Raw genomic sequence first — 115,343 nt, 5'->3', positions numbered from 1 at the left:
CTCTGCGGACTGTCTGCCGAAATATTGCCAATATCGTTGGAATTAAAATTGATATAATTGTGCAAATTTTGAATGCCGAGGGCTGTGTCAGATTTGCTCAAGGCTGCTTCAACGCGTTCAACAGCCGCAATAATTCCTGATTTTTCCTCGCTAATATAAGTGTTGATAGTAATCTGATAAATGAAAACAGAAAAAACGGTAAAGACAATAAAGCAAAAAACAGTATTGACAAAAGCCCAACGTAAAAGAATGCTTCGCCGGACAGGATTTTCTTTGACTTTTTTGATTTCTTTTTTGAATAAACTTCTCATTTTAATCATTTTATTACACACCTATACTGCACTAACTAAAAAGTAGTTCGCTTTTTAGTTAAGCTGCTAGCGCAGCTTTCCTTGTTCGCTCACCGCTCCAAGGGCAGTCATTTGCAGACTAACTAATAAAATCTGAACGATTTTAAAGTTAGTCTAGTATAGAATTGAGAAAATTCTGTCAGTACTGACAGAATTTAAATGAACTTTTCCTATTATTTTGTCCGATCCCGCATGACATAACCTAGGCCACGAACCGTTTGAATATAACTTTCTCTGCCTTCTACATCAATCTTGTTGCGTAGATAACGGATATAGACATCAACAACGTTGGTTTCAGTGCCTTCTTCATAGCCCCAAACCTCAGAAACCAAATGTTCCCTGGTTACCACATCTCCCGTATTTTTCATCAAGGTTAAGAGCAAATCGTATTCACGACGCGTCAAATCAATGACTTTTTTCCCACGATGAACGGTGCGATTGGTTTTATCAATGACCAAGTCACGAAAAGAAGTATTTGCTGCTTCTTCAGCTTGATGAGCATGTTCTTCACGACGGAAGAAAGCACGCACACGTGCAAGTAATTCTTCGATGGCAAATGGTTTTGTTATATAATCATCAGCTCCAATGTCAAGGCCAGCAACACGATCCATAGTAGAATCACGCGCAGTCATCATGATAATTGGAGTGTCCTTGTCTTTGCGAAGACGACGAGCCACTTCGAAACCGTCTAATTCGGGCAGCATCAAATCAAGTAAAACTAAGTCATAGTCTCTTGATAATGCACTGTCAAGCCCCAAACGTCCGTTTTCTTTGATTTCTGTCAGATAACCTTCGTGTTCAAGCTCAAGTGAAACAAAGCGAGCAAGATTTTTTTCATCTTCGATGATTAAAATTTTCTTTTGGGCCATGTTTTTCTCCTTATGTTCTATCAATCATAAAGCTTATACCTTATTATAGTATAATTTTTAGATTAAAGCGAATTTTTTACTCATTTTTCTCTAATTTTTCACTCATAAAGTAATAATTAGATTACTTTTTATGCCTTTTTAATCAAACAGACCGTCCAAACTGGCAAATGGTGATTTCTTCTCTTCCTTTTGTTCAGCTTTTTTGGCTTCGTATGAATCCTCACTAATGACAGACCAGAATTTTCCAGTTGGCAAATCAGTATCTGACTGCTCATCTTCAGCCAAAATTTGCAAAGGAATTTCCAATAAAATGTTATCTTCAACAGACTCATCACATGAAATCAAATCTTTTTCTAAGGGAATAATGAGATCTGCATCAACAAATTCTACATCCCCTTTAAGATTCTCAACAGACGAGAAAACTTCATTTACAAAAACCGTCATTGGAAATGAAACTGGTTTGAGGCTTCGTGATGAAGGCAAGGTCAAAACGGTTTGCAATTCATAATCGAGCAGATAAAGCCCGTCATCATAAGCAACTTGACCAGTCACTTGAACGGGTTCGGCGTCCAAAATTTCAGACGAACGTGCTTTCAGGTTGGCAGTTAAATCTAAGGCTTCCTTAAATTCAATAATTTTTTTCTTTTGTATCTCGTTGATTGACCACTTCATTGTAACATCTCCTTATGCTTATTTTAACCTATTTTTAATAACTTTCAAAATATTTTCGCTAGAAATAAGTGAATTATTATAATTTATCAAAATTTCATTATTTATTTCTTAAACTTTTATCTTATTTTAATCCATCGCAAAAATAAAAACAGCTTTCGCTGTTTTTTATTTTCCATATTTCTTGTTGAATTTTGCGATACGTCCATCTGCAGCTTGGAATTTTGCTTTACCAGTGTAGAATGGGTGTGAATCAGATGAAGTTTCAACACGGATCAATGGATAAGTGTTCCCTTCGAATTCAACTGTTTCTTTAGAAGATTTAGTTGAACCTGACAAGAATTTGAAACCAGTAGTAGTGTCCATGAAGACAACTTCTTGGTATTTTGGATGGATTCCGTTTTTCATTTTAGAAATTTCCTTTCTGCCTTGGTCTGTTTGCCAAACCAAAGTTGTACGAATACTTATCTATTCTAGCAAATTCAACTGCATTTTTCAAGTATTAAATTCCATCTGTCAAGTTTTTTTCTTGACATAATATTCATTTCATTTTTTCACTTTATTTTTTTCAATTAAACTATTATTTTATTTTTTCAGTTACTTTTGTTTTACTTTAACTATTGTTTATAGTATAATTAAGAATTGTGTTTAATTTATTAGGAAAAGAGGATTATTTTTTTAAAACATGAATAAAAAAGAAAAACTTTGGACTGCCCCTTTCGTAACAAATATGGGCCTCAACTTTGCAATATATTTTGGTTTCTATCTATTAACGATCGTTATCGGAAGTATGTCAATGACAAAAATGAATGCTTCTGCTTCACTTGCTGGATTATTATCTGGGATTTTTATTTTTGGTGGTTTCTTTGGACGTCTCTGGATGGGAAGAAACATCAACCGTTTAGGTATTAAAAAAGCCATGGTGATTGGTTTAGCTGTTTATTTCATTTTTAGTTTGGCTTACTATGTTGTCAATGACGCTTCTATTCTTGTTATTATCCGTATTCTTCACGGGATTGGATTTGGGATGGCAGCGACTGCGACGGGTACCTTTGCAGGTGAAATCGTTCCTGTCAGCCGCCGTGGTGAAGGGATTGGTTATTTTGCCTTATCCATCACCCTCTCTTCAGCACTTGGCCCATTCTTATCAATGATCCTTTATGCTAAATACGGTTTCTCACTTATTTTACATTTGACTGTTGTTTTGAGTGTTCTTTGCGTGATTGCTGCGGCATTGATTAAAATCCCAGCAAGTATTGTTCTTCCTGTTGAAAAGGAAAAACAACCGTTGACTTTCTCAAGTTTATTTGAAATTAAAGCCATGCCAATTTCAATCATTGGTTTATTGGTTGGTGCAGCTTACTCAAGTATCTTGTCCTTTATGAACAGCTACACTGTTGCCATTGATTTGGTCAGTGCAGGGTCTATTTTCTTCGTGGTTTACGCTGTAGCAATCCTAGTTTCACGTCCATTGACTGGTCGTCTCTTCGATACTAAAGGCGATAACTTCGTTATGTACCCAACCTTTATTTTCTTTGCCCTCGGTTTAGTACTTGTTGGTTTATCTCAATCAAGTTGGATGCTTCTTCTAGCTGCTGTCTTCATCGGGCTTGGTTACGGTTCATTCCCACCATTTGCGCAAGCAATCGCCATTCGTGAAGGTGGACAAGACCGCGTCGGTGTTTCAACATCAACATTCTTTGGTTTCTTGGACATGGGTGTTGGCTTAGGTCCAATCTTGATGGGTGTGATTATGCCACTTGTTGGATATCGCATGATGTTCTACCTCTGTGCCATTCTGGTCGTTTTAATCACTATTGGTTATTATTTCTCACACGGCAAAAAACATTAAAAAAAACAGTCACAAATGACAACAATCAAAAAGGACAATCACTGTCCTTTTTTTGTATTTCCTGTTAAGATGAACCAAAGTAAGATAGCTATCAAATAGATAATAAGGATTGTCCAAAAACCAACTTGACCGACGGTGCGTACAACCAGCTTGGAAATGCCGTGAAGAAAAAAAGGAAGAAATTGATTGCCATAAAAATCAATCCTACGAGAGGCTTCCAAAAGGGTTCTTGTTCGGTTTTGCCATTACGACTTACCCAATTTTGACTAAAATAAATAAATGGCGAACCTACATACACCTTATCTGGATCAGCATTTTTCCAATCTTTTGGCTTTTTACTTTCTGCTAAAGTGATGCTTTCATCTGGTTGACCATAGGCAGCAACCAAGTCCTGAACTACTCTTTCAACCTGTGGACTCAAGCCTTGGCTCTCGCTGAGTTTTCTAAGGGAGAGGTTCATTTGGTTGATGACTGGCTTGAACTCCCAGTCAGTCTCTATCAAGCTAAGCGCGCTCAACACAATCTGTTGTTCGTCAGCACTGACAGGCACATTTGACCCAGTCAATGCCTTCATACGTTTTACAAAGTTTTCCTGTCTATCCGTTAACATATCAAGCCTCCGTATTCTATAATCAGCACCATTATGCTTTATTTTCACTGAAATAGCTAGATTGAGTGATTTAGCAAACAAAAAAACCTGTCTTTACTGACAGGTTTTCATTCGTTTAGGCTTTGTTGAAGCTGTCCATCAAGTCGATGAAATCATCAAAGAGATAACTGGCATCATGTGGGCCAGGTGCTGCGTCTGGGTGAAATTGGACTGAAAAGGCAGGGTGTGAACGGTGTCTGATGCCTTCAACCGAGTGGTCGTTGATTTCTTCGTGGGTAATCATCAAGCTGGCGGGCAGATTTTCTCTGGAAACCGCATAGCCGTGATTTTGCGACGTGAAATCAATCCGTCCAGTCGCAATCTCACGAACCGCATGGTTAAAGCCACGATGGCCAAATTTCATCTTGTAAGTTGTTGCCCCACAAGCAAGGCTCAAAAGTTGATGGCCAAGACAAATTCCAAAGATTGGCACTTTACCTAAAATCCCTCGGATCATAAGCAAGGCTTCTGGCACATCGGTTGGGTCGCCAGGCCCATTGGTCAACATGACACCATCTGGGTGCATGCTGAGGATTTCTTCTGCTGTTGTGTCAAAAGGAACCACTGTCACATCACATTGACGTTTTGAGAGTTCTCGCAAAATTGAGTGTTTCAATCCAAAATCAACCACCACAATCTTACGTCCCATATTTGGCGATGGGTAAGGGGTCATGGTCGAGCTGGTCTTGACTTGATTGATAGGCAAGACCGTTGCGGTCAACTGACTCAACTGATGATCGCGTTCATCGTCAGCACTGACAAGACTTGCTTTCATGGTGCCATGTTCACGGACAATTTTTGTCAAAGCACGCGTATCAAGTCCGCTAATGCCTGGAATATTTTTTGATTTCAAAAATTCGTCCAAACTCATCTGACTGCGCCAGTTTGAGGGGCGGCGCGCTGCTTCATGGACAACGACAGCTTTACAGGTCGGTCGGATAGACTCAAAGTCATCCCGATTGACCCCATAATTTCCGATCAAAGGATAGGTAAACATCAGGATTTGTCCATTGTAGGACTGGTCTGTGATTGACTCTTGATAGCCTGACATGCCAGTATTAAAGACCAGTTCGCCAGTCACTTCGTTATTTGCACCAATGGCTTCGCCTTCAAATACAGTGCCGTCTTCTAAGATTAGGAGTCTCTTGCTCATAATTATCTTACCTCTTTTTCATTTGTTTCAATTTTTGCTGTCATTACTGACAGCTTTTTTTCATTTAAAACTTATTTTTGTCCTTTGAGAATGGCTTCTAAAATTGCCATGCGAATGTAAACGCCATTTGTCATCTGCTGTACAATCCGGCTTTGAGCACTTTCAACCAAGTCATCCGCAATTTCCACATCACGATTGACAGGGGCTGGGTGCATGATAATGGCACTCGCTTTCAGTTGCTTGGCGCGTGCATTGGTCAATCCGTACTGTTCATGATAGTCTGCTTTAGAGAAGATTTCGCCTGACTCATGTCGTTCAAACTGAACACGTAAGAGCATTTGAACGTCCAGTTCTGGCAAAATGTCATCAATCAAACAGTAAGTTCCGAACGCGTCAAATTCTTGGGTATGCCATTTTTCAGGCCCCGTGAAATAAAGTCTAGCACCCAGTTTTTTGAGCATGACCATGTTTGATTTTGCCACTCGCGAATGACTCAAATCACCCGAAATCGCAATCTTAAGTCCCTCAAAATGTCCAAATTCTTCGTAAATGGTCATCAAGTCCAGTAAGCACTGGCTTGGGTGTTGGCCTGAACCGTCGCCCGCATTGACAATGGCACAGTTCAAATGGTCAGCTTTGACCAATGCTTCGTAGTATTTTTCCTCTTTCGACCGAATGACTGCCACTTTAACGCCCAAAGCTGACAGGGTCAAAATGGTATCATATAAGGTCTCGCCTTTGGTAATTGAACTTTCTTTGGCTTCAAACTCAAGCACTTCAAGTCCCAATTTCCGCTCCGCCACATGAAAGGATTGGTGCGTTCGGGTACTGTTTTCAAAAAACAAATTACTGACAAAGGTTGCTGGAAACTGCGGCAGTTCGACTTCACCACGCTTAAACTGGCTGGCACGTTCAATCAATGCCATGACTTCTGCCACGCTCAATTCATCCATACTTGTCAGGTTTGACAATGTCAAGCCATCATTTTCAATCATCTTAAATGTCCTTTACTTCTTATGAAGTAACCAACAAAAAACGCTCGTGGTTATTTTTCAAATCGGAGCCTGCTCATCGCCATAAATGGAGAAGAAACAGCTCCTGCTTTTGATTTCTGTCAGTACTGACAGGTTTAATCTTCTTGTGGCAAGACCAGATTTAGCACAATTCCCAAAATGGTTGCGATTGCGACTGGAGAGATTTGCAAGCTATGGCTACCGTATTTGAGGTCAAGTACCATGCCACCAATCCCGATAACAAGTACAACTGATGAAATCAACAGGTTTCGTTTGATGTCAAAGTTGATTTTATTTTCAACCAAAATTTTCAAGCCAGAAGCCGCGATGACACCAAACAAGGCAATCGATGCACCCCCAATAACGGGTGCTGGAATGGATTGTAAGAGGGCTGTGATTTTCCCAACGAATGAAACGACAACGGCAAGCACTGCTGCTCCTGCGATGACGTAGATGGAATGGATTTTCGAAATAGCCATTACACCAATGTTTTCACCGTAAGAAGTGACAGGAGGTGCGCCCACAAAACCAGCGATGATTTGGGCAACCCCGTCACCTGCCAAAGTTTTTTCAAGCCCTGGGTCTTTGAAGTAATCTTTTTTAGTCAATGAATTCAAAACCATGATATGTCCAAAATGCTCGGTCATTGTAACAAAGGCAATGGGTGCCATTGTCAAGATAGCAGATGGATAGAATGCCCAGTGATAGTTGACAAAGGGGATTGTAACTGGTGGCATACTGAGCCATTTGGCTGATGAAAGCCCGCTAAATGATACAATCGTTGTGCCTGTGATTTTTCCAATGATAAGCGCAGCCACATATCCTGTCACAATTCCCAGTAAGATTGGCACGACTGACAAGAAACCACGGCCGTAGATACTGAAGACAACGATAGACAAAACCGTAATCAAGGCGATGATGATGTAAGCAATACTATAACCCGTCATTTTGCCTGGATCAGTGTACATGGCATCATTGATTGCTGTCGGTGCCAATGACAAACCGATAACCATTACGATTGGGCCAACCACGATTGGTGGCAAGACCTTATCAATCCAGCCTTTACCTACAAATTTGACGATGATGGCAACAACCAAGTAAACCAGCCCACCTGTCATCGCACCTTGTGCAATGGCTGGCATTCCACCATTTTTCATCAACATTTGCATGGCCAAGATATAAGCAAAACTTGAGCCCATGTAAGCAGGTACTTTAAAGCGCGTGACTGACATGTGCGCTAACGTTCCTAAACCACTTGACAGAAGGGCAATGGCAGGATTTATCCCAACCAAAATCGGAACCAAAACGGTTGAGCCAAACATGGCAAATAAGTGCTGGAAGGATAAACCGAACCATTGAGAAGCCTTAGGTTTCTCGTCAACGTGAAGAATGATATCGTCTTTCATTTTCTAATCTTTCTAAATTTTCAATCTTTTTATATTTCATTTAAAACAACACATTAAAATATCTTTTTAAACGCAACTTCTTATTCGCAGATTCAGAAGTATCTTAATTGCCACTGGCAACCAAAATACTGTCACGAAGGTGATTTCGCGCGCAAAATCTTATCTGCAGATTCAGAAGTATTTTAATTGCCACTGGCAATTAAAATACTGTCTGAACCATCGTGTTCCGTCATTTGAACAATGATTTCTTCATCGTGTGCAGTTGGAATATTTTTTCCGACATAATCAGCACGGATAGGCAATTCGCGGTGGCCTCGGTCAACTAAAACTGCAAGTTGAACACGTGCCGGTCTTCCAAGTTTGACAAGTCCATCAATGGCTGCACGAATGGTACGTCCGGTGTACAAGACATCGTCTACCAAAATAATATCTTTGTCCGTAACGTCCACATTGATTTCAGTTGTATCGATTTCGGCTTGCATATCGTCACGAAAAGGTTTTGTATCGAGGGCGCCAAGGGGAATTTCCAAACCTTCAAGCTGTTTCAAACGTTCTTGGATACGTTCAGCAAGATAGACACCACGTGTTCTAATCCCGACTAAGACCAATTTGTCCATTTCCTTATTGCGTTCAATGATTTCATAAGTGATACGTGTGATGGCACGTTTCATAGTGATTTCATCAATAATTTCTTTTTGCTTCATGAAAGCTCTCCTTCGTTTTTTGAGAAAAAAATCCCTACAACCAGAAAAAGCTGCAGGGAACAAGGTTTCAGAAAATGGCAGACTGCCATAATTTAATTCAAATTTAATTTTCCGACCTTGTTTGCCTCTCTGGACAACCTTAAAGGTTTTTTATATTATATCAAATTTTTTTTCATTATTCAAGAAAATATTCGGTTTTATCAAAAAAAATCTCCGCAGAGATTTTAATGTCCTTGAGCATAAGCCAGATAACAGCTTTTTTTGTTTACAGGAGTTCCTTAAACAAGCCACGCACGAAGAATTCTTCGTCAAAGTCTTGCAAGTCATTGAGCTGCTCACCCAAACCAATCAATTTGACTGGAATGCGCAAACTTTGGACGATAGACAGAACGATTCCCCCTTTAGCAGAACCGTCCAACTTGGTCAATGCAATCCCTGTGATTGGCGTAACCATACTAAATTCTTTAGCTTGTTGAATGGCATTTTGACCTGTCGTTGCATCAAGTGCCAAAATTGTTTCATGAGGTGCATCTGGAATTTCACGGCGAATAACTTTTCCGATTTTTTCCAGTTCTTTCATCAGATTATCTTTATTTTGCAGGCGTCCTGCGGTATCGATCAATAAAATATCAGCCGCTTCAGCTTTTGCTTTTTGCAGGGCATCATAGACAACACTCGCTGGATCAGAGCCAGCAGGCTTTGTCACCACTTCAACATCGGAACGTTTGCCCCATTCGACCAACTGATCAATGGCTCCCGCACGGAATGTATCAGCGGCGGCAAGTAAAACTTTTTTTCCTTCGTTCTTATAGCGGGCGGCCAATTTACCAATGGTGGTCGTTTTTCCGACACCATTGACACCGACAAAGAGATAAACCGTAAGCCCGTCTTCCATTGTCAATGCTGACGGCAACTTATCTTCGTCAAACTTATCAACGATTTTTTCAACAATCAATGCCCGCAAATCTTCAGGAGATTTGGCCTTGGTCAATTTGGCTTCTTGGCGCAATTCTTGCGTGATTTCCATGGCCAATTCGACACCAACGTCTGACATAATCAATGTTTCTTCTAAATCTTCGAAGAATTCTTCATCGACTGCCCGAAAATTAGCAAACAATTCATTAAAGCCAGTCGCAAATGTTTGACGGGTCAGATTGAGCGAACTTTCGTATTTTTTCTCAGTTTCTTCACGCGATTGGGCAAAGATTTGTGCCAAAGCATCAACGTCAATCGTGATTTCTTCGTCTTCTTCTGCTGGCTCAGAAACCACAGCTGGCGCAACTTCTTTAACTACTTCAACAGACTCAATAGGTTCAACCGTTTCAACAGTAACATTTTCAACTGCTGCATCGGTATCGCTTTCTTCAGCAGCATCAGCCTCAACACCCGTTTGAACGACTTGTTCTTGCTCAGTTTCAACCGCAACCATTTCGTCAGTGCTGACAGCCTCTTCTATTTGCTTTTCCTGTGCAATGACAGGCTCGGCAATCACAACATTTTCTACTGTTTCAACAACTTCATTTTCTGTTTCTTTTTTCTTTCCAAATAAACGATTAAAAAGGCCCATATTTCTTCTCCAATTTTTAATAAAATCTAATTTTTTACTTCATTTTCAGTAATTTCGTCGTCTTCATCATCAGACAAACGCCGATTGATGAGAAAAATCCCTGCAACTAAGATGACAATGGCTAGAATATCAATGCCTTTAGAAACGAAAACGAATTGTGTCGTATCTACCGCGAAAGCCAGCATAATGGTCAAAATTGCGTGCAATGCAAAGACAAAGCCCATAAATAGCGTGTATATCATAAAGAAACGATGAAGCTCCGCCAAATCCTCGGCGTCAAGCTCTTCGTCGTCATCCTCGATTGCATCTATTTGCCCCTGCGCTACGGTTTCAGCTGTTCTACTTTCAGCTTTGTCAGCACTGACACTTTTAGCCATCTGCTTTTTAGCAAGCAAGCCCATCAAGGGATGGTTGATCGCCGCAGAAAAAAGCAAGATAATGCCAATCGCCCCCGTCAAAATCGGGTGCCACAGTTTGAATGCCAAATCATTGCCATGTGACAAATAAACCGCCACGATCGAAATCAAGAAACCGCAGACTGCCACCAGTCCAATCGGGTTGATTTTTTTCTTCTTAAATGCGGTATAAAGCGTCAAAAGAACGGGAAATGCCGTCGCAACGCCAAGAGCCAACGTATCGCTCACAGCGAGCAATTTCAAAATGCCATAAGCAATGACAGGCAGTATAAAAGCAAAAATAAAGCTTGTCACGAGACTTTTTTTATTATTCATCATTATCGTATTCTACCTTTGTTGTCTTGTTTATAAGACATATTGCTCGATAACATGAGCAACGGCACTTTCTTCGTTTGTTCTGTCAGCAATGATTTGAGCTGCTGCCTTCAATTTGTCCACCGCGTTGCCCATAGCAACACCGTAGCCAGCCCATTCAATCATGGCCATATCGTTTTCTTCATCGCCCATTGCCATGACATTTTCTGGCTTCAAATCCAAAATTTCAATCAATTTTGACAAGCCATAAGCCTTATTAATGCCTTTTGGCATAAATTCTACCAATTTGGCTTGCGATTTGAAAATTTCGTACTTATCATAAAAAGCTTTTGGAAAATCAGGAATTTTCGCATCCAAAATCGCTGCCTCAGTACATGAGACGACCTTGTTGATGATGACATCATCTCCCAATTCTGACAAGTCCTTTGGTACAAAATGCAAGAGTTTGTTCAAGCTCGGATACAAAGATGTCAGCGCTGACGGTGTCATATACACCGTTCCTTCGCTCAGCAGGTCGCAGGGTAAGCCAAGACTTGCAGTCATCTCCTTGATGTCGCGCGCCTCATCAAGTGAAAAAGTCTTTTTAGACACGATTTCACCCGTATTTCGCTGAATCAATCCCCCATTGAAGGTGATTGAAAAATCATCAAAACCAGTCATGTCCAGCTCTTCTAACAAATGATGAATGGCCAACAAAGGACGCCCTGTCGTGATAACCACATGAACACCCTTTTCTCTAGCCTTTTTAATGGCTGCAATATTTTCTTTTGAAACCTCTTTTTTGGCATTTAGCAAAGTACCATCCAAATCAAGAGCAATTAGTTTAATTTCTGAATTCATGCTTATATTATAACATAGCTTTTGCTTTCCTGTTGAGCTTAACCATACTTAAGGACAAGAATTTCACATCAAAAAAATTTCCCGAAGGAAATCTTTTGGTAAAAATAAAGTTTATTGTGTTTTCACGTTGTAACGCTTATTAAAATTAAAGATTTTAATAACAAATATTATGATCATAACCACAAATACACAAAACGAAATCCCAATATTCAACTCTAAGATCACTAGTGCAGTAATTAACAAGTAGCCTATCAATAGGAGTATTAAAAACAACCTTGAAAGTTTTAATTGGACATATTTTTTAGTTTGTTTAAACCGAAGCATGCTCACAACCAAAAAGCCAATACTACCTGAAACACCAGCGCCGTTAATACCAATAATAGGTACCAAAATTAAACAAAATACGATATTGGTGATCATGCCCCAAATCGTTGTCATAATAAGTCCTTTTGTTTCTTTTGCTACAAGATAGGTTGTTCCAAAAAATGCCGAAACACTTGAAAATATACTAGAAAGAAGCAGAAATGGAACAATCTTCCATGCCTCAAAATAAGATACATCTACATAAAACTTCATAAATAATCTGATAAATAATACAATTATCGAACATAAAATAATCAAACCACCAAATATCATATTGAATGTTACATTGTACAACTCAGAGGTATTCTTTTTCCCATTTTCATCAACCGCAGTCATTTGCCAAGCATTTGTAAACATAGAAAAAAGTGTTGTAATCATTGATGGTATCTTATTCGCTACTGCTAATAAACCATTCGCACTTGTTCCTAGAAAAGTAAGAATAATAATTTTATTGGCATCATTAGTCAACCACCAAGCGAAACTATTAGGAATCATTGGAATTGAATACCGAAGTAACTCTTTCGTTTTAATCCAAGAAACTCTATTATAATCGATATATTTATACAGCTTATTATAAAAAAATAAAAAAATGCTCGTTGAAACTACTGAGATAATTAACGAATAGAGATATCCATTCAAACCGAGTTTAAAAATCCACATTAATAATAGATTGGAGAAAACATTTGTAAAGCTATTGATTATACCTGATAAAGCATAAGTTTTGACTTTTCCTATCCCGCGAGTGAAGTTTTGAAAGAGGTTCAAAAATAATGTAACAGATAAATAAACCCCAATCAAAAAAGAATATTTTAGCCCGGCTATAGAACATATTCCAGCTACGCCCAAACTTATAAACATTCCGATGACCGACACAACAAAGCCGTTAGTGAAGATCTGAACTTGGTCCTCCCCTTTATCTAGTGCATAACGAAATATAGCTGAAAAAATATTAAGCGATAAAAGAGGCAAAAGCATTGATACTGTTGTAATAATAATATCAGATAAACCAAACTCGCTAGTTGTAAGCACTTTTGTATAAAAAGGAACCATAATAAACGATAGGATTAGCGAAATACCATTCCCTATGGTAAAAATTAGTGTGTTACCAGCAAGCTTTTTTAATTGTGATTTCAATATTTATTCCTTAATTAACTTATCCTCTTTTACCATTTCTACCAATTTGGCAATAAGCGGTGCATATTTTTCTTCGATATTGAATTTTTCTACACTCTGACCACAAAGATTAGATGATAATTTTACGAATTCATCGATATCTATTTCCTCTCTTGGATCTATAAATACAATATTATCCATATCAGATAGCCAATCGTTTACTGTCATTTTAATTTTGCTGTTGTAGTTATCAAAAACAATACAAGGGATTCCGCTCGTCTGAGCAAAAATCATTCCATGGAGTCTATCAGTTATGACTAGTTCACTTGATTTAATTTCATCCCATTTTATATTTAATTCTCGTAATCTATCCTCTGGTTTAACATCGTAACTATTATCATTTACGTGAGCAGTAACCTTAAATTTTTTGGCTAAAGCCTTTGTTAAATTCTCTTGTGTCTCTAAATCAAGGACTTTTTCTCCTTCATCACGCATTAACATTAGAATACCTTCGCCATGGACTTTTTCTTCATCACGATTATCTAAACTTAAAACAATATCTGGTGTAAAAATAATGTTGTTTTCTGGGAAAACTTCTTGAAAGCGAGCATAGCTTTTTGACTCACGAGCAGTAATCGTCAAATTTTTTCCAGAACGAGAAAAAACTGCTTTGATATGATTCATCAACTTTTCACTATCACCAGTCTCGTTAAAAGTATAAGACTGAGGGAAAAATAATTTCTGTAAATCTGGATGCGTGTCAATAATAGGAAGATAAATGTCATGTAGAAAACCATATTTTGTTCCTAAATTTCCTCCGCCAGTGAAAAGCAAAATGTCTTCATCACCAATTATTTCTTCAATAAATCGTATTGGTGTTCTAGATGGAACTTCAACAATTTGATATTCATCATCTGTACCCACAATTCTATCAAGAAAAAGGCGTTGCGCCTGTCCAATTGCATGATCACCTAAGTTCATATAATCCGCAACACCAATGATCATAATTTTTTTTACTTTTTTAAGAGATACGTCAAAATCTGAGTGCTGAAATAAAGTCAAAAAGTAACGTTTTTGTGAGCGAAGATCTGCCCATTTTTCAGGAGAGATTTTGGATTTTAGTAATGTTTTAATCATAAAATACTTTCTATTTTTATATTGCTGCCTAATTTTTTATTGATTCAATGATATTTGAATTCAATTATTTGTAGTTTGACTTTAAATTTCATACGTTCCGATAAAGGTCTTTTTTTCAAAGTTTTTTTTACAAGTTCTACCGCGGAAGAATAACAACCATCTTTCGGATTAAAGTTAACTTTATTTTTCACCAAAACTCTGGTCCAGTCCCTCATAAAAGCATAGATTGATTGTTCAATCAGTTCTAAAATTTCAAGGGAAGGATTTGTTTGATACCACGTAATAAATGAACGTATCACTTTTTGCTCTGATTCAGACATTCTCTGAGCATTGTTAGTTGTCAAAATTGATCCTGGACGAACACGGTAACAATAATTTGCTTCTTCTATTGTAGCTACTGTTGTAGCATTAATATATGTTCGTGTTGTGAAGTCACCATCTTCAAGTAAAATCCCTTCCATAAATTTAAGTTTATTCTCTTTTAAAAATGTTGTGCGATATAAACTTGACCATACGACAAAGGAAACATTCTTATCTAAAAAACTCTTCAATGCCTCAATTCCAGTAGAAGGCTCAATATTAAAATCTGAAACCCATCCCTCAGGAATTTTTCCTTCAAAATCTCTAAATGCTCCGCGTACCACATCAGCTTTCGTTTCAGTCGCTTTTTTATAAAGACTTTCTAAAAATTCTGGCTTCACTTTGTCATCAGAATCAATAAAACTTAAAAATTCTCCACTTGCCGCTCTTATCCCAGTGTTTCGAGCTGCGGATAAGCCTTGATTTTTTTGAGAAATAACTCTCAATCGTTTATCTTCTAACAAATCCTTTATTACTTCGATTGAATTGTCCGGTGAGCCATCGTCAACAATTATTACTTCAATATTTGTATAAGTTTGATTGATAATTGATTTTATACATTCCTCAATATATTTTTCTACTTTATAAACAGGTACTACAACACTTATAAGTGGTTTCAAATTCATTCTCACTTTCTTTGCTATCTTGAACTTTTATAATGCTAGCTTGTTCCTAGAAACATTTTAATTAATCGATCTCTTTCTTGCTAGACAAATGATTGGTTGGCGATTCAAACGCTATCCTGTTCATTGCAATAATAAGTACAGGCAGCAATAATACAAATCTAAAGAACGACGTCTCAGTAAAGGCTACGAGAAAATACACTGCAATAACAAGCATATCTACCCTAGTTTGATTTTTCCTACTTTTAAATAATATGATGTAAAAACTAATAGCTAAAAACAGCGTGAATAAAATTCCTTTTGCAATCATTGCTTGTAAATAGCCTGTATCTAACATGGTTGATTTAGAAGCACTATTTCCAAGAAGATGAATACCAAACTCATAATAAATCATTTGGTAGAGCGAAATTCTTCCTGAAAGCAATGAATCTAGCCTTTCATTTATTGGAAGTTTCAACATTGCGAATGAAATGGCTGATAAAACAATAGGAAGTAATAAAACCAATCGTTTCAAAGCCTTGCTTACTACAGACATATATTTTTTTCCAAAAATCAAACATATTCCAAGTAAAATAAATATAATATAGCCGGAGGTTCTTGACTGCGTTAATTTAAATACGATTAATGTTGCTATAATCATTAAAACAGTATTCTTTCGCTTCATATTGCTTAGATACAATAGTGCAAGTATGATTCCCAAAAAGGACATCATCGTCATATTCGGCTGAATGAATCCTAAGCTAAGACGAGGAACAAAACCTTCATTGCGCCACATTAACATATCTGATTTTTTATTAAATCCTATTAAATAATAAAGTATAACACTTATACTAAAGCAGATGCTGGCTGTTATTGCATAAGTTTTCAGTAGCACTCTACCATTTATTTCGCATTTTCTAAAAATAAAATACAAGATCCACATTAACCCTAAACTAAAATTACTGGGATCTCGGTTTAAAATTACAAATAAAAAAGAAATGAGCAATACAATAAGTTCAATTAGCGCAAACCCTCCTCTTCTTTTTGAAAAAACAAAATATGTCATGAGAATACTGACTGCCATGAGGGCAGAGTAAATCGAAGATGTTATAAGACCAGTATTACTTAAATAATCAAAGAACACAATAGCAATTACCAAATATTTCATGATTGCAGTTAATTCTATCTTTTCGTTCATGCTGACTTATTTCCTATTTTTTTTAATTTTTCATAGAAATCATCACCAATCAACCGTCTTAATTTTATTTTTAATCGAATTAGTCTATCTTTTTTTTCTTTCCAACTCATATCATAATGATGTATTGAGTATGTGTTTTCAGTTATTTTCAATTTATTTGTTTCAAAACTAAGGGGGCATAAAAAATCAGTTGGTAGAATCACTAAGCCGTTAATAATTTGAATTGTATTGCTCTTTTTTAGTCCTTGCTTAACTAATAAATTAGTTGTATATGTCACACATGTTGTCAAATTTTCAAAGCCTGAATGAGTGTAGCATTCCAAGTTAGCTTTTATTTGAGGATGATGCTTTTCTGCTCCAAATCCCAAACCTGTACTTACACGTCCGATTATTTCCGTTCCCATGTATGCTTCATAGGTAAGTAAATCATCTAGAGGCTTTATAATTTCAACATCAGTATCAAGATAAATACCACCTTCTGAATATACGATATCAAGTCTGGCTACATCTGTTACAAAGGCATATTTTTTTTGTTCATATGCTTCTTTAACATATTTAATTTTTGTCACATCGTAATTTTCTTCATTCCATTCTTTGATTTCATAATCAGGACAAAATTTCCTCCAACTCTCAATACACTTTTGGGCTGACTCTGGTAGCGGATTTCCACCGAACCAACAATAATGAATTACTTTTGGAATCATCTATTCTCCTTTTTTGATATCAAATTCTTTATTTCTACTTCAAATTGCTTCATAAAAGCAGCATTATGATTCCCCTTAACAGGCGACTCTTTCAATCGTTTTGATTTCTCAATATTGAAAAGCAAATTATTCATTTCCTCACACAAAAGGATTGGATAATTTTTTTCTAGCACTTGATTACTCACCCACAATTGATGATCGTTCACATGCTCATTATACTTTTCTTGGCGTGGCACGACCACGGGTATTTTACCAAGCTGCAAAACTTGCATGTATGTGGATGGACCGCCATGAGTTATGACAACGTCTGCTTCCCTCATGTATTTTTCCATGTCGTCATACCCAATTAATCTTGCCCACTTGCTATATTGTGGTTCATAAGTTGAGTAACCTATTTGCATGAATACTTCTTCTGTAATCTCCCCATCTCTGACTAATTCATCTACTTTTTGAATGAGGCGATTAAAGGCTTGTTCATGTGTTCCAACAGTTACAAAAATCATCAAAAAATCCCTCCCAAATTGATGGCTTTAGGGTAAACCTGTTTTAGTTCTTCCCACTGAACTATAAATTTATCGGTAACGGGATAAACCAATTTACCTGTTAATGTAGGTTTATCAATTCGATCAAAGATTTCGATATAAATGGTTTTTGCGCCAAACATCTTCCCTAACCAAAAAAATGGGACGGCTACTGCAGCACCGCTTGAAATTATTACATCTGGCTTTTCCTTGCGTAATATTTTAAATGCGAGGATTGTATTTTTAATTGTATTTTTTATATTTCTATTTGTTGGGTAATGACAGGGATAAAATTTTTCATTCTTCAGAATGGACTGAGCATCTGCTTTATCAAAAGTCACCCAAAATCTATCTTCGTCCTCCCAAAAATTTTTCAATAAATACAGATGAGTCAAATGCCCACCACTAGATCCTACAAGTGCAACTTTCAATTTAATACGCGTCCTTTCCGCTAAAACTTTGGAATATTGTCATAAATAATAATCGGATATCTGAGTTAAGGCCATGAATCTCTAAGTAATGAAGTTCAAGATCGGCACGTTCTGGAAAAACGACGGCGCTTCGGCCATGCGTGGTCCAGTATCCTGTGATACCTGGTTTACACATCAAAAGATAAGAGAGGCGTTCGCCATATTCTTTATCCTCAAACAGCAAGATTGGGCGTGGCCCGACCAGACTCATTTCTCCTTTTAAAACGTTCAAAAATTGCGGTAATTCGTCAATCGAATGTTGGCGAATGAACTTGCCAATTTTTGTCACCCGCGGATCATCTTCTAGCTTATTGCCATTATCATGATATGCTTGTTTGATTTCTGGATGTTCGTCCAAATAGGCTTCTGCATTCAAAATCATAGTACGGAATTTCCAGATATAGAAAATCTTGCCGTTTTTTCCGTAACGTTTTTGTTTGTACATCATTGGACCTTTATCTTTTTCATTGGCCATCAGATATGGGATTGCCAAACAGATAGCGGCAATCAAAAAAAGAAGCGTTCCAACGGTTCCACCAATGATGTCAATAAGCCGTTTTATTCCTAGTTCAAAAAGACTAAAAGGTTTATAGTTTACTATTGGTTGACTTACTAGAGCTACTTCTTGTTCTTCCGAGACACGCTGCATAATACTCTTCCTCCCTTAAAATTCTTCAAAAAAGACCTAAAAACTTTTTGTTCTTTATTCTTGACGGACTATTTGGATAGATACTTTCATTCAATAGAACGGAATGAGCATTAATATCAAATCGTTTTGAAACTTCTTCACCAAACTCATTTGTAATGAGTTCAAAGGCTTCTTTCATCTTAAATGTCCGACTTGTGATATTGTGGGCATCTGATGCTACGAAATGTGTTAATTTATGTTCAATTATCTGGAAAGTAAGTTTTTGAATTTTCTTTCCAAAGTGTCCTGTCACACTTGATGCAGTGATTTGGCTAAGCACCCCCTGCTCAACAAAATCATATAATAAATTGGGATTTTCAATAATCCCGGTATTTCTTTCTGGATGAACCAGAATCGGCTGTAAGCCTTGTAATTTCATGTTGTAAAAAAGCTTACTTGCATATCTGGGTACATGATTGGATGGAAATTCAATCAACATGTAATTTGTTGTGCCAGCAGAAGTCAACAATTTCCCTGCTTCATAATCTTCTAGAAGTTCTCCATAGATTCTCACTTCTTGACCTGGCAGGACCTGGATAGGGAGCTGATGCTTTTGAATGATGGCATCTACTTCTTTGACTTTTTTCAAAATCCCTTCTGATTCATTATGATATTCTGGATTATGATGCGGACTTGCCGTTATTACTTTGATTCCCTCTGCCACAGCTGTCTGTAGCATCTTCAACGTATCTTCGTCTGTTTTTGCTCCATCATCGATTGCTGGTAAAATATGGCAGTGAAGATCAATCATATTGACATTCCCCCTTTATTCTGCGCCGTAGTAGTAATAATAGGCACTTTCTTTGGTATCTAATCCGTGTAGAATAACACCAATCAGATTTGCATCAATCTTTTCAAATGATTTTTTACTTTTTATTAAATCTTCTTTTTTTGTTTGTCCTGAAAATGCAACGATAATCGTTCCGTCAGTCATGCGACTTAGGATGTGAGCATCTGTAACCGCGTTTACCGGTGGTGTGTCAATCAAAATAATGTCAAACTGTTCTTCAACTGCTTCCAAAAGTTTTTTCATGGAAGTAGAGCCAAGCAATTCTGATGGATTTGGTGGCACGGGACCAGAACTAATCAGTTTCAAAGTTTCGCTGATTTCAGTTGTTTGAAGGACTTCATCCAACGGAAGGCTTTGAGCTAACAAGTTTGTTAAGCCTTTATGGTCAGGTAATATAAAGCTCTTGTGAACTGTTGGTTTACGTAGGTCAGCATCAATCAACAAGACTTTTTTACCTTGTTGGGCAAAGCTTACCGCAAGATTAGCTGAAGTCGTGGATTTCCCAGCGCCAGCTTCTGGAGAAGTAATGATGAATGTTTTTAAACCTTGATCAGACATTTTAAATTCAATACTCGTACGAATTGTTCGGTATTGCTCTGAAATATATGATTTGGGATTAAGATTGGTAATCAACTTTCTATCACTATCAATTTCTTTTTTCTTTTTAAATAGACTCATTTGATTTATCCTTTCTTTCCAGCTTTTCCATTTTCATCAGTATTAAAATCGCTTATTTTTGCATAAGAGGTTGAACCAAGCATTGGCAAACCAATGTGTTCAATATCTTCTTCTCGAACGACTTTATTATTTAACGCTTCAAGGAGAAGGGCAAGGCCAATACCGACAATTAAACCTGCAAGTATAGAAATGGCAATATAAAGCTTTGGTTTAGGACTTACTGCTTTAGTGTTTGCTTTTGCTTCTGCCAAAACACTTACATTCGTTACATTCAAAAGCTTATCTGCATTTTGACTGAAAACTTTTGCTGTTTCATTGGCAATTTTTTGAGCCGTATATGGATTTGTATAAGTTACAGTGATTGTAATGACCTGCGAATTTGTTGTATTTGTTGCAGTGACACCTGATTGAAAATTATCATTTGATAATCCCAAGTTACTTTGGACTTGATCCAAAATAATTGGACTGACGATGACTTGGTTCATGGTGTTAGCCATTTGAATATTACCGGTGACTTGTCCTGCATAAGTATTCGAATCACTTGATTCTGAAAGCTTTGCGACAAGTTGAGTTGAAGCCGTATAAGTTGGTGTAGCGATGAAAAATGTATAAATCGATCCAAAAATCGTTATCATAAGTGTACTAATAACTATGATGTTTAATTTTTTATACAGAATGTTGAAAATACTTCTGATATCGATTGTTGCCTCTTTTGAATCTTGCATCTGTAAAAATCTCTCCCTTTCAGCCCCCATGATATATACTTCAGGATTTCTTAATGCTCTTACGCTGAATCACAAAATAAAAAACGTATATTTCATTAAACTGCGTAAAATATATTTCTATTTAAATTCACATATTTTATTTATTGATAGTTTTCTATATATAATAATTTATATAATTTAATATACATTATTTTATTAATTTTGTAAAATAAAAGTGAACGAAAAACACGAATATTCTGCTTTTTAATTGAATTGTCACACAATTCTAATTTACGATACATTTTAATATTTATAACATTTTTATACAAAGTAAAAAAGATGACGCGACTGCATCATCTTTTTTTTATAGAACTTATTCTTTACGCTTGCGCTTAAGGATGAAGGCTCCAAGAGCAATCAATCCTGCACCAAGGATCCCCAAAGGAATAAAGCTTGCCGCATCTCCTGTCCGTGGAAGGAGTGGATTTTTCTTCGTTGTTCCATCTGACTTGTTATTTTGGATCACATCTTTGATGGTCGTTGTCTTATTCTTACGCCATTGTGCATATAAGGTCACTTGTCCTTTATCTTCTTTCAGTAGATTGAGGACTTGTGCTTTATTTGCATATTTTTCACCTGTTCCATCTGCTTTAGTGTTCCAGCCTGTAAATTTGTAGTTATCTCGTTTGAATTCATTCTGTCTCAAGGCCTTCATTTCATCATATGTAAAGGTTTGGTTCTTCATCTTACCAGATCCTTCGTTAGCATCGAATTTAACTTGGTAAGAATTGGCTTCCCATTGTGCAAACAATGTAATTGCATCGGCATATGTTGGCACCAGATTTTCAACATTTTCCTTATCCGTGTAGGCTTTACCTGTTCTATCTGCTTCAGTATTCCACTCAACGAAGTGGTATCCTTCGCGCCAGAAAGTATTAGCACTTAAGTCTTGCTTCACATCAAAGACAAACTCTTGATCTGCCATCGTTCCTTCACCTTTATTGGCATCGTAGCTGACTTGATAGGCACTCGTTTTCCATACTGCATAAAGATCAACTTTGGTACGAGCAAGTGTAAATTCGTCTTCTGGTTGATACGTTGCTTCAGTCGCATTCGGATCTGTTGACCAACCAAGGAAATCGAATTTTTCACGCTCAGCAAATCCTGCTGTACGAAGATCTGGCAATTTATGTGTTTCGCCATAATAGGCTCCACCATTGACTTCATCCGCTACTACCTTATGACCGTGAAGGACATTGATATCATCAACTGTTGCTTTAGCATCTACGGCACCTTTGACCACGTAAGTATCTGTCAAATCATTATGATTTTGATGATAAGTTACCGTTGAAGGTGTGGCAATGTAGTTTCCATCTTTTGCCCAAACCGCATACAAGACTGTATTTTGGCTAAATTTTTGAGAAACGCCGTCCGGATACATGATACCTTGAGCTGTTGGTGTTGTTGACCAACCACTAAAGATATATCCCGTTTTCTTCATTCCAAGTTTATTTACATCTTCACTTGATGGCAATTGAACCGTATCATTTGGTAAACCAACGTACGCTTCTGGTACTTCACCATTGGTCTTGCCATTCCCATCATAAACGATATACATTTTATTGGCTTCTACTGGCTTCCATTGTGCATGGAGGATTAAACTTGTACTTGATGGTGTAACAGATTCTCCTGGGTTATATTGCTTCCCTGTACCATCTGCTTTTGTGTTCCATCCTGTAAACATATAGCCTGTATTTGTAAAGGCACCACGATCTTGAATACTAAACGGTGTCGTTTTTTCGTCTGTATATCTAAGGTAAGTAGAACTTGTATCACTATTAGCTAAATAAATCACACGTGTTAAACCATTCGATGGTTTGAGAGGGATCCATTTTGCATATAATTCTGTATCAGTCTTAAGGGAAAGTTTACCGCCTGGATAATAATCTGTCCCCTTACCATCGGCCTTGGTATTCCAACCGCCAAAGATATAATGTAATTCTTCTCCGGTGTCTTCATCAATCGTCGTTTTCACCATTGACATCCCCTGTTTATTTGGGTCAATCACGGCTGTTTCGTAACGTGGCAAGGTCGTACTATCTGGAAGATCTCCTCCCGTGTAGCCATTGCCATCATAAGTGAGTAATACATTTCGTTTTTCTTTATCCCAAATGGCATAATAAACGGTATCCTTGCTTGCCTTAACTACTGTATCTGGTGCTACGATTGACGCATCTCCAGCTTTGGCGTTCTTATCTGTGCTCCAACCTAAAAATAGATATGGATCTGCAATGACATTTTTATCATTGTCTAGGTAATACTCATATTTGGCCAATTTACCAACTTTTGGCATTGTGAAATTAACGCCGTCTTTACGATAAATTTGGTCTGGTACGAGTCCTGATGTATGTCCATTCCCGTTAAACATAATCGTAAATGAGTCTGCAGGAACTTCTACTTCAGTCTTCCATTTGGCATAGAAAATCATGTCTTGATGGGCGATAAAGGATGTCCCTGGTGAATAGGCTACTTCATTTCCTTTTGCATCGATAACATACCAGTAATCAAAGACTTTCCCAGGAAGAGAGAAGTTTGCGAGGGGTTCTGCTACTGTATAGCGTTCCGTGAAATCTCCACGAACTGATGCTGAAGCAGGTGTTTCACCAATCACTCCACTCTCAAGTGCCACATAAACCATATTAACCATATTGGTTTGGCCTGTTCCACTTCCGTTGCTATCACTAATCGTTTTCCAAGCAGGTGTCAGGACTGTATCCTCAGTTGGTTTCATGCTTTGGCCAGGGGTATAAATTTGGCTTCCGTCAGTCCAACCAACGAAGAGTGCTTTTTCTTTGGCAAGACTTCCTGGATTTCCTAAAACGGTGTGTGAATCTTTAAAGTCTAGTTCAATGGTACTATTCGGAGGAACCGTTCCAGATGTTGCATCACCCATGTCATATTTGACTTCATATTTAATTCGTTCCCATTGGGCAGTTAATTTAACTGGGTTTTTCGTCTCTGAAATATCTTTCAGTGTGAGTGTCTCTCCTGGTTGATAAATCTTTTCTTCTTCACCTTCTTGTGTGAATTTCCATCCTGTGAAACGATAGCCTTCATATTTGAGGCCATCATCAGTAGGAATTGTGATTGATTTCGTCTCCGTTGCCGTACCAAGTTTATAGACATTGTTTTTTTCAAAGCCGCTAGGTAAGCCTTCTGCCCCATTAGCATCAATCTTCAAATGCGTCCAATAACGATCAGAAGTTGGTGCCCAGACTCCATAAAGTGTTTTCGTTCCTGTAGAAATTGTGTAACTATTTCCAGCATAGTATTCTGGATAAGCCGCTGCTTTATCCGTTGACCAACCCCAGAATTTATAATTATCTTCAGTTGGAACGTTATCTGGCATGACGTCTGGCAAGGTAATTTTTGTTCCGTTCGTATCTACAATCGCAGCTGGATTACTTCCCGCCTTGGCATTTGATTCAAATTTCAAGGCTCCCTCAGAACTCGTTGCTCTCCATTTGGCTTTTAAGACCATATTTTTCTGAGGCGTAATAACATCACCTTCTAGGTAAACAATTTTAGTGTCAGCATCAACTTCATATTCCCAACCAATGAACTCATGCCCTGATTTTGTTAATTTTCCAGGGCCTGGAATCGTTAGTTCTTCTCCTTTTACAACAGATGAATAGGGTTCTTCTGGACTTCCGCCAGTATTCCCATTTCCGTTATATCCAATTGAATACGAATCTAGATTAAAGTCATACCATACTGCTTCAAAATCCCACGATGCTGCCACTCGAGGTGTCGTAACCTTACTTCCTGGATAATAGGTGGTACCATTTAATTTCCAGCCAACGAAAATGTATTGTTTTCCATTTTCGTTTGGACGTGAAGGGATATTATCTGGTAATTGGTAGACTTGTCCTGTCGCATCAATCGTTGCTGAATCCGGCATATTGTTTGCTGCAGTCGTTGTGTCATACCCTTTTGAGAAATCAATAAGCACCAGAGGTGACCATTGAGCAACGGCTTCTGTACTGTAGAAAATCTGTACTTTCTCACCAGCCTTGTAGATTTTACCGTTAATTAACCAGCCTGTAAATTTATATGAGACTTTCTCAGGTGTAGCATCTGGTAACGTGATGTAATATACATCATCTACACTTCCTTTAATCCCTGATGTCAACTCAGAGTTTGTAGTATGTCCGCCATTAGAATTAAAGGTAAGTAATGGTTCATGCTCCGTTGACTTCGCTTTAATCTTAAGATAGAGAGTCGTGTCTGTCTTTTCAAGGGCATAACTTGATCCTGGTGCATAATCTGTTCCTGTACCGTCAGCTCTGGTATTCCAAACGCCAACGATCTCTGTTGTTGAATCTTTCGGTGTCAGATCTGACGGAATGTCAGGTACGACGATATTGCTACCAATCGTCCCTGTCTTTTGTGCAGGTGCTGTATTTCCTGTCGCACCATTCAAATTAAAGGACAGGTTTGAGGTGTCAGACCATTGCGCATACAAAATTGTATCGGAACTATAATTCCAGTTAGCTACGGTTTGACCCTCATTATAAGTCGTACCAGTACCATCAGGTCTTGTGTTCCAGCTTACGAAAATTTGTTTCGCATTTGGTGCAACGAAATTAAGCTGCCCTGATGAAGTGCCAAGGCTTCTGACTTGATATTCCCCACCTGTAGATATTTCGTCATTAAATAAATCGCCGGCGTTACGTCCACCGTTCGCATTATAACTAATTTTTGTTTTTTCGACTGTTTGAGTCTGACTCGTATTCGAGGTATCTGTTAAGCTATCTGCCAAAATAAGGCTGGGGGACAATGTTGCATTTACAGCCAAGACCGCAACTGCTAAACCAGCTGTAACTTTTGAATGTTTCATTACATCCTCCTTGTGAATGTTTTACATTTATTTTTTGATACCTTATTAACATCGAAATTCATTTAATTGTATCAATGATTATATTATAACATTATTGTTACATGAATTACAATTGTTTTTCTGAAAAATATTTTTTATTTAATAAATATTACTTATATAGTTTTATATTTTCGTTTAAGCTAATTTATGCCAATATAATTACATTTGTTTAAAACTGATAATAACAAGGCTTAACATCTTTTAATCTAACCCTTTGTCCAAAAAATAAAAAAGTGTAAACAAAAAATGCTCAAAATTAAATTGAACATTTTTTTGATTTATTCTAAAATAAGAGAGAAAATATTACCAACGGGGTCAATAATCCGTACTTGATTTGCGTTTTCGTCATAAATTGCTTGTAAGTTTCGTGCATTTTCTTTTACTTGTTCAAAATAAGCAGCATCATCGACATAAATGGCAAATTCTCGCAACCCCGGGGCTTTTGGATCATTATTTTCAAGCTCAGAACCGCGCCAATCGTTAAAGGCAAGATGATGATGATAATTGCCTGATGAAATCCAAGTCGCTGATGGGACTGCGAATTTTTCTGTGATGCCTAAAACATCCAAGTAAAATTTAGTATCTTTCATTACACGTGCAACCGTCAAATGCACATGGCCCATTCGAGTTCCTTCAGGCATGACAAAGGCTTCATGTGGTTTTGTCAGTGCTGACAAGACCGCTTCAAAGTCCATTTGCTCAGTCACTCCGATGATTTTATCCCCTTGAATGTCCCATTCTTCAACCGCTTTGTCTCGATAGATTTCGATGCCATTTCCTTCGACATCTTCCAAATAAATGGACTCACTATAGCCGTGATCTGCCGCTCCAACCACTGGAATTTGGTCATGAATAAGATGGTGTAAAAAGTTACCTAACTCTGCTCTTGAAGGCAACAAAATGGCGAGATGATAAAGGCCATAAGTGTTATTTTCCTTGAATGGCACCTTGTCAAGATGAACAAGGACTTCTTTGCTGTCACTCAGTCCCAAATCTGCTGAGTTCTCATCCTGCTTAATGATTTGAAGGCCCAGAATTTTTTGGTAATACTCAATTTCGAGTTCCAAGTTGACCACGTTTAAACTAACGTGTCCCATTCGTATGTTTGACTGATATTGATACATTTACATTTCCTATCTTTATTTTTTGTATTTTTTATTGTTTTAATAATTACCCTACTTAAAGGATAACCTGTCTTGTCAGTAATGACAAGGATTTTGTTTTGAAAATTCTCCAATAAATCAAAAAAAGCAGTCCTTTTTCGACCGCTTTTTGAATGCAAAAATCTTTTCTTATTTCTTCTTTCCTTTTTTCATTTTCTTTTGGGCACGTTTCATGGCTTGTTTCATGGCAAATTCAGTTGCCTTACCTTTGATGCCGCCACCGAACATGGCACTCATATCCGGCTGACCATTGCCCATCATACCTGACATATCGCCAAATTGAGACATATCTGGCATACCATTCATGCCACCCATTCCTTTTGGCATATTGGGCATGCCTTGGCCACCCATCATTTTTTGCATCATGGCATTCATATCGCCATTCATGATCCCTTGCATCATTTCTTTTGACTGATTAAATTGCTTAATGAATTTATTGACTTCAATGAAGCTATTACCAGATCCACTGGCAATTCGACGACGGCGCGCAGGTGACAATTCGGCTTCCAAATGACGCTCTGCTGCTGTCATTGATAATACAATCGCTCGTTTACGTGCGATGTCTTTTGGATCAACTTTCACCTTATCAAGACCTGGCATTTGAGACATGCCTGGAATCATTTTCATGATGTCTTCCATTGGGCCCATGCTGGTCACTTGGTCGAGTTGTTCAACAAAATCCTCAAAATCGAAACGATTTTCAGCCATTTTTTCAGCCAATTTAGCCGATTGTTCCTCGTCAAATTGAGCTTGTGCCTTCTCAATCAAGGTCAACATATCGCCCATGCCGAGAATACGGCTGGACATGCGGTCTGGATAAAAGACTTCAAGGTCGGTCAGTTTTTCACCCGTCCCTGTAAATTTAATTGGTTTCCCTGTTATTTCACGGATTGAGAGGGCCGCACCACCACGCGTATCACCATCCAATTTGGTAATGATAACACCGGTAATATCCAATTTTTCATCAAATGTTTTGGCAACTTGCGCCGCAACTTGACCAGTCATCGCGTCAACAACCAGTAAAATTTCTGTTGGCTCTGCCAAGGCTTTGATTTCTTGAAGCTCATTCATCAGCTTGTCGTCGATTTCAAGACGCCCCGCCGTATCAATCAGAACATAGTCTTTGCGTTCTTCAGCAGCTTTCTCAAGCCCACGTTTCACGATGTTGACAGGACTTTCTGTCGTTCCTTCATCGTAAACTGGAATATCAAGTTGAGCTCCCAAAGTTTTTAATTGTTCAACGGCAGCTGGACGATAAACGTCAGCCGCAATCATCAATGGGCGCGCATTTTGTTCTTCTTTAAGTTTTTTAGCGAGTTTTCCAGCGAAGGTCGTTTTACCAGCACCTTGCAGCCCAACCATCATGATAATGGTTGGAATTTTTGGAGACTTCATGAGTTCAGCTTCGCCACCACCAAGAATTTTTGTCAATTCTTCATTGACAATCGAAATGACCTGTTGGGCAGGGTTCAAAGCCTCAGAAACCTCTGTTCCAATGGCGCGTTCGCGAATATTTCTAATGAATTTCTTAACAACGGGTAGCGCAACGTCGGCTTCCAGTAAAGCAATTCGGATTTCTTTTGTAATTTCTAAAACATCGTTTTCAGAAACTTTCTTTTTTCCACGGAGATTTTTGAAAACGCCTTGTAAGCGTTCAGTTAAATTTTCGAATGCCATCTTTATTTCCAATCCTATTTTCATTCGGCGAGACACCGTTTTTTAGCTCCTTTTATTTTATCATTTTTCTGTCAAAAAAGCTTTCACAATTTTTATCTCTGTAATGAATTGGAAGTCATGATCCTTATTTTTCCACTTTCTACTTGTCTCGTTTGAAAAATAAACCAACCATTAAACCGATACTCCCGCCAATTAACAACTCTAAAAATGCAAAATGAGAAGTCTGATTGCTTTTTCTGCTATTGATTTTAGGGGCTTCATAGCTTGTGCTCAGAGGGTCTTGTGCAGCAATTGCTTTTGGAATACTTTCATTTTTCATCTTTTGCAAATGCGCAACATCTTTTATTTTTTCTAGCGAAAGACTCTTGTTATTTAAGGAGGTACGATAGACCAACTTTGGTAAATGAACCTGCCGAATGTCAGGAGTTTGAGGCTCTATTGCTGTGTGGCTTGCTGAGTTGTCACTTTTTTCAACTGTTTCATCATTCAAGTCGTCCCTAATAATTTCAGCAAAGACTGGAACTTCTAGACTGATTGGTTTCTCTGCTTCCTCAATCTGAATGGTGTCATCTTTTTGATTTTCGGTCAGCATCCCTTTCATATCAAATGCTGGAATGACTTGATAACCCTTAATTTCATCTGTCGTCGGATTAACTGTCTCGTTTGCGAGTGCATGCGTGGCTGTTTCTTCAAGTAAGACGGGTGGCTTTTGATTATTTATTTCCAAATCGTCTAAATTTTCGGCTGCTTCTTCATTTATTTTTATGTTTTCCTCATTTTGTAAGAGTTCAGACGGGTTGACTTCATCTTTTTCTAACCATTTTTTTATAATGCTTCCGTCAGCGCTGACAGAAACTTGCCGAACCCCTGTCAGTGGCATATCTGCTAACTGGTCAAAGAAAGGGCTGACTTTATTAAGGGCATCATCTGCCCAAACGACGCCATTTCCCAACTGCATTGATTTTACTGGACTTCCTGAAAAAGCCATTGAACCAATCACAGCGTTGGATTGTGCATCAAAAACGAGGTCGGTTATTGTATTAGATTGGAAGGCTTTCGACATGATTTCTTGTACATTTGGCCCGAAATGGATACTGGTAAAATAATTATTGGCGAATGCACGCGTCCCGATTTTTGTCAGCGCTGACGGAAAGCTGATTCCTGAGAGTGCATTACCTGCAAAGGCATCTGTTTTAATGTTTTGCACATGATTTCCTAAGATTACGGAGGTCAATGCCTTTTTATAATAGTCTGTTGCACTGCTAGTTGTTTGGAAGGCACTGGTGTTAATATCTGTAACATTATTGCCAATCAGGACTGATGAAATTCCTGAATTCAGGAAAGCTGAAGCACCCACTGAAGTGACAGGATAGGTTTGATTGGCCTCTACAATTTGGTCTGGAATGACAACGGCACTGCCTGCTACTCCCACAAAAGCGGTCACACTTGCTGTATTTTGGCTGTGGTCAATCGTATAAACAAGTCCCGCTTCATCTGTCAGGCTGCTGTAAATGGTTGCCGCACGCGCTGTTGGAGTTGTCAGCACTGACAGAACGTAGGGACAAGATAAGTTGCAAAATTGAAGGCTCAACAAGGACAAACTGACACCGATTTTGATTCGTCTTTTCATGATTGCTCTATTTTTCATCAAAAAAATCCTCCTGACTTTCTATACGAAAATCAAAAGGATTTGTCACTGCTTATGCTTTATTTTTATGGTATTTAGTTAAGTCTTGAGGATTACGAGCTTCCATCACAACTGGCAAAATCACTGGTTTACGGTGGGTTTGTTCATACAAGAATTTACCTAAGGCATCACGAATGCTGCCTTTCAATTCGGCCCACTCGAAGTCTTTTCCTGCCAGATATTTTTCGACCGTTTCATTGACCAATTCGCCTGCTTCTCGCATCAAATCACGAGATGTTTTAACATAAACGAAGCCACGAGTATGCACACGACTTTTCGATACAATCTTCTTGTCGTGTTTTGAAATTGTGATAACAGCAATGAAAATTCCGTCTTCAGAAAGAACTTTACGGTCACGCAAGACAACCGAGCCAATGTCACCCACACCTGCGCCATCAATCATGACGTTTTCAGCTTGAACAACACCTGCAGGTTGCATTTCGTCGCCTTCAAATTCAACGGATTCACCGCGTTTAGCAATGAAGATATGTTCTGGCAAAATGCCCATATCCATTGCCAATTCGGCATGACCACGAAGTTCGCGGTATTCCCCTTGAACAGGAATTAAGTTCTTAGGACGCAAAATATCAATCATGAATTGCAAATCACGCGCATTGGCATGGCCAGAGATTTTCAAGTCAGAAGACAACATCTTCATGACACCACCCGCCTTGTAAACGTCATTTTCAATTCTGGCAATCATTGTTTCATAAGAGACAGATGGACTTGTGACTGAAAGCACCAAATCTCCGTCCTTAATTTGAATGAGTGGATGACGGTGAAGTGACATGTCTCCAAGCACTTTCAAAGGTTCGCCCATTCGGCCAGTTTCCAAAATAACCAATTCATTGTCTGCATATTTTTTAATTTCCGCAGGTTTGATGATGGCTTTCTTATCAATGACACTCAATTTTTTCAAGCGACGCGCAGTTTCAATGATTTGGTCCATGTCTTCGCCAGTAAAGGCAACACGGCGTCCAAGTTTGATTGCTGCATCGAGCACTTGTTGAATGCGGCCCAAATTTCCTGCGTTACATGCCACAATAACACGCCCTGGAGCATCATCAATATAATCATAAATTTTTTCATAAATTTGATGTTCGCTGGCGGATTGAACGGTTGACAAAGCATTTGGTGATGAAGACAAGAGTGCCAAGACACCGTTATTTCCAATCTCTGCCAATCGTCTCATGTTTGTCCGATAACCTGGCGCAACGGCTGGGTCAAATCGGAAATCACCTGTATAAACGACATTACCAGATTTTGTCGAAATCACAATCCCTAAACTATCTGGAATGGTATGCGTCGTCGTAAAGAAGGAAACAATGGCGTTACCAAAGTCAATTTCTGTATTTTCATCAACAATATGGAAATCATTAAATTTACGAGAACCTTCATATTTTTTAACGTGAATTTTAGCCAATTCAATGGTCAATTCACTTGCAAAAACAGGGATTTGCAATTCTGAAACGATATAAGGCAAGGCCCCAATCGAATCCGCATGTCCATGTGTCAAGAAAATCCCTGCGACACGGTCAGCATTTTCCATAATATAAGTAAAGTCAGGAATAACAAAATCCACACCGAGCATTTCCATCTCAGCGTATTTAAGTCCTGCATCAAGAATAAAAATTTGGTCATTTACATCAACAAGATACATGTTTTTCCCAAATTCACGCACACCACCAAGCGGTGTAATTTTAATATCAGCCATAAAAAGCCTTTCTTTTTTTCAATTTTTTTCAATCATAAAACTCAGCAAATGAAAGTTCATTTCCTTATCATGTTTTACTATTCCATTTTTGATCCGTCTCCTCCACTTTCGAGCGCGTTCAAGTGGTTCGTATGCAAAAATTTTACAAAATAAAAGGACTGATATTCCAGTCCTACCGAGAATACACTATACTAAGTGTACCATTATTTTTCAACAATTTCAATCACTGCTTTCGCTTCTTCACTCGTTGCAGCAACCAAGGGTAAACGCAGTCCGCCAACTTGATAACCACGATGGTTCAAGACCGCTTTAACAGGCGCTGGACTTGGCAATGAAAAGAGTGCGTTAATTTTAGGCAAGAGCAGACGTTGAAGGGCTGCCGCTCTTTGCAAACTTCCATTTTCCAACTCGTCAAACATTTCGTATATTTGTGGGCCTAAAAGATGACTGGCAACCGAAATAACCCCATTGGCTCCCAAAGCTTTGGCGTGGAAAGCAAGCCCATCCTCGCCTGTATAAATCAAGAAATCTCTCGGTGCTTGGTCAATCAGAAAAGTCAGTTGTTCCACATTTGTACAATCCTTAATGCCAATCACATTTTTAAGTTGAGCCAAGCGTAAAATCGTTGGCAATTCAATTTCCTTGATGACCCGTCCTGGAATATTATAGAGAATAATGGGCAAGTCTGAACCCTCTGCAATCGCCTTGAAATGCTGATAAATTCCCTCTTGAGAAGGTTTATTGTAATAAGGCGTCACAGCAAGACCAGCATCAATATAACCCAATTTGGCAACTTCTTGAGCAAATTGAACCGAGTCTCTGGTGTCGTTGGTTCCAATACCTGCAATCAATGGCACGCGTCCTTCCACAATCTTATGAACCGCTTCAAAAATTTGTAGTTCTTCATCATGAGTCAATGTTGGACTTTCAGCTGTTGTTCCGGCCAAAATGAAGGCATCGGTATGCTTTTTCAACAAATCTTCTATCAATTTTGGATAGGCGGTAAAGTTAATCGAACCATCTTCATTAAATGGTGTCACAAGGGCGGTAATAATTTGTGCTTTTCTTAATTGCTCTAAACTCATAAATTCTCCTATTTCATGGTTTGGGATTGGATAAAATCATCAATGACGCGTTGGTTGGTTTCAAAGATGTTTTCTGGTAAATGTTCAAGCTCAAACCAAGCAAGTTGGCTGACTTCTTCTTTTTGGGCTTTAAGCGTTCCCGTAAAATCACGACAAAGATAAAAAGCATTGGGCATATAAATTTGATCGCCGTTGGGATAAGTCAAAAAGCGATCTTTTCCCGAATAAAGTCCGAATAAATCGAGTTTGCCTGCGGTTAAACCTGTTTCTTCCAGTAATTCACGACGGGCCGTTTCTTCGAGACTTTCACCGATTTCAATGCCACCTGCGTGCAAGGCCCAACTGCCATTATCTTGTCTTTTTTGAAGTAATATTTTTCCTTCTCTATAAACAATAACACCTGCACCCAAATAAATCAACATGTCGTGTCCGATTTTTTTTCGAATTTCTTTAATATAAGTCATTATTTTAGCTCAAATTTCATTTGATCAACGGGGTGGATTAAATCACGTTCATGCAATGTTTCTGCGATTTGCACGGAATTCCAAGCAGCACCTTTCAACAGATTGTCAGAAACGCACCAGAGATGAATGCCATTTTCAACATCCAAATCTTTACGAATACGACCAACAAAAGTTTCGCGTTTGCCAACAGCATTGATGGCTTGCGGATAGATTTGATGTGCCACGTCATCTTCCAAAACGGCACCTGGAAATTCTGAAATCAAGCGTTTGACCTCTGCGATGTCAGCGATTTTTTCAGTTTCCAAATAAACACTTTCAGAGTGGCCAATCAAAACAGGCACACGAACACAAGTGGCTGAAACCGCAATATCATCATCTTCCATGATTTTTTTGGTTTCATGGGTCATTTTCATTTCTTCATAGGTATAGTCATTATCTGTGAAAACATCGATTTGTGGCAGGGCATTAAAGGCGATTGGATAATGCTTTTTGTCACCTGCTGATGGCAAAATTTCGGCTGTCAGTGCTGTTGGATCAAGATTGTCATCAATGACAGCTTTTAACTGCTGACGTGCTTCATCCATGGCACGATTTCCTGCACCGCCGATGGCTTGATAAGTACTGACAATCACACGTTTAAGTCCGTAAACGCGACGGATCGGTTCAAGCGCAATCATCATTTGAATGGTTGAGCAATTTGGGCAAGCAATAATTCCATTATGCTGATCCATGGCATGTGCATTGACTTCAGGTACAACTAAAGGAACATCTGGGTTTTGGCGGAAAAAGCTTGTATTGTCCACAACGACCGCACCTGCTTTAACCGCATATGGTGCGAATTTGGCTGAAACAGAGCCACCTGCTGAAAACAAGGCTAAATCAATGCCTTCAAAAGAAGTTTCAGTCAGTTCTTCGATGACCAAACTTTGATCTCCAAAAGCGACTGTTTTTCCTGCTGAGCGTTTACTTGCCAAGGCTCGAACAGAAGCAATCGGTAAAGTCGTGTGCGTCAACTGCTCCAGCATTCGCGTTCCAACGGCACCAGTGGCACCAACAACAGCAACATGATAAGATTTCATAAACATTCCTTTCAATTTTGCACGTCTTTCCAAAGAAAACGAAAAGGCGCCCAAAAATAGAGGACGCCGCATAAGCTTAGTTATACATTAGCGCAACTTCTGTCAGCTCTGACAAAAGACAGTCCGCAGGATTTAACCTAACGTCCCAAGCCAAATTTGTGAAATTTTGACTTTCGGCAAAAAATTCCGCCCTCAAGTTTCAACGTGTTCACCACTTCGCTTGACTTTTTAATTTTTGCAACCTCTAATTAAATTTTAAATTTTCTTTATTATACTTCTTTTATATATAGAATTCAAATATATAACCATCTAAAAATGAGATAATTTTGTTTTGTCAGAACTGACAGTTTTGATATCAGGAGAGACGATTTTTAAAATCCTCATAAGAAAAGGATTTAATCACATCAAGTTGGCCATTTTCTCGATTGATGACAAGACTTGGAAGTTGAATGCCATTGAAGGTATTGGTCTTAACCATGCTGTACAAGGCCATGTCCGTAAATGTAACCTTATCGCCAATCTCAAGTGGTTCATCAAACGAATAATCGCCAATGACATCGCCTGCCAAGCACGAAGGACCGCCGAACCGATAGGTAAATGATTTCTCGCCCGCAAGTCCACTGCCAACCACAAAAGGCCGATATGGCATTTCCAGAACATCTGGCATGTGGGTTGCTGCCGACGTATCTAAAATGGCATTGACAATGCCGCCATTTTCAACAAAATCGACCACTCCTGCAACTAAAAATCCAGTATTTAAAACAACAGCCTCACCCGGTTCAAGATACACTTGCAGGTCATATTTTTTCTTGATGCGATTGATTTCACTGACCAAAAGGTCAAGATCATAGTCCTCTCGCGTGATATGATGACCGCCACCAAAATTCAACCATTTCATCTTATAAAGATAGGCCCCAAATTTTTCTTCTACTACCTGCAAAGTTTTCGCCAAGTCGTCTGAATTTTGCTCACACAAGGTATGAAAATGCAGACCTGAAATTCCTGTCAATGCTGATGGATTTTCTTGGAGCAGCTCCGTCAGCGCTGACAAGGTCGTCCCTAACCTTGAGCCACTAGCTGCGGGGTCATAAATGGCATGGTCAACTGCTTGCGTTGAAAACTCAGGGTTAATGCGCAGGCCACAGTCTTTATTAGCTTGAAGCGCTCGCGCTTTAAATCGCAACCATTGCGTTGGCGAATTGAAAACCAAATGCTGACTATATATCAAGACTTCATCAAATTCGCGTTCAATAAAAGCAGGCGAAAAAAGATGCGTTTCGCCCCCGAATTCGTCATGGCCTAGCATAGCTTCATGGAGACTTGAAGCGGTCGTTCCGTCCAGATACTTAGCAATCATGGGATACATACTAAACATGGAAAAAGCTTTTTGTGCCAGCAGTATTTTGCAAGCTGTCCGCTCTTTCACTCTTTTCAAGATTTCGAGGTTTTTCAACAGTAGATTTTCATCGACGACAAAATATGGGGTCTTTAACATCCATTTTTCCTCTAAAAGCACTTCTTTAGCTTGATACTTTCTTTTCAAAGCATTATTTAATCCACCAAAGTTGGTTCGAAATCTTCAACCCAAGGTAAGCCCCATTTGTTCAGCATGTCCATATAAGGATCTGGATCAAATTCTTCGACATTATAGACGCCTGGTTTTTTCCATTGTCCCGTCAACACTAAAGCAGCTCCAATCATAGCTGGCACCCCTGTCGTATAAGAAATGGCTTGTGAGCCAACTTCTGCGTATGCTTTTTCATGGTCACAAATGTTGTACAGACGATAGGTCTTTTCAATTCCATTCTTTTTTCCAACAAATATACAACCAATATTGGTTTTACCTTTGGTTCTTGGCCCGAGGCTTGCAGGATCAGGCAGGAGTTCCTTCAAAAATTGAATGGGAATAATTTCACGTCCCTCAAACATGATTGGCTCAATCGACGTCATGCCAACATTTTCAAGCACTTTCAAGTGGGTCAAGTAAGATTGGCCAAAAGTCATAAAGAAGCGAATACGTTTGATGCCAGGCATATTAAGCCCTAAACTTTCAAGCTCTTCATGGTGCAAGAGATACATGTCTTTCTGACCGACACCTTCAAAACTGTATTCTCGTTTGATTTCCATAGGTTCAGTCTCAATCCAAGCGCCATTTTCCCAATAAGACCCCTTAGCAGAAACCTCACGAATATTGATTTCAGGGTTAAAATTGGTCGCAAACGGATAACCGTGATCCCCACCATTGCAGTCAAGAATGTCAATGAAGTTAATCTCATCGAACTGATGTTTCAGTGCATAAGCCGAAAAAACGCCTGTCACACCCGGATCAAATCCTGTCCCTAAAAGAGCAGTCAATCCTGCTTCTTTGAACTTTTCACGGTAAGCCCATTGCCAAGAATACTCAAATTTTGCCACATCTTTTGGTTCATAATTTGCTGTATCGACATAGTGAGTCTTGGTTGCAAGGCAGGCGTCCATGATGGTCAAATCCTGGTAAGGCAAAGCCAAATTAAGACACAGATCTGGTTGAAACTCATTCATCAAAGCAATGAGTGCTTCCGTATCGTCCGCATCAACCTGTGCTGTGTGAATGATTGTGCCCTGTCCGTCCAATTTTTCCTTCAAAGCATCTGCTTTGGATTTAGTTCAGGTCGCAATCATGATTTCAGCAAAGACCTCATGATTTTGCACCATTTTATGAATAGCAACGCTGGCAACACCGCCAGCTCCGATAACTAATGTTTTAGACATTTTGTATTCTCTTTTCTATTTCAAATTTTCTTTGAAAAATTCTTCTAACTTATCAAATGGAATTTTATCTGTATCATCGTACAAATCGATATGATTACAATTTGGTATCAATAAAAGTTCCTGTTTTTCTCCTGAATTAGTATTTGCCATTTCGCTAAAAAAGCGAGAAAAGGCATTTTCCCCTGCAATAAATAGAGCAGGTATCGTTAATAACCTTGTCAGATCTGACAAGGGATAAAAATTCATAAACTTGCTAGCACTTGATTGCAACGGGTGTGTCGTTGACAATTTGCTTACGCCTTTGGGTGTAAATTCCCCGCGCGGTGTCCGATAAAAACTATAAAACTCTTTCGCCATATCATCTAAATCATCAGACCAAAAATCAGCGGTGCCACTGGTATAGGCAAAAGCAGCCCCAAATAGTTCAGCAATCCGCTGTGTGCTTGTCGCTTCAGCTTCAGCTTTTCCACCTTGACGAGCGGCTGTCCCCAAGTCCACCAGACTGGCAGTTGCAATTGCTTTAATACGGCTATCTATTTTTGCTGCAGCTAGACTAAAGCCACCTCCTGCACAAATCCCCATTAGACCAATATTGTCAGCCCTGACACCCTTCTGTTGACTCAAAAAATCAATGGCAGCACTGATGGACTCAACATAAGTATCTGGTGATACGGCATTTCGAGGAAGCCCTTCTGATTCACCCCAAAACGGCAGGTCAAAGGATAAAGTAACAAAACCTTTTTCAGCTAATTTTTGTGCATAAAGATTAGATGCTTGTTCTTTGACAGCACCATAAGGATGAGCAATGACTAGCGCGGGAGCTTTTTCGGTTTGCTTTTCAGGAAGATAAAGATTTCCAGCAAGCATCAAGCCGAAATAGTCTTTAAAGCTGACCGCTTGCCCTGAAATAATTTGTGAATGATAAAAATTATCTTGTGACATGATGTTCTCTTTTCTTAAAATTTTTCTTCTTACTTTTTACAGCCTCGATTTTATGACTCATGGTTATGCGAACGATAAGCTGCATAGGTCATTTCGCCCGTTGTCCAGATAAAAACAAAGGGAGGATAGAAATAAGTCATCAAAATGGAGAGCACCATTAAAAACCGATAAAAACGCCCACCCAAATAACGATAGACACCCATTTCTCTGATAAGTTGCTGGGTTTCCTCAGGATTATCTTTCATATAAACCTTGCCCATATTCACGAAACCAAAACTCCAACAAAAAATCATGAGCATAAATAAAAGAGCTGGTGCTTTAGGAGAATGTGTGCCAAAGTCTTGAAAAAGTGTCATGGTTTGACCTGTCCAAGCTGCCAAAACGGGCAATAATGACAAAGATAATAACCAAATCACTGTTGCAATGTACATTTTGCGTGTAATAATTTTGACCGTATGCAACATGAATTGATGATTAAACCAAGCTGTTGTCACATAAATAAAACTCAACAGATAAGCAATCAAATAGACAAGATTTGTCTTTAGAAAATCACTCATCAGTCCCGATTTGGGCGAATGAAATTCGAGGAGCATGATGGTCATCACTACTGCAATGATAGCATCAACAAAGCCAGCTAGTCTTCCTTTATCAACCATTTCCCCCTCCTTTCCTACTCAAAATCCGTGTGCCTGCCCCAAGAAAGTGCCATCAAAATCGTAATGATAGGCAAGGCATAAAGCCAAACAATCGAAATTAAAGCTCCTGGCAAAAAGAAAAAAAAGAACATTTTTATTCGTTTGCGATTGCGGAGCCTCAAGGTTTCGCTGGGGGCATATTTTTTATAAATCAACTGACTAAAGGCGCTAATACCAAGCCACATGAAAATATAGTTCAGCACATAGCCAATATTTGCCGACAAGGAATGCGGATAAGTCGCGTGCGCAACGGTCAAAAACGGAAAAAGTGAAATCATGAGCAAGAGGGCATGATTGCTCCACAAAATCAACTCATCAACTTTTTGGTCATGTAGAAAAGTCAACACATGATGATGGGAATTCCATATGGAAGCCAGCACAATAAAAGTGGTCACATAAATCAACAGCATAAATAACAGCTGTGAAGAAAATAAATTCCCGCCTGCTGGTACCTTAAACTGAAAAATGGCAAGGGTCATGACGACTGCAAAAATGCCGTCAGACAAGGCTTCAAGCCGTGTTTTATTCATTGTTTTGTCCTACAAAAAAGCCCTGTTCTTATTTACTAAATGTCAGTAAAATCTCACGAATAATCTTACAAGCTACTGCAGTTGAAACACCCGAATGGTCATAGTGTGGCGCCAATTCCATAACATCAAGGCCAACAATATTGAGTCCCGCAAGTTTTGTAATGGCAATCCGAAGTTCGTCAAAGCTGACACCGCCTGCTTCTGGCGTTCCTGTTCCTGGAAAAATGGAAGGGTCAAGCACATCTAAATCCAAAGTGAAATAAACAGGTTTGCCATCTAATTGCTCCACTAGCTCCTCAAGACCATTAAAGTTAAATTTGTGCATGTCAAGATGCTCTTTTGCCCAATAAAATTCAGCTTTTTCACCAGAACGAATGCCAAAAGAATGAACGTGTCCATCGCCCAAAAGGTCATGACAACGTTTGATGACACTGGCGTGCGACCAAGGATTTCCCAAATAATCTTCACGTAAATCCGTGTGTGCATCAAAATGAAGCAGTTGAAGGTCAGGATAATGTTTGGCAAGCACTGACACAGGTGCAGAAGTCAGCGAATGTTCTCCGCCAATCATGACAGGAATTTTGTCATCGCTGACAATGGTTTGCGTCATCTGTTTAACCTGTTCAAGGACACGTTCACTGTCTCCAAAGACCAATTCGAGATCGCCCGCATCAAAAACACGCGCATCTTCTTCTAAATCCTTATCCAGATAAGGACTATAGGTTTCAATGCCAAAACTCTCCGTCCGAATGGCAGAGCTGGCAAAACGTGTGCCGGGTCTAAAGCTTGTGGTCGAGTCAAAAGGTGCGCCCCACAAGACAAATTCGGCCTCATCGTATGGCTTATCGCAAGCAATAAAGGTCGTCACATTGTTTTCTAACATTTTAATTTCCTTTTCATTTTTCTATTCAACATCTTTTAAAATATTTTCGACATAGGTGGGTAAGGCAAAGGCACCAAGATGCAGTCTTGGATTATAGTATTTCGTTTTTATACCCAAAGCCTGCCATTTTTCCGCGTTGAAATCCGCCGTTGGGTGCAGTTTTTTGCTGGCAAAGCCAAAAAGCCAGTGTCCTGAAGGATAAGACGGAATATGCGCTTGATAGATTTTTACAATGGGAAATGTCTGAACAATCCGCCGATGTACCGTCTGCATGGTCATTGCTTCTTCCGCATAAAAAGGACTTTCATGTTGATTGATTAAAATGCCATTTTCACTCAAAGCACGATAGCAATTACCATAAAATTCTTTGGTAAAAAGCATTTCGCCCACACCAAATGGATCCACCGAATCCACCAAAATCAAGTCATAACTTTCTTCTTTCCGTCTGACAAATCGTAGGGCATCCTCATAGTAAATGCTCACTTTTTCATCGTCCAATTTGGAAGAAATCACTGGTAAATATTCTTTACAAACCTCAACGATTTTTTCATCCGACTCCACCAAATCAATATGTTCAACGTTGGGATATTCCAGTAAATCATGGATAAATCCGCCGTCTCCAGCCCCAATAATCAAGACTTTTTTAATCTGAGGATTAACGGCCAAAGGAACGTGAACCATCATTTCACGATAAATGAATTCATCTTTTTCAGTCAACGTTATCTGACCATTTTGGGTCAAAACGCGACCAAATTCTTTGGATTCCAAAACATCAATCCGTTGATATTCTGAATTTCCAGTATATAAAACTTTATCGATTTTCAAACTAAAATCCACAAAGGGTGTTTGTGCCTCTGAAAACCATAGTTGCATGCTTTTATCTTGCATTTTTAACCTTTCTCGTCAACCAAAACATTCAACCGATTGACTTCTAAATCCTCAGTTCCTGTAATTAAACAACCTTTTTCCTTGGCATAAACAATATAATCAATAATCTCTTGCGTAATCCGTTCTCCCGGTGCCAAAATCGGAATGCCTGGCGGATAAGCCATCACAAATTCTGTACAGACCCGTCCTTGCGACTGCTCAAGTAAAACAGCCTCCTTTTCAGCGTAAAAGGCGTCTTGAGGGCTGACGACAAGTTCTGGGTTGATATATTCCTGCGTACACATGCCCGTCGTGTCCTTTTTATAACGCCTGCGAATGTCAACCAACGCAGAAACCAAACGTTCCAAATCAATTTTCCGGTCACCAACAGAAACGTAAGCAAGGATATTTGCGATGTCGCCAAGTTCCATTTGGATATCGTATTCGTCACGTAAAAGGTCATAAACTTCAATGCCCGCAAGGCCAATGTCCAAAGTATTGATGGTTAATTTTGTCAAATCAAAATCGTAAACAGCATCTCCATCAATCAATTCTTCACCCAAGGCCCAATAATCGCCAATATCATTGACTTCATCACGCGCGTATTTGACCAAATCAACCACACGCTTTAAAACATCTTTCCCGTTGAGTGCCATGTGTTTTCTAGACAAATCAAGACTCGACAATAAAAGATAAGAAGCCGACGTCGTCGATGTCAAATTGATGACCTGTCGCATATGGTCTGCATTGACCATGTCATTGATTAACAAAATTGAACTTTGGGTCAATGAACCGCCTGATTTGTTCATGGAGACGGCTGCCATATCACAGCCAGCAGCCATTGCATTTTGTGGCAAATGCTCGCCAAAATACAAATGCGTTCCGTGTGCCTCATCTGCCAATACCAGCATTCCAGCCTGATGGGCTAAGGCTACGATGGACTGCAAATCTGAACAAATGCCATAATAGGTCGGATTATTGACAAAAATGGCTTTGGCATCGGGGTTTTCCGTAATCGCTCTTTCGACGGACTTTATCGACATTCCTAAAGAAATACCGAGTTTTTTATTCATCTCAGGATTGATATAAATGGGATAAGCACCACACAGAACCAAAGCATTCAGAACTGAGCGATGCACGTTTCGTGGCAAAATAATCTTATCCCCTCTTTTGACAGTCGCAAAAACCATGGCTTGAACAGAGCTGGTCGTTCCATTGACCATGAAAAAGGCATGTTTTGCACCAAAAGCTTCTGCCGCAAGACTTTCGGCCTCTTTGATAACGGAACTTGGATGATTGAGATTATCCAGTGGCTTCATCGAATTGACATCCAAATTCATGACTTGTTGACCTAAAAACTGTGTTAATTCGGGATTGCCACGCCCTCTTTTGTGACCTGGCACATCAAATGGGACGACCCGTTTTTGATTAAATTTTTGCAATGCTTCATAAATAGGTGCCACGCGTTGATCTAGCATTTTTTCTCCAATTCTAGATTCCAAGAAAATAAAAAAACAAACGTCAATTACGCTTGGTTTTGTCATCATTTTTCATTCGGCTCAAAAAAAGCCCTGAGTTTAGAGTTTATAAAGTACAAAAGAACCTTCAAACCTCTTATTGATGCGCAAGCGTCTATTTCTTGGGAGAAGCCATTTTAAAACTTAGATTAAAAATCTAGGGGCTTCACAAGTGGAACACAACATTCCACTAATCAATAAGGCAACTTAAAGTCGCCAACTCGGCTTTTGACCCGGCTGTCCGTGTGGCCTTGGCTCTTATCTTCAAAATAAAAGCGGTCAAATCTTCTGTCCTACAGAACTTTCAATATTATACTTTAATTTTCTAAAGAATACAAGAATAAAATAAAAAAACTACAAATAAATTGTAGTTTTTTTGATGAGGCAGTCAAAGACCGTCTTGATAAGGTTCACACAAATCAAGAAATATCCACACGTCCTGTGCGATTAACTCAATAATCCGACATTCCTCTGCTCGAATTCTATTTACAATAGAATATTCGACTCATCGCATGTTTTTATTATAGCATATTTGGAAAAATTTAGGTCAAGTGAAGTAAGAAAGCCAACAATATCGTTGCAGACCCAAGAAAGCTAACAAAACAAATCAGAAAACCAAAGGTAAAAAGACGTGTTCCATCGCCATTGTAAGCTCTGACAGACCGTTTTCCGCCATAAAAAAGCATTGTCAGTACTGACAAAACCGTCAAAACAATCTGTACTGGAGTACTCAGTAGAAAGATTAGATTAGCGATGGAACAAATTCCAACTAAGATGGCAATCAAACGTGACATTTTTCATTCTCTTTTTCAGTATTAAATACATATATTTTACCAAAAAAAGTCATATCCATGTTCAATGAATACTGTCAAAAAAACCTGACAAATGGTCAGGTTTTCTATGTTTAAATTTAATCCAATGCTTTATAAACTTTTACAACATTTTCTGCTGTGAAGCCATATTCTGGAAGAACCTTGCTGGCTGGTGCTGAAGCACCCCATTTATCAACTGTGACCGTTGCACCGTCAAGACCGATATATTTTGCCCAACCAAAGCTTGTTCCAGCTTCGATAGCGACACGTTTGCGCGCTGCTTTTGGCAAAATTTCTTCTTTGTAGCTTGCTGATTGTTCATCAAAGATATTCATTGAAGGCATTGACACAACACGAATGCCTTTGCCCAAGCTTTCTTTAGCTTCAAGAGCAAGAGCAACTTCAGAACCCGTTGCAATCAAAATTCCTTCAAGTGCACCTTCTTCTTTCGAAATGATGTAAGCCCCGCGATTGAGTCCTTCTTCAGCCAATTCAGCCGTTCCAGGAAGGACTGGTAAGTTTTGACGTGTCAAAATCAAAGCTGTAGGACGGTGTGTTGATGAAGCAGCACGACGCCAAGCAGCGATAACTTCATTGCCATCAGCTGGACGGATAACATCCAAGTTTGGCATTGAACGAACACTGGCTAATTGTTCAACAGGTTCATGTGTTGGGCCATCTTCGCCGACAGCGATTGAGTCATGTGTCCAAACATAAGTTACTGGTAAGTTTTGAAGGGCAGCCATACGAACAGCTGGAAGCATGTAGTTTGAGAAGACGAAGAATGTCCCACCATAAACACGCGTACCACCGTGAAGCGCAATCCCGTTCATTGTTGCGCCCATCGCAAATTCACGGACACCAAACCAAATGTTACGACCAGCATAGTTATCAGGCATAAAGTCTGTTTCTGCTTTAGCCATGGTATTATTTGATGCAGACAAGTCAGCAGATCCGCCCCAAAGGTTTGGCATTTGTGCTGACAATTCTTGAATAGCTTCTTGAGATGTTGAACGAGATGCTTTTGAAGAACCAAGTTCGTGTTTTGTCAATTCAAGTTCAGGTGTTTTATTTTCAAAGGCAGCTACATATTGTTCTGCTAATTCAGGGTATTGTTCAGCATAAGCTTTGAAGTTTTCATTCCAGACTTGTTCCAAACCTTCACCGCGTGCAACAGTTGTTTCAAGGAAACGTGATTTAACTTCAGCAGGGACTTCAAATGCATCGTAAGTCCAGCCATAAGCTGCTTTAGCTGCTTCAATGCCATCTGCACCCAAAGGAGCACCGTGAACCGCATTTGTTCCTTCTTTTGGTGCACCAAAACCAATGATTGTTTTAACTTCAATGATTGTTGGACGTGTCGTATCTTTTTTGGCCATTTCAACTGCAGCAGCGATTTCATCTAAATCATTGCCGTCTTTAACAAGCAAATGTTGCCAACCGTAAGATTCGAAACGTTTTTGAACATCGTCAATAAATGATTGTTCCAATTTTCCGTCCAAAGAAATATTGTTTGAATCATAGAAAAGAACGAGTTTTCCAAGTTTTAATTTTCCTGCGAGTGAGGCAGCTTCTTGCGAAACGCCTTCCATCAAATCACCATCGCCATTGAGCGCATAAGTATAGTGATCGACAATATCAAAACCAGGTTTGTTGTATTGAGCAGCTAAATGCGCTTCTGCCATTGCCATCCCAACTGCATTTGCAATCCCTTGTCCAAGAGGGCCAGTTGTTGCTTCAACACCGTCCGTATGGTCAACTTCTGGGTGACCGGGCGTTTTTGATTGCCATTGACGGAAATTTTTGAGGTCATCTGTTGTGACATTGTATCCAGCCAAATGCAACAAACTGTAGAGCATGGCTGATCCATGACCTGCTGACAAGACGAAACGGTCACGGTTTGACCATTTACGACCTGTTTTAGGATTTACATTGAGAAATTTACTCCAAAGGACATAAGCCATTGGCGCAGCACCCATTGGAAGTCCAGGGTGACCTGAGTTTGCCTTTTGAATCGCATCCATTGAAAGGGTACGAATTGCATTGACAGCAAGTTGATCTGTTGTATCAAACATATTTATCTCCAAATTTTAATTTATTTCTAAGTTCATTATAACATAAGCGCAAGTGGTTTTTAAGTCCAAATCAGTGAAAAAATTTTCTAATTTAAGCATTTAACATGAAAAATTTTTACAGTTATCAGAACATGTAACCAGTTACCTTTTAATTATACAATATTTTCGCCAAAAATAACGCTTTCTTTGTATATTTTTTGATGGAATTATTGATTTTTATTTTTTAAACCTACTTTCACAAAAAATAATAAAAAGCTAGAAAATTTCTAGCTTATTCAATTATTTTCCGTTTGCCTTGTCTTTTGCATTCAAAACAGCATTCAAAATAAGTACCACTGCTAAGAAGCCTAAAATCAATGCAATGAGTGCCCCGCTTCCTGCCTTACCTGTCAAACCGAGTAAACCACCAGAAACGATATAATCAGAGTCCGCAAATGTTGATGCTGCTCCTGCGCCAAATGACCCAAGTGCAGGTAAAATTAACAACGGTCCCCAAGCAAGAATTAAGCCATTGACAAATGAACCAATCACAGCACCTCTCACACCACCAAATGCGTTTCCATAAACTCCTGCAGCACCACCACAGAAGAAAATACCGACGACACCAGGGATAATTACTGTTGTGTGAAGTCCAAGCATGACAAGCATTGACAAAACACCTACGATAAATGAAACAAAGAAACCGAGTAACACTGCATTAGGTGCGTAAGGGAAAACGATAGGAACATCCAATGCTGGTTTAGAATTCGGAACCAATTTAGCAGCAATTCCTTGGAAAGCAGGGATAATCTCTGCCAAAATCATACGAACCCCTTGAAGAACGACAACAAATCCTGCAGCAAATGTACCTGCTTGTGTAATAGCATAAACAATATAGTTTGTCCCATTGGATAAATCAGCACTTTGTACAAAGTTAGGACCTGCGATAATGGCTAAAATGACGTAAACAATCATCATGACAATCGAAATTGAAACCGTTGAGTCACGTAAGAAACCAAGATTTTTCGGAATGTTCAGTTTTTCAGTTGATTTCTCAGGATCTGGATTACCGAATTTTTCTCCCAAAAATCCTGCAAGTGCATAGCCCATGTTTCCAGTATGCCCCATGGCAACACCATCGTTGCCAGTAATCTTACGCATATAACGTTGGGTCAACGCTGGTGTAACAGTCAAAAGTGTTCCTTCAAAAATCCCACCAAGAAGAATGGTTTCCCATGAGGTTCCAAGTCCTGCGGAAGCAAGAACAACGGCTGCCATTGTTGAAACATAGAGCATTGCTTGACCGGTCAAGAAAATATATTTAAATCGGGTAATTCGTGCCAAAATAATATTAACCACAAATCCCACAAGCATGATTAATGCTGCAGGCGTTCCAAATTTAACCAAAGCAAGCGCTACGACTGCTTCGTTAGATGGAACAATTCCTTTTGCGTTAAATACGTGTTGGAACATGGCTGAAAATGGAGTCAACGAATTGACTAAGATACCAGCTCCACCAGTCAAGACCAAAAATCCTGCAAAGGTTTTAATTCCCCCTTGAATGACAGCTGTTGCTGGTTTTTTCTGCAGAATTAGTCCAAGCATGGCAATCATTCCGACTAACAAAGCCGGTGTCGTCGCAAATGAGACAATAAAGTTCAAAAATCCATTCATTTTTCAATCTCCTTAAAATATAATGAATAAGTTCAACGAGCCAAACGTAAAAATTAATAGACAGCAATTATAAACGTTTCTCGTTTAAAAAGTGTTTTTATTGATGTGCAATGTTTTCTCGATCAAGCACAGTATAAAGTGCAGCACGAGCAACTTCTTTGTCAATGATTGTCGTTAAAGGGACAATTTTTTCTTGTGGGATATTTGGAAGTGCTGAAACCAAGGTTGCTTCAACAAAGAAATAATCCGCACTGTCTGGAGTCGCTGAACCAACGTCCATATGGTCAAGTTCAAATTGACTGACATCTAATCCAGCTTCTTGTAGTAAGGCTTGAAGGTTCATTTGGACCATAAAGCTTGTTCCTAATCCTGATTGACATACGCATGCAAATTTCATTTTGTTTCTCCTTTTGTTTTTAAAATATTTTCAACTTCTGCAACAGTTGTTGCGTTTAATAAGGCTTGTAATTGTTCATGATCTGACAATATCTGTGTCAGTGCTGACAAGGCACGTAAATGAGCCTCATTATCAACTGCCGACAAGACGATAAAGATTTTTATGGCATGTTTTGGATCATCAAGAAGATTAATAGGCTCTTGACATCTTAAAAATGACATTCCAACCTTATTGACCCCATCTTCAGGTCGAGCATGAGGAAGGGCAATTCCCATTCCCAAATCAACAAATGGACCAAACTCCTTAATTCGATTGATCATTGCATCGATATAAGAGGGCTCAATCGCCTTTGATTCAATCAATGGGTTTGCTGCAAAGTTAATTGCTTCTTCCCAATTCATTTTTTGATCGGTAAACTGAATTGTATCTCCAACTAATAATTCTGAAAGCATTGGACTATCCTTTCTATTTTCACTTATATTTAACTTAATTTTTTGTTGCAAGGTCTTTTTCAAGGCTTGCAAGTTTACATCTTTTTTCAGATAGGGCTTGATCAACTTGATCAGCTGGTCTTCTGAAAAGTAGGGGAGACTTGGCAATTCAAAATCATGAACAATTTGATTGTACAGGCTTCTCACTTCTTCATTACTTGGAAATGGTGAGAAAAGATAAACCTTTTTCTGACTTTCAACTTTCAAAGTAGAAAATATCATATCGTAAGTACTGACAGGTATGTCATCAAACTGGCTAATTGAGGTGGCAATCACGAATTCCATGTTTGGAAATAAACTAACCAATCTCTTTTTCATAATCAAGCTAGAACTAATGCCGTTAGCACACAAGACGATTGCTTTAAGATGGGAGTGGTGCTTTTTCTTATATATTTCTCCACCAAATAAAATGACAAAATAAGCCAATTCTTCTTCAGAAATCTCGTGCGTTAATTCTGTCAGCGGTGACAATGCATGACGAATCAAGGTAAAGAGTTCATGATATTCCTGCTTAATACGTGGAAGCAAGTCATTCTTGAGTTCCAAATGATATGTTAATCTGAAATAAGCTGGTCCCAAATGTTCTAAAAGTGCTTCAAAAGTCTTTGTAAAATCTTCAAATTCCATTGCTGCCAACTTCATCACATTTTCCATAATTTGAAAACTCAAACGATAGAGAAAATCAAGTCCTTTAATTTGGAAAGCTCCATCACTAGAGCCAAACACTAAGGCAATAAAATAGTCTCGTTCTACCCCAATGAATTCCTGCTCAAATGCTTCCAAATCAAACGAATAAATGCGTTTTGGAAGTTCCTCCTCCAGTGGATGAGCCTTCACTCTTTTAAGTAACAATTCCGTGAAGAAAAGTAAAGGCTGATATCTACTGTAAACCAAATTCACTTGATTTTTTTGGATAATTTCTCGTAAGGTTTGATTGATTTTAAAAAGTTCCAGCGGATTATTATGATTGATTGTTTTTGAAAGACAATAATATCCTTGATCGCTCAAATTTTGCAAAGCTCTGAAAACAAACTGCCTTATCATCAATTCATTGCCCACTAAGAAGAAACCTTTCGAAAGTTGGTAGTCTAATTTAATCTCATGAGCTTCTAAGTTTTGACGCAGTTGTTTGATATCCGATAATATTGTATTTTTACTCGCATAAAAGAGTGCTTTAAAAAATGAAATCGAATAAGGTGTTTGATTGTAAAAAACAAGGAGTAAAATGATCTGCTGACGTTCTTCTTTACTAAAAACAAGCTGTGATGGCTGCTCAATTGCAAAGCGTACTTCTTCGATATCACTCATGTCTTCTGGAACAATCATCACCTCTTTTTTAGTTTCAATCAGGTGCCGTTTACTTTTAAGTGCTTTTTCATTGTAAGAATTGATCCATTCCTCCAAAGATTTTGGATTAAAAATCGATTGCTCAATTAATGTTTCAAATTTCCAAAATCGTTTATGACTCAGTAGAATGTCATCAAGATCGTAACTTACCATTTCTCTCTCCCTATGTTTCTATTATAGCTAATTTAAAAGGAATGAAAACGCTTTTCCAGTCCAATCGAGTCCTTGATTTTTTGAATGATGTGGACCGCTTACATTTATAATAATTTAATTATAACATTGTAAGATAAAATTAAATTATTATGACATTATTAATATACTGATGATAAAAAAATGATAAGGTTTTTTAATCCTTATCATTTTTGGATATTTAACTTTATTTATTACTTATCACTTTTTTGCTTACCATTTATGTTGGTCAACATTGTCTTTCGTCACAAGATAAATAGGTGAATTGATGACACTATCGACTTTTTTGCCTTGATAGTAATCATAAGTTGCCTGCAAGGCCATTTCACCGATTTTTGCAGGTTGTTGGGCAATGGTTCCTGTAATCGTTCCATTTTGGATGGCTGTATGGGTTTCGTCTTCCCCATCAATCCCGAAAATAGCAATTTTAAGGCCTGCGGCTTGGACGGCTTTGGCTGCACCAAGTGCCATTTCATCATTTTGAGCGAAGATAGCTTGCACACCTGAGTGAGATTGAAGCATGTTTTGCGTCGTGTTTAAGCCTGTTGTCCGGTCAAAGTTGGCTGATTGGCTAGACAGGATGTTAAGGCCAAGTACTTTTGCTTCATCATTAAAGCCTTTTCCACGGTCAATGGTTGCGGAAGCCCCTGGTGTTCCTGAGAGTTCCAAGACTTTGGCATTTTTACCGACCAGTTGAGCCACTGCTTGAGCTGCCATTTGTCCCGCTTTGACGTTGTCAGAAGCGACCGTTGTCAAGACGGTGCCACCATTTGCACCACGGTCCATAGCAATCACTGGGATATGTGCGGCATTGGCTGCCTTAATTGCTGGTACAACAGCATCAGAGTCCACTGGGTTAATCAAAATGGCATCAACGCCTTGACTGATAAAGTTTTGAACATCGTTGAGCTGAGTCGCAGAGTCATTTTGCGCATCTGAAATGGTGACTTTGGTGTTATTTTTCTTAGCCATGGCTGAGATTGCGTCATCCATAGAGACAAAATAAGGATTGTTTGTCGTAGAGAGTGAAACGCCAAGTTTTAATTCTGAAGGTTTTTTCTGAGCAACGACGGTATCTGTTTTATTGCCATCACGCCCAGGAATCCCCGTATAAAAGCTACATGCAGCGAGGCTAGAAACGGCGACTAAGCCAACCGTGCCTAACATTATTTTTTTAAATAAATTCATGATTTTCTTCCTTTCAGCTTATCCTTACGCTTTTTTCTTGCTTCGAACCACGTCAATCAAGACCGCAATCAAAATGACAATCCCTTGAATGACTTGTTGCCAGAAGGCTGACACACCGATGATATTGAGGCCGTTATTTAAGACACCAATGATTAACACACCAATCATGGTACCAAACATGCGTCCTTTACCACCCATCAATGACGTTCCGCCAAGGACAACGGCTGCGATGGCATACATTTCATAGCCAGAGCCTGCTTGAGGTGTCGCTGATGACAAACGTGAGGTGATGATCAAACCTGAAATCGCAGACATGATACCTGACAAAGTATAAATGGCAATTTTGACTTTGTTGAGTTTAATCCCTGAGATATAGGCTGCTTTTTCATTGCCCCCCAAAGCATAAACGGATTTCCCGAAAGCTGTCCGATGAAGCAAGACCCACAAGAGACCAAAGACAATCAACATCAAAATGACTGGGAAAGGCACACCGAGCAAGTAGCCTTGTCCGATATAAGCAAGGAAATAACCATCAAGACCTTTGGTAATTGGATTTCCATTGGTAAAGACCAAGGTAGCACCACGGAAAACCATCGATGTAGCTAAGGTAACGATAAAGGGTGCTAATTTCCCATAAGCAACCAATGCGCCATTGATGGCACCGAGGAAGCCACCAATGATGACAGCCATCAGAACAGCAAGTGGTAAAGGCATGCCTTGAGCAATCATGCCGGCTGATAGGGCACTTGACAAGGCCAAAATTGCACCGACTGACAGGTCAATCCCAGATGTCAAAATGACAAAGGTCATTCCAAAAGCGATAAATCCATTTGCCGTTACTTGAAGCAGCAAGTTGAGTAAGTTGTTGCCCGTCATAAAGTTGGGATTGATGAGCGTTATCACGACCATCAAGACGATGAGCGCAAGCAGCGTGGTTAGGCTGCTGAATTTTTTCGTTAAAGCTTTCACTTCATTCTCCTTAATAAAGTATTCTATGCGTTGATTTTATTATTCAACGGTTGCAAGTTGCATGATTTTTTCTTGGCTTGCTTCTTCTTTGTCAAGAATTCCTGTGATTTTCCCTTCATGCATGACGGCAATTCGGTCTGAAACACCAAGCACTTCAGGCAAATCTGAGGACACCATGATGATGGGAACGCCACGTTCTGCTAACTCATTCATAAGTTGGTAGATTTCGCGCTTGGCACCGACGTCAACCCCACGCGTTGGCTCATCTAAAATCAAAACTTTTGGTGCAATGCCAATCCATTTGGCAAGGACGATTTTTTGCTGATTTCCGCCTGACAAATCGCCAACGATTTGTTCTTCATCAGTTGATTTGACTTTCAAACGCTCTGACAGTTGTTTGACAAAATCCGTAGCCACCTTATCGTCAAAAAGTCCTTTATGAATGAAATCTTTGGTTGAAGGCAGGGTAATATTATCTTTGATTGAAAAATCAAGCACCAGACCTTCTTCTTTCCGGTCTTCTGTCAAAAAGCCAATCCCTTGTACAATCGCATCTGACGGACTTTTGATTTTTAAGGCTTTTCCATTGACTTTGATTGTTCCAGACTGCAACTTATCCAATCCAAAGATGGCACGCATGACTTCTGTCCGTCCTGCCCCCATCAATCCAGCAAAACCAAGAATTTCGCCCGACCGCACCTCAAATGAGATGTCTTTAAAACGAGCGCCCGATAAATGTTCAGCTTTAAAGACGACCTCACGAATAGTGGCTGTCTTTTCTGGATAATAATCCGTGATTTCACGCCCCACCATTTTCTTGACCAATTCATCTACATTAGTTTCCTGAGTGGGCTTTGTATCAATGACCAAACCGTCACGCATGACCGTGATACAATCGGTTATCTTGAAGATTTCTTCCATGCGGTGCGAAATATAAACAATCCCAACACCACGTGCTTTCAGTCCATCAATCACTTTGAATAAGCCTTCAACTTCATGTTCTGTCAGTGCTGCCGTAGGTTCGTCCATGATCAAGATTTTAATGTCAGACAAGAAACTCTTCGCAATTTCGACCATTTGTTGCTGACCAACAGACAGACTGCCGATTTCTTCATCTAGCGGCATACTAACGCCCAACTGACGAAAAGCGTCTTCTGCTTTTTCTTTCATGGCTTTGTTATCCAGCAAGCCAAATTTCGTTTTAATTTCGCGCCCCAAAAATAGATTTTCGAGAACGGTCATGTCTTTCCAGGTGTTCATTTCTTGGTGAATGAAGCTGATGCCGAACTGCTCGGCTTCTTGTGGATTACCAAATGTTTTTTTATGCCCATCGATGATAATATCACCGCCAGACACCGTGTACAGTCCTGTCAAAAGGTTCATCAGCGTCGATTTTCCCGCACCATTTTCGCCCATTAACGCATGAACTTGACCCGATTGAATATCAATGTCAATGCCTTCAAGGACTTTATTGGAACCAAATGATTTCGAGATGTTTCGCATTTCAATTTTCATTTATAAGGTCACCCCCGATTGTAAAATTATATTCGAATAAGGTGTATCTTCACCCGTACGTACGACCGCTTTAACAGTAGTGTTCATTGCTTTCAAGGCTTCGTGTGTCAGATAGACAATTTCGACTTGTGGGCCTAATTTGTCCAAAATGGCTTTAAGTTGGTCTGGATTTTCGCTCTTGATTTCCTCAGCCAAAAAGACTTTTTCGACCAAGACATTTTCAAGATAAACATCTAAAATGTCCTGAAAAGTAGGCAATCCGTGCTTGACAGCAAGGTCAATTTTTTTGATGCCTTTTGGTACAGGAAGTCCCAAATCACCGATGCAGACCTGATCCGTGTGACCAAGATCATCGACAACTTTGGCTAATTCACTATTTAAGATTCCATGTTTTTTCATATTTTTCATGCTCCTTTATTTCAGCTAATGTTGGCATGCCCCCTTGAGCGCCAAATTTTTGAACAGACAAATGCGAGGCAATCACCGCAAATTGACTGGCTGCCTTGATGTCCAAGCCTGCCGTGATGGCATAAGCAAATGCACCGTTGAAAGTATCGCCAGCACCTGTCGTATCCGCCACTTTGGCAGGAATTGCAGGGACTAACACCACTTCAGAGCCATTGTGGAAGGTAACGCCTTTAACGCCCAATGTGACAAGCAATTTGTTGGGATATTTTGCCAAAAGTTCATCCAACTGATCCGTTTTGAAAAGCTCCTCACATTCATGTTCATTTGGTGTGATAAAATCAACAAAATCTAGCATTTCCAAATCTGTCACGCGTGCAGGGGCAGGATTATACAAGACTTTCACGCCATGACTTTGGGCAAATTTTGCAACAGCCAAGTTGGTTTCATGCGGAATTTCATTTTGCAAGACCACCATGTCGCTGTCAGCAATCAGATGCCATTCGTCAGTAAAGCTGTCAGCACTGACAGACTGGTTGGCACCGGGGATAATGATAATTCTGTTATCATCATCATACAATGTGATTTGGGCAATGCCTGTTGTTTGTGAGACCGTTCCCAGTTTATTCACTAAAACAGCATTTTTAGTGAAATTTTCTAGGATTTCACTCCCAAAACTATCTTGTCCGACTGCACCAATCATCTGAACACTTTTCGGTGCTAGACGGGCAATGGCAACGGCTTGATTGGCCCCTTTTCCGCCAGGCACCATGGCAAATGCCCTCCCGAAAACAGTTTCTCCCGCTTCTGGGACACGATTGGTCGAGGTAACAAGGTCCATTGAAATGGATCCGACAACTGTAATTTTACTCATATTGACTCACTTTCTTTCACTTTCTTTCACTTTCTTATGGTTTCACGTTCGATATAAGAGACAGGAAGCTCGATCTTCTTCTCGGAAATCGTCTGCCCCGTATCCATTTTATAAATCAGCTTGGCCGCCTCAGCCCCCATCTCATATGCCGACTGATGAATGGTGGACAAGGCAGGATAAGCAAATTGACTCAAGATAATGTCATCATAACCAATGACTTGGACTTCCTCAGGTACTTTGATGCCACGGTTGAGCAATTCTCGTAGATAAGCAACGCCATGAATATCTGATGGCGTAATGATACTATCCACCTCAGGAAAGACATCCAACACGGTCTGCGCTTCTTTTTGAATGGCTTCAAATTGATAAGACTGACTGTAAAATTTTCGAAAATTGACTTTGTGTGCGGATAAACTTTCGCAAGAGGCCTTAAAACGACTGTTAATGTTTTCCGAAGTCGTTGGCCCACTGATCACCGCAACATTTTGTGTTCCAGCCTTCACGACCACTTCAGCAGCCATTCGTCCACCTGCTTCATTGTCAGAAAAGACACCAAAATCCGTATGATGTCCAACCCTGTCAACGATGACACGCGGTAAATCAAGCTCTGGAAAACGCTCCGTAAAATCATGTACCGAAATCACACCCGCCGCATTGAGCTGGACAAGCACTTTCAGATATTCCTCCTCAAGTTCAGCATTTTCACCCACATTTCCCAGCATGACTCGATAACCTTTTTCCTGCAAGAAAACTTCGGCACCTTTGGCCAAGCGAGGAAAGAAGGGATTGGAAATATCAGGCAGGAGAAGGCCGACCAACTGGCTGCGTTTGGTTTTCAAAGACCTGGCTGACAAATTGGGAACAAAATTCAACTTTTCAATGGCCGCTTTGATTTTTTCTTGGGCATCTTGCCCCACATAACCATTTCCAGCAATGTAGCGCGACACCGTTGATTTAGACACGCCAGCTTCCAGCGCCACTTGTTTTATGGTAACCATTTTGCTCCTTTCTCTGCATTTCTTGTTTGTGGGAACGTTCTCATTGTTAATTTAATCATATTGTACACGTTTTCATTTTCTTTGTCAAGTCTTTTATACAACTTTTTTACAAAAAAATGTTGTCAGCACTGACAACACTTCAATTTCTTTAGAATGATGTTAGATTAAACCAACACGCTCAAAGATTTCATCGACACGTTTCAAGTGATAAGTATAATCAAATGCACGTTCAATATCTTCAAGACTCAAAACTGCACGAATGCGTTCATTCTTTTCGACTAATGGACGGAACATGATTTGTTCATCCCAAGACTGTGCTGTTAAAGGTTGAACCAAATCATAAGCTTCCTCACGTGCCATACCTTTTTCAATCAACATCAGCATGACATGTTGACTATAAATCAAGCCAAAAGTCGCATCCATATTTCGCTTCATATTTTCAGGGAAAACCGTCAAATTTTGAACAATTCGACCAAAACGATTGAGCTGATAATCAAGTAATTCAGTGGTATCTGGTGCGATAATGCGTTCCGCTGAGCTATGAGAAATATCACGTTCATGCCACAAAGCCACATCTTCCATTGCCGTCAATGCATGGCCACGAATGACACGAGAAATTCCCGTAATATTTTCTGAACCAATCGGATTACGTTTGTGTGGCATTGCTGATGAGCCTTTTTGCCCTTTAACAAAGAATTCTTCTACTTCACGTTGTTCCGATTTCTGTAACCCACGAATTTCAGTTGCCATACGTTCAATCGATGTCGCAATCAAAGCCATGCTGTTAAAATATTCCGCATGCAAATCACGAGGTAAAATTTGTGTTGAAATTTCCTGCGCACGAATGCCCAATTTATCACAAACATAGGCTTCAACAAATGGAGGAATATTGGCAAAAGTACCTACTGCACCTGAAATTTTACCAGCTTCAACAGCCTTGGCTGCATGCTCAAAGCGCTCAATATTCCGCTTCATTTCAGAATACCAAGTCGCCAACTTCAAGCCAAATGTCGTTGGTTCCGCATGAACACCGTGTGTCCGCCCCATCATGATGGTATATTTATGCTCAATCGCCTTCTTTTTGATAATTTCTGCAAAATTAACCAAATCCTGACGTAAAATATCGTTGGCTTGCTTATAAAGATAACCATAGGCCGTATCTACCACATCTGTCGAAGTCAAACCATAATGCACCCATTTGCGCTCCAGACCAAGACTTTCAGATACTGCACGTGTAAAAGCCACCACGTCATGACGCGTTTCTTTTTCAATTTCAAGAATTCGTTCAACATCAAAAGATGCGTTTTCACGGATTTTTTGAACATCTTCTGCTGGAATTTCTCCCAATTCAGCCCAAGCCTCATCCGCCAAAATCTCAACTTCTAACCAAGCTTTGAATTTATTTTCTTCTGTCCAAATCGTGGCCATTTCAGGACGTGAATAACGATTGATTACCATTTTACTCTCCAAATCTGTCTTTTTAACTCAATTATACCATGTTTTAGTCCCCAATTATTCGGAAATATGCTGTTCATCACACACAACCTTTTCTTTAATTCGGAAATAACGAACAATTACTTTTCCTCAAATAAATCTAAAAAACGAACCATATCAGAAATCACAATTTGTCCCGGAGCGCTCGCCTCGCCAACATAAGAAAATGTCCAACATGACCCCGTAATCGATCCAGAAATGCGACTAATCATTCCCAAATCTCCCATCCCCATGGTCACAAAATGCGGTCCATATTCCAAAGTCATATCGCGCGTGATTTGCAACAAATCAATCACATCGCATTCCCGTTGAGGCATGACTGCCGCCTTGACAAATGCCGTATTTTCCTTGTCCATCTGGATCAATCGCCCCGTCAAATCTTCTGGCATTTCTTTAAAATTATGATAAGAAAGCACGATTTGCGCTCTATATTTATCCATCGCTTTTATCGCTTCAGGATAAGAAAAATACTCGATGTCAACATAATCTGGCTTAAAGACCATGATGTCTTTAAGCAGGCTCACATAAGCCGCTTTTGAAAGCTCAAGCGCTCCTCCCTCTTTTGCAGTTCGTACCGTAAAGAGAATTTTAAAGGACTTAAAACGTTCAAAAAAAACAGCAGCGGCTTCTAAAATCTGCCCTAATGGCAAAAAATCCGCCCGCCATTCAATAATATCGGCATCCTGATACAAATCCAAATCAAGATTTTTAATCTCATCAATCGTTCTGGGTAGGACTGGAATTACAATTTTTGTTTGTCTCATTCCGTCTCCTCTCACTTTTTTCTAATCTTTTATTATTTTACCATAGTTTTTACAGCCTCACAATTAAAATCCAAAAAGAAAAAGCACCCAAAAGTGCTTATTAGTACTATTAAACAGTCAAGTTGTAAGCTTTGATTGCTTCTTCAAGTGCATCTTCAAAAGTCCGAACCACTGCAACTTCTTTACCAGAAGCGACTACAACAAAGGTTCCAAATTCTTCTTTAATTTCAGCAATAACTTTTTTACCGACTTTGATTTCAGCACCGGTTTCAGTGTCAACAATTTCAATTTCTGTATCTTTTTTCTTAGACATTTTTAATTTCTCCTACTCTTTTGTGTTTGGCCAAATCAAATAAAGCCTCGCCGAATATTTTCTTTACAAAGCAAAACATTCAAAAAAACACGCTACTGTATTATAGCATTTTATACCGATTTTTTGAAGTTTCATTATTTATGATAGGAACTAAAAATGATGACATCATAAGAAATAATTTTAATCCCGCTCAAACAGATCCCGTGTATAGACCTTTGATTTGACATCGTTGAGTTCAGCAGTATAGCGATTAGAAACAATGACACCAGACATGGCTTTAAACTCCGACAAATCCTTGATGACACGTGAGTGAAAGAATTCGTCCGCTTCAAGCGTTGGTTCATAAACAACCACTTCAACGCCTTTGGCTTTAATCCGTTTCATGATTCCTTGAATGGCTGACGCTCTGAAATTATCCGAATTTGACTTCATGGTCAACCGATAAATCCCAACTCTTTTTGGTTTTTTAGCCAAAATCATGTTGGCAATATGATCCTTACGGGTCGTATTGGCTGATACAATGGCTTCAATCAAGTTTTCAGGCACATCTTGATAGTTGGCAAGCAACTGTTTGGTATCCTTAGGCAGACAATAGCCGCCATAACCAAAGGACGGATTATTATAATGCGTTCCAATTCGTGGGTCTAAGCCAACCCCGTCAATGATTTGTTTGGTGTTCAAACCACGGACTTCCGCGTAAGTGTCCAACTCGTTAAAATACGCCACTCGCAAGGCCAAATAAGTGTTTGAAAACAACTTAATGGCTTCTGCTTCAGTCGGATCGGTAAAGAGAACCGGAATATCTTCCTTCATCGCCCCTTCAAGCAAAAGATTGGCAAAAGCTTGTCCACGTTCTGATTATTCCCCAACAACGATTCGTGAAGGATACAAATTGTCATAAAGGGCACGCCCTTCACGCAAGAACTCCGGTGAAAAGATGATATTATCCACGCCAAATTTCTCACGCATGTTTTCGACAAAGCCAACAGGAATTGTGGATTTAATCACGATAAGCGCCTGCGGACTCAATTCCAAAACCGACGCAATGTTTTCCTCAACCGAATCCGTGTTGAAATAATTCTTCACATCATCATAATTGGTCGGTGTCGCCACAATGACAAAATCACTGTCTTTAAAAGCCACATTTTTATCCGTCGTTGCCAACAAATTCAAATCCTTTGTGGCAAGAAATGACTCGATTTCATTGTCCACAATCGGTGATTGCTTGGCATTGATCAAGTCCACTTTCGACTCAATAATGTCCAAAGCAACCACTTCATGATGTTGTGCCAAAAGCACTGAAATTGACAAGCCAACATAGCCTGTCCCCGCTACTGCAATTTTCATTTTACTCTCCAAACTCCTTTTTCACTGCTTTTAAAGCCGCATTAAAAACTTGGTCCATGTCGTAATACTGATAATTTCCCAATCGTCCACCAAAAATCACTTGCTTCAAAGCATTGGCTTCTCGCCGATAAGCCTTGAATAAGTCCGAATTTTTTTCGTCATTGACTGGATAATAGGCTTCTTTCGTTCGATCCCAATCTTGTGGATATTCCTTGGTCAAGATTGATTTTCCAGCATCAGCTTTTTGATCAAAGTGACGCCATTCCATCACACGCGTGAAAGGCGTTTCCGCATCTGTATAATTAATGACGGCATTACCTTGTACATTATCTGAGTCAAACATTTCTGACTCAAAACGGACTGAACGATACTCGAGTTCGCCATATTTATAATCAAAGAAGGCATCAATCATTCCCGTATAAACCACTTTCGGAAATTCATCAAGATAGGTTTCCTTGTCCGCAAGAAAGTCAACGCCACACGCCACATCAATCAAATCAGACGCTAACAGCTTCTCAAAAATGACCGTGTAGCCATCCACTGGCACACCTTGATAACGATGGTTGAAGTAATTATTATCAAAGGTATAACGGACGGGAAGACGACGGATGATGAAAGAAGGCAACTCCGTTGCTTTACGCCCCCATTGCTTCTCCGTATAGCCTTTGATGAGTTTTTCATAAATGTCTGTCCCAATCAAAGAAATGGCTTGTTCTTCCAAGTTTTTGGGTGTTCCACTAATGCCTGCGGCTTCTTTTTGTTGGGCAATCTTTTGAGCAGCTTCCTCAGGCGTTTTGACTCCCCACATTTGATAAAAGGTATTCATGTTAAAAGGCAAATTATAAAGTTGTCCCTTATAGTTGGCAACAACTTGATTGATGTAGCCATTGAATGTCGTAAACTGGTTGATATAATCCCAAATTTCCTTGTTATCCGTATGAAAGATATGAGCGCCATATTGGTGAACATTGATGCCCGCTTCTTTTTTGGTAAACATTTTGCCACCAATATGATCCCGCTTCTCAACGATGAGTGAACGCTTGCCCCGCTTAGCAGCCTCATAAGCAAAAATCGAACCATAAGGTCCTGCGCCGACAATCAGATAATCATATTTTTTTGTGTTGTATTTCATTGGTCTTCTTCCTTTATTCCAAATTCTTTATTTAAAAGCTCGCTGATTTGAGCTAAATCATACTTTTGAGTTTTTATTTTCCTAAATTCGCCTGCAATTCTTAAAAGTTCAAAAGAAAATGAGGAGAGCTTAATTTTAGCAAGCGGACTCAACTTTGTGTTCTCAGTTTGATTTTCAAAAATTTCGCTTAACTTTTCAAAACGGCTTGATAACAAAAGTGCATTTTTTTCAACATCGCTAGGGTTTGAAGCCAAATCCTGAAGTCTTTTTTCTAACTTGTCTAAGAACTCTAAAAACAAGCGATTTGAAAAGCGTTTTTTTCTAAGTGGTTAAATAAATCATTAAAATCATCAATGGACTGATCAATCGAACTTTTCTCCTGTATTTTACTCCTGTCACTTTTATCCTTAAACAAGATCTGCCTTGTCATTTGCCAAAGATTTGAATTGAAAATGATATTCATGCCAACATAAGTTAACCCACCTAGTCCAACCTGAAGCAAGAGCTGTACAGCCGTCATTTTAAAGCTTTGGTTCATCCAAAACACCAATGCAAACATGACTAAACCAGATAAAAAGTATTTCCAAACACCTGAAAATAAATCTTTAAAACTAAATTCATCCCGAATGTGCCAATATTGATAAACTGTCACACTAAACTCCGCAATAACAGTCGCAATAACTGCCCCAATCACACCAAAAAATGGAATCAAGGCAAAGTTAATCAAAATATTGACTACTGCACCAAAAGAAACTGAAAAGGTAAAAACTTTCATGCGATTGAGAGGAACCAAGTACTGCCCTCCAAAAACACCGCTCCAAGAAATAAACAAAATAATGGGCGCTTCTAACATCATGATGATCCCTACTTCCGAAAAAGCAGGACCAAAGAAAAATGGGGCAAATTTTAAAGCAATGCCACAGATTCCAAAAAACAAGGCAAAAGAAATCCCGCTTGCAATATCGAAGGTTTTCATGATTGATTGCTTAATCCCTGAAACATCTCCTTGTGCATGCATATTGGCAATTCGTGGTAACATGACCGTTCCTATTGTCCCAACAAGTGAAAGTGCCATTTTGATGATGGTATCTGACTGATTGAAAAATCCTGCATGAGTGACCGAGTCAAAAATACCGAGCATGGTCTTATTGGCAACCAAATAAATCGAGGTTGCAATCGTTGGTATAAAAAGAATGAGCGTATATTTCAAATGCTGGCGTAACTTCAAATTTTTAAAACGCGGTGGATTGATTTCTTTGATTAAGTATGGCCAAAGCGACAAACTCCCTATCAAGTTTCCAAGACTCATGATAGCGACATAGACGACTAAATCAGAAGCCTGCCTGACAAAAATAAAGATACAAATCACAGTCACAATTTTGAAAAAGAAATTTCGCATGACAGGAATTTTGAACTTTTCCATTCCCATAAAATACCAAGAAATATCAAATAGCTGAGCCAATATTAAAGGAATTTGCCATAGATAAATATTCTGATGCTGAGAAGTCGTTAGAACAAAAATGATAAAAACACACAAAGAAATTCCCGCAGTTATCCAACTCAAAAAGTTGATTCCCCAGAAAATGTCACTTCGTGCTTTTTTATCATTTTGATGATAAGCTATCTCTCGATTTCCATAAGTTGAAGTTCCTAGGACAGCAAATATTATAAAATACAGAACGATGGAATTTGTAAAGGCGTTAATGCCAACTCCCTTAGCCCCCAAAACCCGTGAAATATATGGTGCAGTAACCAATGGTAAAATAATCAAAAGAAGTTGATAAGAACTATTTAAAAGGTAATTCTTTAAAAATTTCATCATAATCTCCCCTCTTTATTGACTTATAAATATTTAATTACCCGTGCTGGATTACCAGCTACAACGCACTTTTCAGGAACATTTTTAGTGACAATCGCTCCTGCTCCAATAATGCTTGAATAGCCTATCACAATATTAGGTAGAATGACGGCATTACTCCCAATCCACACATTATCTTCTATCGTGACCGGCCCTTTTGATTGAAGTTTTCTTTCTGAAGGTGCAATGTCACTTTCTTCTGCACTCACACTTCCGTGACTATTGTCACTAATGAGTACATTTCTCCCAATCAGGACATTATTTCCGATAGAGATACTGTTAATTGCTGTAAGGTATAAATCAGAATTGATTTTTACCCTATCCCCAATTACGATTTTAGGTGAAAATTGATCATTCTCATAGCTCTTCCAAGCAGCGATTGTACTTCTAGGACCACAGTGAAAGTCAGAGCCAATTTTTATATTTTCCCCTCCAATAATATTAATATCAATCGAAATATCATCATTTTCACCAAGTGATTGAAACTCTGGCTTTTTGTTTCTTTTCTTCAAAAAACTAAACATTTTAATTGGCCTTTCTCTATGCTTGCAGACGATGAGTCAAGGCGTTTTTATACCTTTGTATTCCGAGTTCAGAAAATATCATATCTACTTCTATAAAATTGATATGATTGATTTCAATCCAAACATCCAATAATTTTTCTGCTAAAAACCCAAACGCTCTTGAACGAGGACCAACTAACTCGTCAGTAGGAATTATTTCTTCAAGCTCAGAAAGCAAGGGAAAAATAAAACTTTAATAGCTTTCGAATGCCGTCTTATTCATAATAAACGTATTTCTCATATGCCCACTTTTTCTAGCCATTACAAGATTATAGGCTTCAAGAAATTCTGGGTGTTTTTGAATGATAATATTTCTCAACGTTTCAACATCATTATGTTTTACTGCATTAACATAATGCCCCTCATTTGTTTTATCCTTGTCATTAATCAGTTCTGGTTTTGGAATAATTACATCATAAGTTTTAAGAAGTCCTTCAGTCATTTTTTTGTCGAGTAGTTTTCCCTTATACTTTAAAAATCTACGGTAGTGACAAAAACCATAATTATCTAAATCAAGGTTTTTCCACGCCCAATAAATAGCCGTCATTTCATTATAATTCGCATTTTTTTCGGCGATATTCGCTCCGACAGAGTCTCTATAGTCTTGACTTGAGGCTAAAGAAGATTGATTAGGACCAACAAATATTTTTTTATACTCGTTCTTAAAAAGTGGCTTGTGTGTTTTTTTATGACCCACAATTAGAATTTCAGTTTTCATTCTGCCCCTTTCATTAGATGTTTTACCTTATTATTAACTCTTTTCATTCCTAATTCACTAAAAATCATTTCTGCTTCAACGAAGTTAGCTTGATTATTTTCAATCCAAACATCTAAAAGCTTTTCTGATAGAAAGCCAAACATTCTGGTACGTTGACCAGTTATTTCAGATTTTGGAACAATCTCTTCTAATTCAAAAAGTAAAGTAAAAATGAAGCTGCAATAGCTATCAAAGGCTTGATTGGTCATAATAAATGTATTACGCATATGACCATTTCCACTTTGTTCACTCATCACATGATTAAATGCGTTTAACCATTCTGGATGATTTTTAGTGATTATTCCCCTTAATAAATCAACATCATTATATTTCACCGTTTCAAGATAAATTTCCTCGTAAGTTCTTATCCCATCACCATATTTTTCAACTTTTGGAACAATAACATCATAAGTTTGAAGAAGGCGGTCAATCGTTTTTTTGTCCAGTAATTTTCCGTCATACTTTAAAAATCTTCGGTAGTGACAAAAACCATAATTATCTAAATCAAGGTTTTTCCACGCCCAATAAATGGCCGTCATTTCATTATAATTCGCATTTTTTTCAGCGATATTATCTCCACTTGAGTCTCTATAATCTTGACCTGATGCTAAGTTTGCTTGATTTGGACCAACAAATATTTTTTTGTACTCATTTTTAAATAGTGGTTTATGGAATTTTTTATGCCCAACCACTAAAATTTCAGTTTTCATTTTCTACCTCTTCTTTTACTGCTTTTACAATCTCATCAAATTGATTGCTGGTGTCATAAAAACTTTGGTCAATCGTATTTGCTTTCAAGCTTCCTGATTCAAAAAGTTTGATTGCTTCATCAATCGCATTTGCTAATTTTTCAAATGTCAAAGCTTCAAGTGAAATCATATAGTTGGAAAAATGACTCAAGTCTTTATCAACAAATTGATTGGTGATTGTAATGATGTCTGCTGCTGCCATCTCTAAAGGTGGATAGCTTGGATGAGGTGAACTCATCAAAGAAATCCCTATCGCCGTTTCGTTTAATACTTGAGCATAAGCTTCTAAAGACATTTTCCCGAGTGTTTTGAGTTCTCTTCCGTCTGCCAGTATTACTTTTTTATCCAAAGGACTTCCGATGGAAATGAATTCCCATTCTTTTGCTAATGTTGGATGCTTTTTCATAAATAAATTGATCCCTTCAATAACTAATGGGAAGCAATTTCGTGCTGTTTCAGGTCTGCCATAAAAGATAATTTGTTTTTTTCTGGTATCAGTTTTACTTTTATCCAAAGCTACTTTAATTTCAGGAGTTAGTCGAGGTAAGAATACTTTTTCCTGACTAAAGGCATAGCCTAAGCGGTGCAAATAATGAGAAAGCTCAAGAGAATTGATGATGGCAAATGTATTGGCTGTGTGATAGGTAGATTCACAGAGCATATATTCATCTGACCAGTTTGAAAAACTAGGTTCAAAATCTTGAATCAAATAGTAAATCTTATTCTGTACGCCAAACTGCTCTTTTTGATAGTTTAGAATATCTGAGACACAATAGTGACTTGTCCAATAGGTCGTTAAAAACAAATCGTTTGCCCTAACATCTATTTTTCGTTCGTCATCATTTTTACCATAAAGCGAAGTAATCAGGTGTTCTGATGGGTATTCATTCTCAAGTAAATCAAAATCCCAATCCGGATATTGTTCCTTCAAAGCTTCTGACATGGGCTGTTGAATAATAATTCTCGCTTCGGCATCTAATTGTGATACCAAATAAAAATAAAGGTTAAGTGCAGTTTTAATCCCACCATACATTTTTGTTTTATCAATGTTTGGTATGATAAGATTAAATCGTATTTTTTGTGATTTTGTTTTTTCTTCATAAAAACTTAACTTTTTTATTTCATTAAATTTGTCTGGGTCATAAAAAAATTGATGTCGTTTTTGATAGGCTTTTATTTTATTTACTAAGTTCATGCTTACTCTTATTCACTTTTCCTTCATTTTGTCTAAAAATAATTGATCATCAAGCTCAACATTTTCTTTTAGTTTTCTTGTCTCACGATACATTCGTTCTGCGCGGCGTTTAACCTTGATGTCCTTATCAGAGCCATCCGCGGCGTTTGTGGAAGCTCCTTCTTTGTGCTGTATCTCAAGCTGTGGGAGATAAAGCTGCTTCATCTTTGTCTTTTGGCACACAAGTGCAAGAAAATCTTCTTCGCGATACAAAAACGTTTCTGGGAAAAAACCAATGTATTTTTTCAAGTAAAATTCAGTAAAATACAAAGATGCACCGTGTAAACACTCTTCTTCTAAATTGAGATAAGTTGGCTTGTCAATGGTTGATTCTTGAGGAATTTCTATTTCTTCAGGTACTTTTTTATTCAAAATTCTATTTTTTAATTTTCGAATCCAACGTGGGATTTTCATCTTCAAAACCAATTTTTTGAACATGTCGAGCGACGCATCTATTTTGGAGTCTGTAATAGCCGAGACAAGTGGGCTCTGATTATATCCCTCTTTATTGATGATTTTAGTTCCAATCAATGCACAAGACTTATCTATTTTGTAATTCATAAGTTGATCAAAATAATCATTTTGATTAAAATACGTATCTGCATTGATGACGAGCTGGTTATAAAGTTGATATTTTTCTTTTAAATATTTTATACCGACATTATTTCCACGTGCAAAACCTAGATTTTTGGCGGTTTTAATGACATCTACCTTTTTGTCACTCCTGTACTTTTCTTCCAGCTGCTGATAAGCGCCATTAGGTGATGCGTTATCTACAATCACTATTTGATAATTTTGTAAAGTTTGAATTTTAATGGTCTCTATACACTCAAAAACATCTTCGAAATTAAGATAATTTAAAATAACAATACCCAACTGAGCAGTAGGAGAGTTCGTGTCTCGCTTCATTTGATGCCTCTCACGTTATGATAGAGGTCTCTCAAAACAAAATAACTAATCATCTTAGCTTTTTGGATTTTGCTATCTTTATCGTTTAATTTTTTATAAATCATCAATTTGTCTTTTAAGCTTACTTTTCTTAAATTGAGAATGATAATTAAATAATAATCAAAAACTTTGCTAAATGTTTTTGGACTACAAAAATGATTGTTATCCTTCATTTTTTGAGTCACGCGTTGGAGTTCATTGATAAATGGTGCCTCAAAGATAGCTGGATCATAATCTCCAGATTGAATAAAGAAATCGCTGAAAATCTGCTGTTCTTCATCTGAGAGTCCTAGCGAATAATATTGTGAAACAGAACGCTGGATTTTTTCTAGAGTAATTCGTCTTCGCGATTTCCCTTTTACAAATATTTGTTGTCTTGAAACATTTTCTTCGTGTAGTCTGTATTTGACCAAAGGCTCCTTGATGTTAACAAGTGGTGCATATTTCGAGATCTGATAGAAAAAATCATAATCTTCACATACGATATATTCGGGATTATACTGTGTTTGATGCGCACGAACCATTGAAGCGTTAAGGAGGGTTGAAGAATTATTCATTGGTGTTTCAAACAGAAATGCACATTTAATTTCTTCAAAATCAGTAAAAAATTTTGTTTTTATAGTTCGCATACCGTCGCCAAAGCTTAAGGTGTTTGAACCAACAACGGCTATATCTGGGCGCGCTAACATCACATGCATCTGTTTTTCAATTCGGTCATGCTCAATGATGTCATCCGAGTCAACAAGTGCTAAATAATCTCCTGTAATTAACTCTAAAGTTCTACTTCTTGAGTAGGTTATGCCTCGATTTTTATCATTTTTGAATTGTTTAATTCTCGGATCTTTAAACTTCGCGATAATAGAAAGAGTATTATCAGTAGATCCGTCATCTAAAATGACAATCTCAAGGTTCTGATAGCTTTGATTTACGACACTTTCTAAACATTCTTCAATATAGGCTTCGCGATTATAAACTGGGATAAATATCGATACTAATGGCTCCTTATTCATTCGTTGCTCCTCTTTTTTCTTTAAATACCTAGAATTTGCTCTAATTTTGTCGTTGATTCTTTTAGTGTGAATTGCTCTAACCTTTCGTGCGACTTTTCGACTAATTCTAATCTTTTTGAATCATTACTTAGTAAATTCACGACAGCGTTTACGTATTCGGACTTTTTATTTGGATTGACAAGAATGCTATTTTCATCTGAAGCATATTCTGTGACACCACCGATGCGTCCTGAAACGAGTGCTGCTCCTGATGCTTGTGCTTCCATACCGGTTAACCCCCAGCCTTCAAGTTCACTTGAAAGCAAATATACTTTGGAACTTCCATAGATTGTTGTTCTAAGCTGCTGAGCTGTCGCATGCAGTGTGAAATGAACATAATCTGGTAGTTGTCCAACTGGCTCAGTCGTTCCAAAAAGTTGTACTTGTAAATCAGGAATTACTTTTTTAACTTCTGCTAATATCTCTAAGCCAAAGGCTGTTCTTTTACTTTTTTGGCTATGATTTAATAAGCTAACCACGTTTTTTCGTTTCTCAACTGATTGCTCAATATAGAATTCTTCAGGATTATAAAAATCTGGTAGAAGATACGCTTCTTTTCCTGAGGCCTGACTAACTTTTTCTTGTAGATCTTTAGAAATGACGATGTTGGTCAATCCGAGTTGATAGGTTTGATTCAACCGTTCAATATTTCCATCAAAAACCCAAGTTTCATAATTTTGAATGAAATAGTACTTTTTTCCTTTTGACTTTGAAAGTTTGGCAACAACATTTGTTGTCCGCGCTTCTGTCGCTATCACCACATCTGCATCTGGAACCTCTGACAAAAACGAAACATCAAACTTTAATTTAATCGATTTATCAAGAGGAAACCATGTAACTTCCTGCTTACGGGAACCGCTTCTTTTAATAATCTGTTTTCTAAATAAGTATTTGATTAAAAATCGGAGCGAGTTTGTGTGTAAATCAAACAGAAAAGTTAAGCAAACTTCATGACCACGCTTACTCAATTCGTTTGCGTACTGATAGACAATTTTATTTCCGCCAATGGGAAGATTGGAGTTTCCCGGCAAGATAAAGTTTATTTTCATATCTCCTCCTCTAATTTTATTTTTGTTAGTTCTTGATGATTATTTATATCTAAATAACTTTGATAAAGAATTGGAGCAAAATAAAAAATAAATCCGGCATAAAAATACAAAATTGAACTTTCACCTAATCCATACACAAAAAAGGAAACCAAAGGAATAAGGATGGTCAACTGATTTTTTTCAATCACTTTTTTGATAATCAAACTAAAATAAATCAAAGCGCCAATACAGAAGATAATTCCTAGATTAAACAAGGCATGTTGAAAAATATTATCCACTGTAATGTTCGTTTGATACAAATTGGTGCTGATAGAGGCAAAGGGTTTTCCAAAGAGGCTTAATCCTGATTGTAAATAATACAGATATCCCATTGAAAGGCGATAGCTTAAAAGTCCGTCTAGGTTATACCAAAAGCTCCCCTGCGTTAAAACTTGATTATTAATTGAAAATATCGAAAATAAAACTGAACTGATTGTTAAAAGATAAGTAAGACTTATCATTATTTTTCTTTTTGATTTTTGATTTTTAATTTTTAAAATAAAATAATAGACATAAGCAATGAGGACAGCAAATTGCGCGCTTCTCACTCCTGATACATAGAGTAAATAAATGAGAAAAATTTGAAATGAATAGTCTATCACTCGTAGTGTAAATTTCTCATCTTTTGTTCTCTCTTTAATTGATTTTAAATATAGATTTGATATCAAGACAATAAACAAAACTAATCCCAATGCATTGGCTTGTTCAAAACCTAATGATGGCTTTTGTAAACCACTAATGCTATTGTATTGAATAATACTCGACACCAGTCCCATTTTTAAAAGAAGGAGTACAGAAAAGAGCAATATCGTATATACAATAAAAAAGCCCTTAATGATTTTTGAAATAGTTTCTTTTCGAAACGCAAAGGCGACCAAAACAAAATAAGTAGGTTGCATGTTTTTAGAAAAGAGATAAATAATCAACGATATTCCTAATAACCCAAGAACCAGCGTGATTTCTTTTAAATTTATGCCTTCTTGAATAATCGCAACGATAAACACAATGATTGCCAGTACTTCAATCAAATAGCGTGCATCATTTGCTAACGAAAGGTTAGTTAATACGAGTGTTGATAGATTTATCAAGCAAATGAAATAAATGCCCGTAAAGAATAAAAGATATTTTAACTTCAACTTTTCTCCATTTCTTAGCCCTTCTTATTATGGAGTTTATCAAATAATTTTTTTACAATTATTTTAGGCATCACGCCAATAAAAACTTCTAATAAAATGAGCTGTTTATCTTTTTTCATCTCTTTGAACATTTTTATACTGTGATTAAAATTTGTCTGTTCAAAAAATTGAATTCTGGTTTCAATAAATTCAATATTAGAATTAATCTGCTCAATCTGCTTTGGATTAAACGCATCGTTTTTTCTTAAAAATAGGAATTTATCACGTTCCTTAAGGAGTCTTCTTTGTAAATATTCTGCCTTTGAATTAATATCCGGTAAAATGGCAGCACCAATTTGATTACCTTCATAAATCCGATAGCGAATTAAAGGTTCTGCCACATAGGCAATTTTTCCGATAGCTGCACTGTACAATGTGAGCCATTGGTCATGTACCATAAATTCTGTTGGAAAGGGAAGGGCTTTTTTAGCCACTGTCGCTTTAACCATCATGGTACAGCCTGTCACACTGCTTCGTCTGAGAAAATAATCAAACAAATCATCCCCATAGACATGCACCACTCGTTTTTTTAATTCCGTAAAACTTGCAGCGATTTGAAAATCGTCTTGATTAATCACAGATAAATCCGAATAGCACATCTCTGCATTTTCTTCTTCAATTTTTTTGACCAATTTTGTGAGCTTGTCTTTATTCCAAATGTCGTCTTGGTCACAATAAGCAAAATAATCACCATTTGACTCAAGTGTCAATTGCTCAAATGTTTTATTGCTCCCCATATTATGTTCATTTTTCAAAATTTGAAACTCAAAATTTGTTATCAGTTCATTAACCAGTTTTGAAATTTTGACATATTGGCTGTCATCTGCACTGTCGTCTCTTATATTGAGGAAAAGATTTGCATAAGTTTGGTTATTCAAGCTCCGCAATAATTTCTCAAAAAAAATCATGTCTGGTTTGTAAACCGCCAGCAAAATTGTTACTTTTTTCATCATTATCTTAGGTTATCCAAAATTGTATTTAGTTTTTTCAGGTAACTCTCATCTGAAAATTTTTCTTTAAAAACAAAGCCGCACTGCGTGCGCATTAGTATCATATCTTCTTTCGTCACTGATACGATTTTGTCAACTGTTTTTTCAAGTGAATTGTCAATGTCATGACCAATATGAAATTCCTCAATCAGTTGTTTCGTGTCTGCTATTCCCGCATTAATCAGTGGCAATGAATATTGAAGATACTCTACCGATTTCATGGTGAGTCCAATGCCTAAATTTGCTCGATAAACATTTAAACCATACTGACATTTTTGAAGAATCTGTCGCTTTTTTTCAGGATTAAAGACCTTGCCATAGAACACAAAGGAAATAGCTTCTTTTGTCAGTTCCTCTTGAAGTGTCTTCGCTCTTTCACCATCACCAATAATATGTAAGACCACTTTTTTCTTTTGATTCAGTGTTTTTAAAAAAGTGAGGATATGTTCTATGTCAATATGCCAGTTAATCGATCCCAAGTATGCTATATCAATTTGTTTGTCTTGCCATACATTATTTGTGGAAAGGAGAATTTCCGAACGATTGAGATAAAGCACCTCATTTTTATCGTCATTGAGAAAATTTTCAAGCTGTTTTTGATAAAAGTAACATTCTAATATTACAAAATCTACTGTTTTCAAACTTTGGTTTCTAAGATTAGCCCATATTTTTGCGACTGGAGTATTGGACAGTATTGGCATTTGCTCAGGATATAAGTCAAAAATGTCAAAAATGATTTTCGTTTCTGGGTGACATTTTTTAAAGCTTGATAGACTTTTTGCCAATGAATTCGGCGGAATAATAGCATAAACGAATTCAGGTTTTTCTTTATTTAAGAGTTTTCTAACTTGCCTTGTGAAAGAAAGATAAGAAATTATTCTCTTGATAGAAATATTTTTCTTGTAAGCTGGTACATGAATTTTATGTACATTTGAGTTAGGATATTCTTTACTTGATTTCGTATAGTGATCAAAGTCAGAAAAAATGAGCGTTACTTTAAATCCCCTTTCTTGAAGGGATTGTTCAACATATTTCAACCGAATATCAAAATAGCCATCGTAATGGATTAGAAAGGCCTTTTTCATGTTAATAGGCGTCCTTCCCATAAATGCTTTGTGCGATGGTCATAAAAATGAGGGCAGCATCAAAAACAAGACTGTGAACTTCGAGGTAATGAAGTTCAAGATCGGCCCGTTCTGGAAAAACGACGGCGCTTCGGCCATGCGTTGTCCAATAGCCTGTGATACCTGGCTTGCACATCAAAAGATAGGGCAGACGGTCGCCATATTCTTTATCTTCAAATAGCAAGATTGGGCGGGGCCCAACCAGACTCATCTCCCCTTTTAATACATTGACAAATTGTGGCAACTCGTCAATCGAATGTTGGCGAATGAACTTGCCAATTTTAGTTACGCGCGGATCATCTTCTAGCTTATTGCCATTATCATGATATGCTTGTTTGATTTCTGGATGTTCGTCTAAATAATGCTCCGCGTCCATAATCATGGTGCGAAATTTCCAGATATAGAAAATATTCCCCCGTCTTCCATATCGTTTTTGACGATACATCATGGGACCTTTGTCTTTTCCTTTTGCTAAATGATAAGGAATAAAGAGGATAAAAACGGCAATTACAAAGAATAATGCGCCCACTAACCCACCTAAAATATCAAAAATGCGTTTGAAGATTAGCTCGTTTACCGTAAAAGGTCTGAACTTTACTAATTTCTTTTCAAATAATTCTGTATTATAGCGATCGGTTGAGACTTGCATTTTTCCTTCTTTCTCCTAAAATAATCCAAAGAATTTTTTTGTTTTTATTTTTGATGGGCTATTTGGATAAATGGTTCTGTCAACAATGACAGCTTGTCCATTTTCTCGAAACATTTGAGCAGTTGAAAAACCGTACTGATCAGTGATGATTTCGAAAGCTTCTCGCATCTTAAATGCCCTACTTGTCACATTGTGCGCGTCGGAAGCCACAAAATGAGTCAAATCATTTTCAATAATTTGAAAGCTTAATTTTTGTATTTTTTTACCAAAATGTCCTGTAATACTGGACGCAGTAATTTGACTCAAAACGCCCTGCTCAACGAATTCATAGAGGAGGTCAGGATTTTCAATAATTCCTGCATTGCGCTCTGGATGTACTAGAATGGGCTGGAGGCCATTCAAATTCATATCGTAAAAGAGCTGAGAAGCGTATTTTGGCACATGATTTGATGGAAATTCAATCAGCATATAATGCGAACGGTCGCTTGAAGTAACGAGCTTTCCAGCAGCGTAATCTTGCAGCAAATCGCCATAAATTCTGACTTCTTGGCCGGGAAGAATTTCGATTGGGAGCTGATTTTCTCGAACAATCTGTTGAACTTCTGCTACTTTTTCCAAAATCAAGGGGCGTTCATTGTTGTACTGAGGATTATGATGCGGAGAAACAGCGATGGACGTGATGCCTTCGTCAACTGCTGATTTGAGCATGGTCAGTGTATCGAGAGCTGTTTTAGCTCCGTCATCAATGCCAGGTAAAATGTGACAGTGAATGTCAATCATTGGTTCTCCTTTTTAATCCTTTATTCTGCACCGTAATAGTAATAATAAGCCGTGTCTGAGGTATTGACTCCATGCAAGACCACTCCAATAATATTGGCTTGCACTTGGTCTAACATTTTCTTCGTTTTAGCTAGGCTTTCCTTTTTAGTCTGATAGGCTCTGGCAACGACCACAACACCGCCAACAAAGCCGCTGATGATTTGCGCATCCGTTACCGCACTCAAAGGAGGCGTATCGACCAAGACGATGTCAAATGCCTGCGTCATGGTTTCAATCAAATTTTTCATTCCTGCTGAACTCAATAATTCTGATGGGTTTGGTGGAATAGGGCCAGAGGTAATGATGGCTAAATTTTCGTTGATTGGTGATCCTTGAAGCGTTTCTTCAACTGTTGATTGCCGGGTCAAAATGTTTGTCAGTCCTGACCGATTTGGAATTTTGAAAGACATGTGTACTGACGGTTTACGTAAATCCGCATCAATCAACAAGACACGTTTGCCTTGTTGGGCAAATGTAATGGCAAGATTGGCAATAGTAGTTGATTTACCTGCTGCAGCTTCTGCAGAGGTGACGAGAAAGCTTTTCATGCCTTGGTCAACCATTTTGAAGTCGATGGTCGTCCGAATGGTTCTGTATTGTTCTGAAATCGGAGATTTTGGGTTGAGACTTGTAATCAGATAACGGTTGTTATCAATTTTTTCATTCTTTTTAGCCATTGATTTGTTCCTTATCTTCTTCTTCTTGGAAAATTATTAGGTGTTGTTTCATCTTTGCTTGCAACTTCTACTTTCGGTGTTTCTTTTACAAGGCTGTCAGCACTGACAGGATTTGAAAAATCTTCTGAGTTTGCAAATGAGGTCGCACCCAAAATTGGTAAGCCGAGTGCCTCAATATCAGCTTCTGTGTTGATTTTATTGTTAAAGATTTCAAGTAAGAAAGTAAGTCCACAACCGATGATCAGACCTACCAGCGCTGACAATGAAATATAAAGCTTTGGTCTTGGCGAAACTGGTGTTGTATTAGCTGTTGCTTCTGTCAAAACAATAACGTTGGTGACGTTCAGTTTTTGAGCAATATCGTCACTAAAAACTTTCGCCGTTTCATTGGCAATTTTTTGTGCAGTATAGGGATTGCCGTAGGTTGCAGTGACTGTAATCACTTGCGAATTTGTCGTATTTGTCGCAGTAACTTTGCTTTGAAAACTACTGTCTGGCAAGTTCAAATTGGCTTGTACTTTGTCAAGTACAGCATGGCTGACAATGACCTGATTGATGGTATTGGCCATTTGAATATTACCAGTGATTTGACCTGCATACATGGCCGAATTTGATGAATCTGGCAGTTTTGCGACCAACTGAGTTGTTGCCGTAAACGCCGGCGTTGCAATGAAAAAAGTGTAACCTGTCCCGATGACAGTAACAATAAAAGTAGATAGAATAATCAACCCTAATCTTTTGCGCAACAGATGTAAGATGCTTCTTAAGTCGATTGTTTCTTCTTTTTGCACTTGCATATTTTCTCCAAACTTATGAAAATGAATTCGATTTAATGAAAAATAATTTTCACATTGTTTCTTTATTTTTGAGTAAAATACCCAAATCAGACCCATACAAAATTACCATTCACGTAATTTATAGAATATTCCTTTTTTTAGCTTAATTCAAGCCTAAAATATCAGAAAATAAAAATGTTAGAAAGTTGGCATTTGATTGTCTGTTAATTAGATAGCCCGTTTTTTCCAGTAATAATTCAATAAAAATTTAATATAAAAAAGCAAGAGTTGTAAATTCTTGCTTCAAGGAGTAAAATGAAAAATAGTGAAATAAACGAATAGGGTTATACATTATGAAAATTTATCTGCAATTATTACTTATCTTAGGTTTTTCCTACCTCGGAAATCTGCTCTCCAGCGGATTTAATCTACCTTTTCCAGGCTCAATTATTGGAATGATTTTGTTATTTTTGGCGCTGCAATTCAAACTGTTAAAAATTAAAGACATTGATATGGTTGGCAGTTTTTTAATCAACAACATGACCATCCTATTTTTGCCTGCTGGCGTAGGAATTATGGCAAAATGGGGGCTTATTTCTCATTTCTGGCTACAAATTTTATTGATTGTCGTTTGTGCTTTGATTGTTAACATTTTTGTTCTCGGACATCTTGTTCAATGGCTGAAAATCAAATTTGAAGGCGATTATATTTCAACTGATTTGATATCTCAAAAAGTTGCCCTTGATGTCATCAATCAACATTCAAGAAATAAGAAAAACACTCCTGAATGGTGGCAAACTCAAGCCAAGAAAGGAGAACAGACTCATGTGGAATGAAATCACTGCAGATCCCTTATTTGGCCTCGTTTTGACACTTCTGGTCTTTATGATTACCGTTCGAATCAATGAAAACATCCAAAAGCCTTGGACTAATCCTTTGTTATTATCAACGGTTATTATCATTTTGGTCTTATCTTTTACTCATGTTTCTTATAAAAATTATTACGTGGGTGGCTCCATTTTGAATGATTTGATTGGGCCAAGTACCGTTGCCCTTGCGTTGCCGCTGTACAAGACCTTTCATCTGATGAAACATCACGCACGAAGCATTATTATTTCTATTGCTTGCGCTACAGTCATCAATACCACACTTACTGCTCTTGCAGCCAAATTTTTTGGCATGAGTCGATTGGCAAGTTTATCAATTTTTCCAAAATCAGTTACAACAGCAATGGCAATGGGGATTTCTGATAAAATGCATGGAGTCGAACAAATAACCGTCGTGGTCGTTGTAGCGACTGGTATTTTGACCAGCGTTATTGGTGTCCCACTTCTTGCATTGTTTAAAATTAAAGACCCTGTCGCGCAAGGAATTGCTTTAGGTGGAACGGGCCACGCGATTGGGACTGGGGCTGCGATTGGGCTAGGAAAAGTTCATGGCGCAATGGCTGCCCTCAGTATCGGTATTACAGGTGTCATGTATGTCATCATTGCCCCTCTGGTTGCAAAAATTATTCTAGGATATTAAAAAAACTGAGCAAATGCTCAGCTTTTTTAATTTAAAATGAGTGCTAATTTTTGACGAATGTTTTCAACATCATTTTATTTGATTGCCACTTTTCCGTCAGTTTTGACAGGTGTGAAATTAATTTTTGTTGAATTCATAAAGGCTTCATTGTAATCCAAGGCTATCTTTTGAAGGTCACTGAATGAAATGTTCGTTTTGACTGAGTCAATCAATGAATTATAGACGTTTTGGTAATAACTCAAATTTGAAACCGAATTGATTGAAATTGAACTTTTTATTTTCTTATAAATACCCAGCGAAACTTTCAAGACACGGTTTGACGCACTGTCGTCTGTAAGCTCTGATGTCCCTGACAGATAAGCTTCAACTTGCTTGGCATTGCTCAGAAGAATATTTCCTTTTGCAAATTGATAAGTCGATTGGCTAAATGCGACTGGATTATCAACTGTGATACCGTCAACTGCTTCAACCGTTTGTCCAATCGTTCCAATGTCCACTTGCAGATAGTTTGAAACAGGAATGTCCAGCAAGGTTTGCGTGTCAGCCATGACAGAAGAAACGCCACCTTTATCAAAAGAAGTCGCAAGTTTTTGCGTTTTTGGCAACTGAGCGCCAACAGGAATATTGAGCAAGTCCATTTTTTTACTCTTCTTATTCATGACTGCAATGGCTGTGGCCAGATTTTCTTGCTTATTATTGACCGTCTTCGTTTCAATAACCAAGATAGAAAGACTGTTCACATTTGAAATTTCGACATGCTTACTTGGCGTCGATACCGGCACATACGAATTCGTGTATGTTTTTTCAATGTTGCGATAGACCCCATATACAATAATCCCAACTGATAAAATAGCCACTAAAACGACTATCAGGATAATTTTAATTATTTTTCCTTTATTTTTTCGATGTTTGTGTTTATGTTTATGCTTGTGTTGCTCTTTTTCCACGATGAACTCCTAAAATCGCCCTTAATCTAATTATTGATAACTGATTGTTGGGGTAACGCCATAACTTTGTGCAACGCCCATCAAATAATCAGTTCCCGCTGCTCTTGCTTTTTCATATTGTGCAGCCGTCAACTTGCTTGCCTCTGCCGAATTGATACTGACGACGAGGCTTGGATAAGTAGAACCTGCTGAAATCGAATAGACCACACTTTTTCCTGCCATACTATTAATCACGCCAACTTGCGCACTCATGGCTTGATAAAAGGCCGACTGATTGGATGTATCATTAGATGAAGTGTTTGATGCTGTTGATGCAGTACTTGAAGCTTTTGTAGTTGCTGCCGCTGCAGTTTGCGTACTTGTACTTTGTGAAGCAGAAGTTGTTGTTGCAGCTGAACTTGTACTTTCAGCAACTGATTGACTGGAAGCTTTAGCTTTGGCAGCACTCGAACTTTTCGCCACTTCAGAAGCTTTCGATGCTCTAGATTTACTTTCAGCCTGCGCTGATGAATCTTGTGCAGCTTTTTTCTTCTTGTCAGTACTGACAGTTTTTGAACTCGCTGTGCTAGACTGTGAACTTGTATCTTTCAAGAAGCTAAAGCTTCCAATGATCAGAAATAGGCCAAGCACATAAAAAATTGCACTAGAAAGCACCCATTTTTTCGAGCTTTTTCCATCTTCTGATTTGTATTTTTTGACGACATAGCTTCCGAAAAGAACAAAACCTCCAACAATAAAAGCTGCTCCTAGTATTAAAATATTCATTTTTTCCTCATGTTAATCTAAGTTATTTCTTAATTTTGTCATTCTAAAGCCAAAACCCACATCAAAGATATGGGTATTTTTTTGACTTAAAATGATAAGCTTAGTTTAATTTATCAAGTGAGATTTGACCAGAATTCAATGTAATTCCTTCTGTTTTAGCAGCGTTGATAAGTTCTTCACTTACAGTATATTTCGTGAAAGTAAGAGCTTTGTCGATTGCAGTTTGAACAGTAGATTCGCTCACACCTTTATCAGCAAGCATTGTTACAAGTTTTGTTCTGAAGAGATTGTAAACACCTTGGTTAAGTTTAACAGATACTTTTGTTACTTTACCTGCAGATGTTGTAAATTTCACTTCGCTGAACATATTGTTTGCAGCTTCTTTGATGGTTGCTTTGTTTGAATCACTCAGGTTAGCAAGTGCATCATTAATTGTTGAATTGTTCAAAGCTGCGATTAAACCAGCTGTTGTTCCCAATTCTTGTGAAACTTCTGAGTTAAAGTATTTTGTCAATGCAGGGTTTGATACGTTATTTTTTGGTACTAATTGAACTTTAACTGCTTCAACACGAAGTTTTTTACCAGTTGTTCCCGCAACAGCACCGTTTGATACAGAAGACATCCAGCCTTTGTTTTGAACGTGTGCTGAATAATATACGTCATAATAGTTAGCCAAGTCGCCAGTCAATTTGACTTTGATTGCTTCAACGCGAAGTTTTTTACCAGTTGTTCCCGCAGTAGCTCCGTTTGAAACATAAGGCATCCAGCCTTTATTTTGAACATGGGCGCTATAAGTAATTCCACCAGTGATTGCTGAATTCGTTACTTTAATTTGAAGGGCTTCTGTTCTCAATTTTTTACCAGTTGTTCCAGAAATTGTGCCATTTGAAAGAAATGATTTGCCCCAACCAATATTTTGTACATGAGATTTGTATTGGACTGCTGGAAGCAATGTGCTTACATCTGTGTCCACTGTTTCAGCTGATGCTGTTTTTACGCCAAAGGCAGTAAGACCTGCAACAGCTACGAGTGATAGTCCAAGCATCTTGTACTTCTGATTCATAAAATTATTCTCCTTTTGAAATAAAAAAATCTTTACTATATTTGATAATATGTAATATCATATAATCAAACATTCATAATATTAAAATCATTATAAATTAAGCGTAACCTTTTATAAACTTTAAGTCAACACTAAAAGCACAAATTTTCTTAATTGTATCAATAATTTAATATAATGTTATATAACTAGAAATATACAAGTTATTTAATAGGTTCTTAATACAAATTTTTGAGAACAAAAAAACTGAGCAAATGCTCAGTTTTTTATTTTCTTTTCCGTGTGATTAAATGAATCGGTGTACCTTCAAAAACAAAAGCTTTACGAATTTGATTTTCTAAGAAGCGCAAATATGAGAAATGCATGAGTTCTTCTTCGTTGACAAAAACCACAAATGTTGGTGGTTTAACGGCAACTTGAGTCGCATAAAAGATTTTCAAACGTTTCCCTTTGTCTGTTGGTGTTGGATTGATGGCAACAGCATCCATGATAACATCATTCAAGATAGAACTTGGAATACGAAGAGATTGGCTCTCAGAAATTGCTTTGATATGATCTGGAATTTGACTCAAACGTTGACCTGTTTTGGCAGAAACGTAAACAATCGGTGCATAGTCCAAATACTTGAACTCCCAACGAATGTCTTCTTCAAATTTTTGCATGGTTTTATCATCTTTAACAAGCGTATCCCATTTGTTGACAACAATCAAAATACCTTTTCCTGCCTCGTGAGCAAAACCAGCAATACGTTTATCGTATTCACGAATTCCTTCTTCAGCGTTAATGACCATCAAAACAACATCAGAGCGGTCAATAGCACGCATGGCACGCATGACTGAATATTTTTCAGTATTTTCATAAACTTTACCTGATTTACGCATCCCGGCTGTATCAATCATGACAAACTCTTGACCTTCAGGATCAGTAAAGTGGGTATCGATCGCATCACGCGTCGTTCCCGCAATCGGACTTGCAATTACGCGATCTTCTCCCAAAATGGCATTGATCAAACTTGATTTACCGACATTGGGACGACCAATTAAACTGAATTTGATGACGTCTGGATTTTCTTCTTCTTCATCGGTTGGAAGATTTTCAACGATGGCATCAAGCACATCACCTGTTCCTAAACCATGAGCCGCAGAAACTGGATAAGGTTCGCCAAGGCCAAGGCTATAAAAATCAAAGATTTCCATACGACGTTCAGGATTATCAACTTTATTGACAACCAAAATGATTGGTTTTGTGGTGCGATAAAGAATTTGTGCAACTGCTTCATCTGCGTCGGTCAATCCTGTTTCTCCATCAACAACCGCAACGATAACATCTGCTTCGTTCATGGCAATCTCTGCTTGTGCGCGAATTTCAGTCATAAAGGGTTCATCAGTAAGCTCAATCCCCCCTGTATCAATCAAACTAAAGCGTTTATTTAACCATTCGCCTGTCGCATAAATACGGTCACGGGTAACACCTGGAATATTTTCTACAATGGAGATTCGCTCTCCAGCAATTCTGTTAAATATTGTTGATTTTCCGACATTGGGACGACCAACAATAGCAACTGTGGGCAAAGCCATATTTCTTTCTCCTTATTTCATTTCTATTTTCATATTTTATATTTTAAATGCTTTTCACTGCTTTTCTATTTTTAAGGCAAAAAAAATCTCTTAAAATAGGCATATTCACTTATTATATCATTTTATCCTCATTTTTCATAGCTTTGTCATCTTTAAATGGATTCCTCTAATATAAATTTTACAACAAAAGTTTTTTTATGAAATAGCTTTACAAAAAACGCTTTTAACGTTACAATAAAGAAAAAGAAATGAAAGAAAGCGTGTAAAATGATAGCAAATTTGAGAGATTTAGGTGGCGTAACCACGACTGACAATAAAAAAATTAAACCTGATTTGATTTACAGAAGTGCAAATCTAAGCGATTTATCAGCAGATGATATTAAAGCACTTAAAAATCTGCAAATCAAGATCATCATTGATTTTAGAACGGCAGACGAAATTAGTCAAGCAGCCGATACTGATGTTTATGGAATTGATTATCTCAACATTGATATTTTCAAAAACAATAATGCTGTCTCGCCAAGTATGGAAAATCTAGCTCAATTTGGCTCTCAAGTTGAAGATTTCATGGCAAAAGTTTACGAAAGTTTTGTTTTAGATGAGGGCGCTTTGGCTGGTTATCGCGAGTATCTGAACCTTTTGCTCAACAGAGATGAAGCTGCTTTTATCTTCCATTGTACTTTTGGAAAAGACCGTACAGGTTGGGCTGCAGCATTGTTCTTGAAACTTTTAGGTGCCTCAGATGAAGTTATTTTCCGCGATTATTTGACAAGCAACATTGCCTTACGCGATTTCAACGAAAAACTAATCGAAGGCATTCAAAAACAATATCAGATGTCCGATGCAGACATCAACAAACTCAAACCTGCTTTTGAAGTGAATGAAGCTTTTCTTCAAGCTTCTTTTGACCAAATTGACCAACACTATGGCTCATTTGATTCCTTTGTGTCTGACGCTCTCCATTTTACAGCAGATGACATTGCCCAACTCAAAGCAATTTATGTCGAATAAAAAAGGCTTACGCCTTTTTTTGTTTACAGTAATTTCTTTGCTTTCAAATTTTGGGTTGAAGATGGATTTTCTGATTTGCCCCACTGCTCGACAATCCGTTGTGACCAACTGCTTCCGAGTCTTCTTGCACCCGCATAATCTTCTTGAACTTTGTCATAAGCTTTGATACTTGCTTCGTCTTGTTCTTGATATGTATTTGAGAAAACTACGTTTTCATAAGGCAGTCTTGGTTTGACTGGGTTGAGACGTGCAGGTTTTCCAAGGACAATTCCAAAAATGGGATAAGTAAAATCTGGTAGATTCAAGACAGCAGAAAGTTCTGCTGATTGGTCACGTATCAATCCGACCACAACACCGCCAAAGCCTAAAGACTCCGCAGCAAGCAATACATTTTCACCAGCAACAGCGGCATCAACACTTGAAATCAAGAGACTTTCTATGCCTGCAGGCTTAAAGTCACCGGCATTCATTTTGACTGCTTTTTCAGCCCGGTTCAAATCTCCAACAAAGACCAGAAAAGCGGAACAATTTTTAATTGATTTTTGAGCTTGTATCTCAAAAATTTTATCTTTTTGTTCCTGATCATCTACAACAATAATCGAGTACGACTGGAAGTTTTTCCAGTTGGACGCAGCTCGACCTGCATCAATCAACTCCCTAAGCGTTTCAGCTGGGATTTTTTCTTCTGTGAAATTTCTGACAGAAGTGTGAGCTTTCATTAAATCAATCATGTCATTCATGACGACGATTAACTCCTTCTAGACGGATTTCAGTCGCTAGATACTTGACACGTTCCATGACGCGTCTGGCAGGCCAAATTTCCTCAACATTTTTTGTTTCTGCTAAATGGTGCTCTAATTCTTTCATGGTCAAATTTGACGTAAAGAAGGTCGGACTATTGTTTTGCATTCTGTGCTGCAGGATGACTTGCAAAATGGAGTCACGCAACCATGAATTATTTAACTCAGCACCAATATCATCAAGCACTAAAACCTGTGCCTCTTTGATTTCTTTAAGCCACATCTTTGAATTATCAAAATCAAGTCCAGAAACAAAGGTTGGATAATGAATAACGCTTGTTGAAATATTTCTACGTGCCAATTCGTTAGCCATGGCAGCCATCAGATAAGATTTCCCAACGCCAAAATCACCATAGATATAAAGGCCTTTTTGGGTCGTTGGCGACTGGATAAATTGATTGATTGCTTCAATCAGTTGATATTGGCTTTGGTTTGTGATTTGGACATCTTCAGGATTATAAAGGTCAATTTTCTTCAGCTCTTTTGGTAAGCCAATGATAGAGACCCGTTTTAGAAGGCTGATTTCTGCTTGTTTTTTAGCTAATTCTTCCGTCGTTTGATAAGAAACATCGGCATAGCCTTGGTTCATAATCAAAGTTGGTTCATAGCTCGTATTTTCAGGATTTTGAACAAATTTTTCTTTCGCCTTCACAAATTCGTAAAACTTGGAAGAAGAACGCGTGATTTCATCAGATGTCATCTGATTTTCTGCGATAAAGGCTTGTATCTCTTCATTTTTCAGTGTTTCATTCATCAAGGATTCGAAATTTCCTTGACTTCCCATCCGACGATTAAGAATTTCCCCTATTGATTCCATTGTCATTCTCCTTCCTCATTTTCTGTTGCCATTCAGCGAATTTTGCCTGTGCTTCTGAGGAGGTCTGCTCCACATAATTTGCATTTGACCATTCGGGTGCTTTTTTTACCAGTTTGGGTTTGGCTGGATATGTTGTTTGCTTTTGTTTACTTCGTTTTTCGCGATTATTGAACCACTCTAACGCCGCTTGCGCCGTGTAAATATTGTTTTGCAAACATTCATTTGAGAGCTGATGAATAAAGGTCACATTCAAAACCGAATTTTTTCGCCCAACCAAGACATAATGCAAAAGGATATTTTGGACTTCGTCTGGCAGATTTTTTTTCGCCATTTCGTTCAAAATACGATATTCTGCTTGTGACGTTGTTCCCCCCGTATTTTTCCGCAACTGATTGAGATAATCAGTTGGCTGATGCGTTTTAGCATTGTTCAGTAAGGCTTGGACAGGTTTTGGCAAAGCTGTCAGCGCTGACGAAGGCTGCGTTTCAGCCAAAATGCGATTGGACAGTTGCATTTTATTGATTGTGCCATCTTGATTTTTGGTCTGAAGGGCTAGATTGAACAGTTCAAACCAATTTTTAGCAAATTTTTGCGCCAACTGGTAAATGGCAAGTTTGTCTTGCGTTTCATTTGAGAAGGTCAAATGTGCATCTTTCATGGCTAATTCAAATGCACCCATGTTGAAATCATCAGCTTGCAAGAGTTTTTCTGCTGCCTCTTTTTCATCTGTCTCTTCTACAGGTTCAATTCGATAAACCTCATAAAATTTACGCGAAATATTTTGACCTTCTGGTTTCTCAGCATTCTCAAATAATTTTTTGAAGGTTTTCTCCTCAACTTTTGAGCGTAAAAGTTGCTTCAACAAGTCGTCATTCATGAAGTCTTCAAAATTTTTCGGACTTTTGACTTGAAAATAAAAGGCATCATGATGGTCAAAGACACTGACCAAATCAAGGGCGCTTAATTTATCCAGCGCTTCTGAAAATTGATTGGGGCCAAAGTTAAGATATTCTAAGAAAAATGTAATTTTTCCACTGTCACTTAACCTCAAAAGCTGATACAAGGCAAAGGCATCTCGACCAATGATTGGCAAATAAAGTAAGGTAAAACTTTTTGAGTCAAAACTGACGCTGTCAGTACTGACAACTTTAAACTGATTTCCTGCTAACATTTTTCTCCTTTCGTTGAATATCAAAAACTAAAATATTTATTTTTTTGTAATGTTTTTAAGCAATGCTTCAAGTTCACTGACATCTTTGAAAGACCGATAAACACTGGCAAAACGAATGTAAGTAATGTCGTCCACATTTGCCAATTCTTCCATGACAAATTGACCAATCTTTTCTGATGGGATTTCATTGGTATCTTCTTGACGGATTTTTTGTTCAATATTTGAAACAATATTTTCAATCACTTCACTTGAAACAGGACGTTTATAGGCAGAACGAACGAGACCGTTAATAATTTTGTCCCGGTCATAAGGTTCACGTTTGTCATCTTTTTTGATGACTAAGAGCGGCATTTCTTCAATCCGCTCAAAAGTGGTAAAGCGAAATCCGCATGATTCGCAAACACGACGACGACGAATGGCTTCTTCAGCCTGTCTTGAATCGACGACTTTCGATTCTTCAGAATGACATTTAGGGCATTTCATTGGATTTCCTCCATTCTATCCTTTTAAGTGAAAATCAGTCTTTTGTACTGTTTTCCTCAGGTTCAGCAACAAATTGCGCTTCCAAGCGGTAAATGACTTGACCTTTGCTTGAGAATTTTTGTTCATACTCAGTCATGACATTTTGTGGAGCGAATGCTTCGTCAGCATGTAAATCAAGCCAGACTTGTTTTAATTTCATTCCATAATTGGTCATGGACACAAGAGAATATTCAAAAAGTGAGCGGTTGTCTGTTTTAAAATGAATTTCGCCATTTGGTTTCAAAATTTGTTCGTCTGTCGCAAGAAATGACTTGTAAGTCAAGCGACGTTTTTCGTGACGCGTTTTTGGCCATGGATCTGAGAAGTTCAAATAGACTTGATCAACTTCACCATCAGCGAAATATTCTGTCAGTGCTGACCCATTGACCAAAATCATTTGAATGTTTGGTAAGTCAGCCTCAATCGCCCGATCAAGCGCATAAGACAAGACAGAAAGTTGTAAATCAATCGCCACATAGTTAATCTCAGGGTGAAGTGCAGCCATTCCAACAATGAAGGCGCCCTTTCCGCTTCCGATTTCGATATGAATAGGGTTTTGATTGCCAAAACGTTCTGACCAGCGTCCTTTAAAATCAGCTGGATTTTCTACAACAAGATGCGTGTTAGCTTTCAAGTGCTCTGATGCACCTTTGCGATGTTTGACCCGCATGTACTCTCCTTTTTAATAAAACAAAAAAACATAAAACTGAAAAATGAGAAGGTCTCCCTTCTCTTTAATAATATCTTAAAATAATTTGCAGAAGTTTCTAAGCCCCTGTATTTCCTCATTGACTTGCTTCATTTTGCCTTTTGCTAGGTAATCAGAAATTTGTCTCAAATAAGATAATTTGCCGTACCAAGCCACTTTATTCATGACGTTTTCTTGAGGTTGATAGCCTGAATAAGTCAGCCATCTACTCCAATCAACCGGCCGAATATAATGTGACAAAATATAAGCCATATCGACCATTGGATCACTGAGAAAAACAGTGTCCCAATCAACCAAATAAACGCGTTCGGTCTCGTCATCCACCAACCAGTTGTTGTGATTGACGTCGCCATGAACGACTGTTATTTCGTCTTCGAGCAATGCAGGAATATTTTTTCTCATTTCCTGAGTCACACCCGTTAAGTAGATGCTGTTTTTAATGGCGGTTGAACCATTATAAACGGTATCGAGTAGATGTTCTGGAAAAACTGCAGTGCTTCCTAATTTTTTATAGGAATCAATCAGCTTTTTACTCTTATGTAAATGAGATAAGATTTGATTGATTTGTGTGTCACTCATTTCTTCAGGAGTTAGCGTATGACCGTTAATCCAAGGCTGTGCAGAAAGCATGTCCCCTTCTACCGTTCGTTTTGTCCAAAGTACACGAGGTGTGATGCCTTCGAGATAAATACTTGTCAGCATGGGGTTGGCATTTTTCTTGATGAATACTCTTGATTCATCGTTGCGTGCGGTATAAGCATTGCCTGAGCCACCTTTGACTGGAATCATATCCAAGTCCCAATTCGCCATCATAACGCTATCCTCCTTTCCATAATTATTTTTCATGAGTGATTAATACTGTTTAACTTCTAAAAAACATAGAAGTTAAAGTTTGCGTCTTACGCAAACCACTTCTTGCGCATAAAAGATTTGTCCGTTTGCTTAGTTGCTAAAGCAACAAGAGCAAAAGGCTAGCGCAAGGCAGTATATTTGCAGTTAATCTACTAAACGACTTAAAAGTCGTTTAGAGGTTAACTAGTATAAAAATCAGACTTCATTTAATTCCTTAGAAATGAATTAAAATTGTTGAAGTCAAAATGTCTGCATATTGGTATGATTCCGTCGTTTTTGGTCCACGTGCTGGAATGTTTTCAATAACAAAATGTGTTGCGTATGCTTCAATCAAGTTGACTTTATGACGGTTTTCACGTTTACGACCAAATTGTGATGTGATTTCGATGGTTTGACCAAGATGTGATTGCACTTGGTTTCTGATATCAACGATTTTTCCGACTTCTTGAGTTTGATTATCCATGTTTCCTCCGATGATTTGCTTCTACCACACTCAAAATAAAGGTGGCTTGCCTTTTTCCGATTTGTATAAAAAACGAAATGCAAAAAGCAAAATGTCTATTTAGACAATTATATTTATTATAACACGAAAAGCACTAAAAAATCTAGTATGGGTCTCCATATCGGACATCAATGTTGTCAAAACTGCTGTATTCCTTTACAAATGCAAGTTTCACGGTTCCACGACTTCCTGAACGGTTCTTTTCAATGATGACTTCAACTGAATTATCGGCTAATTCTTCGCCTTCTTCTTCGCCCTCACGCTCGTAATAATCATCACGATAAAGAAAGGCAACGATATCGGCATCTTGTTCAATAGACCCTGATTCACGAATGTCAGACAAGACAGGACGTTTGTCCTGTCTTTGCTCAACGCCACGGGACAATTGACTTAGGGCAATAACCGGAACGTGCAATTCTTTAGCCAAAATCTTCAACTGACGAGATATTTCAGAAACTTCTTGTTGACGATTTTCTCTACCTGTACCCGAAATCAATTGGAGATAGTCAATCAAAATCAAGCCTAGATTGCCCGTTTCTTGTGCTAATTTGCGTGATCTTGCACGAATTTCAGAAATCTTAATACCTGGCGTATCATCAATATAGATTTCTGCTTTTGACAAGGCACCTGTTGCGATGAACAAGGCATTCCATTCGTCATCGGTCAACTGACCTGTTCGAATGTGTTGAGACTCAATACGACCTTCTTTGGCAATCATACGATTGACCAGACTTTCAGCACCCATTTCAAGTGAGAAAATCGCAACAGCTTTATCTTGTTTTGTTCCAACATTTTGAGCGATGTTCAAGGCAAATGCCGTTTTCCCTACGGCAGGTCTGGCCGCAATGATAATCAATTCTTCATCATGTAGTCCAGTTGTCATACGGTCAAGCTCGATATAGCCTGTCGCAAGTCCTGTGACCACATTTTTTTCTTGAGAATGTTTTTCAATATCATCCAGTGATAAATTGATGACATCCGAAATCTTACGAAATCCAGTGGTATTGCGTCCTTGTTGGACATCAATCAAGCCCTTTTCAGCTTCCGCTAAAATGTCATCTGCTGGTGAATCCTGCCGATAAGCTTTTTCAACACTGGCTGTCATTTTATTAATCAACTGACGCAACAATGATTTTTCAGCGACGATTTTAGCATAATAAACCGCATTTGCAGAGGTTGGAGTACTATTTGCCAGTTCCGCAATATAAGCAATCCCGCCGATATTTTCAATCTCTCCCTGACTTTCCAAGGCAGCTCTGATGGTTAAAACATCAATGGCCTCGCGCAAATCAAATAACTTTTCCATTGTTTTGAAAATGATTTGATGAGATGTTTTATAAAAATCCTTTGCGCTGATAAATTCTTTGACTTCAACCAAACGGTCGCTATCCAAAAACATGGCACCTAAAACTGCTTGTTCTGCCGCAAGATCTTGAGGCGGAGCTTTAATCAAATCAATTTCTGGCATCTTATTTCTCGCCGATTCTAACTTTGATTGTTGCTGTCACATCGCGGTGCAATTTGATCGGAACATCTTTTGTTCCCAAGGCTTGCAATTTGTTGTTGAGTTGGATTTTACGTTTATCGATTTCAACATCGTATTGAACTTTGAGTGCTTTAGCAATGTCTGCCTTATCAACGGCTCCAAAAGTATGACCTGTTTGGCCAACCTTCATTCCGATTTCAACAATCACATCGTCTTTTTCAAGTTGTTCTTTCAAAACTTTTGCTGCTGCCAACTGTTCAGCTTCTTCTTTGATACGGGCTTTTTCTTGTCCTTCAACTTGTGAAACGGCAGCATTTGTTGCTTCTTTAGCTAAACTTTTCTTAAACAAGAAATTTTGTGCATATCCTGAAGGGACTTCTTTGATTTGGCCTTTTTTTCCTTGTCCTTTTACATCTTGTAAAAATACGACTTTCATTTTATTTTCTCCACTATCTATTTTTTAATTATTTGCTAAGCGTTCTTCGAGTAAGCGAATGAGATCGGCTTTAACTTCTGGAATGGTGCGTTCATAAATCTGCGTTGCAGCATTATTGAAATGTCCGCCACCGCCCATTTGTTCCATAATGGTTTGTACATTGAAACCGTTGCGAGAGCGCGCCGAAATCGAAATAAAACCATTGGTATGCATGGTCAAGGCAAACGAAGCAGTTACGCCTGCCATATCAAGCATGGTGTCCGCAGCTTTGGCTGTTGAAATATTATCATATTTCTGATTGTTAAGTCCCATTCCTAAAACAATGCCTGGGAAAATCATTTCAGAGTTAATCACAATTTCATTCACAATTTTATATTTATCAAAATCTGTTGCCATAATTACTTTAATCAAGTCATTATCTGCCCCACGAGAGCGCAGATAAGCTGCAGCTTCAAAGGTTCTTGCTGTCGTTGCCTTGGTAAAGTTTTTCGTATCCATTTCGATACCAGCAAGTGCGATACTTGCTTCAATCGTTGACATACGGCGACGATTGTTGTCATGGAATTGGAGGATTTCTACTGTCAATTCACTCGCTGAGCTGGCACTTGACTCAATATAAGACAAGAGGGCTTGTTCTGGGAAATCATCATCACGACGGTGATGGTCAATGACAACCACTTTTTCAAAGGATTTATAAAAGTCAAAATCTAGTGTTTGACTTGGCTTTGAGTGGTCAACCATAATCAACAATGAATTTGGTTTTTTCAAGCGTTGCGCCGTTTCAAGTTTGACGATATGTGTATAACCGTCTGCACTTTCATTCATTTTTTCAATGGCACGTTCCACATCAGATAAAAGCTGCTTTTCATCATAGACGACAAAGGCTTCTTTTCCTGTCATATTGGCAAAAACTTTCATGGCAATGGCAGCGCCCAAAGCGTCCATGTCGGTAAACCGATGGCCAACAATAAAGATGTCTTCAGCTTCAGTAACAATAGTACGAAGCGCCGTTGAAATTGCTCTTGCACGCGTTCTACTTTTTTGCGTCCGACTTTCTGAATTGCCCCCAAAATAAACGGGACGTGCTTGAGCAGAATTTTCACGCAAGACCACTTGGTCGCCCCCACGGACTTGAGCCAATTCAAGATTATTCATGGCTACTTTTCCGATATTTGGAAAATCTTCCCAACCATAAGAAACACCAATGGATAAGGTCAATGGAATTTCTTTTTCCGTTGATTTGGTTCTAAAATCTTTGAGTACTTCAAATTTATCTTTAATCAGTTGGTCTAAAATACGATAGTCGCAGAAAAAGAAATAACGACTGCTCGAAATACGACGCAGATAAAAAGCATACTTGGCAGAAAATTCTTCTAAGAAGCTTGCGATAAAGTTGTTGATGACGGTGCGTTCACTGTCTGAAATCAAATCTGTCGCATCATCGTAATTGTCAACATAAATAGCACCAATTACGGCACGACTGTCATTGAAATCTGTACGGAATGCAACTTCTTTTGTGGCATCAATCAAGTAAATCAAGTGTTTTTCTTCATCAACATTGACCACGTATTTTTGATTGCCAATGGTCACATAGAGATCTTCAAGTTTCTTTTTCAAAATCAGCTTGATGTCAGAGCGATCAATGACTTTTTCAATGCCCTTATAAATCATGTCAATATAAGGATTGAACCATTCTGGCTCAAGTGTTTGTTCATTATATCTGATGACACCAATGGGCATATTGTCGAGCGTGGCATTCAATGAATTCTCAGCATCATCGTTGATTTTACGAATAAAATCATGCCTTCTTAATTCATAATTTTTCGATTGAAAAATCAAAAGAAATGTCATAATTACATTAAGCACAAAAAGATAGGCAAGTGCGATATATCTAGAACCTGAGAAAATGACGAATAAAGTTTCAAGAATTTGAACACATATCATGATAATGATAATGGTTCTTGATGAAAAACGTTTTATAAAATTCATATCATACTCCTATATTTAATCTATTTTACCATAGGACGAGACAAACTTAAAGGCTAAGACCATATTTTTTACTGTCTTTTATTCACTTTTAAGCTGGGCTAAAACCGCAGTCAAATTGGGCATTCTTTTGTCAGCTCTGACCTGATTCATGCCAAAACGTTCGTCAGCAATGGCATATACTGTTGCACCTGCGTCTTTTCCTGCCGCAATGCCATTTTGTGAGTCTTCGATAATCAAAGCTTCTTCTGGTAACAAATCAAAGCCCTTGATTGCTGCCTTATATATGGCTGGATTTGGTTTTGAAGCTGCAAAATTCCGACCCGAATAAAGTGCTGAAAAGTACTGAGCCAAATCATGCTTTTCGATACAGGTTTCAATGTCCTGCATACTAGAACTTGATGCGATAGCCATCTTGATGTGATTGGCTTTCAAATAGGCAAGCAAAGGTTTGACATCAGGAAATAAGAGCTCTTCATAAGGCAATGGCGTTGCATGTTTCTTAATTTCGTAGGCTTTTTGAAGGGCCATGGCTTTATCTTCTTCGTAGTCGTCAAGCAATATTTCAGGCCACATTTCTTTTAGATTTCGGCCAATAAAATCAGCATTCTTCAGATGTGAAATCGAAATCCCCTGCCCACCAAAAAAGGCTTCTCTTTGTTTCATGTAATAATGTTCTGTATCAACAAGGACACCGTCCATATCAAATATGACTGCTTTAAAATTTTTCATGTCTCTATTATACCAAAATACGACCATATTGGGGCGTCGTACTTTTATCAAAAAAACTATTCTTTTTTTAAATTTTTCAAAAGGAATAAATTGATTTCGAACCCTCATTTTTCTCAGCTCCCCTGTTGTCTTTAATTGTAATTTTTCTGAAAAATGGCTATAATAATTGAGTAGCATTTATTATATTGAATATAAGGAAAAATCATGAAAGTTGTAAAATTTGGAGGTTCTTCACTTGCTTCCGCTGAACAAATCGAAAAAGTTTATCATATTGTAAAAAGCGATCCGGACCGCAAAATCGTTGTCGTTTCTGCACCAGGAAAACGGACAAAAGAAGACACAAAAGTAACTGATGCTTTGATTGCCTATTACAATGCTTATAAAAATAAGGACGATTTAAAGTTGCATCAAGACTGGATAATCGAGCGTTACCAGTCCATCTTTAACAGTTTAGGAATGAGTGGTTCTGTCATTACTGACATCAAGCGTAACATCTTAAATTTGGCCACTTTAGACCTTAAAAACCGTTTTACTTATGATACATTTTTGGCAGCGGGCGAAAATAATAATGCGCTTCTCATTGCTGAATATTTTAAAGAACAGGGCTTAAATTGCCGTTATGTTCATCCAGCAGATGCTGGAATTATTGTTTCTGACATTCCTTCAAATGCACGTTTGCTGAGTTCTTCTTATGCCAAAATTAACTATTTGGGTGCTTTAGATGAAATTTTAGTGGTTCCAGGCTTTTTTGGAGTTACTGAAAAGGGCGACGTATGTACATTTTCACGTGGTGGTTCTGACATTACGGGTTCTATTTTGGCGGCAGGTGTCAGAGCTGACGGTTATGAAAATTTCACCGATGTGGACGGCATTTTTGCGGCACACCCTGGCATTATCAAAAACCCGCACTCAATCACCGAGCTGACTTACCGCGAAATGCGTGAACTGGCTTATTCTGGCTTCTCTGTCCTCCATGACGAAGCTTTAGTTCCTGCTTACCGTGCCAATGTTCCTTTGGTCATTAAGAACACGAACAATCCAGACCACCCCGGCACACGCATTGTTCCCAAACGTGAAACAAAAGGTGCGCCTGTTGTTGGGATTGCTTCGAGTTCTGGTTTTGCATCAATTTATATCAATAAATATCTGATGAATCGCGAAGTTGGTTTCGGACGTCGTGTATTATCTGGTCTTGAAGATTTGGACATTCGTTTTGAACATATGCCTACTGGAATTGATGACATGTCGGTCATTGTGCGAGAAAAATATCTGAACAAGCAGGTTGAAAAAATCCTTGTTGAAAAATTGACCGAGTCTTTACACCCTGACGAACTCTATGTGGAGCATGATTTTTCAATCATTATGATGGTTGGCGAGGACATGAAAGAACACGCTGGTGTTGCTGCTCGTGCCGCTCGCGCGCTTGCAGTTCACGGCATTAGCATTGCCATGATTTCACAAGGTTCAAGTGAAGTGTCACTCATGTTTATCCTCAAATCAAAAGATGAAAAAGAAGCCTTACGTGCCATTTATGACGAATTTTTCTATGAAATTTAAACAAAAAAATCCTTTTGAGGATTTTTTTATTTTTCACAAATTTTTGCGCCACTAGAATCAACTTCGAGCAATAAGAGCTGTCCCGCATGTGTTTTTTGATATGCTTGTAGCGCTGTTTCAAATGCTGGCAAATCGCTTGCTGAAATCCAAGTCATGATGGTTGAGCCAGCCCCTGACAAATAAGTTGCATAAGCTTGATGAACCTGTCCGAGCTGACGAATTTCTGCCAGTTCTGGTACCAAGGCTGACCGATAATTTTCATGAAAACGGTCGGTTTCCATCATCTGCCCTGCTTTTTTTAATTGCCCTTGTGCCAAACTTGCCACCAAAACGTTTGCTTTCGATGAAGCAAGCGCAGCTTGGCTACGGCTGTAATAGTCTGGCAAAACAGAACGTGCTGTCCGAGTTGACAAGGAATAATCTGGTACGAAAGCTAACAACTTACAGTCCGGCACCGGCAGGCTGATAAAATGACAACTGCCTGAAGTTTCATCGTAAGACGCGACTTGAAGTCCACCGAGCAAAGCTGGAACCACGTTATCTGGATGCCCTTCGATTTGACAGGCAAAATCGACTTGTTCTGCCATCGATAGCTCACGTCCTGAAATCGCCAGCGCTAATTTTATTCCTGCCACGATTGCTGAGGAACTTGAACCAAGGCCATGCTCTAGCGGAATTTGGCTGGTCATTTTCAGATGATGTGGTGGCAATTCGGGAATGAGTTTGAGGGCCGTTTCTATGATGAGATTGGACTGATCGGTTGGCAGATTTTTGAAGGCATGGTCAATTTGCCATTTGTCAGCAGCTTCTAAAATCTCAACTTCCAGATAAGCGCTGACCGCAAGGCCGATTGAGTCAAAACCACAGCCGAGATTGGCTGATGTGGCTGGCACAATTATTTTTTTCAACATAAAATATCCTCGATTGTTGCTTTGAGTTGCGTGATGTCCGCAATTCGCGTTTGCGTGATTGGGCGTTCTGTCAGTCCTGACAAGGCTTTTGGTTGACCTGCAAGCGATAATTTTTCACCCGTTGCTTGCTCAACAGTTTTCGCAAATTTATAAGGCGACGCAGTTGCCAAAATGACCGTATGTCCTGACAAATCAAGTTTTTGACTTGCTTCATAAGCAATGGCCGAGTGAGGATCAAGCAGGTAATTTTCCATCTTAGCTACATTTGCAATCGCCATTTCTGTCTCTTGATCATCACATTTTTCAGTCGCAAAAGTTTCGCGTAAAGCCTCAAAAACAGCTTGAGGAAGTGTGTATTTTCCACTCGTTGCAAGTTCTTCTTGCGTCGCTTTGGCGAGCGCACTTCCGCCCAAATGATAAATCAAACGCTCAAAATTGGAAGAGACTAAAATATCCATTGAGGGACTGTTGGTCACATAAAATTCACGTTTGCGGTCATAAGTTCCATTTGTCAAGACATCATATAAAACCGAATTTTTATTGGTTGCACAAATCAGCTTTCCGACTGGAAGCCCCATTTGTTTGGCATAATAACCTGCTAAAATGTCTCCAAAATTTCCTGTTGGGACAGAAAAATTAACCTTTTCTCCAACTTTGATCTTGTCAACACTGACAAGTTGACTGTATGCCCAGAAATAATAAACGATTTGTGGTAATAAGCGTCCAAAATTGATTGAATTGGCAGAGCTGAAAAATGAGCTTGCACTAAATTGTGCTGCAAAATCGTGATCTTGCAGAATTCCCTTGACTGCTCGTTGTGCGTCATCAAAATTTCCTCGGACTGCTACGGCATGAACATTTGGTGCGGATTGCGTGGTCATCTGTAGGCGTTGCATCGGGCTAATACCGACTTCAGGATAAAAGACGATGACTTCGGTCTGTGCGACATTTGAAAAGCCTGACATGGCAGCAGAACCTGTATCTCCTGAGGTGGCCGTTAAAATGACTGCTTTTCGCTCTTCCTTGACTTGCTTGAGTGAAGCCGTCAAAAGATAAGGGAGCAGCTGCAATGCCACATCTTTAAAAGCTGCAGACTTGCCGTGGAACAGCTCTAAGACCGTTTGATTTTCTGTCAGCGCTGACAACTTGACTGGCAAAGCCGCTTGATAGGCCGCATGGATTAGACCTGCTAAATCTTCATATTCAGGTAAATACTTGGATAAGATAAGTAGGGCTGTTTTCTCATAATCAAGCCCCAAAAATTCGTCAGTACTGACAGTTGGAAATTGACAAGGGACGTATAGACCACCGTCTTCTGCCAATCCCTTTACGATTGCTTGGGCCGCTGACACTCTGATTTTGTCATTTCTTGTGGATGTAAATTTCATTTTTTCCTCATTAAATCTTTATAATTTTAGTCTAGCACACGTAAAACGCTATCGATTGATGTAACTTCTGCTAGCAAAAGCAAGGCGTCAAGCGCGTCATCAAGTTGTGTGCGGTTGATTTCATTGATGATGAAAATCATGGACGCTTGCATTTCTTCACTTTCTTGGCTGATTGACTCGATGGAAATGCCAAATTGTCCAAAAATGGTTGTGATTTTTCCCAGCGTTCCTGCCTTATTGAGTCCTGTCAAACGAAGATAATATCGATTGAAGCCCTCGCCAATGTACGTCAACTGACTGGCCGAAACCTTATTGATATAACTGTCAAAAGCCGCATTTTTTTCAATGGCATTGGCAATCTCAATCATATCGCCCATGACTGCACTCGCAGTTGGAAGTCCGCCAGCTCCTTTTCCGTAAAAAAGCAAATCCCCAACAGCATTACCGCGAATGTGAATGGCATTAAATTCATTGGCCACCGCTGCCAACATGTGCCAACTGGCAACCAAAGTGGGCTGGACACTTGCCTGAAGCTGTTGGCCCACTTTTTTGGTGGTTGCCAGCAGTTTTATTTTGTAGCCCAATTTTTCCGCTTGGATCGTGTCAAGTGAGGACAAGTTGGAAATACCTGTGGTCGGAATGGCGTCAACACTGACCAATTCAGAAAAAGCCAGCGCCATCAAAATCGCCAATTTGTTGGCCGAGTCAATCCCTTCGACATCAGCAGTCGGATCCGTTTCCGCAAAGCCTTTTTCCTGAGCACGCGCAAGTGCTGCTTGATAAGATTGCTGCTGCTCGACCATCTGGGTCAAAATATAATTGGTTGTGCCGTTGACAATACCTGACACTTCTTCAATCTGATTGGAATTCAAAGGGGCTTGCAAGGCGTCCAAAACAGGAATTCCACCAGCAACTGAGGCCTCAAAGCGTAGCATGACCTTATTTTGACGGGAGGTCTCGATAAAGGCAGCATAATTTGCGGCAACTGCCGCTTTATTAGCTGTTACGACGTGTTTTTTTGCACGCAATGCCGCCAAAATATAGCTGCTGGCAGGTTCAATCCCGCCGATTAACTCAATCACTAGCTCAATTTGAGGGTCATTCAAGATGTCATTAAAATCAGTCGTCAAAAGACGCTTACTCACAGGATAAGACTTGCTCAAATCTCTGACCAAAACCTTGGTCAGTTCCAGTTCTAGTCCCGTTTTTTCAGCGATTTCTGCCGTATTCATTTGTAATAATTCATAGGTCGCTCGGCCAACCGTGCCAAAGCCTAGCAAAGCAATTTTTATTTTTTTCATGTTCATATTTTACCATATTTTTTCTAAACTCTCTAAAATATTCTGTCTATTCGTCATCTAAAATAAAACCATCGCATTACCGATGATTTTATATCTTTTATTTGTATAAAATAAGCGTCCGAACAAGACTATCCAGCCCCTGTGAATATCCAGAGACAAGCTTGACATCAATGATTTCATAACCTTGATTTTGCAAATCTGAAAGAATAAGATTGATTTTTTCATTGTACTCGGGGTCAAACTGACCAATCGTCTTGACAAATCGGGTTGCAATCAAAGTAAACCAATAAGCATGAACCTGTCCGTTTTTTAATTCAAATGTCATGATTTCTCTCCTCCTTTGATTTTCTATATCTGACAATGGTTTGAATACAGTAGAATGCGAAAGATATTCCAAAAATAACAAGGAGATAAGACTTCACGTTAATCAGGAAACCAACGATCAAAATTACACCACTCACGATTGGAGAAATCAAATCCGTTTCAGAACTTATCTTTTTGTCCTCTTTTTTATTTTTCGCGTTCATTTTTCTCTCTCCTATAAGCAAGGATAGCTTGAATACCGTTCACCAAAAATAGCAGCCCTGCCCCAATCAGAAAATAAAATGATGAGCCACCTAGAATATTAGAGACAAAAGTGATACTCCATAAGATTGTAAGAGATAAAGCTCCTTTAAAACTCAACTGTTTACGTTCTTTTTTATTATCTTTCATTCTTTTTCCACATCAGATAAAGTTTCAGATTGATAAGAAATGACAGGCTACTCAATATGAGTACGAGAACTTGACTCGAAATAATCAGCCAGTTGTGTTCTGAAAAGAACAGTCCACAAGCAGCGGATAGAAAAAGCACTGTTGAAACCGCCATTGAAATCTGGCTTTCATGTCTTTTTTTCTTATTCATGCGCTATTTTTTCGCTCTTATTGCCTGAAAAATGGTTGAGCAAATCTGGGACATCGATGCCCATGGTGCCAAGTACGTCAAGGCCTTGTTTGAGGCTTTCTTGTGACATGCCCAAAATCTTTGACGAACCGTCGCCACCGTAGATGTTGATGGAGTCAACGGCTTTGAGATTTTCAGATACTGAAGCCACGACTTTTGGAAGCACCTCAAGTGCCATGTTGAGTTTTGCTGCGTCATTCATTTTTTGCATGGCTTCGGCTTTTTTCTCGATTGCTTCGGCTTCTGCAAGTCCTTTCAGGCGAATGGCTTCGGCTTCGGCTTTCCCTGTTGCTTCGATAGCAGCAGCTTCTGCCAATGCTTTGACTTCACGTTCACGCGCATCAGCTTCGGCTTTGGCAATTTGTGCGGCTTTTGCGGCCTCTGCTGCTTTAACAACATTGGCTTCATTTTCCTGTGCTTTACGCAAAACTTCTTGCGTTTCAAGATCTGTTTCACGCTGTTTCTTGATGATTTCGACTTGCATCTCAGCTTCTGTCGTTTGCTTTTTAGAAATGGCTTCTTGAATGGCATAAGCTTGGTCAGCCGCAGCTTTGGCTTGGTCGGCTTTTGCTTTTGCGTCCGCTGTGGCAATGGCCTGTTCTTGTTCATAAGCTGCCAAATTGATGGCTTTTTCTTTTTGCGCATTGGCGACTTGAGTGGCAGCTTCAGCTTCGGCTTTCTGGGCGTCTTGGTCAGCAACTGCCTTTTGAATACGTGTTTCCTTGTCCGCATTGGCAACCGCAATCGCTGCTTCTTTTTGAACACGAGCGACTTCTTTAGCACCTAAAGCTTTGATATAATTTTGTTCGTCACGGATGTCATTGATGACAAACGAAACGATAGAAAGTCCCATTTTTGACAAATCTGTTCCCGCTTGCTCTTGGACTTCAACTGAGAACTTATTGCGGTCTTCTATCAGCTCTGACACCGTCATTGTACCGACAATGGCACGCAAATGACCACGCAAGACTTGGTCAGCCATGCCGTCACGTTGTTCGTCTTTCTTGCCCAAAAATTGTTCAGCCGCTGTTGCAATATCTTGCAAAGTAGAGCCCACTTTAATCATCGCTGTAGCTTCGACAGTAACTGGAATTTTGTCTTTCGACAATACTTTTTCCGTTTTGATGTCAATGGCTGCTGACTGCAAGCTCAAAAACCGAGCATTCTGAAAAATAGGCAAGACGAAAGTTCCTGACCCACGTACCACTTTTAGTTTATTGCCTTGAGAGTCTTTATTGACCCCTTTAGCCCCTAACGCCGATCCGTAAACAATCAAAGCAGCTTGAGGCCCTGATTTTTTGTAATTTGCCGCAACAATGCCAAAAAGAACCAGCACGACAACAACGACTAAAGCAATGACAATTTCTACTAAACTAAACATTTGTTTCTCCTTTTATGTCTGAACGCGAGTGCGTTCAATATTTTATTATTTGTACGTAATGCTACAATAGACCACCAGTTTATTGGCATAGGACATTTTGCAAGAAATGATTTCATAGTCCTTAGATTGTAGCTTCTCTAAAACTTGATTGACCTGATCATTTTGTGCTTGGCTATAGATTGCGTCAAGTTCTGCAAATTTGGCACTCTCAACCCGAAAGGTCAAACAATGCAACTGGCCATTTTTTATTTTTAATTCATCGTTCAGATGATCCAAAAAATCATCAAATTTTTTATTCGGATTTATTCTCATCTTGCATCCTCTACTTTCTGTCAGCACTGACAATTAAAACTGTAACTCCTGATATGGAATAACGTAAGCCACGCCGTCCTTGGTCTCAACAATCAAGACAGACGCGCCTTTCTCTAGTCGCTCAACACCTGCTTGATTGGGTGTAAAGATACGAGCGGGCATGCTTTTTCGTGACTCCACAGCAAAGGTCGTCATTACTTCACCGGTTGCGCTCAAAGAGCTGATTGCCGTTGTCAGCGTTCCTGTCAACAAGTCTTTTTCATCAGCATTGTACTTTTTGTCTGTCATTTTATTAAAGATGGCCATGCCAGGAATTAAAATCAAAGTTCCCAAAATGACGATGACCAGTAAAATGCCAGCCCCCAAAATTAACAGTTTAATCATGTCCTGCTCCTTTTTCCTCACTCAAATATAATAAATCAAATTCTCGACGCAATCGCTTGCCACTCAAAGCTCGAAAGTTATCATCGTCAAGCTTGACCAAGTATGCTCCAACAGGAGCTGCACCACCTGCTTCTTGTGGAAACAAGAGAATGTTGGGATTGGTTGCCAGCCAATCAATAAGTTGCCTATCAAAAGCTTGCTTTACCCAACTTTCTTGAGGCGGGTCATGAGAAATCTTCCAAATTTCTACCGTTTGATTTTTCCCTTGTGCTTTCATTGAATGCTCCTTTTGGAAAGGTTTTTTCTCTTTAGTATGATTATAAGCCCGTTTTTTCAAATTCCTCAAAATTTCTCAAATCTGGGAAATTTTTTTTTTTTTTGAGAATGGTCGTGTATTTAACCATGATGCGTCGGTATTTTTCAGCCAAAATCGCATCACCCAAATAATCAAAAATACCAATGACCTTCTTCATTTCCTCAAGTGCTTGCGTGTCTTTCGTCTGAGCATAGTTGACGAGGGCTTGCGTAAATTTGAATAAACAACGGGTAAATTCATCGGTGGATTGTAAAAAGGCTTGCGCGTAAGCCAAAAAACTTTGGGCATCACTCGCACGTTCCCGCTCAAGCATGACCAAACACGTGGCAGCCATCGTTCTGACAATCCGAATTCGATATTCTCGATTGTCCTCAAAATAAGTCACGTTCTTGAAGAAATCAATCCAGATGGAACGAATCAGATTAAAACTCAGTTGGCCAACCGTATAATTAAAAACAAACAGCTCCAAATTTGTCCAGACGTCAACGCCAAACAAAAAATCCGCAACTTCTTGAATTTCATTCTCATCAAGTGCTTCGTAACAGGCTTTGGTCGCCAATGCTAGCATTCGGAAGTCGTCATAAGGAATTGATTCTTCGTAGATTTTTCTCAAAAGTGTCCAGTCCTCCGTCAAAAAGGCCGTGTCCACCCGCTTGTAAAGTTCTCCAAAATAATCCGCTTCGCCTTTATCCAAAAGATAAGTGTACTCATAAAGTGGAATGTGCATCATTTGCAAAGCACTTTCGACTTGAGCAAAATCAAGCATGACCTTGCCTTCCTCAAATTTTTTCAACGTCCATTGCGACAAGTCAATATTCTCAAAACTTTCACGCTCAAATTCGCGCTGTTCTCGGAGCAACTGAAAAACTTCCCCGTAACGTCTGTAAACGGGGATATTATCTGCTAAAAATAAAAAAGTAAAGATGGACAAATGCATGATACTTAACACTTCTTCCAACTTATCCGTTGATAAACTGGCTTCGCCCAGTTCAAAACGACTCAAACTTGCTCTACTGATGACCTTTTTAAAATCATCAAGGCTCAAGTTTTGTTCTTCACGAATGGCACGAAAAGCTTGTCCATATCTCGAATTGATTATTTTCTTTTGGCTCATGAAACGTGTTCATTTTCTATTTTGTTGCGACATCTTGGTTATAAATCCGGATGAGGCGTCTGAGATTACTTAAGGGTTCAGGTGTTTCCATGCCATTTTCTCGGGTATATCTGACAATGGCTTTTAAAATACCCTTTTCTAAGCCATATGCATCTGCTTTTTCAGCATACAAACGGGCGTCCTCAAAGATTTCAAGCATGTTTTCTGACCAGTTGTCCGCTTCTTCTGTCAGTAAATAATCCGTATAAATAATAATGGCTGAATAATTTTTCATTTCACTTTTCCCTTTTTAAAATTCCAACGACTTTATTAGAAAGTCTCAATTTAATATTCTATTGATTACAGTTTACACTAATCACTTCTTTATTTCAAGCTTGATTTAAGTTTTGCAACAAAAAAATAGACAGAACACAAGGTTTTGTCTATTTTTCACAATTTTATTTCATTTTGCGCTCAGCCACGCGAATTTGGCGGTCAAGTTCTTTTTTTATCTTGCCTTCTGGTGCAAAATTAGCTTCCCAATCCGAAGGTTTTAAAACCTTATGGGTTTCAGGGTCAAAATGCGGGTGTCCATCAGGAAAAATCTTGCCCATATTTGCTTCGTGCACTGCATTAAAGATTTCATAAGGGTCAACGCCTGCTAAAACAAAGCTACCATATGTAAAATAAAGTAAATCCACTAATGCATCAACTTCTGCTGTGAGCATATCCGTATTTTTAGCTGGTTTTGACTCAATTTTTGTGACTGCCTTATCAATACTTTGGTGCATTTGGTCAACCAGACCTTTAAATTTATCGTCATTGCCATCAGCTGCGGCATACAGAAATTCCACGATTTCTTCAACTTTGAAACCTGCTCTAAAACCAGCTTCCATAGGTGGAAAGGCGCGCGGCATTTGTTGTGTTTTGCCGTCCATCAACTTGTGGAAAGCTTTGGCCTTGTTGAAATTGTCGTCTTTTGAAAGAAAATCTTTCCCCGAAACGAATTCGACCAAACCATAATAATCCAATGCTTTGGCAATCCCATCTGAATTATTGGAATCCGTCACATAGTCGGCTTCTTTCTTGACTACTGCTTGTGCATTTCCCATGGCAATCCCCAAGCCAACACCGTTTATCATACTCAAATCATTTTCAGAGTCGCCAAAACAGATGACTTGTTCCAAGTTAAAATCAAACTTTTCGCCTAATAAGCCAATTCCTTTGAGTTTTCCCGCATCTTTTGGAATTAAGTCCACCGAATAAGGATTTGAACGTGTCAGTTGAAGTTCAGGAAATTCCTTTTCAAATTTTGGTGTATCGGCTTTCGGCGCAATCATCATCATCTGATAAACCGGGTCTTTAAGGATTTCAGTAAAATCTGCTTGTGGGAAAAAACGTCTAAAGACGTGTTTCATGCTTGTTTTTGCCACGTCTGATGTTCCTTTTGGAAGAACCTTTGCGAGAACCCCTGCGGTTCTTGTCTCTCCAAATTTCAGCAAGCCTGAGCCATTGACCCCTTTTGCAGTCCCAATAGAAATGTCACGATGATGTTCCAATGCATAGGTTACAATCTTTCGAATGACTGCTTCATCAATCGGATTTTCATAAATGACTTCTTTTGGAGTAAAAATATATTGCCCATTAAAAGTTACGGCGAAATCCAATTTTAAATCTTCTAGTAAAGGATAAACAAAAGCTGGCCCGCGCCCCGTCGCGATACCGACTAAAATTCCTTTTCTTTTTAAGCCCTCAATCGCCTTTTTTGTCGAATTGGCGACACCTCTGGTTCCTGTAAATAATGTTCCGTCTAAATCAAAAAATACTGCCTTAATATCCATTACAATCTCTTCTATTTTGTGTATTGATTTCTGTTCTTTACCATATTATACTCTAATCTTCTTTTGATTTCATGAATTCATTCGCTTTTCATCGCCACTATTTTTGATATAATGGAAGTTGGGTATTTTTTATTTTATAAATTGCCGAAATTTTTGATGCAAGGTTTATGCCTTGCTTTTTGAGACTCCTTTGCATTTTGCATTGGCTCTAAATTTATTTATAAGGAACTAATTACGATGAAAAAAATTTTAATTCTTCATACGGGTGGAACCATTTCTATGGCGGAAGATGAAAGCGGCCATGTTTCACCCAATGCGGTCAATCCCTTGACACAGCTTGTCCTGCCATCAACCAAAATAGAGATTGTTTCAGAAGACATCTTCAATTTGCCAAGTCCTCATATCACGCTCGAGCATATGTTGACACTTAAAAATCGCATTACGACTGCTTTTGGCGAAGGCTTTGACGGCATTGTCATCACTCACGGAACAGACACGCTTGAAGAGACTGCCTTTTTCCTCGACTCAACCATTAAACGTGGCAAACCAATCATTATTACGGGTGCCATGCGTTCTAGTAATGAGCTAGGAACTGACGGCATTTACAATCTGCAAACTGCCATTCGTGTGGCTGCTGACGACGACTCACATGACCGTGGCGTCCTCGTTGTCATGAATGACGAAATTCATTCTGCTCGTTATGTCACTAAAACCCATACGACCAATGTTTCAACCTTTCAGACACCTACACACGGGCCACTTGGTTTATTGACCAAAAATAAGATTTTTTACTTCCATCGCGACAGTGAAAATCAACACTTGGACATTCATTCTGTCAGTGGGAAAGTTCCGATTGTCAAATGCTATGCAGGTATGAATGGCGAAATCTTTGATTTATTAGATGTAACAACGCTTGATGGTCTTGTTTTAGAAGCTTTGGGTGCAGGAAATATTCCGCCTGCTGCAAGTCATTCACTAAAACGTATCATCGAGGCGCAAGTACCGATTGTTCTTGTCTCTCGCTGCTTCAACGGAATTGCTGAGCCTGTTTATGATTATGATGGCGGTGGCTCTCAGCTCCACCAAGCTGGCGTCATGTTTGCACCTGAAGTAAATTCCCAAAAAGCACGTATCAAACTCGTCATTGGTTTGAATGCGGGCGTCCAAGATTTGCCTCATTTTATGGAAAATTAAAAACCTGTCAGTTCTGACAGATTTTTTTTATTTCAAATTATCTTGAAGTTGTTGCCAAATTTGTTCATTTTCTTCTAGTGAGAATGAGTTGGCACCGCTTGCCAAGGGGTGTCCACCACCGTCATGCAATTTTGCAATTTCATTGATTGGACGTGTTTTAGAACGCATACGAACGCGGTAATGCCCATCTTTTTGCTCTACGAAAATGGCCCAAGACTCGATGGTTCGAATGTTCCCTGGAACGCCGACAATCTTAGATGTTTCGGCATCTGTCAAGTCAAATTGATTGAGCAAAGCTTGTGTCAACACAATGCGGGCAGCGCCATTGTCAGAGACTTGCAGATTTTCATAAATGTAGCCCTGCAAACGTGCCACTTTCATGTCAAATGACGACATTTCACGGCCCAAGGCTGAGCGATCAAAATCGTAAGCAGCGAGTTTTGAGGCAATGTACAAGGTTTTTGCAGATGTAGCAGGATAAAGGAAACGCCCCGTATCGCCTACAATACCTGCATAAAGCAAGCGTGCTGCTTCGTCAGTAATGACAAGCTCATTTTGAAGGGCAAAGTCAGCAATAATTTCTGATGCAGAACTTCTGAAATCTTCTACCAAAAGCAAATCGCCATAAGCGTCATCATTTGGATGATGGTCAATTTTAATCAAACAATCGGCCGTTTGCCAGCGCTCATCGTCAATACGTGGACGATTTGCTGTATCGCAAACAATACTTAAATGTTTTTCATTTTCAGCTAATGTAACCTGATCCATTTGCGTCAAAAAAGTCAAAGTTGGTTCATCAAAGCCAACGGCATATATTTTTTTGTCAGGGAAATTCGCACGTAAAATGGCACGGAGTCCTGCTTGTGAACCAAGCGCATCTGGGTCTGGATTTTTATGACGATGAATTAAAATCGTATCATAAGCTTTAATTTTTTCTAAAATCTGATTCATTTTCAAGTCTTTCTTTATTTGTCTTATTTTTATTATATCAAATTTCACAGGAGTCAAGTCAGTTGAAGTGTGACCAGAATTTTTCCGATGATATTATTGACATGGTAGATTTCAAAGTCAATCATACAGCCAAGCCGACTCTCAGAAATGACTTTGGGATAGATTTCAAGGACGTTGTCGATTTGCGCCGTATTAAAATAATTCGAATTCATGGACTCAACAATAATGTTTCGACGTCGTCTCTTATCCATTACCCGTCTTGAAATCAGGGTTACCATTTCTACAAAAACACCATTTGATACTGTCCCTACGCTATTGATCATAAAAGGCTCGACAGTAATCTGAAAGGCAGAGCCAGATTCTTTAAGTCGGTCTGAAATGTCATCGCTAAAGGTTCGTGAAACTTGACTTTCTTCTTGGACTTTTTGCAGGCTTTTGAGCAAGTCAGACTTCGTAATAATGCCTGCATAGGTATGGTCAGGATTGACCACGGGCATCATGTCATAGCCCTCATAAATCATTTTTTGACTGACCGATGCGACCGTCATTTCAAGACTGGCAACATTTGGAAAGGTCATGACGCGCCCCACCAAAGTATCGTTCGGCACATGATTGACATCTCGCATGGCAATCACACCGACAACTACTTTGTAGCGATTAAGAACAGCAAAACGACTGGTATTTGTTTTTTTGACCAAATCAAGAAAATCTTTGACCGTATCTTCTTCGCGCAAGGTTGCACGTTTTTGGTGAAAGACATCAGCCACTGTTAGAATATCTTTTTTGATCAATTCATTCGACAAGGCATGACTAATGCGACTGGACACAGTAAAGGTATCGTAGCTGGTTCGCATGAGTGGAATGCCCATTTTATTGGCATAATCAATGACATCTTGTTCAACATCAAAACCACCAGTAACTAAAACAGCGTTTTGCTCCCGTAGCGAGTATTCTTGGATGTCGTGACGATCCCCAACAATGACCAGTCCATTGGGCTCTAAATAATGCTTGAATGCTTCTAAGGTCATGGCACTAATGACAAAGCGGTTAAATTCGACTTCCAGACCTGACAAACCGCCGAGAACATCCGCATTGGCGACAACTGCCAGCTTGCCAAAGGTCAAGCGGTTGGCAACTTTTTGACCTTTAGAAGAGACACGAACGGTTCCGGAACGGTCATTGACAGCAACCAAACCACGATTTTCAGCTTCTTTGATGGCACGATATGCCGTTCCGTCAGCCACGGACATCCGATTGGCAATCCCACGCACACTGACTTGCTTTCCGATTTCCAATCCTTCGATATAGTTTAATATTTCTTCGTGCTTAGACATGCGTTTCTCCTTGATTTAATCTGGCAAAATAGCCGGCCTTTTTAAGCTGATACTGGTTAAAATTTCGAATTTGTCCCGTCCAAGCTTGCTTTCTTTTCATCTGCTTTTCTCTCACAAAATGAAATTTTTCAGCCAGAGCTTGCGAGGCAAGATTTTCTTCATCGATGACTAGTTCCAATAAATCAATGCCAAATTCTTGAAATGAAAAATCTATCAGCACTGACAGCGCCTCGCTCATGAGGCCTTGACGCTGATAAGCAGGGTCAATCAAATAGCCGAGTTCCGCTTTTTTTGCTTGATGATAGACTTTTGAAAAATGAATGAAGCCAACCAAGCGCTGCTGCTCCTTCAACTCGATAGCCCAAGTTCCTAGCGGTGCTTTCATAAAATTTTCTACCATGAAATATTCACAGGCTTCTTGTGATTGAAAAGGAGGATAAAAAAAACGGAGGGCTGTTTCATTTTGTGAAAAGCCAAATAAATCAGCGCTGTCAGCACTGACAAAAGGCCGCAACATCAAATTTCTACTCTCAATGAAATTGAAACGCGCCAACTGAACATCAAATTGTACCATTTTTTCTCCTTTTATTTGCTAACTGTATTATAACATATCTTGAATTTCCACCGCAAAAGAAAAAAGCGTAAGGTACGCTTTTCTTTAGGTTTGTATCCATTTGATTTTTTTAATCCTAACGAAAAACTTGAGTCATTAAAACTGTATTTTTTTTATTATTTATGAGATAATAACTTCGCATTCTAGTACAAATCGTGCTGGCATAGCTTTTGGAGGAAGTAAACAATGGCCCTTTTAAATTTCATCATCTTGGGATTTGCACTCTTATTTTGTGGATTTTCTTTTGCCATCCATTTTTCCACAAAGGACAATGCTCGGAAAATCTATACTTTTTATTTTCGTATTGCAAGTTCACTCTATTTATTCTCTTTGCTTTTCCCTTACTGGCACTCATCCCCTATCGCATATTTAGGAGCATTGATATTATTTGCAGTCCCCTTACTTTCGCCGGTGATTGTCCTCCATCTTTTGCTCAATGATCGCTTAGAATATTCCAAAAGAGAACAGATAAAAATGCTTTGTTTCGGACTGCTCGCTTTCCTGCTTCTCATCTTTTCATTTATTTCAGTTCTCGGTAGCTTATAAAACATGGCAGCTCTCATCAATCAAACAAAACAAAAAGTTCAAGCAATTGCTTGAACTTTTTTTATCAGGTCATACCTGAACTTTATTGGATAGACAAACGAACCTGATAGTGGTAATATGCTTCTTCCAGAAGGTATTCACTTGCCACGCTTGGACTCCATGAATCATCGCCACCAACGCCCATGTGGAAGCCATCAAGATTGAGCCACGTGCCATTTTCTTCCTTCAATAAATGGACATGATCAGTTTCTTGGAGTTGTTTTTGGCTGTAACGGCTGAGATTAAATGCGAAAGCTTGTCCTTCTGCTTGAACCTGCAGGCCACCATATTGCAAGCGTTGGCTTTGCGTCCGCAAGCCATTTTCACTTGGGAAAATATAAGGCGTGAACGCGTCAGACAAATCAAGTGTCCACAGGCCAAGTTGTGCTGTGCCTTGACGGTCAGGATAATTTTCCAATGGCCCTAAGCCAAAATAAGTCAACTGCTGTTCAACCTGTTTGAGCTGTGTTGTCAAGCCAATTCTAGCTGGTGCTGGCAAGGTCAAATCCCGTTTAACTGCAACATCGATTGACAGCTCGCCTTTTGCCGTAATTGTGTAGCGGCGTTTGGTGCCAAAGGCTTGTTTTCCTTTTGCTTCATACGCTGTCACCACTGACAAGATGACATTTTGGCTAGTTTGCTCAAGATTAAACTCAGAAACATGAGCCGTCAACTCATCAAATCCTGCTGATTTCCACCGTTCAAACCACGCATTTGGGTCGATGTGTTCGACCTCGCTTACCCCGATGTCATTATCCAAAGCAGCTCTCGTAAATTGCTCCGAAAGTGGACTTAAAAGTTGTTCTTCGCCTGCTTTCAGCCATTGGATCAAGTCCCCAGTAACTTTACTAAAGACAAAAGTTTGTTCAGCAAGCTGACAACTGATTTGGTCTGAACTGTCAGCAATGACAAAACTGTCCTTGCTTGAACTTGTGTCCATTTCAGAAAAATCAAGGGGCTGATGAATGACAAATTGATCATGAGCCAATTCAAATCCTGCTTCATGCCAGGCTTCTGCTTCTGGTGCAATCACTTGAAGATTGAGTAAAAGCATGTAATCAGCCTTGATAGCCACATCTGGCAGTTGAATTTCTGTTGATTGTCCAGCAGCTAAAACGAGAGGCAAAACTTGTTCAAAGCCAACTTTTTCACCAGTTGTAAATTGCAAATGAAGTTCAACTGCCACTTGACGATGACAATATTCACTCGTCACTTTTACCGCCAATGGTTTTCCTAAAGTATCTTTTAGCAAGTCAAACTGAAAATATTGTTGCCAATATTTTGCTTCGGTCAAGGCTGGCTTCGCCGTCCGATCTGGAAAGACAAGCCCGTTCAGACTGAATTGACGGTCATTTGGTTTATCACCAAAATCGCCACCATAAGCAAAGTTGCCTTCTTTTAACAAGCCTTGATCTGCCCAATCCCAGACAAAACCACCTTGCAACCGTTCAATTTTACGAAACGCATTCCAATACTTTCCGTAGCCACCAAAGGAGTTTCCCATGTCATGCGCGTATTCAACTAGAATTAAAGGTCTATTTTCTTCTGCAAGTCCCATCCATTCGCTCAATGAGTATGGTGAATTTGAAGTTGGATCATCAAGCCTAGAGTACATTGGACAAATAATATCCGTAGCAGGTGTCATAGCACGCTCATGATCATCTCCTCCTTCATATTGTGTTGGACGTGTATCATCATAATGTTTACACCAATCGTACATGGCTTGATGATTTCGACCGTAACCAGATTCATTTCCTAAAGACCAAATAATTATCGATGGATAGTTGCGATCTCGTAAAACCATCCTCGTTGTCCGATCTGCCATAATCGGTAAGTATGTTGGATCATCTGTTAATTTATTCATGGGAACCATGCCGTGTGTTTCAATATTTGCTTCGTCAACGACCAACAAACCATATTCATCACATAGTTCATACCAGCGTGTATCATTTGGATAATGTGAACAACGCACAGCATTGAAATTGTTTTGTTTCATGAGTTTGATGTCTTTTTGCATCATTTCCTCGCTCACCACATAACCATGATCTGGAGTAAACTCATGTTTATTAACGCCTCTGATTAAGAGCGGTTTTCCATTTAATTTTAACAAGCCATTTTCAATTTCGACCTTACGTATGCCAACATTTTGATATTCTTTCTGAAGTTCTACAGCATTTTCATCAAGAAAGGATATTTCTAAAAGATAAAGGAAAGGATTTTCATCTGACCAAAGTTTTGGATTCTCAACTTTTATTGTACTTTCAAAGCCATTACTTTCTCCAATTAGTTGTTCACCTTCAAATAATTTCAACTTGACTTGTGTCGTATCCATTCTTGTAGCTTTTGTTGATACTTTGACATCGGCTTCATCAAAATCGTGATTTAATGGTGTAGTTATCACGTAATCCAAAAGATAGTCTTTAGATAAATGCTGCAAATAAACAGAGCGGAATATCCCCGAGAGTCGCCACATATCTTGATCTTCAAAATATGATGCTTTCGACCAACGTAAAACGATTACTCTCAGATTATTCTTACCTGGCGTCAAAAACTTACTAACATCGAATTCTGCTGATAATCTACTATCTTCGGAATAACCAACATATCTTTCATTAAGCCAAACATGAAAAGCTGATCCAGCACCATCAAAAGTCAGGTGGGTATGTCCATCATCAAGCCAAGAGCCATCAATATCAAAATCTCGACTATAAGCCCCTACAGGATTAGAAAGTGGTGTATATGGCGGATTGACCGGGAAAGGATAAGCAACATTTGTATAAATGGGGACATCATCTTCAGAAAAATATTCGAGTTGAGAACTACTTGGAACTTTGATTTTCGAGTCAAATGTTTGACTTTCAAGCCAGTTTTCTGGTATATCAGAGATTTGTTTAAAATGACTAAAATCCCATAGTCCATCAAGCGAAAGTAACTTGTTGAATTTCATAGGAGTGTGCATAGGAAGGCGATTCCAATTTGTAACCGATGGGTTTTCCCAATCTTTGCGTTCTAAAATGTTTTTTAGAGTTGTCATGTTATTCCTTTCTATAAATCTACTCTTCTTTGTCGATAGTAGAAAATTAAATCAGCATCTGTAATTTCACGTTGGACCTTACATGGATTACCGTAAGCCACAACATTTTCTGGTATATCTTTAGTGACGATACTTCCAGCACCAATAACTGAATTTTTACCTATTGATACTCCTGGAAGCACTGTCGTATTCGCCCCAATCCAAACTTTATCCCCAATGGATACTTCTAGATTAAATTGGAGGCCTTGACTCCTTAACTCTGGATGAATCGGATGTGAAGCAGTCGCAATTGTAACATTGGGTCCAATCATTACATCGTTTCCAATCGTAATGAATGTGTCATCTACAAGCGTTAAATTATAATTGGCATATAAATTTTCACCAATAGTAACGAACTTTCCAGCCCAATTTGCGTAAAAAGGAGGATGAATAAAACTCCCTTTACCAATATCTTTGAACATCTTAGTTAAAAGCTTGTTTCGTTCTTCTTCATTTGATAAAGAAATCGTGTTATAGGTTTCAACAAGCCCTTGACGCTCGATTTGTTCTGCCCATAGTTCTTTATCTTCAGGAAAATATAGTTTTCCTTGATGCATCGGATGCAAAGCCTTATTTTTCAATATTTCCTTTCATAGCCAGCTCAATAGCCATCAGGATGTCCTGAGTGCCAACGCCAAGCATTTTCAATAATGTGTTCTAAGTCATGTTCAACATGCCAATCCAAGATTTGTCCCGCTTTTGTGCTGTCAGCAACGAGTGAGTCTGGGTCGCCAGGACGGCGTTCTCCCATTTGACTTGGGATTTCTTTGCCCGTTACCTTGCGTGCTGTTTCAAGTACTTCAAGGTTAGAGTAACCGTGTGAACTTCCCAAATTGAATTGGTCTGATTTTCCGCCTGCTTTGAGGTATTCCAAAGCTTTGATATGGGCGTTAATCAAGTCTTCCATGTCAATATAGTCACGGACACAAGTGCCATCAGGTGTGTTGTAATTATCACCATAAATGGTAATGAAATCACGTTTTCCAAGTGCCACTTGCAAGATGATTGGAATTAAATGAGTTTCGTTTTTGTGAGCTTCCCCAATGTGTCCATCGTTAGAAGCACCTGCTACGTTGAAATAACGGAGGGCAACATAAGTCATGTCGGTTGCTTCTGATTGCCATTTCATCATTTTTTCCATCATCAATTTTGATTCGCCATAAGGATTGATTGGATTTTGTGGTGTCTTTTCAGAAATTGGACTTTCTTTCGGAATTCCAAAAGTTGCCGCAGTTGATGAGAAAACAATGTGCTTCACATTAAATTGTTCCATCACTTCCAAAAGCGTGATACAGCCGCCCACATTATTGTCAAAATACATGGCAGGTTTTTGCATGGACTCCCCGACCAAGCTGTAGGCACAGAAATGCATTACGCCTTCGATATTCTTCTCAATCGAAAAAACTTCTTCCATAAAAGCACGGTCACGAACATCCCCTTCGTAGAAACGGATATTTGCTGGGACTGCTGCACGGTGTCCTGTCACTAAATTATCAACAACGGCAACATCGTAGCCTTTTGCCACTAACATTTCTACCGCATGACTTCCAACGTAGCCTGCGCCACCTAATACTAAAACTGTCATTTGATTCTCCATTTTTTCTTATTTATTAAATTCAACCTGAACTTCATTTTGCCCTTGGTTGTAATTCTTGCTTGATACAATATGATGAAGCCCTTTTCTTCCGAAATTTTAGCGCTTCTAATATAGTATAAGCTTACTCGTTCAAAAATGCAACGAACCGATCAAATCCAGCTTGTCCAGTAGCAGCCGTTTTGAAAACGCCTGCATCTTCAAGCACTTCCTTAAAGACATTTCCTACTGCTTGACGGACTTGTTCTTCTACATTTTCAGATGTAAAATGGCCTGTTGACTTGAGTTGGTCTGCCCATGGCTTGTGCATTTCTGCCATCTGATTTTGTTCATCTAATAAATATTTTTCAACTTCTCGGAGTTCTGTTTTCAAACGAGGAGGCAAAATTGCAAGTCCCATCACTTCAATCAAACCAATATTTTCTTTTTTGATATGATGGAGTTTTTGATGTGGATGGAAAATACCATCTGGAAATTCGCGACTGACATTATTGTCACGTAAGACCAAATCCATTTCATATTGCCCGTCATGCATCCGAGCAATCGGAGTAATGGTATGGTGAGGCGTTCCGTCAGCACTGACAGCTTTAATGTCCAAACTTTCGTCAGAATAGAGCTTCCATTTGGCTAAAATATCGGTTGCTGCTTCTAAAATAGACGCTTTGTCATTCGATTGCAAGCGGAGAACGGACATGGGCCAGTTGACAATACCAGCTTTAATCTTTGGATAATGTGCCAGAGTAACTTCTTTTTTGAGTCCTGCTTTAGCCATAGGAAAAGCGTGATTTCCTGCTTGATAATGATCATGTGTTAAAATCGATCCCCCAACAATCGGCAAATCAGCATTTGAACCAATCATATAATGTGGGAATTTGTCCAAAAAGGCAAGCAAATTGGCAAAGGCACGCCCATTGATTTCCATGGGCTGATGCACTTCATTGAGCAAAATCGAATGCTCGTTGAAATAGGCATAAGGGGAATATTGGAAGCCCCATTTTTCGCCGTTCAATTCACACTTGATAATCCGGTGATTACTTCTTGCAGGGTGATTTGCATGGCCATAATAGCCTTCATTTTCGATACAGAGTTGGCAGGCTGGATAATTGGTCGCCTTGACCAATTTTGCCGCCGCAATCAACTTGGGATCTTTTTCAGGCTTTGAAAGATTGATTGTAATTTCCAAATTGCCATAGTTGGTTTCATGTTCAAAGGCAATATTTTTGGCAATGTCACGGGTTTTGACTTGATTGATTTGTTTAGCCAGCTTATAAAATGAAGCTGTCGCAAGTTCTGGTGATTGTTCATAATTCGCCCAGAAAGTCTTGTTGATTTGGCTTGGTTTTGGCGTGATGAAATCCATCAAGGCTGACTCGAAAAATTCCTCATTGCCAGCTTCAATTTTTCCATTTTTTGCAGCCAAAGCCATCAATTCGTCCATCAAGACAAGCGAATCTTTCTCGTGTGACTGGGTATCAACTTCTGCCCAATCACTCAAGCCAACACATTGAAGCAGTTGATTGCGCCAGTAAATTTCATCTAATGCATCAATCGTTCCATTTTCAATGGCCAAATTTATAAAATCTTGTATGGTTTGATAAGTCATCTTAGTTCTGCTTTCTATATTCTTTCTATATAAACTTGATTTGATAAATAATTCTCATGTGCCTGTTCAAGTTTTATACCGACATACATCAAGACATCTCCATAATACAACTGATCATTTATTCGATACTGAGAACCAAAATCAAGTCCTTGGAATTTAAGATAAGTAAACTTCGAATTACCTTCGATTTCCTTTATCACATAAGTTAGTAAGCTTTTGGATTTATCTTTTGATACAATTTGCCATGCTGAAATTTGCGATGTTTCTTTCAAGCGATAATAATCACCTGAAAAAATTAATTCTTGATATTCTTTATATACAATACTGTAATTATTTGCCTCTTTTTTTTCTTCTTTGGTCATAAGACTTACATCCAATTCGTAACCAAAAGTACCTGCCATTGCCACATTTGCTCGAGTGGAAAATGGAGTTATCCTACCATTTTGATGATTTGGAGAAACTGACACATGCGCTCCCATCGTTGATATAGGATACAAAAAACTTGTACCATACTGAATGGATAGACG

111 protein-coding genes and 4 pseudogenes (2 of these 115 only partly in view) are annotated in these 115,343 nt (G+C 38.7%); 7 read left to right on the top strand and 108 right to left on the bottom strand.

Translation table 11 applies throughout. The features are described 5' to 3' along the window. The 4 genes from GHI45_RS03525 to GHI45_RS03510 form a co-directional block, all read right to left on the bottom strand. Nucleotides 1–320, bottom strand: partial view of a cell wall metabolism sensor histidine kinase WalK gene (locus tag GHI45_RS03525; protein WP_228386002.1) — the 5' end (the start) only. 1,165 nt of this gene lie to the left of the window's left edge; only the first 320 of its 1,485 coding nucleotides appear in the window; it begins with the start codon at nucleotides 318–320; the stop codon falls past the left edge of the window. Between the two features lie 203 nt (nucleotides 321–523). After that, nucleotides 524–1,219 (bottom strand): response regulator transcription factor, encoded by a 696-nt coding sequence (locus GHI45_RS03520; RefSeq protein WP_147779110.1) that lies wholly within the window; start codon nucleotides 1,217–1,219, stop codon nucleotides 524–526. 138 nt (nucleotides 1,220–1,357) lie between these two features. Further along, complete coding sequence (locus tag GHI45_RS03515) at nucleotides 1,358–1,891, bottom strand: DUF177 domain-containing protein (RefSeq protein WP_147779109.1); 534 nt, start codon at nucleotides 1,889–1,891, stop codon at nucleotides 1,358–1,360. A gap of 165 nt (nucleotides 1,892–2,056) precedes the next feature. Next, nucleotides 2,057–2,296, bottom strand: coding sequence for a type B 50S ribosomal protein L31 (locus tag GHI45_RS03510; RefSeq protein WP_147779108.1), 240 nt, complete (start codon nucleotides 2,294–2,296; stop codon nucleotides 2,057–2,059). A gap of 277 nt (nucleotides 2,297–2,573) precedes the next feature. On the opposite strand from GHI45_RS03510, the gene GHI45_RS03505 reads away from it, so the two are divergent. Continuing rightward, nucleotides 2,574–3,740: an MFS transporter gene (locus GHI45_RS03505; RefSeq protein WP_147779107.1), complete on the top strand. Its 1,167-nt coding sequence runs from the start codon at nucleotides 2,574–2,576 to the stop codon at nucleotides 3,738–3,740. Nucleotides 3,741–3,831: 91 nt separating this feature from the next. On the opposite strand, the gene GHI45_RS03500 is transcribed toward GHI45_RS03505, so the two are convergent. The 67 genes and pseudogenes from GHI45_RS03500 to GHI45_RS03165 all read right to left on the bottom strand — a co-directional run bounded on the left by GHI45_RS03500 (nucleotide 3,832) and on the right by GHI45_RS03165 (nucleotide 75,563). Next, nucleotides 3,832–4,350 carry a hypothetical protein gene (locus GHI45_RS03500; protein ID WP_147779106.1) on the bottom strand — a complete coding sequence of 173 codons (519 nt, stop codon included), beginning with the start codon at nucleotides 4,348–4,350 and terminating at the stop codon, nucleotides 3,832–3,834. 115 nt (nucleotides 4,351–4,465) lie between these two features. Beyond that, nucleotides 4,466–5,542 carry a carbamoyl phosphate synthase small subunit gene (locus tag GHI45_RS03495; protein ID WP_147779105.1) on the bottom strand — a complete coding sequence of 359 codons (1,077 nt, stop codon included), beginning with the start codon at nucleotides 5,540–5,542 and terminating at the stop codon, nucleotides 4,466–4,468. A 71-nt stretch (nucleotides 5,543–5,613) separates the two neighbouring features. Next, the gene (locus GHI45_RS03490) at nucleotides 5,614–6,537 is read right to left on the bottom strand and encodes an aspartate carbamoyltransferase catalytic subunit (protein ID WP_147779104.1); all 924 of its coding nucleotides are present in this window, start codon (nucleotides 6,535–6,537) and stop codon (nucleotides 5,614–5,616) included. Nucleotides 6,538–6,671: 134 nt separating this feature from the next. Next, entirely contained in the window at nucleotides 6,672–7,961 is a 1,290-nt protein-coding gene (locus GHI45_RS03485) for a uracil-xanthine permease family protein (protein ID WP_147779103.1), read from the bottom strand. 182 nt (nucleotides 7,962–8,143) lie between these two features. Further along, nucleotides 8,144–8,665, bottom strand: coding sequence for a bifunctional pyr operon transcriptional regulator/uracil phosphoribosyltransferase PyrR (gene pyrR, locus GHI45_RS03480; protein WP_147779102.1), 522 nt, complete (start codon nucleotides 8,663–8,665; stop codon nucleotides 8,144–8,146). A gap of 265 nt (nucleotides 8,666–8,930) precedes the next feature. Continuing rightward, nucleotides 8,931–10,232 carry a signal recognition particle-docking protein FtsY gene (ftsY, locus tag GHI45_RS03475; protein ID WP_147779101.1) on the bottom strand — a complete coding sequence of 434 codons (1,302 nt, stop codon included), beginning with the start codon at nucleotides 10,230–10,232 and terminating at the stop codon, nucleotides 8,931–8,933. A gap of 26 nt (nucleotides 10,233–10,258) precedes the next feature. Beyond that, the gene (locus GHI45_RS03470; protein WP_147779100.1) at nucleotides 10,259–10,966 is read right to left on the bottom strand and encodes a hypothetical protein; all 708 of its coding nucleotides are present in this window, start codon (nucleotides 10,964–10,966) and stop codon (nucleotides 10,259–10,261) included. 27 nt (nucleotides 10,967–10,993) lie between these two features. Continuing rightward, entirely contained in the window at nucleotides 10,994–11,803 is an 810-nt protein-coding gene (locus tag GHI45_RS03465) for a Cof-type HAD-IIB family hydrolase (RefSeq protein ID WP_147779099.1), read from the bottom strand. 111 nt (nucleotides 11,804–11,914) lie between these two features. Next, complete coding sequence (locus GHI45_RS03460) at nucleotides 11,915–13,300, bottom strand: lipopolysaccharide biosynthesis protein (RefSeq protein ID WP_147779098.1); 1,386 nt, start codon at nucleotides 13,298–13,300, stop codon at nucleotides 11,915–11,917. Nucleotides 13,301–13,303: 3 nt separating this feature from the next. Continuing rightward, nucleotides 13,304–14,416, bottom strand: a complete 1,113-nt coding sequence (locus GHI45_RS03455) for a polysaccharide pyruvyl transferase family protein (protein WP_147779097.1) — start codon at nucleotides 14,414–14,416, stop codon at nucleotides 13,304–13,306. A 44-nt stretch (nucleotides 14,417–14,460) separates the two neighbouring features. Next, nucleotides 14,461–15,402 carry a glycosyltransferase gene (locus tag GHI45_RS03450; RefSeq protein ID WP_228386000.1) on the bottom strand — a complete coding sequence of 314 codons (942 nt, stop codon included), beginning with the start codon at nucleotides 15,400–15,402 and terminating at the stop codon, nucleotides 14,461–14,463. 61 nt (nucleotides 15,403–15,463) lie between these two features. Beyond that, on the bottom strand, nucleotides 15,464–16,576 hold the full coding sequence (locus tag GHI45_RS03445) for a hypothetical protein (protein ID WP_147779096.1): 1,113 nt from the start codon (nucleotides 16,574–16,576) through the stop codon (nucleotides 15,464–15,466). Continuing rightward, entirely contained in the window at nucleotides 16,573–17,280 is a 708-nt protein-coding gene (locus tag GHI45_RS03440; protein ID WP_147779095.1) for a glycosyltransferase family 32 protein, read from the bottom strand. Before GHI45_RS03440 ends, GHI45_RS03445 begins: the two co-directional genes overlap by 4 nt. Then, nucleotides 17,277–17,783: a glycosyltransferase gene (locus GHI45_RS03435; protein ID WP_147779137.1), complete on the bottom strand. Its 507-nt coding sequence runs from the start codon at nucleotides 17,781–17,783 to the stop codon at nucleotides 17,277–17,279. The genes GHI45_RS03440 and GHI45_RS03435 overlap by 4 nt, the downstream gene beginning before the upstream one ends. After that, complete coding sequence (gene pssD / locus GHI45_RS03430) at nucleotides 17,783–18,232, bottom strand: PssD/Cps14F family polysaccharide biosynthesis glycosyltransferase (RefSeq protein WP_147779094.1); 450 nt, start codon at nucleotides 18,230–18,232, stop codon at nucleotides 17,783–17,785. Before pssD ends, GHI45_RS03435 begins: the two co-directional genes overlap by 1 nt. 1 nt (nucleotide 18,233) lies before the next feature. Next, nucleotides 18,234–18,920 carry a sugar transferase gene (locus GHI45_RS03425; RefSeq protein ID WP_147779093.1) on the bottom strand — a complete coding sequence of 229 codons (687 nt, stop codon included), beginning with the start codon at nucleotides 18,918–18,920 and terminating at the stop codon, nucleotides 18,234–18,236. Between the two features lie 25 nt (nucleotides 18,921–18,945). Further along, nucleotides 18,946–19,710: a tyrosine-protein phosphatase gene (locus tag GHI45_RS03420; RefSeq protein WP_147779092.1), complete on the bottom strand. Its 765-nt coding sequence runs from the start codon at nucleotides 19,708–19,710 to the stop codon at nucleotides 18,946–18,948. Between the two features lie 15 nt (nucleotides 19,711–19,725). Further along, nucleotides 19,726–20,427: a CpsD/CapB family tyrosine-protein kinase gene (locus tag GHI45_RS03415; RefSeq protein WP_147779091.1), complete on the bottom strand. Its 702-nt coding sequence runs from the start codon at nucleotides 20,425–20,427 to the stop codon at nucleotides 19,726–19,728. A 5-nt stretch (nucleotides 20,428–20,432) separates the two neighbouring features. Then, nucleotides 20,433–21,152, bottom strand: coding sequence for a Wzz/FepE/Etk N-terminal domain-containing protein (locus tag GHI45_RS03410; RefSeq protein WP_147779090.1), 720 nt, complete (start codon nucleotides 21,150–21,152; stop codon nucleotides 20,433–20,435). Between the two features lie 352 nt (nucleotides 21,153–21,504). Then, nucleotides 21,505–26,031 carry an InlB B-repeat-containing protein gene (locus GHI45_RS03405; protein ID WP_147779089.1) on the bottom strand — a complete coding sequence of 1,509 codons (4,527 nt, stop codon included), beginning with the start codon at nucleotides 26,029–26,031 and terminating at the stop codon, nucleotides 21,505–21,507. Between the two features lie 317 nt (nucleotides 26,032–26,348). Continuing rightward, nucleotides 26,349–27,194: a VOC family protein gene (locus GHI45_RS03400; RefSeq protein ID WP_147779088.1), complete on the bottom strand. Its 846-nt coding sequence runs from the start codon at nucleotides 27,192–27,194 to the stop codon at nucleotides 26,349–26,351. Between the two features lie 168 nt (nucleotides 27,195–27,362). Beyond that, on the bottom strand, nucleotides 27,363–28,910 hold the full coding sequence (gene ffh / locus GHI45_RS03395; RefSeq protein WP_147779087.1) for a signal recognition particle protein: 1,548 nt from the start codon (nucleotides 28,908–28,910) through the stop codon (nucleotides 27,363–27,365). A gap of 139 nt (nucleotides 28,911–29,049) precedes the next feature. Then, complete coding sequence (locus tag GHI45_RS03390) at nucleotides 29,050–30,558, bottom strand: leucine-rich repeat domain-containing protein (protein WP_147779086.1); 1,509 nt, start codon at nucleotides 30,556–30,558, stop codon at nucleotides 29,050–29,052. Nucleotides 30,559–30,610: 52 nt separating this feature from the next. Next, nucleotides 30,611–32,311 carry a ribonuclease J gene (locus tag GHI45_RS03385; protein WP_147779085.1) on the bottom strand — a complete coding sequence of 567 codons (1,701 nt, stop codon included), beginning with the start codon at nucleotides 32,309–32,311 and terminating at the stop codon, nucleotides 30,611–30,613. A 203-nt stretch (nucleotides 32,312–32,514) separates the two neighbouring features. After that, on the bottom strand, nucleotides 32,515–33,396 hold the full coding sequence (gene dapA, locus GHI45_RS03380; protein ID WP_147779084.1) for a 4-hydroxy-tetrahydrodipicolinate synthase: 882 nt from the start codon (nucleotides 33,394–33,396) through the stop codon (nucleotides 32,515–32,517). A gap of 8 nt (nucleotides 33,397–33,404) precedes the next feature. Continuing rightward, nucleotides 33,405–33,860: an NUDIX hydrolase gene (locus tag GHI45_RS03375; protein ID WP_147779083.1), complete on the bottom strand. Its 456-nt coding sequence runs from the start codon at nucleotides 33,858–33,860 to the stop codon at nucleotides 33,405–33,407. Beyond that, nucleotides 33,860–34,939: an aspartate-semialdehyde dehydrogenase gene (locus GHI45_RS03370; protein WP_147779082.1), complete on the bottom strand. Its 1,080-nt coding sequence runs from the start codon at nucleotides 34,937–34,939 to the stop codon at nucleotides 33,860–33,862. Before GHI45_RS03370 ends, GHI45_RS03375 begins: the two co-directional genes overlap by 1 nt. Before the next feature lie 355 nt (nucleotides 34,940–35,294). Further along, on the bottom strand, nucleotides 35,295–36,434 hold the full coding sequence (gene nspC / locus GHI45_RS03365) for a carboxynorspermidine decarboxylase (protein ID WP_147779081.1): 1,140 nt from the start codon (nucleotides 36,432–36,434) through the stop codon (nucleotides 35,295–35,297). A gap of 56 nt (nucleotides 36,435–36,490) precedes the next feature. After that, nucleotides 36,491–37,690 (bottom strand): annotated as a pseudogene (locus GHI45_RS03360) (saccharopine dehydrogenase C-terminal domain-containing protein). A gap of 15 nt (nucleotides 37,691–37,705) precedes the next feature. After that, a complete protein-coding gene (locus GHI45_RS03355; RefSeq protein WP_147779080.1) occupies nucleotides 37,706–38,632 on the bottom strand; it encodes an alpha/beta hydrolase in 927 nt (308 codons plus the stop codon). 50 nt (nucleotides 38,633–38,682) lie between these two features. Further along, nucleotides 38,683–39,288, bottom strand: a complete 606-nt coding sequence (locus tag GHI45_RS03350) for a TMEM175 family protein (RefSeq protein ID WP_147779079.1) — start codon at nucleotides 39,286–39,288, stop codon at nucleotides 38,683–38,685. A 14-nt stretch (nucleotides 39,289–39,302) separates the two neighbouring features. Further along, nucleotides 39,303–39,857, bottom strand: coding sequence for a TMEM175 family protein (locus tag GHI45_RS03345; RefSeq protein ID WP_147779078.1), 555 nt, complete (start codon nucleotides 39,855–39,857; stop codon nucleotides 39,303–39,305). A 28-nt stretch (nucleotides 39,858–39,885) separates the two neighbouring features. Then, a complete protein-coding gene (gene speB / locus GHI45_RS03340; protein WP_147779077.1) occupies nucleotides 39,886–40,740 on the bottom strand; it encodes an agmatinase in 855 nt (284 codons plus the stop codon). A gap of 21 nt (nucleotides 40,741–40,761) precedes the next feature. Continuing rightward, nucleotides 40,762–41,613, bottom strand: coding sequence for a polyamine aminopropyltransferase (speE, locus tag GHI45_RS03335; protein ID WP_147779076.1), 852 nt, complete (start codon nucleotides 41,611–41,613; stop codon nucleotides 40,762–40,764). A gap of 17 nt (nucleotides 41,614–41,630) precedes the next feature. Then, nucleotides 41,631–43,085 (bottom strand): aminotransferase class I/II-fold pyridoxal phosphate-dependent enzyme, encoded by a 1,455-nt coding sequence (locus GHI45_RS03330; RefSeq protein WP_147779075.1) that lies wholly within the window; start codon nucleotides 43,083–43,085, stop codon nucleotides 41,631–41,633. 581 nt (nucleotides 43,086–43,666) lie between these two features. Beyond that, entirely contained in the window at nucleotides 43,667–43,918 is a 252-nt protein-coding gene (locus tag GHI45_RS03325) for a hypothetical protein (protein ID WP_147779074.1), read from the bottom strand. Nucleotides 43,919–44,034: 116 nt separating this feature from the next. Continuing rightward, nucleotides 44,035–46,011 (bottom strand): transketolase, encoded by a 1,977-nt coding sequence (gene tkt / locus GHI45_RS03320; protein ID WP_147779073.1) that lies wholly within the window; start codon nucleotides 46,009–46,011, stop codon nucleotides 44,035–44,037. 279 nt (nucleotides 46,012–46,290) lie between these two features. Next, the gene (locus GHI45_RS03315) at nucleotides 46,291–47,664 is read right to left on the bottom strand and encodes a PTS ascorbate transporter subunit IIC (RefSeq protein WP_147779072.1); all 1,374 of its coding nucleotides are present in this window, start codon (nucleotides 47,662–47,664) and stop codon (nucleotides 46,291–46,293) included. Nucleotides 47,665–47,761: 97 nt separating this feature from the next. Continuing rightward, nucleotides 47,762–48,061: a PTS sugar transporter subunit IIB gene (locus GHI45_RS03310; protein WP_147779071.1), complete on the bottom strand. Its 300-nt coding sequence runs from the start codon at nucleotides 48,059–48,061 to the stop codon at nucleotides 47,762–47,764. Then, nucleotides 48,058–50,052 carry a transcription antiterminator gene (locus GHI45_RS03305; RefSeq protein WP_147779070.1) on the bottom strand — a complete coding sequence of 665 codons (1,995 nt, stop codon included), beginning with the start codon at nucleotides 50,050–50,052 and terminating at the stop codon, nucleotides 48,058–48,060. Before GHI45_RS03305 ends, GHI45_RS03310 begins: the two co-directional genes overlap by 4 nt. Before the next feature lie 249 nt (nucleotides 50,053–50,301). Next, nucleotides 50,302–51,276 carry a substrate-binding domain-containing protein gene (locus GHI45_RS03300; RefSeq protein WP_147779069.1) on the bottom strand — a complete coding sequence of 325 codons (975 nt, stop codon included), beginning with the start codon at nucleotides 51,274–51,276 and terminating at the stop codon, nucleotides 50,302–50,304. A 24-nt stretch (nucleotides 51,277–51,300) separates the two neighbouring features. Next, a complete protein-coding gene (locus GHI45_RS03295; protein ID WP_153497399.1) occupies nucleotides 51,301–52,185 on the bottom strand; it encodes a sugar ABC transporter permease in 885 nt (294 codons plus the stop codon). A gap of 99 nt (nucleotides 52,186–52,284) precedes the next feature. Further along, nucleotides 52,285–53,760: a sugar ABC transporter ATP-binding protein gene (locus GHI45_RS03290; RefSeq protein WP_147779067.1), complete on the bottom strand. Its 1,476-nt coding sequence runs from the start codon at nucleotides 53,758–53,760 to the stop codon at nucleotides 52,285–52,287. Beyond that, nucleotides 53,761–54,159, bottom strand: a complete 399-nt coding sequence (rbsD, locus tag GHI45_RS03285) for a D-ribose pyranase (RefSeq protein WP_147779066.1) — start codon at nucleotides 54,157–54,159, stop codon at nucleotides 53,761–53,763. Continuing rightward, complete coding sequence (gene rbsK, locus GHI45_RS03280) at nucleotides 54,134–55,039, bottom strand: ribokinase (RefSeq protein WP_147779065.1); 906 nt, start codon at nucleotides 55,037–55,039, stop codon at nucleotides 54,134–54,136. The genes rbsD and rbsK overlap by 26 nt, the downstream gene beginning before the upstream one ends. Before the next feature lie 26 nt (nucleotides 55,040–55,065). Continuing rightward, nucleotides 55,066–56,088 (bottom strand): LacI family DNA-binding transcriptional regulator, encoded by a 1,023-nt coding sequence (locus GHI45_RS03275; protein ID WP_255514195.1) that lies wholly within the window; start codon nucleotides 56,086–56,088, stop codon nucleotides 55,066–55,068. 108 nt (nucleotides 56,089–56,196) lie between these two features. After that, nucleotides 56,197–57,495, bottom strand: coding sequence for an adenylosuccinate lyase (purB, locus tag GHI45_RS03270; RefSeq protein WP_147779063.1), 1,299 nt, complete (start codon nucleotides 57,493–57,495; stop codon nucleotides 56,197–56,199). 116 nt (nucleotides 57,496–57,611) lie between these two features. Next, nucleotides 57,612–58,295, bottom strand: coding sequence for a type I 3-dehydroquinate dehydratase (gene aroD, locus GHI45_RS03265; protein WP_147779062.1), 684 nt, complete (start codon nucleotides 58,293–58,295; stop codon nucleotides 57,612–57,614). A gap of 109 nt (nucleotides 58,296–58,404) precedes the next feature. Continuing rightward, complete coding sequence (locus GHI45_RS03260; protein ID WP_147779061.1) at nucleotides 58,405–58,608, bottom strand: DUF2969 family protein; 204 nt, start codon at nucleotides 58,606–58,608, stop codon at nucleotides 58,405–58,407. A gap of 180 nt (nucleotides 58,609–58,788) precedes the next feature. Continuing rightward, nucleotides 58,789–59,955: pseudogene (locus GHI45_RS03255) on the bottom strand (nucleotide sugar dehydrogenase). Between the two features lies 1 nt (nucleotide 59,956). Further along, on the bottom strand, nucleotides 59,957–61,087 hold the full coding sequence (gene glf, locus GHI45_RS03250; protein ID WP_147779060.1) for a UDP-galactopyranose mutase: 1,131 nt from the start codon (nucleotides 61,085–61,087) through the stop codon (nucleotides 59,957–59,959). After that, nucleotides 61,084–61,386 (bottom strand): hypothetical protein, encoded by a 303-nt coding sequence (locus GHI45_RS03245; RefSeq protein ID WP_147779059.1) that lies wholly within the window; start codon nucleotides 61,384–61,386, stop codon nucleotides 61,084–61,086. The genes glf and GHI45_RS03245 overlap by 4 nt, the downstream gene beginning before the upstream one ends. Then, entirely contained in the window at nucleotides 61,377–62,909 is a 1,533-nt protein-coding gene (locus tag GHI45_RS03240) for a flippase (protein WP_228385999.1), read from the bottom strand. Before GHI45_RS03240 ends, GHI45_RS03245 begins: the two co-directional genes overlap by 10 nt. A gap of 20 nt (nucleotides 62,910–62,929) precedes the next feature. Then, nucleotides 62,930–63,469, bottom strand: coding sequence for a DapH/DapD/GlmU-related protein (locus tag GHI45_RS11540; RefSeq protein ID WP_147779058.1), 540 nt, complete (start codon nucleotides 63,467–63,469; stop codon nucleotides 62,930–62,932). A 16-nt stretch (nucleotides 63,470–63,485) separates the two neighbouring features. Beyond that, nucleotides 63,486–64,226: pseudogene (locus GHI45_RS03225) on the bottom strand (DUF4422 domain-containing protein). Next, nucleotides 64,223–64,975, bottom strand: a complete 753-nt coding sequence (locus GHI45_RS03220) for a DUF4422 domain-containing protein (protein WP_147779055.1) — start codon at nucleotides 64,973–64,975, stop codon at nucleotides 64,223–64,225. The pseudogene GHI45_RS03225 and the gene GHI45_RS03220 overlap by 4 nt, the downstream one beginning before the upstream one ends. Further along, nucleotides 64,965–66,209, bottom strand: a complete 1,245-nt coding sequence (locus GHI45_RS03215; protein ID WP_147779054.1) for a hypothetical protein — start codon at nucleotides 66,207–66,209, stop codon at nucleotides 64,965–64,967. The genes GHI45_RS03220 and GHI45_RS03215 overlap by 11 nt, the downstream gene beginning before the upstream one ends. 12 nt (nucleotides 66,210–66,221) lie before the next feature. Then, the gene (locus GHI45_RS03210) at nucleotides 66,222–67,157 is read right to left on the bottom strand and encodes a glycosyltransferase family 2 protein (protein WP_147779053.1); all 936 of its coding nucleotides are present in this window, start codon (nucleotides 67,155–67,157) and stop codon (nucleotides 66,222–66,224) included. Further along, nucleotides 67,154–68,206: a glycosyltransferase family A protein gene (locus tag GHI45_RS03205; RefSeq protein ID WP_147779052.1), complete on the bottom strand. Its 1,053-nt coding sequence runs from the start codon at nucleotides 68,204–68,206 to the stop codon at nucleotides 67,154–67,156. Before GHI45_RS03205 ends, GHI45_RS03210 begins: the two co-directional genes overlap by 4 nt. Before the next feature lie 20 nt (nucleotides 68,207–68,226). Then, nucleotides 68,227–69,294, bottom strand: a complete 1,068-nt coding sequence (locus tag GHI45_RS03200; RefSeq protein WP_147779051.1) for a glycosyltransferase family 4 protein — start codon at nucleotides 69,292–69,294, stop codon at nucleotides 68,227–68,229. Next, nucleotides 69,291–70,469, bottom strand: a complete 1,179-nt coding sequence (locus tag GHI45_RS03195; RefSeq protein ID WP_147779050.1) for a hypothetical protein — start codon at nucleotides 70,467–70,469, stop codon at nucleotides 69,291–69,293. Before GHI45_RS03195 ends, GHI45_RS03200 begins: the two co-directional genes overlap by 4 nt. A 14-nt stretch (nucleotides 70,470–70,483) precedes the next feature. Continuing rightward, entirely contained in the window at nucleotides 70,484–71,461 is a 978-nt protein-coding gene (locus tag GHI45_RS03190) for a glycosyltransferase (protein WP_147779049.1), read from the bottom strand. After that, nucleotides 71,461–72,582, bottom strand: coding sequence for a glycosyltransferase (locus GHI45_RS03185; RefSeq protein WP_187230045.1), 1,122 nt, complete (start codon nucleotides 72,580–72,582; stop codon nucleotides 71,461–71,463). The genes GHI45_RS03190 and GHI45_RS03185 overlap by 1 nt, the downstream gene beginning before the upstream one ends. Nucleotide 72,583: 1 nt before the next feature. After that, on the bottom strand, nucleotides 72,584–73,270 hold the full coding sequence (locus GHI45_RS03180; RefSeq protein ID WP_147779047.1) for a sugar transferase: 687 nt from the start codon (nucleotides 73,268–73,270) through the stop codon (nucleotides 72,584–72,586). Nucleotides 73,271–73,285: 15 nt separating this feature from the next. Next, entirely contained in the window at nucleotides 73,286–74,050 is a 765-nt protein-coding gene (locus GHI45_RS03175; protein WP_147779046.1) for a tyrosine-protein phosphatase, read from the bottom strand. Nucleotides 74,051–74,070: 20 nt separating this feature from the next. Then, on the bottom strand, nucleotides 74,071–74,766 hold the full coding sequence (locus GHI45_RS03170; protein WP_147779045.1) for a polysaccharide biosynthesis tyrosine autokinase: 696 nt from the start codon (nucleotides 74,764–74,766) through the stop codon (nucleotides 74,071–74,073). Between the two features lie 11 nt (nucleotides 74,767–74,777). Next, nucleotides 74,778–75,563: a YveK family protein gene (locus GHI45_RS03165; protein WP_147779044.1), complete on the bottom strand. Its 786-nt coding sequence runs from the start codon at nucleotides 75,561–75,563 to the stop codon at nucleotides 74,778–74,780. Nucleotides 75,564–75,895: 332 nt separating this feature from the next. On the opposite strand from GHI45_RS03165, the pseudogene GHI45_RS03160 reads away from it, so the two are divergent. After that, nucleotides 75,896–76,261: pseudogene (locus GHI45_RS03160) on the top strand (CidA/LrgA family protein); the annotation flags it as partial. A gap of 106 nt (nucleotides 76,262–76,367) precedes the next feature. Continuing rightward, nucleotides 76,368–77,069, top strand: coding sequence for an LrgB family protein (locus GHI45_RS03155; protein ID WP_147779042.1), 702 nt, complete (start codon nucleotides 76,368–76,370; stop codon nucleotides 77,067–77,069). A 74-nt stretch (nucleotides 77,070–77,143) separates the two neighbouring features. Here the strand turns inward: GHI45_RS03155 and GHI45_RS11555 are convergent, their stop codons facing one another. The 4 genes from GHI45_RS11555 to der all read right to left on the bottom strand — a co-directional run bounded on the left by GHI45_RS11555 (nucleotide 77,144) and on the right by der (nucleotide 81,418). Beyond that, entirely contained in the window at nucleotides 77,144–78,016 is an 873-nt protein-coding gene (locus GHI45_RS11555; RefSeq protein WP_147779041.1) for an LCP family protein, read from the bottom strand. A 30-nt stretch (nucleotides 78,017–78,046) separates the two neighbouring features. Beyond that, entirely contained in the window at nucleotides 78,047–78,781 is a 735-nt protein-coding gene (locus tag GHI45_RS03145) for a hypothetical protein (protein ID WP_147779040.1), read from the bottom strand. Between the two features lie 100 nt (nucleotides 78,782–78,881). After that, a complete protein-coding gene (locus GHI45_RS03140) occupies nucleotides 78,882–79,844 on the bottom strand; it encodes an Ig domain-containing protein (RefSeq protein WP_147779039.1) in 963 nt (320 codons plus the stop codon). Nucleotides 79,845–80,107: 263 nt separating this feature from the next. Beyond that, nucleotides 80,108–81,418 (bottom strand): ribosome biogenesis GTPase Der, encoded by a 1,311-nt coding sequence (gene der / locus GHI45_RS03135; protein ID WP_147779038.1) that lies wholly within the window; start codon nucleotides 81,416–81,418, stop codon nucleotides 80,108–80,110. A 267-nt stretch (nucleotides 81,419–81,685) separates the two neighbouring features. On the opposite strand from der, the gene GHI45_RS03130 reads away from it, so the two are divergent. Further along, entirely contained in the window at nucleotides 81,686–82,429 is a 744-nt protein-coding gene (locus GHI45_RS03130) for a tyrosine-protein phosphatase (protein ID WP_147779037.1), read from the top strand. A 23-nt stretch (nucleotides 82,430–82,452) separates the two neighbouring features. Here GHI45_RS03130 and GHI45_RS03125 read toward each other — a convergent pair whose 3' ends face one another. From GHI45_RS03125 to GHI45_RS03075, 11 genes are all read right to left on the bottom strand, one after another. Next, nucleotides 82,453–83,169: an NADPH-dependent oxidoreductase gene (locus tag GHI45_RS03125; protein ID WP_147779036.1), complete on the bottom strand. Its 717-nt coding sequence runs from the start codon at nucleotides 83,167–83,169 to the stop codon at nucleotides 82,453–82,455. Then, on the bottom strand, nucleotides 83,162–84,046 hold the full coding sequence (gene dnaI, locus GHI45_RS03120) for a primosomal protein DnaI (RefSeq protein WP_147779035.1): 885 nt from the start codon (nucleotides 84,044–84,046) through the stop codon (nucleotides 83,162–83,164). Before dnaI ends, GHI45_RS03125 begins: the two co-directional genes overlap by 8 nt. Then, nucleotides 84,021–85,217, bottom strand: a complete 1,197-nt coding sequence (locus GHI45_RS03115; protein ID WP_147779034.1) for a DnaD domain protein — start codon at nucleotides 85,215–85,217, stop codon at nucleotides 84,021–84,023. The genes dnaI and GHI45_RS03115 overlap by 26 nt, the downstream gene beginning before the upstream one ends. A 36-nt stretch (nucleotides 85,218–85,253) precedes the next feature. Beyond that, on the bottom strand, nucleotides 85,254–85,700 hold the full coding sequence (gene nrdR, locus GHI45_RS03110; protein WP_147779033.1) for a transcriptional regulator NrdR: 447 nt from the start codon (nucleotides 85,698–85,700) through the stop codon (nucleotides 85,254–85,256). Nucleotides 85,701–85,734: 34 nt separating this feature from the next. Next, nucleotides 85,735–86,409 (bottom strand): tRNA (guanosine(46)-N7)-methyltransferase TrmB, encoded by a 675-nt coding sequence (gene trmB / locus GHI45_RS03105; protein ID WP_147779032.1) that lies wholly within the window; start codon nucleotides 86,407–86,409, stop codon nucleotides 85,735–85,737. 75 nt (nucleotides 86,410–86,484) lie between these two features. Then, nucleotides 86,485–87,258 carry a phosphotransferase family protein gene (locus tag GHI45_RS03100; protein WP_187230048.1) on the bottom strand — a complete coding sequence of 258 codons (774 nt, stop codon included), beginning with the start codon at nucleotides 87,256–87,258 and terminating at the stop codon, nucleotides 86,485–86,487. Between the two features lie 256 nt (nucleotides 87,259–87,514). Further along, nucleotides 87,515–87,763, bottom strand: a complete 249-nt coding sequence (locus GHI45_RS03095; RefSeq protein WP_147779030.1) for a Veg family protein — start codon at nucleotides 87,761–87,763, stop codon at nucleotides 87,515–87,517. A 142-nt stretch (nucleotides 87,764–87,905) separates the two neighbouring features. After that, on the bottom strand, nucleotides 87,906–89,270 hold the full coding sequence (gene dnaB / locus GHI45_RS03090; RefSeq protein WP_147779029.1) for a replicative DNA helicase: 1,365 nt from the start codon (nucleotides 89,268–89,270) through the stop codon (nucleotides 87,906–87,908). Between the two features lies 1 nt (nucleotide 89,271). After that, nucleotides 89,272–89,724 carry a 50S ribosomal protein L9 gene (rplI, locus tag GHI45_RS03085; protein ID WP_147779028.1) on the bottom strand — a complete coding sequence of 151 codons (453 nt, stop codon included), beginning with the start codon at nucleotides 89,722–89,724 and terminating at the stop codon, nucleotides 89,272–89,274. Nucleotides 89,725–89,748: 24 nt separating this feature from the next. Next, nucleotides 89,749–91,713, bottom strand: coding sequence for a DHH family phosphoesterase (locus GHI45_RS03080; RefSeq protein WP_147779027.1), 1,965 nt, complete (start codon nucleotides 91,711–91,713; stop codon nucleotides 89,749–89,751). A gap of 78 nt (nucleotides 91,714–91,791) precedes the next feature. Then, nucleotides 91,792–92,442 (bottom strand): HAD family phosphatase, encoded by a 651-nt coding sequence (locus GHI45_RS03075; protein ID WP_147779026.1) that lies wholly within the window; start codon nucleotides 92,440–92,442, stop codon nucleotides 91,792–91,794. Nucleotides 92,443–92,646: 204 nt separating this feature from the next. On the opposite strand from GHI45_RS03075, the gene GHI45_RS03070 reads away from it, so the two are divergent. Next, complete coding sequence (locus GHI45_RS03070; RefSeq protein WP_147779025.1) at nucleotides 92,647–93,999, top strand: aspartate kinase; 1,353 nt, start codon at nucleotides 92,647–92,649, stop codon at nucleotides 93,997–93,999. A 26-nt stretch (nucleotides 94,000–94,025) separates the two neighbouring features. On the opposite strand, the gene thrB is transcribed toward GHI45_RS03070, so the two are convergent. The 14 genes from thrB to GHI45_RS03000 all read right to left on the bottom strand — a co-directional run bounded on the left by thrB (nucleotide 94,026) and on the right by GHI45_RS03000 (nucleotide 103,869). Then, nucleotides 94,026–94,910 (bottom strand): homoserine kinase, encoded by an 885-nt coding sequence (thrB, locus tag GHI45_RS03065; RefSeq protein ID WP_147779024.1) that lies wholly within the window; start codon nucleotides 94,908–94,910, stop codon nucleotides 94,026–94,028. Beyond that, nucleotides 94,904–96,298, bottom strand: coding sequence for a threonine synthase (gene thrC, locus GHI45_RS03060; protein ID WP_147779023.1), 1,395 nt, complete (start codon nucleotides 96,296–96,298; stop codon nucleotides 94,904–94,906). Before thrC ends, thrB begins: the two co-directional genes overlap by 7 nt. Nucleotides 96,299–96,324: 26 nt before the next feature. Beyond that, nucleotides 96,325–97,599, bottom strand: coding sequence for a homoserine dehydrogenase (locus tag GHI45_RS03055; RefSeq protein WP_147779022.1), 1,275 nt, complete (start codon nucleotides 97,597–97,599; stop codon nucleotides 96,325–96,327). 97 nt (nucleotides 97,600–97,696) lie between these two features. After that, nucleotides 97,697–97,924: a hypothetical protein gene (locus tag GHI45_RS03050; protein WP_147779021.1), complete on the bottom strand. Its 228-nt coding sequence runs from the start codon at nucleotides 97,922–97,924 to the stop codon at nucleotides 97,697–97,699. Next, nucleotides 97,914–98,126, bottom strand: coding sequence for a hypothetical protein (locus GHI45_RS03045; protein ID WP_147779020.1), 213 nt, complete (start codon nucleotides 98,124–98,126; stop codon nucleotides 97,914–97,916). The genes GHI45_RS03050 and GHI45_RS03045 overlap by 11 nt, the downstream gene beginning before the upstream one ends. Next, on the bottom strand, nucleotides 98,110–98,313 hold the full coding sequence (locus tag GHI45_RS03040) for a hypothetical protein (protein WP_147779019.1): 204 nt from the start codon (nucleotides 98,311–98,313) through the stop codon (nucleotides 98,110–98,112). The genes GHI45_RS03045 and GHI45_RS03040 overlap by 17 nt, the downstream gene beginning before the upstream one ends. Next, entirely contained in the window at nucleotides 98,303–98,503 is a 201-nt protein-coding gene (locus GHI45_RS03035) for a hypothetical protein (protein WP_147779018.1), read from the bottom strand. The genes GHI45_RS03040 and GHI45_RS03035 overlap by 11 nt, the downstream gene beginning before the upstream one ends. Continuing rightward, a complete protein-coding gene (locus GHI45_RS03030; RefSeq protein ID WP_147779017.1) occupies nucleotides 98,496–99,923 on the bottom strand; it encodes a flotillin family protein in 1,428 nt (475 codons plus the stop codon). The genes GHI45_RS03035 and GHI45_RS03030 overlap by 8 nt, the downstream gene beginning before the upstream one ends. Before the next feature lie 45 nt (nucleotides 99,924–99,968). Then, complete coding sequence (locus GHI45_RS03025; protein WP_147779016.1) at nucleotides 99,969–100,235, bottom strand: hypothetical protein; 267 nt, start codon at nucleotides 100,233–100,235, stop codon at nucleotides 99,969–99,971. A 33-nt stretch (nucleotides 100,236–100,268) separates the two neighbouring features. Continuing rightward, a complete protein-coding gene (locus GHI45_RS03020) occupies nucleotides 100,269–100,619 on the bottom strand; it encodes a hypothetical protein (protein ID WP_147779015.1) in 351 nt (116 codons plus the stop codon). Beyond that, nucleotides 100,612–100,896, bottom strand: coding sequence for a hypothetical protein (locus tag GHI45_RS03015; protein ID WP_147779014.1), 285 nt, complete (start codon nucleotides 100,894–100,896; stop codon nucleotides 100,612–100,614). Before GHI45_RS03015 ends, GHI45_RS03020 begins: the two co-directional genes overlap by 8 nt. Before the next feature lie 40 nt (nucleotides 100,897–100,936). Then, on the bottom strand, nucleotides 100,937–102,049 hold the full coding sequence (locus GHI45_RS03010; protein WP_147779013.1) for an Rgg/GadR/MutR family transcriptional regulator: 1,113 nt from the start codon (nucleotides 102,047–102,049) through the stop codon (nucleotides 100,937–100,939). A 16-nt stretch (nucleotides 102,050–102,065) separates the two neighbouring features. Further along, nucleotides 102,066–102,323, bottom strand: coding sequence for a hypothetical protein (locus tag GHI45_RS03005; protein ID WP_147779012.1), 258 nt, complete (start codon nucleotides 102,321–102,323; stop codon nucleotides 102,066–102,068). A gap of 163 nt (nucleotides 102,324–102,486) precedes the next feature. Then, a complete protein-coding gene (locus GHI45_RS03000; RefSeq protein ID WP_147779011.1) occupies nucleotides 102,487–103,869 on the bottom strand; it encodes a Cof-type HAD-IIB family hydrolase in 1,383 nt (460 codons plus the stop codon). Between the two features lie 237 nt (nucleotides 103,870–104,106). Here GHI45_RS03000 and GHI45_RS02995 point away from each other — a divergent pair, with 237 nt between their 5' ends. Next, nucleotides 104,107–105,063 (top strand): asparaginase, encoded by a 957-nt coding sequence (locus GHI45_RS02995; RefSeq protein WP_147779010.1) that lies wholly within the window; start codon nucleotides 104,107–104,109, stop codon nucleotides 105,061–105,063. 27 nt (nucleotides 105,064–105,090) lie between these two features. On the opposite strand, the gene GHI45_RS02990 is transcribed toward GHI45_RS02995, so the two are convergent. The 3 genes from GHI45_RS02990 to GHI45_RS02980 are packed head-to-tail and all read right to left on the bottom strand — an operon-like array spanning nucleotide 105,091 to nucleotide 107,922. Beyond that, nucleotides 105,091–106,014: a bifunctional oligoribonuclease/PAP phosphatase NrnA gene (locus GHI45_RS02990; protein ID WP_147779009.1), complete on the bottom strand. Its 924-nt coding sequence runs from the start codon at nucleotides 106,012–106,014 to the stop codon at nucleotides 105,091–105,093. Nucleotides 106,015–106,067: 53 nt separating this feature from the next. Next, the gene (locus tag GHI45_RS02985) at nucleotides 106,068–107,348 is read right to left on the bottom strand and encodes a DRTGG domain-containing protein (protein ID WP_147779008.1); all 1,281 of its coding nucleotides are present in this window, start codon (nucleotides 107,346–107,348) and stop codon (nucleotides 106,068–106,070) included. Next, nucleotides 107,341–107,922, bottom strand: coding sequence for a GNAT family N-acetyltransferase (locus tag GHI45_RS02980; RefSeq protein WP_147779007.1), 582 nt, complete (start codon nucleotides 107,920–107,922; stop codon nucleotides 107,341–107,343). Before GHI45_RS02980 ends, GHI45_RS02985 begins: the two co-directional genes overlap by 8 nt. 225 nt (nucleotides 107,923–108,147) lie before the next feature. On the opposite strand from GHI45_RS02980, the gene GHI45_RS02975 reads away from it, so the two are divergent. Next, the gene (locus GHI45_RS02975) at nucleotides 108,148–108,507 is read left to right on the top strand and encodes a hypothetical protein (RefSeq protein ID WP_147779006.1); all 360 of its coding nucleotides are present in this window, start codon (nucleotides 108,148–108,150) and stop codon (nucleotides 108,505–108,507) included. A gap of 82 nt (nucleotides 108,508–108,589) precedes the next feature. On the opposite strand, the gene GHI45_RS02970 is transcribed toward GHI45_RS02975, so the two are convergent. From GHI45_RS02970 to GHI45_RS02950, 5 genes are all read right to left on the bottom strand, one after another. Beyond that, entirely contained in the window at nucleotides 108,590–111,580 is a 2,991-nt protein-coding gene (locus tag GHI45_RS02970; protein WP_147779005.1) for a beta-galactosidase, read from the bottom strand. An 11-nt stretch (nucleotides 111,581–111,591) separates the two neighbouring features. After that, entirely contained in the window at nucleotides 111,592–112,176 is a 585-nt protein-coding gene (locus GHI45_RS02965) for a sugar O-acetyltransferase (protein ID WP_147779135.1), read from the bottom strand. 44 nt (nucleotides 112,177–112,220) lie between these two features. After that, nucleotides 112,221–113,204: a UDP-glucose 4-epimerase GalE gene (gene galE, locus GHI45_RS02960; protein WP_147779004.1), complete on the bottom strand. Its 984-nt coding sequence runs from the start codon at nucleotides 113,202–113,204 to the stop codon at nucleotides 112,221–112,223. Nucleotides 113,205–113,337: 133 nt separating this feature from the next. Continuing rightward, the gene (gene galT / locus GHI45_RS02955; RefSeq protein WP_147779003.1) at nucleotides 113,338–114,816 is read right to left on the bottom strand and encodes a UDP-glucose--hexose-1-phosphate uridylyltransferase; all 1,479 of its coding nucleotides are present in this window, start codon (nucleotides 114,814–114,816) and stop codon (nucleotides 113,338–113,340) included. 14 nt (nucleotides 114,817–114,830) lie between these two features. After that, on the bottom strand, nucleotides 114,831–115,343 hold the 3' end of the coding sequence (locus tag GHI45_RS02950) for an alpha-galactosidase (protein ID WP_147779002.1). The gene runs 1,665 nt beyond the window's last position; 513 of the gene's 2,178 nt are visible here — the last part of the coding sequence; its start codon lies off the right edge, out of view; it ends in the stop codon at nucleotides 114,831–114,833.

This window comes from Lactococcus sp. dk101, assembly GCF_009601055.1.
Taxonomy (GTDB): domain Bacteria; phylum Bacillota; class Bacilli; order Lactobacillales; family Streptococcaceae; genus Lactococcus.
Note: the sequence above shows the minus strand (reverse complement) of the source record. Positions and strands in the feature narration are given on the sequence as shown.

Coding starts and splice junctions, on each gene's coding strand:
- GHI45_RS03425 (WP_147779093.1), bottom strand. CDS start 18,920: ATGCAGCGTGTCTCGGAAGAACAAGAAGTAGCTCTAGTAAGTCAACCA.
- GHI45_RS03345 (WP_147779078.1), bottom strand. CDS start 39,857: ATGAATAAAACACGGCTTGAAGCCTTGTCTGACGGCATTTTTGCAGTC.
- GHI45_RS03005 (WP_147779012.1), bottom strand. CDS start 102,323: ATGAAAAATTATTCAGCCATTATTATTTATACGGATTATTTACTGACA.
- GHI45_RS03240 (WP_228385999.1), bottom strand. CDS start 62,909: ATGATGAAATTTTTAAAGAATTACCTTTTAAATAGTTCTTATCAACTT.
- galT (WP_147779003.1), bottom strand. CDS start 114,816: ATGACTTATCAAACCATACAAGATTTTATAAATTTGGCCATTGAAAAT.
- GHI45_RS03445 (WP_147779096.1), bottom strand. CDS start 16,576: ATGAACGAAAAGATAGAATTAACTGCAATCATGAAATATTTGGTAATT.
- ffh (WP_147779087.1), bottom strand. CDS start 28,910: ATGGCATTCGAAAATTTAACTGAACGCTTACAAGGCGTTTTCAAAAAT.
- GHI45_RS03435 (WP_147779137.1), bottom strand. CDS start 17,783: ATGATTTTTGTAACTGTTGGAACACATGAACAAGCCTTTAATCGCCTC.
- GHI45_RS02965 (WP_147779135.1), bottom strand. CDS start 112,176: ATGCATCAAGGAAAACTATATTTTCCTGAAGATAAAGAACTATGGGCA.
- ftsY (WP_147779101.1), bottom strand. CDS start 10,232: ATGGGCCTTTTTAATCGTTTATTTGGAAAGAAAAAAGAAACAGAAAAT.
- GHI45_RS03420 (WP_147779092.1), bottom strand. CDS start 19,710: ATGATTGATCTTCACTGCCATATTTTACCAGCAATCGATGATGGAGCA.
- GHI45_RS03440 (WP_147779095.1), bottom strand. CDS start 17,280: ATGATTCCAAAAGTAATTCATTATTGTTGGTTCGGTGGAAATCCGCTA.
- galE (WP_147779004.1), bottom strand. CDS start 113,204: ATGACAGTTTTAGTATTAGGTGGCGCAGGCTACGTTGGAAGTCATGCG.
- dnaI (WP_147779035.1), bottom strand. CDS start 84,046: ATGGAATCAATAGGGGAAATTCTTAATCGTCGGATGGGAAGTCAAGGA.
- GHI45_RS03490 (WP_147779104.1), bottom strand. CDS start 6,537: ATGATTGAAAATGATGGCTTGACATTGTCAAACCTGACAAGTATGGAT.
- GHI45_RS03125 (WP_147779036.1), bottom strand. CDS start 83,169: ATGAATGACATGATTGATTTAATGAAAGCTCACACTTCTGTCAGAAAT.
- GHI45_RS03215 (WP_147779054.1), bottom strand. CDS start 66,209: ATGAACTTAGTAAATAAAATAAAAGCCTATCAAAAACGACATCAATTT.
- GHI45_RS03485 (WP_147779103.1), bottom strand. CDS start 7,961: ATGAAAGACGATATCATTCTTCACGTTGACGAGAAACCTAAGGCTTCT.
- GHI45_RS03500 (WP_147779106.1), bottom strand. CDS start 4,350: ATGTTAACGGATAGACAGGAAAACTTTGTAAAACGTATGAAGGCATTG.
- speB (WP_147779077.1), bottom strand. CDS start 40,740: ATGTTAGAAAACAATGTGACGACCTTTATTGCTTGCGATAAGCCATAC.
- dapA (WP_147779084.1), bottom strand. CDS start 33,396: ATGAGTTTAGAGCAATTAAGAAAAGCACAAATTATTACCGCCCTTGTG.
- rbsK (WP_147779065.1), bottom strand. CDS start 55,039: ATGAGTAAAATTACAGTTGTCGGATCCATTTCAATGGACCTTGTTACC.
- GHI45_RS03140 (WP_147779039.1), bottom strand. CDS start 79,844: ATGAATCAGAAGTACAAGATGCTTGGACTATCACTCGTAGCTGTTGCA.
- GHI45_RS03465 (WP_147779099.1), bottom strand. CDS start 11,803: ATGAATTCAGAAATTAAACTAATTGCTCTTGATTTGGATGGTACTTTG.
- tkt (WP_147779073.1), bottom strand. CDS start 46,011: ATGTTTGATACAACAGATCAACTTGCTGTCAATGCAATTCGTACCCTT.
- GHI45_RS03450 (WP_228386000.1), bottom strand. CDS start 15,402: ATGAATTTGAAACCACTTATAAGTGTTGTAGTACCTGTTTATAAAGTA.
- GHI45_RS03055 (WP_147779022.1), bottom strand. CDS start 97,599: ATGAAAAAAATAAAAATTGCTTTGCTAGGCTTTGGCACGGTTGGCCGA.
- GHI45_RS03205 (WP_147779052.1), bottom strand. CDS start 68,206: ATGAATAAGGAGCCATTAGTATCGATATTTATCCCAGTTTATAATCGC.
- GHI45_RS03385 (WP_147779085.1), bottom strand. CDS start 32,311: ATGGCTGATATTAAAATTACACCGCTTGGTGGTGTGCGTGAATTTGGG.
- nspC (WP_147779081.1), bottom strand. CDS start 36,434: ATGTTAAAGACCCCATATTTTGTCGTCGATGAAAATCTACTGTTGAAA.
- GHI45_RS03030 (WP_147779017.1), bottom strand. CDS start 99,923: ATGTTTAGTTTAGTAGAAATTGTCATTGCTTTAGTCGTTGTTGTCGTG.
- GHI45_RS03080 (WP_147779027.1), bottom strand. CDS start 91,713: ATGAATTTTATAAAACGTTTTTCATCAAGAACCATTATCATTATCATG.
- GHI45_RS03455 (WP_147779097.1), bottom strand. CDS start 14,416: ATGATTAAAACATTACTAAAATCCAAAATCTCTCCTGAAAAATGGGCA.
- GHI45_RS03025 (WP_147779016.1), bottom strand. CDS start 100,235: ATGAGAATAAATCCGAATAAAAAATTTGATGATTTTTTGGATCATCTG.
- aroD (WP_147779062.1), bottom strand. CDS start 58,295: ATGAGACAAACAAAAATTGTAATTCCAGTCCTACCCAGAACGATTGAT.
- GHI45_RS03070 (WP_147779025.1), top strand. CDS start 92,647: ATGAAAGTTGTAAAATTTGGAGGTTCTTCACTTGCTTCCGCTGAACAA.
- GHI45_RS03315 (WP_147779072.1), bottom strand. CDS start 47,664: ATGAATGGATTTTTGAACTTTATTGTCTCATTTGCGACGACACCGGCT.
- GHI45_RS03370 (WP_147779082.1), bottom strand. CDS start 34,939: ATGAAATCTTATCATGTTGCTGTTGTTGGTGCCACTGGTGCCGTTGGA.
- GHI45_RS03045 (WP_147779020.1), bottom strand. CDS start 98,126: ATGAACGCGAAAAATAAAAAAGAGGACAAAAAGATAAGTTCTGAAACG.
- GHI45_RS03470 (WP_147779100.1), bottom strand. CDS start 10,966: ATGATGAATAATAAAAAAAGTCTCGTGACAAGCTTTATTTTTGCTTTT.
- GHI45_RS03510 (WP_147779108.1), bottom strand. CDS start 2,296: ATGAAAAACGGAATCCATCCAAAATACCAAGAAGTTGTCTTCATGGAC.
- GHI45_RS03400 (WP_147779088.1), bottom strand. CDS start 27,194: ATGTATCAATATCAGTCAAACATACGAATGGGACACGTTAGTTTAAAC.
- GHI45_RS03350 (WP_147779079.1), bottom strand. CDS start 39,288: ATGGTTGATAAAGGAAGACTAGCTGGCTTTGTTGATGCTATCATTGCA.
- GHI45_RS03095 (WP_147779030.1), bottom strand. CDS start 87,763: ATGGATAATCAAACTCAAGAAGTCGGAAAAATCGTTGATATCAGAAAC.
- GHI45_RS03305 (WP_147779070.1), bottom strand. CDS start 50,052: ATGGTAAGTTACGATCTTGATGACATTCTACTGAGTCATAAACGATTT.
- GHI45_RS03375 (WP_147779083.1), bottom strand. CDS start 33,860: ATGACTTATATTAAAGAAATTCGAAAAAAAATCGGACACGACATGTTG.
- GHI45_RS02990 (WP_147779009.1), bottom strand. CDS start 106,014: ATGAATCAGATTTTAGAAAAAATTAAAGCTTATGATACGATTTTAATT.
- glf (WP_147779060.1), bottom strand. CDS start 61,087: ATGAAATACAACACAAAAAAATATGATTATCTGATTGTCGGCGCAGGA.
- thrC (WP_147779023.1), bottom strand. CDS start 96,298: ATGAAATTTACATCCACAAGAAATGACAAAATCAGAGTGTCAGCGGCC.
- GHI45_RS03310 (WP_147779071.1), bottom strand. CDS start 48,061: ATGAAATTTGCATGCGTATGTCAATCAGGATTAGGAACAAGCTTTATG.
- GHI45_RS03330 (WP_147779075.1), bottom strand. CDS start 43,085: ATGCTAGATCAACGCGTGGCACCTATTTATGAAGCATTGCAAAAATTT.
- GHI45_RS03020 (WP_147779015.1), bottom strand. CDS start 100,619: ATGATTAAACTGTTAATTTTGGGGGCTGGCATTTTACTGGTCATCGTC.
- GHI45_RS03170 (WP_147779045.1), bottom strand. CDS start 74,766: ATGGCTAAAAAGAATGAAAAAATTGATAACAACCGTTATCTGATTACA.
- GHI45_RS03190 (WP_147779049.1), bottom strand. CDS start 71,461: ATGATGAAAAAAGTAACAATTTTGCTGGCGGTTTACAAACCAGACATG.
- GHI45_RS03130 (WP_147779037.1), top strand. CDS start 81,686: ATGATAGCAAATTTGAGAGATTTAGGTGGCGTAACCACGACTGACAAT.
- GHI45_RS03415 (WP_147779091.1), bottom strand. CDS start 20,427: ATGAGTCTATTTAAAAAGAAAAAAGAAATTGATAGTGATAGAAAGTTG.
- GHI45_RS03405 (WP_147779089.1), bottom strand. CDS start 26,031: ATGAAACATTCAAAAGTTACAGCTGGTTTAGCAGTTGCGGTCTTGGCT.
- thrB (WP_147779024.1), bottom strand. CDS start 94,910: ATGTTGAAAAAAATAATTGTGCCAGCCACATCAGCCAATCTCGGCTGT.
- GHI45_RS03520 (WP_147779110.1), bottom strand. CDS start 1,219: ATGGCCCAAAAGAAAATTTTAATCATCGAAGATGAAAAAAATCTTGCT.
- GHI45_RS03040 (WP_147779019.1), bottom strand. CDS start 98,313: ATGAAAGATAATAAAAAAGAACGTAAACAGTTGAGTTTTAAAGGAGCT.
- GHI45_RS03210 (WP_147779053.1), bottom strand. CDS start 67,157: ATGAAGCGAGACACGAACTCTCCTACTGCTCAGTTGGGTATTGTTATT.
- GHI45_RS03180 (WP_147779047.1), bottom strand. CDS start 73,270: ATGCAAGTCTCAACCGATCGCTATAATACAGAATTATTTGAAAAGAAA.
- GHI45_RS03175 (WP_147779046.1), bottom strand. CDS start 74,050: ATGATTGACATTCACTGTCACATTTTACCTGGCATTGATGACGGAGCT.
- GHI45_RS03355 (WP_147779080.1), bottom strand. CDS start 38,632: ATGTCACAAGATAATTTTTATCATTCACAAATTATTTCAGGGCAAGCG.
- GHI45_RS03115 (WP_147779034.1), bottom strand. CDS start 85,217: ATGTTAGCAGGAAATCAGTTTAAAGTTGTCAGTACTGACAGCGTCAGT.
- GHI45_RS03185 (WP_187230045.1), bottom strand. CDS start 72,582: ATGAAAAAGGCCTTTCTAATCCATTACGATGGCTATTTTGATATTCGG.
- trmB (WP_147779032.1), bottom strand. CDS start 86,409: ATGCGGGTCAAACATCGCAAAGGTGCATCAGAGCACTTGAAAGCTAAC.
- GHI45_RS03220 (WP_147779055.1), bottom strand. CDS start 64,975: ATGAAAACTGAAATTTTAGTGGTTGGGCATAAAAAATTCCATAAACCA.
- GHI45_RS03200 (WP_147779051.1), bottom strand. CDS start 69,294: ATGAAAATAAACTTTATCTTGCCGGGAAACTCCAATCTTCCCATTGGC.
- dnaB (WP_147779029.1), bottom strand. CDS start 89,270: ATGCCAGAAATTGATTTGATTAAAGCTCCGCCTCAAGATCTTGCGGCA.
- GHI45_RS03100 (WP_187230048.1), bottom strand. CDS start 87,258: ATGGCGAATTGGGACTTGGATATGATTCCAGTCAAAGGTGGCTCAGGC.
- der (WP_147779038.1), bottom strand. CDS start 81,418: ATGGCTTTGCCCACAGTTGCTATTGTTGGTCGTCCCAATGTCGGAAAA.
- GHI45_RS02975 (WP_147779006.1), top strand. CDS start 108,148: ATGGCCCTTTTAAATTTCATCATCTTGGGATTTGCACTCTTATTTTGT.
- GHI45_RS03165 (WP_147779044.1), bottom strand. CDS start 75,563: ATGCAAGTGCAAAAAGAAGAAACAATCGACTTAAGAAGCATCTTACAT.
- GHI45_RS03390 (WP_147779086.1), bottom strand. CDS start 30,558: ATGAAAAATAGAGCAATCATGAAAAGACGAATCAAAATCGGTGTCAGT.
- purB (WP_147779063.1), bottom strand. CDS start 57,495: ATGGTAATCAATCGTTATTCACGTCCTGAAATGGCCACGATTTGGACA.
- GHI45_RS03290 (WP_147779067.1), bottom strand. CDS start 53,760: ATGAAAATTGAAATGCGAAACATCTCGAAATCATTTGGTTCCAATAAA.
- GHI45_RS02980 (WP_147779007.1), bottom strand. CDS start 107,922: ATGGTACAATTTGATGTTCAGTTGGCGCGTTTCAATTTCATTGAGAGT.
- GHI45_RS03000 (WP_147779011.1), bottom strand. CDS start 103,869: ATGGATATTAAGGCAGTATTTTTTGATTTAGACGGAACATTATTTACA.
- GHI45_RS03010 (WP_147779013.1), bottom strand. CDS start 102,049: ATGAGCCAAAAGAAAATAATCAATTCGAGATATGGACAAGCTTTTCGT.
- GHI45_RS03300 (WP_147779069.1), bottom strand. CDS start 51,276: ATGAATTTATTTAAAAAAATAATGTTAGGCACGGTTGGCTTAGTCGCC.
- GHI45_RS03410 (WP_147779090.1), bottom strand. CDS start 21,152: ATGCAAGATTCAAAAGAGGCAACAATCGATATCAGAAGTATTTTCAAC.
- GHI45_RS03495 (WP_147779105.1), bottom strand. CDS start 5,542: ATGAGCAAGAGACTCCTAATCTTAGAAGACGGCACTGTATTTGAAGGC.
- GHI45_RS03260 (WP_147779061.1), bottom strand. CDS start 58,608: ATGTCTAAGAAAAAAGATACAGAAATTGAAATTGTTGACACTGAAACC.
- GHI45_RS03145 (WP_147779040.1), bottom strand. CDS start 78,781: ATGAATATTTTAATACTAGGAGCAGCTTTTATTGTTGGAGGTTTTGTT.
- GHI45_RS03015 (WP_147779014.1), bottom strand. CDS start 100,896: ATGAAAGCACAAGGGAAAAATCAAACGGTAGAAATTTGGAAGATTTCT.
- GHI45_RS11540 (WP_147779058.1), bottom strand. CDS start 63,469: ATGTTTAGTTTTTTGAAGAAAAGAAACAAAAAGCCAGAGTTTCAATCA.
- GHI45_RS02985 (WP_147779008.1), bottom strand. CDS start 107,348: ATGTCTAAGCACGAAGAAATATTAAACTATATCGAAGGATTGGAAATC.
- rplI (WP_147779028.1), bottom strand. CDS start 89,724: ATGAAAGTCGTATTTTTACAAGATGTAAAAGGACAAGGAAAAAAAGGC.
- nrdR (WP_147779033.1), bottom strand. CDS start 85,700: ATGAAATGCCCTAAATGTCATTCTGAAGAATCGAAAGTCGTCGATTCA.
- rbsD (WP_147779066.1), bottom strand. CDS start 54,159: ATGAAAAAACATGGAATCTTAAATAGTGAATTAGCCAAAGTTGTCGAT.
- GHI45_RS03515 (WP_147779109.1), bottom strand. CDS start 1,891: ATGAAGTGGTCAATCAACGAGATACAAAAGAAAAAAATTATTGAATTT.
- GHI45_RS03035 (WP_147779018.1), bottom strand. CDS start 98,503: ATGAATAAGAAAAAAAGACATGAAAGCCAGATTTCAATGGCGGTTTCA.
- GHI45_RS03075 (WP_147779026.1), bottom strand. CDS start 92,442: ATGAAAAATTTTAAAGCAGTCATATTTGATATGGACGGTGTCCTTGTT.
- pyrR (WP_147779102.1), bottom strand. CDS start 8,665: ATGAAGCAAAAAGAAATTATTGATGAAATCACTATGAAACGTGCCATC.
- GHI45_RS02970 (WP_147779005.1), bottom strand. CDS start 111,580: ATGACAACTCTAAAAAACATTTTAGAACGCAAAGATTGGGAAAACCCA.
- GHI45_RS03295 (WP_153497399.1), bottom strand. CDS start 52,185: ATGGTCGTGATAACGCTCATCAATCCCAACTTTATGACGGGCAACAAC.
- GHI45_RS03155 (WP_147779042.1), top strand. CDS start 76,368: ATGTGGAATGAAATCACTGCAGATCCCTTATTTGGCCTCGTTTTGACA.
- speE (WP_147779076.1), bottom strand. CDS start 41,613: ATGCAACTATGGTTTTCAGAGGCACAAACACCCTTTGTGGATTTTAGT.
- GHI45_RS03050 (WP_147779021.1), bottom strand. CDS start 97,924: ATGACATTTGAATTAAAAAACGGACAGGTTCATGCTTATTGGTTTACT.
- GHI45_RS02995 (WP_147779010.1), top strand. CDS start 104,107: ATGAAAAAAATTTTAATTCTTCATACGGGTGGAACCATTTCTATGGCG.
- GHI45_RS03505 (WP_147779107.1), top strand. CDS start 2,574: ATGAATAAAAAAGAAAAACTTTGGACTGCCCCTTTCGTAACAAATATG.
- GHI45_RS03325 (WP_147779074.1), bottom strand. CDS start 43,918: ATGTCACGTTTGATTGCCATCTTAGTTGGAATTTGTTCCATCGCTAAT.